The organism is Peribacillus glennii (assembly GCF_003429105.1).
GTDB lineage: Bacteria > Bacillota > Bacilli > Bacillales > DSM-1321 > Peribacillus > Peribacillus glennii.
The window spans coordinates 230,686-346,028 of sequence record NZ_QVTD01000003.1; the positions used below are offsets into that span (position 1 = coordinate 230,686).

A 115,343-nucleotide genomic window follows, 5' to 3' on the forward strand; every position below is an offset into this window, starting at 1 on the left:
TAACTGGTAAGCTTCTTCCTGCGTTGCATAGCCTCTTATTTGAATATCCTCCAGTACCTGGGTTACACTTTTTTGTTCCGAATTGGTAATATTCCCCAAAAAATTATCCTCCCATTAGGTTAATGTCTGCGATTAGCTGATTAATGTAATTTGGGATTACTTCATTATCTGAACGGTAATGTTAATATAAGCACGGCCCCATTTTCACAGCTTGCATATTATCTAAACCTTCAGTGTGAATATCTGGTTTTTATCTTTTATTTCATTTGTTGCATCTACTGGTTTTTAGATTGACCTAGATCCGTGTAAAATGTTATATCCAGCTTTGCCAGGACAAAGTGCCAACCCTTTTCCTTCGTTTCCTGTGAATATGTATCATATCACTTTACTTTTTTTAATACGTACCGATATCTTATGAATGTAGAAAGTTATAGCTGTCCCATCATTCAACATTTGAAGATTTGATTTCTTTCCAAAAAATCCTTGGTTTTTGTTCCTTGTCCCATTGTTTTCAACAAAAGTAAATCATCTATTGTATCTATATCCAAGGATAATGACGAACTATGAAAAACCCAATAGTGTAATCCTGCCTTTTTTGCCAATAGACAATGCTCTTCCCTGCTATTCAATCCGAAAGCTGTTTGAATGACTCCTGGCGGTGATAATACCAATACATTGGTTCCAGTTCCTTTTTTACATGGAATAACGGAGACAGAATGATTTTTTACCATTTTAACTAGATTGGTAATTTCATCGCAGGAAATTAAAGGTATATCCGCTGGAAATATAAAAAGGTGCTGAACATCACGAGGCAATGTTTCAACAACAAACTGTATTGCTTGGTTCATTCCCAGGGCGTCCTCTCCCTCATGAAAAATATGGACACCAAATTGTTTGGCGATAGCAATAGCCCTGGCATCGCTGGTTACGATACCTACAGCATCAATTGATGAAACTTTGGACAATGTATTAAGTACATCATAAAGCATCGAATCAGCAAGACCGATCCGTTCATATAAAGAGAGCCAGTTTTTAAGCCTCGTTTTTGCTTTGTTCATTGGTTTTTGTAAAACAATAGCCAAATTCACTGGTACCACTCCCTATATACGATTCATCTTTCAATCCCGATCCCTGGTGATGAATAACGTATCCTAAGTATAGATAGTGATACAAAAGTCTGGGGATGGTATAGGTTAAATCTCTAGAAATTGTCTTCCGTATTAATAACAGCCACGATATCTTCCTTTAGCAGTACCTACTAAACCCTTCAAGATTTTGGGCCACCGACTCCGCCTGGTAAGCCATTCTCTCTTTCACTCCTGTTAGGAAATATCTAACCCCCCCTTCGTCAACAAATTACATTTTAAAAGGGGGACTTTTCTCTGGAGGCAGTTTACGCCCCAATTACTGATTCTATAGTTTCTTTAATATTAGAACCAAAGGTAAATAGCACCGGACAATCTATTCCAGCGTCCCGGTAATCCTGAATCCGCTTGCGAACATGTTCCGGGGTGCCAGCCGCTACCAAATCGTCCACTATTTCTTCAGTTATTAGTTTTGCTCCTGCCTCCAAACCGCCTTTGTTGACTGCTTCCTGAACCTTTGCAAGGTATTGTTCACTATAACCGGTTTCCTGGACGATATTGGGGAATCTAGTCAAATACATGGCAATAAACGGACGAACACGGTCACGGGCCAGGTCTGGGTTTTGATCCACAGATGTAATAAGTGCGATGGTACGGTCAATTTCCGTAAGATTACGGCCAGTACGCTCGGCTCCATTTCTTAGCCGTTCAATTGACCTTTTAACGTAATTGCATGATACAAAGGCGTTCATCAACACGCCATCAGCTGCCTCGCCGGCATATTCCATGGCCTTTGGACCTGTGACACCAAGGTAGACTGGCATTGAAGGGCGGATAGGTTTGTACTCAAGCTTTACGCCCTGAACATTGACGAATTCTCCTTTGAAATTAACCTCTTCTCCAGCAATAAGTCCCTTGGCAACATAAAGATATTCACGAAGCCTTGTGATCGGTTTTTTAAAGGTATGTCCTTGAGGCTCCAATACTAACGGAGACCCGGGACCAACACCAAAAATTGCACGGCCGCCCGAAAGCTCATCCAAGGTAGCATATGAGGTTGCTAAAATGACAGGATTTCGGGTAAAAACGTTAACCACCCCTGTACTGATTTTTATTTTTTGGGTAGTGGCAGCGATGGCTGCGGCCGGTACAAAACTATCCCTCGCAAAGCGGGTTTCCGCTACCCAAGCTGATTCAAAGCCAAGGGATTCAGCGTATTGAGCAAGTTTAACCATCTCAGGAACTTCTGGTTCACCTAAAAATGCAAGACCCATTCGTTTCATAATCGATTCCTCCTCCAATTGGTTTGCAGGAAAGAATATGCAAGTTTCATGCCAAGTGCCCTTTCCCAGTTTCTCAAGGTTCTTGCAAGACGAAAAAAATAAAGGTTGCAATATAGCAATATAAATACAGTAAATTCTATATTTTCTAATAAAAGTTACCGTATTTATATTGATCGTAACTTTGCATTTTCGCTAAATATATTGCATTTCAGCAAACTGGATATTATATTTCTTTACTTTTCGGCTAATTGTAGAAATGTCAACTCCGAGTCTTTCGCTTACTTCCTTTAAGGTCCTTGACTGTTTCACCGCCTGCTCAAGAATATTTTTTTCAAATTGTGACATGGCCTGTTTCAAAGTTAGTCCATCTTGAACTAGTGGATGCTGGGATACGTGATTCACCATTTTACTAGGTAAATCTTTCTTAAGAATGTAGTCACCCGGAATGGTTACCACGAGACGCTCAATTGTATTCTGCAGTTCACGTACATTGCCTGGCCAGGAGTAATTTACCAAGATTTCCAAAGCCTCGTTCTCCATAGTTTTGGATTTTTTGTATTTATGAGTAAAAAGCCGAAGGTAGTGCTCAATCAGAAGGGGAATGTCTTCTTTTCTTTGTCGCAGACTCGGAATTGTGATAGGTATGACATTAAGCCGGTAATATAAATCCTCCCGGAAAGCTCCTTCGTCTACCATTTTTTCTAAATTTCGGTTCGTTGCAGCAATGAATCGTATATCAACATTGATTGGCATTGTGTTTCCCAGAGGGGTCAGTTTCTTCTCCTGCAACACCTGGAGGAGTTTAACTTGCAATTGTGACGGCATCTCCCCGATTTCATCCAAAAAAAGGGTACCTTCATTTGCACTGGCAATAATCCCTTTCTTACCTTCCCGGTTTCCCCCGGTAAAGGTGCCTTTGGCATAACCAAACAATTCAGACTCCATTAGCGTTTCAGGAATGGCTCCGCAGTTTATTTTTAGAAAAGGCTTAGTCCTACGCACGCCGAGATTGTGAATCCTGCGCGCCAGTACTTCCTTTCCGACCCCGGATTCGCCAAGAATCAGCACGGTTGAGTCTACATCTGCAATACGTCCGGCCAGTTCATTCAATTCCTCCATCTCTTTTGAATGGATGACAATATGCTCCTCCCCCGGCAGATTGACACGTCCCCATTCTGTCTGATAGTAGTGCATTAACTGTCTCATTTCCTCCAACTGCTTTGAAAGCTTATCCTCTTCAGTAACATCTTTAGATATATTAATTACCTTATTAAGCGTGCCATCTTCGTTGTAGACAGGGTATCCTGATACCACCAAACGCCTTCCAGATTTAGTCGTTTGGGCCAATGTAATTTTTCTTCCTTCCCGAATAACACTCTTGGTAGAAGAAAAGTCGACAACCCCCTGTTCTTCCAATTCATTCACTTGACGACCTAGCAGGTCTTGTGCTTTCAAGCCTAGAATCTTTTCACAGGTAGCATTTACACGCAATATCGTCCCTTTCCTATCCGTAATTGTTACCATTTCGCCAATGAGATTCATTATGATCTCAAGCTCTTGCTTTAATTCAATGGTTGCTTGGGAATGTTCTGCCAACTGATCAATAGCTTTATTTTCGTAGAGGACTATAAGACCGGCTTTTCTCTCATCAATTTGAATAGGAAGTTCAAAAAGGATTAGTGGGTTCCCGGTTTCGGTCTTAGAGTGTGAAACAGAGGCAATGTTGGTTTTAATGGCTTTAAAGATGGCTGTTGTGGAAAAAAATGAGTTAATAAATTCACCTTGCATTTGTTGTGCCGTCCGGTCCAATACTTTTCCAGTCGCCTGATTGCAGAACATGATCCTCCCTCGTTCGTCCGTCACCATTATGCCAAAGGGTAAATGATCCATGATTTTCTCTAAACTTATGAACATTGAATATACCTCCTAGGTAAAATCAGGATTCAATCTTTTCTAAATGTTTGAGGATATGTGGTTTGCAATTCAGCAAAAAAGTTTGCAAATTTTCCTGTCCCATTTACCCTTATTCTAGTTTGAATTTTTAGAATTTTCAATAGATTTATTGTAAATTTGCAAACCACTGGTTCTTTTTGCCTCTATTTTGCTTTAGTTCTTTGGTCATTTATACCCCTAAGGTTTTGGCATCCTTCTTGCATAATCTCTAAATGAAAGTAAGTATTCCTAAAGGAGGTTCTTTTATGAGCCATGAACAAGAAACCGGTATAAGTCTTAAGTCGAAAGATTTGATCCCTACAAAGACAGAACAGCGACACATTTCCAATCTTGGCTTTTTGATGCTTTGGATTGGCATTGCAGTGCAACTTGTATCCTTTATTGCCGGGGCTCAACTGTTCCCCGCTTTGTCCCCAGCCGAAATTTTGCTTACCTGCTTAATTGGGAACTTAATTGTGGCCATTCTCCTAACACTAATGGGTGATATCGGCATTCGTTATGGTATTCCTTACGCAGTGTACATCCGTGCATGCTTTGGTTATCTGGGAACGCACATCCCGGCGGTTATCCGTGCTATCCCCGCCATGTTTTGGTTTGGATTTTTAACCTGGATGGGTGCCTTTGCATTAAACACGATTATGGAAATGCTTACCGGCTACTCAAATCTCACTCTCCTTATTATCTTGTTTGGAATTGTTCAAGTTATCAATACTGCCATGGGTATGGAGGCCGTTTCCAAGTTTGAATGGCTCGCTTCGCCAACCATTCTTATCATTGGTGTCGTTCTCCTGTTCATGATTATGAACGATTACCAGCTCACATTAAGCAATATTTTCTCCATAGAAGGGGAAGGAGGCATCTCCATTGGGTTCGCTATTGCTGCACAAATGGGTGCCTACATTACGATGGCACTCAATGCAATGGATTTCACCCGATTTCTGAAAGTGAAACAAGAAGCGGTACAGGGATCATGGTGGCAAGCCAATAGAGGAAGCTTTATGGGGCATAGCATCGGCTTGATTGCATCATTGATTCTATTTACGTTTATTGGTCTTATAAGCGGCATTGCCACGGGAAATTGGAATCCCATCGAAGTCATGATACAAACTGTGGGAGAGGATAACCCGCTTCTTCTGATAGTCTGTTTAGTGTTCATCGTTCTTGCTCAATGGTCCACCAATATCAGTGCCAACTTGATCCCTACCTCGTATATCATTATCAACTTTTTTCCGCGGAAGATTAACTTGGTTACAGCGACGATAATCGCAAGCATTATTGGGCTGCTGATGCAGCCTTGGAATTTTTCTGAACATATGCCAACCATTCTAATGTTTATTACGGCTCTTTTAGCGCCCATTGTTGGAATCATGTTCTGCGATTATTATCTTCTGCGAAAGCGCCGGTTAAATGTTGATGAGCTATACAAAGCAGGCGGCCAGTATAAGTATTGGAAAAATGTAAATCCGGCTGCCCTTCTATCGTATCTCCCTGGGTTCATACTGGCACTGTTATTTCCGGATTTTGGTTTTGTTATAGCCTTTGCCGTAGCAGCTCTAGTTTATTATCCAGCCATGAAATATTGGATTGTCAAACGGTATCCGCAGCCCGAAATCACTGAGACTGTTCCAGGCGGGAACATCGAGAAAAATGTGAGGAATCAAGATATTTAGTACTTAGCAATTGTTTTTCTGCATATAGGCAAGTAAATGATCGAAGGAAACCGGCGATATTAAATGCGTCCGATTTCCTTTTATCCTGTGTTAAGATTTAATTTCATCAACCAAATAGGTCCCTTCCTTTGCTCAGATGATTGTATAAATGAGCCTTCGACTTTTTCATAACTAACACCTTTTATAAAAGCTACAGGAATCGAATCAGCTTTTGCTAACCAATTCCCCGGTTGAAACAATTTCCCCTTTATCACCAAAGAAATAGTAAAAAAGGGCAATCCACCAGCGGGTGAATCTTGCCCTAAAATTGTTTAATCAGTACTTATATTTCTTTAATTTTATATGAACAAATTGAGCCTTATCTTGAAACCCTGAACCAGATTAACAAACTATTTTATCGTTGCCTCATTATGTCCAAAGTTCTTCAGCTCTCCAATATATTCTTTTTTCTCTGGGTATTTATAGGTTTTGAGCTTGCTCGTTTTCTTTCCTAGGTCCACGATGGCTTCAGCAAATTTCACACCCGCTACAACCCCATCAATTACTGGGACTCCTAATTCTTTTTCAAGACTATCTGCAAATTCTGCCATTCCGGCACATCCCAGTAAAATAGCTTCTGCATGATCTTCCTCAACAGCTTTTTTTCCTTCCTTCCTTAACATTTCAATTCCTGCTTCAGGATCTCTCTCAAAATCAAGTACACCCATCGGCGTAGTTCGAATGTTTAGGACTCGCTTTTCCATGCCATAAGAATCAATAAGTTCTTCTAACATTGTTTTGATTCTTGGTAAAACTGTGACGATAGAAAATCTAGCGGCAAGCATTGAAGCTAAATATACAGAAGCCTCCGCAATACCCACCACAGGTTTATCTGTAACTTCCCTGGCAGCATTTAATCCTGGGTCTCCATAGCATGCGATAACAAAGGCATCAACGCCTTCATCTTCTCCCTTTTTAATCTCTTCAAGTACTCCTGGGATACTTAAATATTCATCATAATAAGATTCTATTGAAACAGGGCCCATCTTTGGGCTCACGGCAAGAATTTCCGTGTCTGGCCGTGCCGCTGACTTGGCAGCATGTTCAATGCCTTTTGTCATTGCCAATGTCGTATTAGGATTGATTACTTTAATTTTCATAAATTTATCCTCCTCGAATTTTGTTGAATTATATAAGTCTATTACTTTAGTGTTTTAAAATTTCATGCCTCCTTCTTTACTTCACGTGTTTCTATCTGAAAATATGGATCCGTAACTTCAGGTTGATCATAAATCTTACAAATCCAATATTTCATCAAGCAATAATATAAAACCGATGCTATTAACAAAGCCGTAACAAAACCATAATCAGGGAATAGAAGAACGGAAAGACCTGAAGGAATGTAAGCAATAATGGCAGCAGGATTGAAATTCTTCCAATACTTGTATTGCCCATCGACTTTATAAAGTTCCTCTACATTCAGCTTTCGTCTCCTAAGCAAGTAATAATCTGTAAACATAATGCCAACGATAGGCGCCAACGTTGCTGTTATGAGAATAAGAATTTGCGGGACGAATTCCGCATAATTCCATGGTTGGATAAGCAGTCCAATAATACCGGCAATAATTGAACCCATCGCAAAAGTGATTTTACGTGGGAATAGGTTTACTATTATATATCCCGGAGGCAATAGATTGGCACTGATATTGGTAGACCATTGGGCTAAAATGACAAAGGCTAAACAAACGACTAACAACAACGGATTATCTTTCCCCATAGTTTGGACCATGGCATCAATTGGATTCCAAGTGCCGGTTGCCACACCGCTGGTAAGCCCGATAATCGTAAATAGCAGCATAGAACCTACAAGGCCAAAGGAATGGGCCCAAAAGCTTCCTTTATTCACGTGCCACCATTTAGCATTGGTGCCAGTTCTTGTTTTTAGGAATCGGGTGAAATCCGGCGCGTTCAATGCCATAGTAATATAAGTTCCCATCATAACTACCACAGCAAATCCCATTGATAAACCGCCTTCTCCGCCATGGGAGAATATCTCACCAAAAGTTAAATCATGCTGTTTCATGATAAAGATCTGCAAAACTACACCAATAATTAAGATACTAGGAGATGCAAGCCATTCAAATTTTGTGATAGCTTCCATTCCCATCGCAGTATTAATGATTTGGACTGCTCCAAATAAAATGATCAATAAAGTAAGGTTAGAATATCCGGTTAACATTTTCATGATTGCATCCAGTGCATAAGCCCCCATCCATGTTTGGAAACCAAACCAGAACACTGCGGGAACTGCACGTACCAAAGCAGGTATATGTGCCCCTAAATAACCAAAGCAAGCCCTAATAAATACTGCATAAGGTATTCCATACCTTACACCAATATCTCCTAACAAAGTTAAAAGAACAGCGACTATGAAATTACCAATGATACAGGCTATTATGATCTGCATCGGTGAAAGTGCTGGATAAAGCTGAGCTGCCGTGATTGGGGTTACAAGCTGAACTGCTATACCAACCCAAAGAATGAAGTAGGCTACCGCCGACAAATTTCTTTCGTTGCCCGAGGTCGGCATGATATCCTTTCCAGTTAAACTAATTCCTTTTTCTGAATCTTGATTCAAATACATTACCCCCTCTTAAAACATTTTTTATTTTTGAAAGAAATTTTTTTGGAGCACATAATTATTACTAATGATTTTTGAATGGCATTAGACAATTGATAATATTTTGTTGGGGATTTAAGTCTATCAGAAATAATCTATTTTCTTAGAAGAACAAATCATGAAGCGTGTTAAACATTTATCTAAGTTTAGGTTGTTACAGATATCAGTTCATATGGACCTAAAGAATAATAAAACAAACTAAAGACAGAAAATGCACTCCTAAACTCTTCGTGTTTTCCCAAAATAGAATTTCGAAATGCGTTGCGATTAGTTTATAATATCGTACGGCAGCCATAACTGGCTGCCATACAGCTTTTTCAAATGTGCTTTAAAACTGATTCATAAAGTACCTTAGTTCCCGTGACAATATCATCGATTTCTGCCCATTCTTTGGGCTGATGGCTGATACCATCCCGGCATCGGACAAACACCATGCCAATTTCCGTGATTTCAGCTAGTAACATAGCATCATGACCGGCTCCGCTAATCATAACAGGAGCCTCTATCGCCAGTGATTTGCATGCTTCCTTGATCGTGTTTACAAGATTTCCAGAGCATTTCACCGGGGGGATATCGATACTCCTCTCAATCTCATACTCTAAACCTCTGTCTTTACATATACGAAGGATCTTTTCTTCTATTTTCTTAATAATATTATTTCGTCTTTCTAAGTCAATGTCCCTAATGTCAAGGGAAAATTCTACAAACTCAGGAATAATATTGCTTCCTCCTGGAAAGGCCGTTATTCTGCCGATTGTCCCTACAGCAGGCGCGTTTGGATCTGCTTTGCAAAGCCGTTCCACTTCTATGATTACTTCTGCAGCACCCACCAAGGGGTCTTTCCGGAGGCTCATAGGTACGGTTCCTGCATGGCCCGCTTCACCTTTGAGTTTCACTTTGAGCCAGGATGGACCTGCGATGCCGCTAACAATACCTACCGGATAATTATTTTTTTCCAAATATGGTCCCTGTTCTATATGGATCTCAAAGTAGGCTTTGATATCGCCCTTTTTTCGGATGGATTCATTCATAAGGTCTGGATTAATCCCAAAACCAAATGTTTTCAGGGCTTCGTACCTAGAGATATCGTAGTCATCAACCTTACTTAAGTCGTCATCTGATACTTTCCCTATCATTCCTCTGCTGCCAAATAATCCATCATTGAATCTTGATCCTTCCTCTTCGCAAAAAGCGACCACTTCAATGGGATGTTCATGGGTAAGATTTGATTCGTTTATGTTGTGAACAACTTCAATACCGGCCAGGACACCAATAATGCCATCGAATTTTCCGCCATTTCGGACCGAGTCTATGTGTGAACCAATCATTACCGGTGACAAGCCTGGTTTATTCCCTTCCTTGCGTCCAATTAAATTTCCAAAGTGGTCATGTATTACGGTAAGGCCCGCTTCCCTCATCCATTGTGAAACTAAAAGGGTAGCTTCTCTATCTTCCTTCGTTAATGCAAGACGCTGGACACCATTCTCTTTTGTTTTGCCTATTTCACCAAGGCTTTCTATACGGCTACTTAACCTTTGTCCATTGATTACTACAGTTTTCATGGAATCCTCCAATTTCACCTTAGCGTTTTCTAAGTTGTTGCGTCTTGTCATAATCTACTTTTCCTGAGTCTGTGATAAAGACTCCATAATCTTCTAGAGCTTTTTCCTTAGGAATGAAGCCATCAAGGTAGTCTGAAAGAACTTTGTCCGGATCCCTTTCGTAGGCATTGCCATAGCCGCCTCCACCCGGGCCGGTCAATTGGATCTTGCTTCCCGCTTTTGCAATTCTGTTTGGAAGTTTTGAAGGAAGCTTAATCGGTTCTTCCCTTTCACTTTCTTGAATGGTCAAGCTTCCAACCGAACCCGATTTCCCTCCATCAAATCCCCAAGGTGCAAATTTATGTCCATCTGCCTCAACCGAGAAGCTTCCATCAGCCAAGAAGCTGATTTCACGGACGGAACCAATCCCTCCACGCCATTTTCCAGGGGCACATTCATTATCTTTCAGTTCATAACGCTCTACCCTTAAAGGATAGTGGGATTCGATATCCTCAATCGGATTATTTCGGGTGTTTGCATACAGAGTATCCACCGCATCCATTCCATCTTTGCCGTAACGTCCCCCATAGCTTCCTTCCATAATATCCATATATACCCAGTAGTTTTCATCCTTTTCGCCACTAAAGGCAACGACCTGCAGGTTTCCGACACCGGCACTTACTTGATGTGGAACAACTTGAGCCAATGCTTTCATTAGTGTATCTGCTACAATATTCCCTGAGTTAAATCTGGCAATCGTCGGAGCCGGGAAAGTCGGGTTGCATAGCGTGCCTTTAGGAGCAATGATCTGTATTGGCCGGACCAGGCCTGAATTTTGCGGAAAACTCCCATAAATGGTAGAGTCCAGCATAATTGAGCGTAAAGTTAGATAAATCGCGATGTCGACAGTTCCCATTAACGGCATATTGACCGGTCTGTCTTTAACCTGCGGGCTTGTGCCTGTTAAGTCTACTATCATATCGCTGCCGTTAACCTTTACCGTCACCGTAATTTTTAAATCCTTTTTAGCAGGATCATCACTGTCCAGATAGCCATCTAAGTAACCTTCTGCTGAATATTCGCCATCCGGAAGCTTCTTTATTGCTTCCCTCATCATTTTCTCTGAGTAATGCATTAATTCTTCACTTGCAGCAACTACGGTGTCCAAACCAAATTTCTCGATAATTTCTATATACCGTTGGGCACCGATTTTGGCAGCTGCAATTTGTGCTTCCATATCCCCGACAACCAATTTAGGCGCACGGATGTTATCCATAAGCAAGTCCCATACATAGCGGTTTTTTACACCTTTGTCATACACCTTGATAGCCTTGAACTGAAGCCCTTCGGCATATGCATCAACCGCATCCACAATGCCGCAGCTGCCTGGTGTAGAAGAACCAATATCTAAATGGTGAGCAGTAGTTACAGAAAATCCAATTAATTCATCTTTATAAAAAACAGGGATACAAAAGCCAACGTCCGGACCGTGAGAAGCACCATGATAAGGTGAGTTATGCATGATTACATCGCCGGGATGGAAGGCGTCATTCCGTTCCTCCATAATCTGGCGGATTCCCTTGATGTATCCAGGAATTGGTCCGGATTGTAAAGGTGTACTATGAGTGGACTCACATAACTGCTGCCCTCTTATGTCTACCAGTGCGCAGCCAAAATCCTCGGATTCCCTAATAATGCTTGAGTAAGCCATCCGTGCAAGTTTATGCCCCATTTCTACTGCGACATTCTCCAATGCGCCAAGGACAACCTGAACGGTAATAGGATCTATTTTTTTCGTTTTGAGTTGTGTCATCTTTATGCACCTACCTTGATAATCATATTTCCAAATTCTTCGATATAAGCAGTACAGCCAGGAGGAATGACAGTGGTTGTGTCTTTTTGAAGCACAATACATGGACCATGGAATTCAGTGTCGCCAGGAATCTTTTCTCTTTGGTAGAATTTTGTTTCTACTTTTTCAAGATTTCCATTTATGTTGAATATAGTTTCACCTTTTTTTAAAAATGCATCTTCCAACTGGAACTCATGATTGATTGCCTGCTTCTCGATTTTAGGCATATAACCAGTACCAGTAACACGGATATTGACAATTTCAATTGGGCTTTCCAAGAAATTATGTCCATATTCACCTTTGTGGCTTTCATGGAAACTGGTAAAAGCTTCGCTGATTGTTTCTTCATTCAGGTTGCCACTAGGCAGTTCAATCCGTAATTCATATCCTTGCCCTGCATAACGTGCATCAGCGCTTCGGTGTATCTGGATTTCATTCTCCGCAACCCCATCTTCTTTCAATTGATTGACCAATTGAGATTCCAGGGTTTGGTAATCTTGATTTAACCGCTCGAAGTCCATATTGGTGCTTAACATAAATTCCGTTTTGATGACGTCGTATTTTAAGTCGGTTGTCAAAAGTCCTGTGGCTGAGTTGATGCCTGGATATAACGGAATAATGACCTCAGGGATATTCAAAATTTTCGCGACATCAACAGCGTGGAGCGGACCAGCACCGCCAAAGGCAACCAACGAGAATTCCCTCGGGTCCTCCCCTTTTTGGATCGTTCTTTCACGAATGGCATTCGCCATATTGTTATTCATGATTTGGAGGATTCCTTCAGCCGTTCTTTCCCTCGTTAATTCCAGCTGTTCAGCTAATTCGTCAATGACCTTATAAGCCGCATTTGTATAGATGCTCATTTCTCCGCCAAGGAAGTTGTGTTCATCAATTCTTCCGAGTACCACATTGGCATCACTAACTGTAGGCTTTAATCCGCCGTGTCCATAACAAGCAGGTCCCGGACGGGAACCAGCGCTTCTTGGCCCTACTTTGAACGCTCCGCCTTCATCAATGTGGGCAATGCTTCCGCCGCCGGCACCGATTGTATGGATATCAATCATAGGAACCATAACAGGATAACCGGCAATCCATGTATCGCGGGCAGATGATTCGCTATAACCGCTATCAGTGATTATGCCGATGTCAGCGCTTGTACCTCCAACGTCAAAGGTAATCAATTTCTGGCGATTCGTTAACTCCCCGGCCCAAGCACCCCCGAGTATACCTGCAGCAGGCCCTGAAAGAAGGGTATTAACGGGTTTTTCAGAAACTGTCTTAGGTGTTGCAACACCCCCATTTGATGCCATTATATGGAGTTCAGCGGAAATGCCGTTATCTTTCAAACTGTGTTCCAGGTTTTGAATATAATGTTTTACCTTGGGGCCAACAAATCCATTTATTGAGGCTGTTGTAAACCGCTCGAATTCACGGAACTGCGGAGAAACCTCCGAAGAAATAGTCACAAATGCTTCCGGGTACTCCTCCTCGATAATTTCTTTAGCTCTTTGTTCATGCGATGGGTTAATATAGGAAAATAGGAAGTTAACAATGATGGAATCAACACCTTTTTCCTTCAAGGTAGCAACAGCTCCGCGCACTTGATCTTCGTCTAATGACTTGATAATCTGGTCTTTGGCTGGACCCATACGCTCGGCAACCGCCAATCGATTACGCCGTTGGACCAATGGTCTGGCTTGCCAGGGAATATCCTGCATGATGGAATGATTTTGCGGCCTTTGGTGCCTGCCGATATGTATGATGTCCCTGTAACCTTCGGTTGTCAACATCCCGGTTTTGGCTCCGTCGTACTCAAGAATCGCGTTAGTTGCAATTGTAGTTCCGTGAAAAACATGATCAATTTCAGATTTCTCAATATTCTGCCGTTCACAGAGTTCCAGGATGCCCTGCACTACCCCGTTCGACGGATCCTCCAATGTTGTCGGAACTTTATGGATTGCTGTCATTCTCTTTTCAGTATCGTTATAAATGACATCTGTAAAAGTTCCCCCTACGTCAACTCCAAATAATTTCATATATCAGTGCCCCCTATAAAATGTTGTCATATGTTATATATGCAAGTACTGTGCCAAATTAAAAATCTTTATAAAAAGCGACAAAATTTTGTTGAAATTTGTTTCAAATTGCAATTGTGCAATTCCAAAAAACTAAATCATCAATTTATTCTGAAAATTCAATGGACAAATATACTCTTGCAATATCACACATAGAATTGCAATAGTGCAACTTTCCAACAGTGCTTCCATACATTCGAACTTTATGAGAATTTTGAATCAATACCGAATTTTTGGGCTAGTTTTTTTCTTGGTAGACGAAATTTCCAGGGCTGTCATTTTCAAATGTAACATTTATATAAAATTTCCAGGTGGATTTTCCTGGTTATCCAACCATATTTTAATAGGTTATTTATTGTTTTATATATAAGAATTCGGGAATATATAGAATGTAAGCCAATACGATGAAGGGACTGGTCAAATTGCAAGGTTTAACAGCGACTTCAAGAAATGTATTGACTCTGGATTATCCACGATTTGTGAACCTCACAAAGGGAACGCTGGTAAATAATAGGTGGACTAAGCGTTAGGGCCAAAACTAAGGCATTGCAAGTTGTGATAAATAACGTCAAGGAACTTTCAATACCAATGAGGAGGGACTGGAAAACATGAGTTTGACAGCGACTTCAAAACGTGTATTGAGCACAGGCATTCCGAAAAAGCGATTTGTTTGGATTACGAAAGGAACCCTGGATGATAACCGTTATATTTGGAGGACAGGCCGGAGTTCTGATGGTTATTCGTCGGAAATATTCTTTTAACTTAACGTGGGGAGAGGCTGACCAAAAGGTCGTGAAAACGATTTTTTCGGGTCAGCCTCTTCATTTGCGATTGAAAATTATTGGAGAGATATGTCCTGATGTTAATTATTTTTAAAAGGCTAAACTAATCATTATTTATAAACCCCTTTTATGTAAAATCGTGGCTGTTTTTCCTTCTATTGAACTGAGCAACTAAAAATATTCAACCAGTGCAAATTTACTTGTCTCTTTCCTGATACTGCTGGATTCTACAGTCCAATTTTTATTCTTTATCATAAAATCTTTCCCGTACACATCTTGTAAATGAATATTATAATTACTAGGAATCCAGACCGGGGCGCCATAGAAATCATATTTTATTAAATCAAATTCCGAAAAACTGTTTTCATAGACTTTTAAACCACCAAATTTTTTAATACATTCATCCGGGCTTAGATCATCCATTGTTTGATAATCAAAAATCTTTATTTTATTATCTACCTTGTAAGCATAGAAAAAATCTATTTGAGCTGTTTTGTATTTATAAGTCTCTTCTATAATTTCTCCTGATAACAATTTAGCTCTCTTTTTCAATTTAAAACCTTCTGATTTTAATATATTTTCCAAGCCCTTATCATAGTCATTAATGTACATCGCGATATCAATATCACAATCATGGGATATAAATCCCTTATCTCTTACAGCACCGAGTAACGTACCGAATTCTAACCAGTATCTGTAGTTATAATGATTCATAGTTTTTATTAATTTCTTAATAGCTTTCTTCCCACTTAATTTAAATGTAATGGCAAACAATATCAAATAGGGTTTCAATAAATACTTTTTAGCTAATTTGTAGATGCCAAGGTTGTAAAAAACATTTTTTAAAAAATTATCCAATTTTGTTAGCCTCACTTTTGTGATACTATAATTGAAATAACGCAGAAATATTACAATGTATTGTTTGACAATCCAGCCATAAAAATATATATAAATATCACTCTAATCATTTTCTATTTGTTTTTTTTACATTTAAAACGAATAGGTATTGCCGGAGAAACTGGCCTGCTGGAATGTTCAAATGGGAGGGGTTGGGATTGATCGACTCAATTGGAATTGTGGTGACCTGATAGGTTATTTATGCATAATTAGTTTTCCTTCCCTCATAATTTGAGTGATAATCTGCGTAAAAAAAGTATAAATCTTCCAATGATGGATAATGCTTCATATCCAGAATATACTGTAACAACTTCCCCTCCAAAACCAAGTTTATATTTTCTGATATTTTCATCCTCCGTTAACCAGCCAAAATCATATATCTTGTGTTCCCTACCCTTAAACCAGCAAATATTTTTCCAAACAAGATAACGGTTTGCCTGACTTATCAACTTCTTCATTTCAGAATTGTCCGCCATGCGATAGTGGGACGCAGTGTATAAATTCATCACGGTACTCCCATCCGTTACATAAACACGATAACAAAGTGGCTCTTTTTGTACTTCTTGTATAGTCGTAAGCACCAACGCGTTTCTATTGCTAAGTAATTTCATAGTGGACATATGATATGAATTGCATTCGTGGGTACCTTTAGTGTTCGCAAATTCGTTATAAAAGATCCTGAATTTAGCCAGGTCTCTTTCAGTGGGCCTTTCGATAACTGTATAAGTAAAATTTTTCTTTTCGGCTTGCTTTATCTGTCTTTTGGTTAAGTTGTTCATACCTTGAATAATATTTTCCTTGTCTTTAATCAAGTGGATTTGTAATGTTTCAAGCCCGTCTGTAGATTCCCTGGGAGTAACTGAATGCAAAAATCCATGAATTTGTGCTGAAGGGTCCAAGGTTACTTCCTGATCGGCAAAATAATAGGTGTTTATTTTAACATTCAATATTTTTCTGGTAAGAGTAATCAAATAGGACACCTCTGTTTTTCACTGTTTATATAAAATTTTGAAAAAGATAAACATAAAGATCACAATTGTTTTTCCCCATATGCATATGGTGCAGGGCCATAAAAATTATAAAACAAAAAAACAGTGAAAAATCCAGTAACATTTTTCATCTACCTGTTTGATTAACAATTTTTTTATAATAGGTAACCGTCTTTTGTTTCATTTGATCAAACGTAAAGTTATTTTCATAAACTTCCCTGCTTTTCTTTCCCATCTGTACCCTCATTTCAGGTTGTGTCAGCAAAAGCGAAAGTTTATCGGCCAATTCCATTTCATTATCCTTTGGTATTAGAAAACCATTCACTGAATCCTCGACTGCTTCCTTCACCCCGCCTACATCTGATGCGATTATCGGCAATCCGCACCGCATTGCTTCAAGTATGCTCAACGGCAGACCTTCCCAGTTGGAAATCAGAACAAAAACCTGCGCCTGGGCCAGTAAATCAGGAATTTCTGTCCTAGCTCCAAGAAAGCACACCCTGTCACTTAAACCGCGCTCTTCCGAATATTCCATTGCTTCTTCAAGTTGCTTTCCATCGCCTACTAAATTCAGTTTCCAGTCAATATCCTGCAGTTTAGCCAATATTTTTAACAATGCAAGTTGTGTTTTTGGAGGATCAAATCTCGCAACCATGATCAAAACTGGCGGTTCATCTTTTAGTGCAGCCATTTGAGAGGGAAGTATATCATGTACACCATTATGGATTGTTATCATCTTTCCTTTGGGAAGTACTTTATGCTTTAGGGCCAATTCTTCATCATATTTTGATACGTTTATTACCCCTTTAGAGATGATTCCAATAAGTTTTTCAAATAAGATATATAAACTCCTCTTCTTTTTTGACACTCCTTCGGTGAATGACCATCCATGTGGAGTATAGATGCAGGGAATACCAAGAGACCAACTAGCAATCCTGCCTATTATACCTGCCTTTGAAGTATGAGCTGCCACCAAATCGGGACTAATTTCCTTTAATATCCTTATTGTCTCTTTAAGTGCTTTTACGTCTTTGATTAAGTTTATTTCCCGAATAATGTTTTTATTATAAATAACAGGTATTTCTTCCACCTTTAAAAAATCGATTACACATATACTTCCTCCTGTCATCACGTAAACTTCATGACCAGATTTTTTAAGGCTAACCGCAAGATCACTAACATGGATTTGCGCTCCGCCTATGGTATCCATGCGGGTTATTAGCTGAACAATCCTCAAAATTTGCTCTCCTTCTGATGTGATTTTGTGAAATCATGCATTTTTTTCTCCTAGCGGACACCATGCAAGGGCCAAAATCACCCAGAAATGACGCCAATGCAGGGTATCGACAAAAAAACTGTTAAACACTAATCCAACAAGGGAAGCAAATATGACCAAGTAATAAACGCCATATGCATTCTGTGCTTTCCAATAACATTTATATGATTGTCTCAAGCTCAGAATCATAAGAATGACGAAGGAAATCAATCCTAAAAAGCCATTTTCCGCAAAAAGCCTCGCATAAATGCTGTGCGTTGAAATTGGAAACACATTTTCTGATTGGCCTGGTCCTATGCCGAAAGGATTTGTTAGCCCCGCTTTGAAAGCTTCCTCTTGTGCGTTAAACCGTTCATTATCATAGTCCTGAAGACTTAATCGTGTAGTCAGTAATTCTTCGACCAAGGGTGTATTTATGAAATAAACAAACGCAGGGACGCCTAAAAGAATTAAAAGCAAAATTGTCTTCAGTCTTTTTTTTACCATGTCCCTCTTCATCACCAGCATATAAATTACAAGAGAAATGGCTAGGTTGCCCCAAGCCGCACGCGAGAAACTTACAATTACTCCAGCAACCATCAGAAGGAAGCATAAAAAAAACATGCTTTTTTTAATACCGCTTTTTATCTGCAGATTCTCTACCATGCTAATTGAAAAAAGGGCAGGTATTATGAGAAAGGGACCATATACATTGGGATCTTTAAAAAATGATTTTGCCCTGTCGTTCAATAAAAAATAATCATTGTTCGGAAGGAGCTGAAAATATGCAAGTACTCCTGTTCCGGCTGCAAGGAACGCTGCAAGGAGATAGCCTTTAAATATGATTTCAAGTAAAGGAAGCTGTAGCCGATAGCCAATCCCTACTAAGGAAATCCAAGTCGCTGCCAGATAAAACGTAATACCGATAAAACGTAAAGAAATACTGATATCTGTGGCAAAAAACAACGAAAGTAAATTGCTTAACAGAAAAGATAATAGAATCAAAATAGGAAGAGTGGTTTCAGCGGGAAATAGGTGGCAGGAAATCAAACAACCGGCGGCAACAAAAAGAATCATCAATATATCATATGGTGCAGGTTCAATGATGACAAAAGAGCTGACAGCCATTGTGAAGAACAAATAAATGAGAAGCCATTTACCAGTGCTTTCGGCCATCTCTTCCCCTCCTGTTTCTCACTTTAGTTAGATTTAAATCCTATCTGAGTCTTTACAAAGCACTTCTTGATCACATACCAGGAGAATAATCCATTTACCAAGTACCCCAGGGAACTCATAAGGCTTATACAGGTCAGGGACGCCTCAGGGCTTTCAAAATAATAGGCTGACAGAAAAATAGACAGACAAATTAGTAAAAACCTTATGATTTCACTTATTACTTGATATTTTAGGGCCTCTGTCACATAAAAGTTCGCCGATAAAGGATTAACGATGATTTTCATCAAATATAAAATGGAAAGTATTTGCAGGAAATCCCCTGCCTCACTCCACTGCTGTCCAAAAACAATCTTGACTGCATATGGAGCAATGAACGCAATCATTCCAATAACGATGATCCCCATTACAAACATTTTTTTGATGGTATCCCAAAAAAATGACATGAATCTTTCTGGAGAGGCACGTGCTTGTTGGGCTGATTGGGATAAATACACCTGCTGTGCAGAAAAACCAAGCAAGCCTTCAGGAACTGTTAAAATTTTTTGGGCCAAAAAAAACCAGCCTGCCGTTTTCGGATCAAAATGAGCAGCTAGAAAAAAAGTTGGCAACTGGTTTCCCAGGCTGTTTAGCAATGCTGACCAACTAGATATTAACGGAAAAGATTTATAGCGTTTGGTAACTTTTTTTAATTCCTTCATATTTAATTGTTTTAGAGGCACCTCGTCTTTTTTCAATAATTTCAAATAGCCCAAAGTGCCAGCTATCCTCCCCATTACTTCCCCGATTAGCAACCCAATGAGGCCGAGTTGAGAGAATCCTAACATAATTTGAGCAGAAATTTGGCTTCCGTTCATGATCAGTTTCGCTTTAGAAATGGATTGATAGTCTTCTTTTCGCAAAGCCCAGGCATTAAGGATATGAAACAGTCCTATTCCCAATAAACTCAACGATAGCAGCCAAATATGTTTTCCGAGCACAGGTACATCGAAGAAAGCAGTCACTGGTAAAAAAACAACTACAATTAAAATGACAATACTCATACCAATAACAATTAGTGACGAAAGAATAAATAAATGAAAAGCATCTATATCTTTTTCAGGAAGAGGAATGGCTGAGTCATACAACAAGGATGCGATTACAGATACGCTGAATAAAATTGATAAAAATACTGAAAGGTTGCCAAATTCCTCTGGAGTATATAACCTGGTCATAAGAGGAGTTGTTACTGCGAGAATAACATTGGATAAAGCTGTTCCGGCCATTAGAACGGATAGACTTTTGATAAAATGATTGGTTGTCAGTTTCCGCTTCCAGTTTTTGAATAAAAACATGTAAAAGAATCCCCCTCAGTTTGGGTGCCAATATAAAGTCCCAGAAGGATAGGGAATTTGCATATCAACTAACAATAAGCCACCTCCCTAATAATAATAGCTAGCTGCGCCTTCTAGCCTGCTCTTATTTAGGATTGAACCTAGAAGGGGTGCTTTTACCTTTTGCAGCTGTTCTATACTCTTGACTGCTAGATCCTGCTTTGTGCTAAAGGCATCTGCGACAAAAATACAGCCGTCTACTTTCGTAGATAGAATGACTGCATCGGCCAGAATCAATGGGGGACTATCGACGATAATTACATCAAATCTCTTCTTTAAATCATCCAGCAATTTTTTTAGCATATTTGTCGAAAGCAGCTCTGATGGATTGGGAGGAATAGGACCAGCTGCTATGAATGAAAGATTTTTAATTTCTGTTTCTTGCACGATCTCTTCTATAGAGGAGTTTCCAGATATAAATGAAGTGATCCCTTTCCTATTAGAGGTATTAAAAAGCATTCTGCCGGTTGCTTTTCGTAAATCTGCATCAACATAAATCGTTTTTTTATTATCCATAGCCATTATGACCGCCAAATTTCCACTTGTAATAGATTTGCCCTCTCCCGGTACTGAACTTGTAAGCAAAATCGTTTTTACTTCCTGCTGTGTCATTATAAATTGAAGGTTAGCCCGCAATGTCCTGAATGCTTCAATAATCTGGGGCGAAAACTCTAGCTGGGGAATCATCTTTAAATAACGTTCATCTGTAAGGAATGTATGGTTCTTCGTTTTCCCTTCGATGAAAGGAGTTGTTCCCAGAGTCGGGATACCTAGTGCTTTTTCCATTTTCTGCGGAGTATCAAGAACAGTAAAATACACTTCCTTAATGATGACAATCATTGTACTTATACAAAGCCCGATTAAAAAGCTAACAGTAAAATAAATGACAGGAATTGGTTTAACTAATTTTGTATCTAATTCAACCGTGGCATCATTTAATAGGTGTACATTATCAAAATTCATAAGGGTTTGAATTTCTTTTTGAAATGTGGAGGCAAATGTATTGGCAAGTAGTGCGGCTTTTTTTGGTGACTTTTCTTCTGCAACAACGGTTAATATTTGTGTATTATTATTGGATTCAATCTTTACCTTTTTCAACAAATCTGATTTTTTATACGATTCTTTTAAAACTGCATTCACTTTATTTACAATCCGGTCGCTTTTTAAAATATATTTATACGTTTCAATTAACTGTAAATTTGACTCGATTTCTCCAGATGTTAGTACAGTACTGTCCTTGTTTTTCATTGTTTGATTGATAAGAATATCCGTTTTGGCTTGATATATAGGAGGAACTGCAAAGCTTACCATCCCTCCAGCAAGTGTGAACACCAAAACAACCAATAGTATCAGCTTCCACTTATTCATGAATATACTAAAGATGGCTTTCACTTCGAATGCTTGTTTCATCTCATCACTTCCTTAAGGAAGAATCCGTTCATGCTGGTAATAAGCACCCTTCTGATAAAAAGTGTGAACTTTTGTACACGCCAATTGACGTAATGTCCTGCACTCTTGAACATATTCAAATGATTTTACATATAGAACTAAAAATATGCTATTTGCGAACTCACCCATGTTGATGCGACGACATTCAATATTTAATAAGCCCCCTTCTTTGTAAATACTAGCCATATTGTTTTTATAATGATCTTCACATCTAATGAAAGACCCTGGTTATATATATAAAATAGCTCCAAATCAATTCTCTCAGGATATTTAATGTCACTTCTTCCACACATAGCCCAGTACCCTGTTATCCCTGGTTTTACTGAAAGCAGCTCATTGACCCTGTCGCCATATTCCGTTAATTCCAGCTCAATGACAGGCCGTGGTCCTACTAAACTCATATCCCCTTTTAATACGTTATAAAATTGAGGAATTTCATCAATGCTGGTCTTTCTCAGAAATTTGCCGATGCTGGTTACTCTGGGATCTTCTGAAGGATTTAATTTATAATCATTTTCTATATATTTAAGATAAAGTGCCTCATTCGCTTTCAAACTTTCTTCTGCGTTAACCTCCATTGTCCTAAATTTATAAATTACAAATTTTTTCCTGTCTTTTCCGATTCGTTCTTGTTTAAAAAACAAAGGACCCTTGGATTGGCCAAATGTATAAAAAAAGAATAGTAATACAATAAGAGGAATAAGTAGAATGAGGAATAGAGTAGAAGCAATTATATCGGTTATTCTTTTCGTTATATTGAAAATCTTTTGTCTTAGACTGCTAGTGGATTTTCTTACTTGTTTTCCTTTTCCATGAAAAATAGGCAGCAGATTCCCCATATTTCAGATTTTCATCTCCCTTTGTGATTTTCTGGTTGAGTAAACAAATGCTCTACCGGGAGGTATGAATAAAATTTATTAGATAGCAAATCTTTTGAATGAATAGGTAGTTGTTTTCCTCATGTTTTACGTCTTGAGCTTTTAGCTGTCCGAGATGTTTTACGTCTTAAGCTTTTAGCTGTCCGAGATGTTTGTCGGAAAACTCGGGCAAATGCTGCTTGTCAGTTCCTCCATATTAATGCTTGTCATACCATATTTATGCTGTAACATTTGATAATGCTCTAAAATATTCCTTAGAAATTTCAGGTTTATATCTACATGAGACCCAAAATCATGAGGGTGCCACCACAAATGGTAAACATGGTTGTTTTTTGCTGCAAAAGTCATGCTTTTTAAAATTCGGTTTAAACGGATCCTTTCTAAAGTTTTTAGTTTTGGCTTAAATGGCCGAAGATACCTGCTAGAACGAATATTTAGAGGAATGCTTTGTTTTTCAAAGTAGTCAATCGGATAGGTGTGGTGCCCCGAAAGGTTAATATAAGCATCAATTAGCCGAAATGCCCGTTTCCATAACGATTCATCTTTCCTGCTGCTGGGCCGGTACATCCAAGCAGTTTCGTTGCCCCGAAAAGATGTTATGCCCATTTCTTTACAAACCGCCAAATAATCAGGGTTGAATTGATTTCTTGGAAATATCAGGCTTTTAATTTTTATATCGTACATCTTCCCAGTATTAATTGCTGCTTCTAAGTCTGCTTTAAAAGAAGAAATATTTTGTCCTCTTTCTAAACAATAATAATGAGAGAAAGTGTGAGTACCTATTTCCTGATTCGGGAAAGACATGACCTTTTGAATCAATGACAGCCCAAAGTGGAAAGGGTCCTCTTCTTCGTTTAATCCGATATTTTTGATAGATAAATATGGGTTTAACGGTCTGTCAAGATACTCAGGCTTCGTAACAGGGAGATTTTTTAATAATTGTTCCCTGGATTCAAAGAATAAGAAGCCTACTGTCGCCCACGTTGCATGAATACCAAATTCTCTAAAAAGCTCCAACAATTTTGGAACTACCTGCCGTACGCCAAGCAGATTTTCTATATATTCATGAATGGTCATGATATCCCTCATGCCCCAATAAAGTTCACAATCTAGTGAGATAACCAGGCTCCCGCCTTTCCTCAAACTGAATCCCCCCTTTTCCGCTGCATCTTAAAAGATTCGGTTCCCCCTTTAATGCAAAAGTTCTCTCTTAATTCCGAATGATTTCCTGTTCTGTAGATCCATTCACGCCTTTAATTTTCGAACCGAGAAGAATGTCCTCTTCTTGATTCTTTTCTCAACAAACAGACCTTGCTTCTTACATAAATCTATACATTTGGTATTTTTTTTATTTACTGTCAAATAAATGGTCTTAAAGTCCTTTACAAGAAAACTAACATTTATTAACTGCTCCTCTGTCCATGACAGATCATAAATAAATGCTTCATATTTATTAAGTGTTTCACGGTAGCCTAAGTCACCAATTGTAATTTCTGCTGCACTTAGCCAAAAACTATGTATAATTTTGTTATCTATTACCACCACATAACATCTTTGTTTTCTAAATAGTCTATGAATTAAATCTTTTTTATTTTTTTTTTGCATAATGGCCAATTTCTCCACATCATGAACGGTTGCTTTACGCCATTTGAGATCTATATATCCTGAATCTGTTGGAAAATCGTAGCGGTAAAGAATGTATTCGTCGTTAAAAAATAAGTCACTGATTTTGGCCTGCATGGTATGAACAGCCCCCATAATAAGTCCTTTCACCTTGTTGTTTAACATGAATGCCTTTAGTTTTCCTAAAGTATTTCGTTTGAAATGGACAAGGCTCCGGTTCTTTTTCAAGAAGGCAATCAGTCTGTCTTTTGAAGTAAGGAACAGAAAGAAGATCCGTGCAGTCATGTTATTTGTGGGAAAAATCACTGTTGATACATAATCCATCCCATTGTTCCAATCCATTTTATACGGTTCATAGCCAATGCTCATATCAAAAATGGATATCTCTGACGATGCACATTCCTTTATCTTTTCTTTAAACAAAATTCTTCCAGGGCTATACATCCCAAAATCATCATCATGAGCAGGAAGATAGAAGAGGTAACGATTTCGGCATTGGAATCCGTATAATAAAGCGATCAATTGACCGTCAAGAAAGAGTGCGTCGATTTTTGTTTGAAATGTCTTTGAATCGTTTTGGGCTAATTGATTAAAGAATTCTTTCGTTTTTCCTTTCGAAAATCCGCTTGTATCATTTTTCTCTCTCCATCTTTTTGCGTGCAAGGCGAACATTTGCTCATAAAATTTACTTTGCAATGGTTGGATTGATACCGTCCCTAATTCTTTTAAACGTTTCTCTTTTCGGTCTACCCCATGCTTCTTTTGTCTAGAATGGCAATATTGTTCAATATCAATTTCGGTAATATTCACAAACGGTGCTACAACGCTTGATTGATAAAATATGTCTGTACTGGCTTCGATTGATTTAATAAAACAAGCATATGTTTCTTCACTTTGCAGCATTCCATGAAGATGGAAAATCCGGCTTTTCTTTGAATCCAATAGCTTTTGGATGACGTACTCTATCACTTGTCCCTTGTTCCATGTGCCTGATATAATGTCCATATAATTTGCTTGGCCATAACCAATAAAATGGATTCGTTCTACAAATAAGCCCTTTTTTTTCATAAAGGGGAAGTAGGCTTTCGTCTCGCCTTCTATTTTCGCTATGATTACAAATAACTCATAATCTTCTCCGAATATCTTCCACCAGGAATAAATCCAGTCGAACTCAATAAAAGGATTGTTATTTTGATTTTTTTCCAGCAAATTGTCCCAAGCCGGCCTTTCCCTTTCCAATTCCTCAATAGTCGTGATTACATCAAGCTCCATCTTCTCCTCCCTACCTCATAAAGATGCGGAATTTCATTTTCTAAAATAATCGAGTGTTTTGAGGATCCCTTTCTGTAAGCTATATGCAGGTGCCCAATTCAGCTTGTTTTTCGCTTCATGGTTCGCTAGACAGCTATGCGGTATGTCCCCTGTTTTGGCAGGCAGGTAAACTGGTTCTGTATCCTTTAAGCTAAAGTTCAATAACATCTCGAGTAATTGGTTTATCGATGTTTGTGTATTTGTACTGAGATTTAAAACAATATTATTGCCAAATGACAGCGCTTGAACACAGCCAGAGGCAATATCTTCAACATAAATGAAATCCCTCGTCTGATTTCCGTCGCCATATATTTTCGGTTGTTGGTTTTTTAGCAGCTGGTCTATAAAAATGGAGACGACCCCTGCCTCACCTTGTACATTTTGTCTTGTTCCATAAACATTGGAATATCGTAAAATGCAATAACTCAAACCAAAAAATTGCGAAAATAGTTCTATATAAGTTTCGGCGGTCAATTTAGATAAACCGTAGAAAGAAACAGGTTTTGGGTCGTGTTGTTCATCAACAGGCAAATAACCAGGTTGCCCGTATATCGCCGCGCTTGAAGCAAACACGAATTTTTTGACGCTATATTTAACGCTTAGTTGCAATAGATGGATCGTACCCAAAATATTTACTGATCCATCATATAAAGGATTCTCAACCGACTCTTGAACGGATACCTGAGCGGCCTGATGTAAGACATAGACAGGTTTTTCATTAATAAAGATGCTTTCGAGGTCGGCATCATTAATATTTATATTGTAAAAATTCGTTCCCTCCGGCAAATTATGTTTGTTGCCGCTGCTAAGATCGTCTACCACGATTACTTCATATTTTTCTTCCAGAAGTTTTTCGACAATATGAGACCCGATGAAGCCTGCTCCACCTGTCACCAGTACTTTTTCCATGATGTTTTCACCTTCACTCCAGTATCATTGTAGAATATCTGTAAAATTTGCGAAATGGCATTTTTCTCTACACCTTCCTTGCAACCTTCCCTTGGATGGATAGGGAAAAGCCAGACCTGGGTGTTAATGTCTTACTCTTCTTTTCTCTTATTGGAGAAAAAGGCAACCAAATTCCCTGGTTTCGGTAAGTCTTTAAACTTGGTTCTTTTTTCAAATTTTGAAGGCTGCCATACACTAAAATCCAAATCATTTACTAGTTTAATGGCATTTTCTTGAAGGTATCGGACATGTTTTTCAGAAAAGTGAAGATTAATATATTCATAGGCTGATTTTAATTCAAATCCCCTTCGATCTGTATTATGGGCATCAGTTGCAATAAAATGAACCAGGCTATGCTTAAAAAGCCTTCTCGAGAATTTTTGCAATTCTCTCCCGAATACACCTGTGACACTAGCGGCGGTTATTTGAGCTAAAGCTCCTTTCTGGATCAGATTATATAGCTGATTAGGGTGCTTTTGGAATTCACGGTTTCTTTCAGCGTGTGCAATTACAGGTACGTAGCCTAATAGTTGGAGTTCATAGAAGATTTCTTCCGTAAAATGTGGGATATGAGAGTAAGGCAGCTCGATCAGGATATATTTATTGGTTTGATTTAACGTTAATAGATCAGTAGGTGATTGCTTTAATCCTTTTACTATATCGCCATGCAGGTGAATTTCCATCCCCGGAAGTACCGTTAGCGGGATTTCCAGTGTTTGAAGAAGGTTATTGACTTCATTAACACGGGATAGAATTACCGTTGCCGGATTATCATATTTACCGTTCTTATGATGAGGTGTAGCTATGATATGAGTAATGCCATTTTTAACTGCCTGTCTTGCCATTCTGGCTGTTTCATCAATATTTTGTGCTCCGTCATCAAGACCAAATAAAATGTGGTTATGTATATCCACTAACAAATCAACCATCCGCCTCCTTTCACTGAAAGATGAAACCTTTGTCTTAAAATCATTTACTCACATTATTTTTCGTTAGAATTCACCTATAATCGATTTTTTGTAAATTTCCCCAACTGAAGCTGTGTCTGTATATTGTATTTGTTCACTATTTCGAATATTCTTTTAATTTTAAGGGTACAGGCTGAATGTCATGCAACTTATGATAAACTTAAGACCCATGCCAGACAATACAGCTATAAAAGGCTCTTTAATGAGAGCAAATTTTTAAAAAATGGTGCCTGATGAGAAATTGTGAAATCCTATCAATAAAGGCAATAAAAATGATTGGAAAACGTGATGGCTTCGTTAGGTTCGCTTTTCCATTCTTCTAATAGCCGCAAAGGGATTTTGTTGTTGAATTGCGGTTGCTCAATCTACTTATCTAAACTTCAACGTCCTGTTTTAATATTATGTACAGCCTTTTGATCTGTTCTCTTTTCCAAGGAAATGAACAAGAAAATAAACGAGCCGTTGTGCTAAAGTGACCCTTAAAATTAGAAACGGTCATTTCGCTAGGCAGCCTGCAGGGCATGAGCTCGGTATTGTACCGGCCTCTTGGCTTTTAATTTTGCCCTAATTCGATTCTGATTATGGTAGACTATATGTTTAGCTAGGTCTGGCTTAAAGTGTTCTACATTTTCAAATTCCTTTAAATTAAGAAGTTCAGATTTCAGGATTCCAAAGAAATTTTCCATAAGTTTATATTTTAATGAATAAATTGTAGAGCTTTTGAAAAAAGCATGTTCACCATGATATTTATATATCCTTACCTAAAATTGAACTTTGCTTCTATGCAAACCTATCTCTTTTGCGATTGTTGTAGACCCCTCATTTCCTTCCGAATATCGTTTCACAGCTTTAACTTTTTCTTCAATCGTAAATTTAGCCAAAACAAAAACACCTGCAAATTGTAGACTGTGTCTAAAATTTGAGGTGCAGTTCATGCGATCGGCTCCACCCTTATACTTTTTCTTGGACATATTGTAGCCTGTTATATTTTCAAGGATTTTTCCTTCAAGATCTAATCTATTTTTCAATCTCCTTGTTCAGCAAAAAGGAAGATGGATCAAGTTCTAAAAATTTTAATTTCTTTATCAAATCGTTTATAGAATTATCACTTACCGTACTGGGATCATCTAAGAATTTTTGCCAATCAGTTAATTTATTTATCGCATCAATGTTAAATATTCCTTGCTCATAGGCAAATTGCGCCAAATTGGCTATCTGGTCTAGCACATCGTCATTAAACGTACTTTGCTTAGTTCCATATTCCTTAATGCTGGCTAATTGATTTACTGTAGCTTCGTTGAGCGTCCCTTGCTTGGCAGCGAATTCATTTAATCTGCCAAGTTCCTTTACCGTTTCTTCATTGAATATCCCCTGCTTAGCGGTGTATTCGTCTAATCGATCGAAATTCTTTAATATATCGTCCATGAATATTCCTTGCTTGGCAGCGATTTTGTTTAAGTTGGCTAAATGTTCGGATGTATTGACATTAAAGCTTCCTTGTTGGTCAGTAAATTTGTCTATACTTGATAAATGATCTGATATTTCTCCACTGAATATTCGCTGCTCACTAGCGAAGTCATCTAATCGAGCTAACTGATCCGATGAATTTTCATTGACCGTCTCTTGTTTGGCAGCGAAATGCTCTAAACTGGATATTTTAGCTTCCATTTCGCCATTAAACATTCGTTGCTCAATTGCGAAATAATCCAATTGAGCTAACTGATTCGATGTATTTCCATTGACCGCATCTTGCTTTGCGGCAAAATGCTCTAAATTGGATATTTTAGCTTCCGTTTCTCCATTGAACATTCGTTGCTCAATTGCGAAATAATCCAATTGAGCTAACTGATTCGATGTATTTCCATTGACCGCCTCTTGCTTTGCGGCAAAATGCTCTAAATTGGATAATTGAGCTTCCGTTTCGCCATTGAACATCCGTTGCTCATTTGCGAAATAATCCAATTGAGCTAACTGATTCGATGTATTTCCATTGACCGTCTCTTGCTTTGCGGCAAAATGCTCTAAATTGGATAATTGAGCTTCCGTTTCGCCATTAAACATTCGTTGCTCACTAGCGAAATCATCTAATTCAGCTAACTGATCCGATGTATTTTTATTTATCATCCCTTGGTTCGCAGTAAATTTACCAAGCATGGCTAATTGATCGGACGTATTTTCGTTGAAACTTAGTTGCGTGGCGTTGAACTCATTCACTTGGGATAATTGACTTGAAGTTTTCTTATTGACTTTTTCCTGCTTTTCAGTGAATTCATCCAGTTTATCTAATTGATCAGTTGTATCGTCATTGAATTTACTTTGATGTTTAGCAATTTTTTGTAATTCCGTAAATTGATTCGCTATTTTGGCATTCTCCAATTCCTGTTCTGTGGTAAAATGCTTCAAAACAACTAATTGATCAAAGGTATTGGATATTTGGGATTCTTGTTTATCTGTGCTGTGTTTGAGCTTGCTTAATTGTTCAAGTGTATCTCCATTTATTTTCTGCTGATCTGCAACAAACTGTTGTAACATTCTTAACTGATCGCGACTTGAATGAATTTCTTTCCATAAATCGTAAACTGACCGACTTGTTTTTTCTATCCGATCTCTAATATCGGTAATTATTTTTCCCTGCTGTTCAATATAACGAGTTAATTTATTATCCAAGTATATCCTTTGATTGGTATTGCTTTGTTCCTTGTATGGATCCGAAGGACAGTACTTTATTGGTAAATATTTATTTAGCCATGGTGGTTTCACTGTTATAACTCCCTAATATTACACATTTGTCATAAATTATGCCTGCACTTGGTTAGGGGTGACAGCTATGGGCACTCTATTGATAAGGTGGTACGAGGCTTAATCGATAAAACCTTTCAGCCTATTTTTCAAATCTTTTTTAACCATGTTTTTCTTTAATGCTTTAAAAATACTGGGGCACTGCCACCCTCAATTCCATAGATTCCTATATTTAGCCGTGTACCTCCTTTATTTTATTTAGCATAGCAGATTTACATATAAAACCAGAGGAGGAATGGAGATGAAAAAGGCGTTCTTGGCTGCAGTGCTTGTACTAACTTTGCTGCTTCCAACAGCCGCACTTGGAGCCGGTAGATATAATGCAGCATAAATGCCTGTCAATTTAGTATTTTCTCCCGCACCAATTCTCTTTTTTATCCCTTTTGGATCTCGTCTTTAACAGTCCTCTAAGGAACATTTTAGATAGAACTCAATACATCTATCCTGTGCTAGCTTTTCTCTTATATTGTTACCATACTCAGCATATAGGAAAATAACTGTACTAAGATTTACTGCCGCAAATACACTCGATGTAACTATATACCTTTCATTGTTATTATATTATGTGAACAGGGTTAGAATTGATTAAGTAAAGAGTCCATTAAAATAAAAACAAACAGGAAAATAGATTTTTTAAACAACACCCACCGGACCTGTTTTTAAAATGGTTGGAAACTATGAGGATTTTAAGAAGATTAGATTCAAATAATTAGGGGATAGACCAACAATTACAAGACAGCAAATATACTAAAGTAGCAAATTTAGTTATTTTTTGAACTAAAGGCTGAGAAAGTCGATTTGGTTCAGAGGTCCGGAATAACCACTCATCAATTCTATGGAAGATTTTTGTTACAAAGGAGCAAGCATAATTGAGTTTGCTCCTTTCTGACTTAAACAGTAACGGTGATGTGAATTTGTTCAAGCAACAATCGCTCCGTTTTTGCAAAAGGCTAAGACACTATTTTTTCATAAAATAAAGCCCCTTTAATTTCGCGGGATTTGTATTTGATAATTATAACCTCAGCTTTCATAAAGCCTGACAAGCTGATCTGTCACTAGTTTTTAAGTTATACTGCTTACCACATCATTTGATAATCTCCACAAAATGCGCCAGAATCCTCGCTGTCAGTCCCCAGATGACCCTCTCCTCGTAAAGATAAAAATATTCATCCATTTTCCGTGTCTGCCAGTTATAGTTTTCCCCGCCAGCTACCAGGTCGAAAGGGAAATTTTCTTCTGGTTCCGCCCTGAAGTTTATGTGATACACTTTGGGCTCATTGTTCAGGAAGAAGGAAAGTGGGACTGTGAATACCTCCCCCACTTCCGCAGGGTTTGTTTTGATACTTTCAGGGCAGCGGATGAATCCTACATATGGGTAGATGATCATGCCGAAAGGTGAAATCATATAATCAACCGGATATACCTCTGAAATGTTCCCCTTATCGATACCTAACTCTTCGATTGTTTCGCGAATGGCTGCTCCTTTTTCGTTTTTGTCCTGTGGATCGATTCTGCCTCCGGGAAAACAGATCTCCCCTGGCTGTCGTCTTAACGTAAGTGAGCGCACTTCGAAGAGAATATGAATTCCATCCTCTTTCTGAATAAGCGGCAAAAGGACGGCATATTTGGAAAAGCTCTCACTCCCGAGAATGGTGGGTGTGTGTGCCTTTAATTTACTTACTACATTTTGGATTTCCATCCAGTCACCCCGCTTTTTTTTGCTGTTAAGAATCAAGTAAATTAGTCAAAGGGGCAACCCCAGGTTTCAGAGTTTGCCCCTTTATACATAGCTTTACAAGTAATAAAATAAAAAAAGTTTATCATCTTCATATCGAAGACCACAGGCTAAATGCGGACTTGTGCGGCAATATTTGTTTTATCCGGCCATTTCATAAAGCTGCAGAAGGCTTCCTTCTTCTGCAGGCTTATCTGCGCCATTGTCTTCAACTTCACAAAGGCTTGCCAACGGCCCGCTTTCAAATCTTCTATGTATATTGATTTTCAGCTGTACCGCTCTTCTTTGAACGGATTGGCTGACATGGAGTAGCCGAGCTGTTCCCAGAATCCGGCTACGTTTACGTTCATGAAACGGATTCCTGAAACCCATTTCGTGCCTTTCCATAAGTAAAAGGAAGCCGGTGGGATGAATCGGAGCGGATATCCATGCTTCTGAGATATGTCTTGCCAGTCATGGTTGGTATCCTTCCAGCGATACACAAAAAGTGCATCATTGCCCTGCAAGTCCGCCAAAGGCATATTCGCGCTATAGCCGAACCTGTCTCCGTCGTAGTACCCATAGATTTGGATATGTGACACGTCTTCATGTAAATCCACCAGTTTTACCAGTTCTCTCAAGGCGATTCCTTCGAAGGTAGTGTCGAATTTCGACCATGTCGTAACACAGTGCATATCAACCGTTGAAACGGTTTTCGGCAGGCTCATGATTTCCGCATACGTTAAGGTGACTTCTTCTTTCACCCTCCCAAACAGCCTGAAATTCCATGATTCTTCATCAAATTGATAGACGTCGCCCTGATGCAAAATCGGCCAGGTTTCCGTCTCGAATTGGCCAGGCGGCAGCACTTTTCCCATATAAGTTTTCAACCTCTTTCGTTTTCTTTACATGATAACCATTCTGGTATGTGGTTTCAAGGTGGCTGTTATGTCGTTCTCTTGCCAAATTTAGAACATTCCCTCAGCGACACGTTCTGTTTCAACAGATGCAAGGGAGAGTTCCTTTTCAATAATGTAGCTGATTGCATCGGGAAAGGGATCGGATTCTTTTTCCAGGTAACATTCTATCCGTTTCTTTAGAGCTGAGATTTCTTCTTCATTTGAAATGGCAGTTTGCAATTCCTCCAAAAAGTTGTCCGGTGACACACACATAACCAAACCTTCCTGCAATAAAAATTTCAAATTGATCTCCTCTTGTCCCGGCAGCCAGTTATGAACAAAAATAGGAAGCCGCTTGTGAAGTGCTTCACTGATTGTTACACCACCAGGCTTTGTCAGGATAGCGTCCACCTCATTGTAGATATCGTTCAATTCCCATGGATTCTCAATATAGCCTTTTGGGTGAATATGGCTAACCTCAAGGGCGTTTAACTGGTGAAACAAGTCTTTATTATTCCCGCAAAGTACCGTAAAAGCAACGGATGGAATGTCTTTCATCATTTCGATGAACTGCCCGTTATTGTATAAACCATTATTCCCGCCCGCAACCAGTACATGTTTCAGCTTATTTTTTGCTTTTTTGGCAGGATCGGTAAAAGATGATTTAATAGGGATGCCGGTCGCAAAGATGCAATCCTCTTTGATATTGTGTTCATTGATCAATGTTTTTTTTGCATCACTATGCGGGACAAGATGATATTCAATCTCTTTCTTCGCCCAAACGTCATTGATGAAAAAATCAGTGTATATATTAATAACAGGGATATTCATTAACCGTCCCTTTTGTTTTAACTTTCCGATGATGCTTGATGGAAAGGAATGGGAGCATATGATCAAGGAAGGATTGACCTTTTCAATCAGCTGCATCATTTTACTCTCGAAATAAAGGGAAAAAAGCCGGAAATCCACTTTAAACTTTCGATCATTCTCTGAATACATTATCGTGTTATACAAAGTCCGGTAAATGGAAGGGCTCGTGTTGATCCAGCTAAAATAAATGGAAGACACCATTTTTTCCAAACTGTCATTACAATAACTCAAAAAATCGACAATCTCAAGATCAGACTCCGGATATTCGGCACTGATGTATTCTTTGATTGTTTCTGCGACTTTTAGATGTCCAGTCGGAAACTGGAATAAAGGCAATACAAGAATCTTCATAAACAAGCTCCTTCAGAACTCATCTTCGTTTTTTTCTGACATACTTTATAGATACATACATGATAAAAATAAATAAGAACAGGATACCTAAATAGGGCACATACATCGGATTAATATCAAAAACATCTCCAGCATAAAACCCTGCTACTATAAAGGGGACAGCCCAGCAAATAGTGCCTAGTAACGAATATAGGAAATACCTCGGAAACCTGATATTGGCGATGCCGGCGAAATACGGGCTTATCTGCCGTAACCCGGGCATGTAAAACCCGAATACAAGGGTTTTCCGGAAGTTTTTTGTATACTGATGTTTAGCTTTTTCCCATCTATCGACCGTTATCCCAACATATTTGCCAAATCGATTTATAAATGGATACCCTACAAATCTGCCGCATACATAAGCGGTTAACATTCCGGAAAATACTCCAAGAACTGCATAGAAAACTGAATACCCGAAAGCAAGCTTGTGGTGTGCAACCAAAACGCCGATCAAAAACAAGAGGGATTCCTCAGGAGCAGGTATGCCGACCACTCCAAAAAATAAAAAAACAAATATAATGAGGTATCCATATAATTCAATGTAGTTAGATATCGCTTGTATTGTCATATAACCCTCTTTATATGGCGATTTTGATAAGCTTCATGCAAAGAAGTGAAGGTCAGTCCGCGTTGTTTGCTTTCCTTCAAATACACCTCAAGGCTCTCTAACATATATCGTGGCGCTTCTATGTCCGCTCCAAAGGTGTCTCCGCTGTCATGAAGCAGCAAGACGGATCCTGAATCATTTGTTGCACGCAACCGTTCGAGAAGGCTTCCTTTAACTTTGTGGACTTTCCAGTCACTGAAAATATCAGACCACATAATTATCTGATATTTCCTGCTCAAAAGAAGTGTAAATACATTAAAATGGCCCCAGGGCGGCCGATAAAATATAACATCTTCCTTTATACATTCGCGAATGGCTTTTTCAGTCTTTATTAATTGTTTTTTCAAAGCAAAAGGTGTTAAAAACCAGCTGGATACATGCTGATAATGATGGATGCCGATGGTATGGCCCTCTTTATGCATTCTTTCAATGATTTCCGGATGGCGTTCCACTTTATGGCCCACGACAAAAAACGTTGCTTTGACTCCGTATTTTTTCAACAAGTCCAGAAGCTGTATGGTATATATTGGATCCGGCCCGTCGTCAAATGTTAACGAAAGTGTTTTTTGTTCTAGTAATCTTTTTGTGATCCCGATGCTTTTTTTTCGGATAAGCACTGTCGGGATGATTGTATAGAAAATAAATAGAAGTATGATTAAACCTATAATGGCCACTTTGAAAATCCCTTTCATGATAAAAAGCTTAATTTATAAATATATTTAAGTCTACTATGAAGTACTGCTTCATATCAATGAAACTTCGAATCTTTTGGGGGCCACTAGTCCGCAGAAAAAATAAAGCAGCCTTACTAATTGAAGTAAAGCCACTCGCGTGAATGCTTTTCCATTAACTGTTTAAGTCGTATCTCCTTCCTTTTACAAGGTAATATACGCTCTCCGCAATGTTTGTACAATGGTCCGCCGCCCTTTCTAAGAACCGGCATACAAACGAAAGCTGCGTAACTTGCGGAAGGAGTTCGGGATTGCTTTGGTTCATTGAAAGGAAGCTTCTAATTGTTTGTCCATATAAATCATCCACTTGGTCATCCATATCAGCTACCTGCTTCGCTTTTTCAATATCATCTTCGTTAAAGGCTTCTAAAGACAATCTGAGCATCTCCATCATGATGCTGTGCATCTGCTTAATATTATCAAGCGGTTGGACATGAGGATCGGTTCCGATCCGAATGGTGGATTTCGCAATGTTTACAGCAAAATCCGCAATTCTTTCCACATCGGTTGCAATCTTGATGGCAGCGATGATTCTGCGCAGGTCAATGGCAACAGGCTGCTGTTTGGCAATCAGCCATATCGAGATATCATTGATTTCTTCTTCCAAAATGTCAGCCTTCGTGTCATCGTCCATGATTTCGAGGGCTAATTCAACATTTTGCGTTTCCAGTGCTTCCATTGCTCTTGCAAGTGCATGATTCGTAAATTCCCCTAACTCAAGCAACCGATTTTGGAGCTTATTTAAATCATCCTCAAATTTCTCTCGGATTGGCATGTTTCAAACTCCCTTCGTTAATCAGTGGAATCAGTTTAGCAAATAGACTCCAATTTTTACCCAAACCGGCCGGTGATATAATCTTCCGTCCTTTGATCATCCGGTTTTGAAAACATCTTTGTAGTTTTCGTAAATTCCACCACCTCGCCATTCAGGAAGAAAGCGGTCTTATCCGATATCCTGGCGGCCTGCTGCATGTTATGTGTGACAATGATAATGCTATAGCTTTTTTTCAATTCCTGCATCAGCTCTTCTACCTTTAATGTAGAGATGGGATCCAAAGCGGAAGTTGGTTCATCCATAAGAATGACATCCGGTTCAATCGCCAGGCACCTTGCGATACAAAGCCGCTGCTGCTGCCCGCCTGAAAGGCCGTATGCATTTTGGTTCAGCCGGTCTTTTACCTCATCCCAAATCGCCGCTCCCCTTAAGCTCTTTTCGGCTATTTCATTCAGGATTTTTTTATCCCGTATCCCGTGGATTCTTGGGCCGTACACAACGTTTTCATAAATCGATTTAGGGAACGGATTAGGCTTTTGAAACACCATCCCAACCTTTGTCCTGAGTTCCTCCACCTCGTAAGATTTGTCTAATATATTTCTCCCACGATAGGAAATTTCCCCAGCAGTCCTTACACCCGGTATTAGTTCTATCATCCTGTTCAATGTCTTGATATAAGTAGATTTTCCGCATCCTGAAGGGCCGATGATCGCTGTCACTTCATTTTCAATTATTTCAAGGTTGATATTCTTTAGGGCCTGGTTATCTCCGTACCAAAGATTAAGTTCCTTGGTTTTGTATACGATATTTTTTTCATTGCTGCCTGTCCCATTTGTTTGCCTTTCAGTTTGGGATTGGCTGGTCTCCATCGTTTTCGCCATTATATACCTCCTCTTTAAGGGAATCCATCCGCAATCAATATCTCTTTTGATATTTATTGCGGATGAATACAGCGATCGTGTTCAATAAAATCAAAAGTGAAAGCAATACTATGATACCCGCGGCTGCCAGGGCGTGAAACTCTTCCTGGGGCCGGCTGGTCCAGTTATAGATCTGCATTGGGAGAACCGTGAATATATCAAACACCGTTTTGGGCAGGAAGGCAACGAATAATGGGAGGCCGAGAACGACCAACGGTGCCGTTTCGCCGATTGCCCGTGAAAGTGCCAGAATAGCCCCCGTCAATATGCCTGGAATTGCTGCCGGCAGCACTATCCTTATAATGGTCTGCCACTTTGTTGCCCCAAGTCCGTAAGAGGCTTCCCTTAATTCTTTCGGCACTGCACGGATGGCTTCCCGGGAAGCGACGATGATGACCGGCAAAACTAGCAAGCTCATCGTCAATCCGGCAGCCAGGACGCTGGTTCCAAGGAATAGCGCACGTACGAATACCGTCAGCCCTAACAGCCCAAACACAATCGAAGGTACTCCTGCCAAATTTGAGATATTGATTTGAATAAAGGTTGTAATTACATTTTTACTAGCATATTCTTCAAGATAAATCGCAGTACCTACACCTAGAAATAATGATATGGGAGCAACCACTGCCATTAACCAAACCGATCCGATCAATGCAGTATAAACCCCTGCCTGTTCCGGCCTCCTGGAGGGCAGGCTCTGCAGAAATTGCAGATCGAGGTAGCCAAGTCCCTGTGAAAGGATCCGGTAAAGCAATATCCCTAAAACCAATAATCCAAATAAAGTGGCAAGCAGAAACAAAGAACGAAATATCATATTCCGGGCCATTCTTGGCTTCATAGTGGAAATGACTTTGCGGTCGTCTATATATTTCATCAATATTCCTCCCTATATCGGCGGGAAACAAACTGGGCGATGAAGTTCATCAAAAGCGTGAACAAAAAAAGTGTCATGCCGACTGCATAGATACTGTAATAAATCGTTGTCCCATAGCCGACATCACCCTGGCTCACCTGTACGATATAGGCCGTCATCGTCTGGATGGATCCGGTGACATTCCAATTAAGATTTGGTGAAGAACCGGCGGCCACGGCAACAATCATTGTTTCCCCAATTGCTCTGGACACTGCCAAAACAATGGAAGCAATTATTCCAGAAGCCGCCGCCGGCAAAACAACCTTCATGGCGACCTCGAACTTGGTGGATCCCAATGCCAGAGCTCCTTCACGCATTGCATTAGGCACCGAGGACATGGCATCTTCAGAAAGCGACGCAATCATCGGTGTAATCATAATGCCGATTACGATACCTGGGCTTAATGCATTGAAGATTTCCAGCCCCGGGATAAATTTTATGAGCAAAGGCGTTACAAAGGTCAAGGCAAAATATCCGTACACAATCGTAGGGATCCCGGCCAGGATTTCAAAGATCGGTTTAATGATCCTTCGTGCCCGGTCCGAAGCATACTCGCTCAAATAAATGGAGGCAGCAAGCCCGATAGGAACAGCCACTAATATCGCAATCCCCGTTACCTTGAATGTTCCGGAAACAAGGGGCAAGATCCCGTACGATGCCTGTGTCTCTGAAAAAGGGTACCATTTATCCGCTGTGAGAAATTCCTTTAAAGACACTTCATTAAAGAATAAAATGGTTTCAAAAATCAGTGTCAGGACTATACCAATCGTAGTCAGGACTGAAACCGCCGCCGTAATAAACAATAAAATAGGAACAATCCTTTCTAACGATGTCCCCTGCCTTTTACTTTGCATCTTCTCCGAAATCATTTCCTGCACACTTCTACCGGCAAGCTCTTTAGCCAAAACCTAAACCCCTTTCTTTGTGGGCCAGATCCCCCAATGGTTTACCGCGTTAACGGGATGGGGGACTGACCCCCGATGCTTTAGCGGGTTAATAGGATGGGGGACTCACCCCCGATGCTTTACCGCGTTAATGGGATGGGGGTCTGATCCCGTATTGTTTCCGAATTATTTGAGGCCTTTCAGTATATCCATGTCTTTTTTGTATTCTTTGTCCGGAAGGCGGACATATCCGACATCTTCTGAGAAGTCCCCTGCGTTCTGTAATGTGAATTGCAAGAAATCATACACCTCTTTTTTATCTTTAACCGCAGAATTGCTTGCGTATGTGTATAATGGGCGAGATAACGGAGAATACTCCCCGGATTGGATGGTATCGTGTGATGGTTCTATAGGGCCTTTCCCGCCATCTATCGGTACAACTTTGAGATCGTCTTTATTTTCCAGATAGTACGCAAAACCGAAATAGCCAATGGCATTTTTGTCCCCTCTGACACCTTGGACAAGGATATTGTCATCTTCCGAAAGAGTCGCACCTTCAACCATTGGTTTGTCTTCGAGAATTACCTCGTTGAAGTAATCAAAAGTACCGGAATCAGTTCCTGGCGAGTAGAACTTTATTTCTTCATCCGGCCAGCCTTTTCTAATATCTGACCATTTTTTAGGGCTTCCTGTTTCAAGCCACATTTTCCTTAATTCATCGACAGTCAGGTGGTCGACCCAATCATTTTCCTTATTCACCACTACCGAAAGGCCATCGAAAGCCAGCCTGAATTCCGTGTAATCAATTCCGTTTGCTTTAAGCTTTTGTTTTTCCTCATCTTTAATAGGACGGGAGGCATTTGTCAATTGGGTTTCACCTGCTGCGAATGACTCGAACCCGCCGCCTGTTCCTGAAGACCCTACTGAAACCTTGACATCAGGCTGCTCGGCTCCGTATTCCTCAACGACCGCTTCCATAATTGGGTAAACGGTGGAAGACCCGTCGACTTTAATATTGCCTGAGAGCTGTTCTCCTCCACCGCCGCCGTTTCCATTGTTGTCATTTTCTCCTGCATTATTGTCCCCGTTTCCACAAGCGGAGATTACTGACATCATCAACAAAATTAATATAAATCGCGACAATTTTTTCATGGTATATTCTCCTTATCTTATTGAAATGTTTTCAAAATCCCATTTTTATTGGACTTCTGTTAGTTTCTCAAAAAAATACAATTATTATGAAGCAAAATAAAAAATTAACAACAATTCATGTGCGAAAGCATGCATATTCTGCTTTGTATTTTGCAGAATAACGTATATTCTTGTCTTCTTGCGTGTAGGCGGGCGGGAAACGGCTATCAAAAGAAATTAGCGGGACTTTTTATTAGAAAAGAGGGTAAAGTGATGGACAAGAACAAACGATTTTCTGAAGAGGCCACCCAGGCGAACTTAGAAATAAATAGCAAGTTGGAGGACAATAAAGTAAGAGCTTCAAAAGAGGGGCTTACAGAAGCGCAGAGTGCTAATGAAAGGCTACAGGAAGCCTTCTATGGAAACGATGAGGATAAAAACGATTTTCCGCCAACATATATTTATAACAATACTCCATCCATAAAAGTTACAGAAGATGATGAATAAAAAAGTAAGCTTCCCGCCGGAAAGCTTACTTTTTTCTAAATATCAAAATTTCGTCCTTTTTGATAATAACTCTCCATAATCTCCTTAGGAACCATACTTCCTCCGGTCCCCCAGATTATATGTCGGGCATTTTTAATTGTATCCTGCAAGTTATGTTTTCGAAGATAATTTTGGCCTGCTGAATGGCCTATCAATTGGATGGGGCCATAGAAGCCTGCCAGGGCAGATGGCTCCATATGCATATTTTCACTGTCTGCAAGATCTTTCAAAAACGAAAAGAGCCGTACGTCATCAATGGTAAAACAACCGCTTAAGAGATGGCGAACCGCGTTACCGACAAAACTTGACGGCCTTCCAACCGCCAGTCCGTCCGCCTCCGTACTATTATTAAGGTCGAAGTCCTGGACGCTAACCTTATCCTGAAGGCCGGTCATCTGTCCGATCAAAAAGCAGGGAGACTGCGTTGGTTCCGCAAAAAAGCAATGAACATTTTCTCCGAATTGCATTTTCAGTCCAAAAGTGATTCCGCCCGGAGCTCCGCCCACTCCACAGGGCAGATATACAAATAATGGGTGGTCTTCATCCACAGCAATCTTCAATGCATCAAGCTGTTTTTTTAACCTTGAAGCCGCTGTTGAATAGCCTAAAAACAGGTCGCTGGATTTCTCATCATCGATAAAATGGCAGGAGGGATTGGAAAATGCTTGTCTTCGCCCCTCTTCGACTGCTTTGCTATAGTCTGAAGTATACTCTATCACCTGGACACCCTTTTTTCGGAGCAGTTCTTTTTTCCATTGTTTCGCGTCTGCTGACATATGGACCGTGACGTTAAACCCGAGCTTAGCCCCTATAATCCCTATGCTCAACCCTAAATTCCCTGTTGAACCGACTGCAATCGAATATTGGTTAAACACGTTTCGGAACGTTTCGCTGTCAAAAGAAGCGTATGTTTCTGCCTGTTCAATCAGGCCATGTCTGGCCGCAAGGTGCTCCGCCAATTTCAAAACTTCGTAAATGCCTCCTCTCGCCTTGATGGATCCGGAAATAGGCAAGTGGCTGTCACACTTTACTAGAACACTTCCGGATATGCGGATATCAAATTTCTGTTCCATTTTATGTTGCATAGCTGGTATGTGTACGAGCGGGGATTCAATGATTCCTTTATTTCCTTTTGTTTCAGGAAAAGCTTTTGAAAAATATGGAGCAAATCGGTTCAAACGCTCAGATGCAACTGTTACATCTTCTATCGTTAACGTGCTCCCGCTGGATTTTCCTCCATAATGCGGATTCCCCCAGAAAACTTCTTTCTCCAGCATGATTTCATTCAATAAGGGATGATCCTCAAGCCATTCCTCGATGCTCTTCCCCTCCAACATCCTTTTGCCCATGAGACCTTCCTTTCTATCCGCTGTTATTTTATATACATGAACCTCAGCATCACATGTGCTGCGAGACGGCTGGTCATGTCGCGGAAATCTCTCGAAGGATCGATTTCAACGATATCCAAAGCTTTAACTTTTTTGTGCTTCGCTGCCTCGGCCACACTGCCAAGAAGTTCCCTTGACGTCACACCCCCAGGTCCGATCGCAGGGCACCCCGGTGCAAACGCCTGGTCGACAACATCCATATCTACAGATAGATAAATGAAATCAACCTCTTTGGACAGCCGCTCGACTTCTTGTTTTACAAGTGGGACAATCCCCTCCTGTTCCACGTCCGCCATGTTATAAACAGTTATTCCTTTCTCTTTTGTATAGCCGTGATATTCTTGTGAATTCGAGAAATCGCGGATCCCGATTTGTACAAGATGCTCCCCATTTACAAATCTACCTTCCAGAAGGCTCCTGAAAGGCGTTCCATTTGTCCGTCCGCCATCCTTCAGGTTCCGTACATCATGATGGGCGTCCCATTGTAATACACCTATTGTGCCAAATTTTTCTTGGAAAGCCCGTATGGAAGGAAAACTTACACCATGATCGCCGCCAAGCATGATGTAGCGTTCGCATGACTTTGAATCGATTATTTCCTTTATACTCGTGTAAATGCGCGATAAGCTTTCCTCTGTATTTATTGGATGGATAGCCACATTGCCGAAATCGACGATCATCTTATCTTTAAAATCCATCTTCCATTCTCCTGAATAAGTAGTAATATTGCTTAAACAGTCTCTAATGGTATTAGGAGCTTCCCCCGCCTGTGAATGGGATATGGAGGATTTGGAAAATGGCAGGCCAATCAATCCGATTTCTCCTCGGATGCCAGTTGAATAATGTGAGATACATTCCGTTACTTTGGTTACATACCGGTCTTTAAAACCTGCTGCATTTGCGGGCAATAGATAGGAAAACTTATCCATAAGGCTGTCTCCCCCAGATCTTTCGTCCTCCAATATATACGTATTCAGCATGATTCACTCCAAAATGGTATGGGATATATCGGTAATTCGGAACATCCCACAACACGAAATCCGCCTGTTGGCCGATTTCAAGAGTACCTGCTTCCTTCCCTTTCCCGATGGCATTTGCCGCATTGATTGTAACAGCATTCCAGATTTCTTCAGCCGTCATTTTTAGCTTAAGGGCAGCAAGGGACATGATCATTTGCAAGTTCTCCGTGACACAACTTCCCGGATTAAAGTCTGTCGCAATGGCAACGGCTGCTCCCCGATCAATCAATGCCCGTGCCTTCGCATAGTGATCCTTCCCTAAATAAAAAGTCGTGCCCGGCAGCAGGACAGCAACCGTATCAGATTTGCTTAGCCTATTAATTCCTTCATCCGAAGCAGCGACTAAATGATCCGCACTGGCTGCTCCCAGGTCCACCGCCAATTCAGCCCCACCCAGCGGATCGATTTCGTCAGCATGAATCTTTAATCCAAACCCCAGCTCACTTGCCTTTTGCAAGTATCTTCGGGATTGCCCTAATGAGAAAACACCAGTTTCACAAAAAATGTCCGCAAAGCTAGCAAGCTTTTCCTGCTTGATTTCTTTTAGCAAGCCGATCATCTCATCTATAAAGTCATCCTCTTTTCCTTTGTAACATGACGGGACGGCATGGGGCCCTAAAAAAGTCGAAACAATCTCTGCTGGGTATTTTTCCTGCAAACGTCTGATGACCCTTAACTGTTTCAACTCCGTTTCCCTTTCCAACCCGTACCCGCTTTTCGCTTCTATAGTTGTTACGCCGTAGGAAATCATTCTTTCTAAATGGAAGGATGCCTTCCTAACTAACTCATCTTCAGTTGCAAGTTTCGTAGCTTCTACTGTGGAGAGAATTCCACCGCCTTTTGCAAGGATTTCCAAATAGGATAGCCCGGCCTGTTTCATAGGAAGTTCATGTTCCCGGGAACCACCAAATACGAGGTGGGTGTGCGGATCGACCAGTCCTGGCGAAACAACCTTATGTCCCCCATCCATCCTGTGTTTTGCAGACATTGTTTTACTTTCTTTATCAGTCCCATACCAGGCAATTTTTCCATCCAAAACGGCAAATGCCGCATTTTCCATAACCTGAAGCACCTTCATCTCCTGGCCTTTTAACGGTTTTGGGGAATATTTAGGCAATATCAATTGCCCGATATTATAAACAAGTAAGTCGTAAATCATTTCTTCCGCCCTTTCAGTTATAAATAGTACGGTCCAAGAATGCTTCCCTTTTAGACCTTTTTTACAGCATTGGCATGTCGATACTTAATTCCCTGGCCGCTTTGACCGCTTTTTCATATCCCGCATCGGCATGCCGGACGATACCCATACCCGGGTCTGTGTTTAATACTCTTTCCAAGCGCTCTGCTGAAAGTTCTGATCCATCGGCAACCGCCACCATGCCGGCGTGAAGAGAATATCCCATCCCGACACCGCCACCATGGTGGACAGAAATCCATGAGCCTCCCGCTGCAACATTGAGAAGTGCGTTTAATATGGCCCAATCTCCCACTGCGTCACTTCCGTCTTTCATTGCTTCCGTTTCGCGGTTTGGAGATGCGACCGAGCCACAATCCAAATGGTCACGGCCGATAACGATCGGCGCTTTCAAATCCCCTTTCCTTACCAAGTCATTGATGGCAAGGCCCATTTTTACCCTTTCACCATACCCGAGCCAGCAAATCCTCGCGGGAAGACCCTGGAACTCGACTTTTTCACCAGCCATCTCAATCCAGCGAATTAGAGGTTTATTATCTGGAAATAGTTCCTTGATCAGGGCATCGGTACGATGAATATCCTTTGGATCCCCTGACAATGCCGCCCAGCGGAATGGCCCTTTTCCCTCACAGAATAAAGGCCTAATATAGGCTGGCACGAAACCGGGAAAATTGAAGGCATCCTTTATTCCATTGTCTTTTGCGATCTGGCGGATGTTGTTCCCATAGTCAAAGGTTACCGCACCTTTACGTTGGAATTGAAGCATCGCCGCTACGTGTGCTGCCATCGATTGAGAAGCTCTTCTTATATATTCTTTCGGGTCGCTTCCGCGCAAGGCGCCAGCATCATTTAATGACAATCCTGCAGGGATATATCCGTTTAACGGATCATGGGCAGAAGTCTGGTCCGTCACAATATCTATTTTTACGTTTCTATTCAAAATTTCCCGATGTATGACAGCTGCATTTCCGACCAGCCCGACTGAAAGGGGTTCAGCATTTTCCTTTGCTTCAAGCACCAAGGACAGTGCTTCATCGATGGAATCTGTCATTTTATCGCAATAGCGGGTATCGATGCGTTTTTTAATCCGGGCAGGATCCACTTCTACCGCCAGGCAGACACCGCCGTTCATGGTCACCGCCAGAGGCTGGGCTCCTCCCATCCCGCCGAGCCCGGCGGTAAGTGTAATGGTCCCTTTCAATGAACCACCAAAGTGCTGGCGCGCCACCTCTGCAAAGGTTTCATAGGTGCCTTGTAAAATCCCTTGAGTCCCGATATAGATCCAGCTGCCGGCTGTCATTTGGCCATACATCATCAAGCCTTTTTGGTCGAGTTCATGGAAATGCTCCCAATTGGCCCATTTCGGCACCAAAACCGAGTTTGACAATAGTACTCTTGGAGCCGCTCGATGTGTTTTAAAAACGGCAACAGGCTTCCCCGATTGAATAAGCAATGTTTCATCGTTTTCCAGGCGGCGCAGCGTTTTGACGATGGCGTCAAATGATTCCCAGTTCCTTGCTGCCTTGCCAATGCCTCCATATACAACAAGATCTTCCGGTTTTTCTGCTACTTCTGGATCCAGGTTGTTACATAGCATCCTTAAGACAGCTTCCTGCTCCCAACCTTTACATTCAAGCTCCTGCCCTTTCTTTGCCCGTATGACCCGTTTCATTTTTTTCCACTCCTCTAGAAAAATGATAATAATCAAATGGTTTATTTCAATTTATCTACTTTGATTTTTTTACCGATTTAATTAAAAAGTCGGCCATTCTTTCAATGTCTTCTGAAAAAACCCGATCGGCTGTAATCTGAGGAACAGCTTTCCTTGCTTTATCATAAAAAGCCCTGGTTTGCGGCGACATTTTATCCACACCCCGGTAGCGGACCGCTTCCATGGCACAGATGCATTCAATGGCCAGCACCCTGCGTACATTTTGGATAATGGCATGTGCATGCCGAGAAGCAATTGTTCCCATGCTCACATGGTCTTCCTGATTGGCAGAGGAAGGAATGGAATCTACACTGGCTGGATGTGCAAGCGTTTTATTCTCGGAAACAAGGGATGCCGCACAATATTGCATAATCATTGCCCCTGATTGCAGGCCCGGCTGTGAGCTTAGGAAAGGCGGCAGGTCGCTTAACTGTGGATTGACTAGCCTTTCAATTCTCCGTTCAGATATGCTGGCAAACTCTGCGGCTGCTATTTTCAAAAAATCCATGGCGATGGCAATCGGCTGCCCGTGAAAATTCCCTCCGGAAACCACGGTTGCACCTCCATGGAAAATCAGCGGATTATCGGTAGCTGCATTGATTTCAATTTCCAACTTTTCTTTAACATAATCCAATGCCTGCCAGGATGCGCCATGTACCTGCGGAATGCAACGCAATGAATATGCGTCCTGGACACGCTTTTCCCCTTGCCTTGTAACGAGCTTACTGCCTGATAGAATATTTCTCACCCTATTGGCTACCTCTATTTGCTGAGGATACCCGCGGGCTTCATGTATTGCCGGATGAAACGCATCAATGATTCCTTCAAGCCCTTCCATGGTCATTGCGGCAATCCATTCGCTTTGATAAGCAAGTTCACTCGCCTCGAGCCAATTAACCGCGCCCATTGCCGTCATCGCTTGGGTTCCGTTTATTAAAGCAAGGCCTTCTTTAGCCTTCAATCCAATAGGTGTTATTCCTCGTTGTTTAAAAACATCTTTTGTATCCCATACCTTCCCTTTAAAATGCACTTTTCCTTCACCTGTGAGGACGAGTGCCAGATGGGATAATGGGGCTAAATCGCCTGAAGCCCCAAGAGATCCCTGCTGGGGAATGACCGGATGAATCCGGGAATTTAGTAACGTTACAAGCATTTCTACGATGGACGGACGGACCCCGGAAAATCCTTTTAATAAAGCGTTTAGCCTAAGCAGCAACATCACTCTGGAAACAATTACAGGAAAGGGGCCACCCACCCCGCAGGCATGCGAACGAATTAAATTGTGCTGCAATAAGTTGACATCTTCTTCATCTATGATGACATCGCTGAATTTTCCAAACCCGGTATTAATCCCGTATACCGTGTGTTTTTCCAAAACGATTTTTTCTACGGCTGCCCTGCTTTCCTCTACTTTCCTCAAGCTGTCCGCATGTAAAGAAACCTTTTCCCCTTCATAACCGATCCGTCTTATCTCCTCTAACGTCAAATTATGGCCTGATAACTGAACCATGAACTTCCCTCCTGAAATCAGTTCCGCATTAGAAAACTCTCCGGATGGCGAGCTTTTTTAAAGGCGAAGACAGAGGCGTAGTTAAGCCCACATGATGTGGGTCACTGAAGCGTTGCTACAGGAAGTAGCGCGCTTAGCCTTTGTTACGCTTTATGCAGGTAAGAAACTTTTATACTTTCTTACCTGCCAATGCAAAAAGGAGGTGACAATGGCATAGTGATACCATCATCGCCTCCTACTGACTAGTGGACTATAGGCAATGCAAGCTTATATATGGTTTATTCCCAAACCAATTGTTTCATGCTCCAATCCTTTCACAGGAGCACCAATCGTTCCGTAAAAAGCGACAGCAATCCATTCTCCTTCCTCAACATTCGTGTAAGGATAGCCGCGGACTACCGAAAATCGCAGGCCAACGGTTCTGCTCATTTCACCGATGGAAGGATGGCCCCTCGTTACACCTTCAATTGCTTCCAAAATGGCATGATACAAGGCATGTGCCTCGCGGTAAAAGCTTTCATGGATGAGCCCGTTTCTTTTTGCGGCCGTTTCCACAGCAGATATGACCTTCTGCATATTCATGGAACCGACTCTCCCCTGACAGTATTTCACATCATTTAGGGATCCGCGGAAGTATTCCAATTCTTCTTCTGTCAACGCAGACAGGAGGATCGCTATTTTCCCAATTGAAACCTTTTGGCCCATAAAACTCCTCTTTTTTCAGAATATTCACTAAATACTATTCACTGCTTTTATTTTAGTTGTACACCAATTAAAGTGTCAATGATTTTGGGAAAATTTAGTGCATTACTACAATGCCCAGGTGGCTTGCTAAAGGAATTTTTCTTTGCTTTTCGAATCAGAAAATCATTTTATAAAAATAGAATGATATAATGAGAGTGAATATGTAAGGATTTGAAAGGGCTGATAAGATGGTATTCATCTATTTTGTACTCAGCGTTATCATTATCATCGGGATCATAATTTTATTTCGAAACAGGGATGGTACTCCACGAATGGAACGTTTCAGCGAGGAATTTAACAGATTTTATGCTGATACTTTGTCGCTTTCCCAAACCGAGGTCGTAAATGCAAATCTATCACATGAATTAAATTCAGCATTACCAATCGATTATATGGAAAAAGTGAATTCCGAGTTCCGTCTTCACTTTCCGCGCTATTCACAAAAAAAGGTGAATGAGTATTGGAGGGAGCTAAAACGATTTTTCATAATGGCTGCCGTTTTTCAGAAAGTAGAAATGTTCAACAGCAAGGTGGATGTATTATGGCACATCATGTTAAAACATGAGGCTGAATATGATGAATTCTGCCAGAAGTTTATCGGGCGTAGAATTGTTCACATTCCCCATTCTCAGCCTGCTTTCAAGCCGTATGAAAGAACATTTTTTGACTTTTGCTATGTACAGTTGTTTACGGTGGATCCAACCGCAGTAAAGGTGTGGGGCAAATTTTTCAAGCATGGCAAGGGGCAGGATTTTCTTCTCGAATTTGAAAGGGAACCGATTGGAGCCTTAAAAGAAAAGTTTATGCTACTGAGTACAAGCAGCGATGCTAAGTCAACATTTGAATCGTTTACAGCGAGATTCAAAGAGGATAAATCTGGAAAAACCAACCGCTGGCATGAGGTGTATAAACAAAATAACGATGCAAGCTACGGTTATTTCGCATATGTTGGCTCAGATGACAACGACGGTTCTTTCCGTGAATTGTTTGGCCACGACAGCCCTGGCAGCAGTGGCGGACATGGCGGAGAAGGCAGCCATAGTGATTCCGGATCCAGCTGCTCTTCTTGCAGCTCTTGTTCATCATCTTGAATATTGTTATTACCAAGAAGCAGCCAAATATAAGTGGCTGCTTTTTAAGGTCGTTTGTCTCGTTTTTTCGTACCTGCTCTTCTGCAAAGGCTCATAAACCTAGAGTTTTTTATTATTACCTTATGTTTTGTTTTGAATTTTTATTGGGTTTTGGAGTTGTAAAAATATATTCTATCGAGATTATTTTTGAGATACAACTTGGAGTTAATTTCATCTTAGTCTATTTTTCATTTATATCTTAACGTACCCTCTAGGAGCAGCCTGTTTAGAATTCACTGCCCCGAATACATTACTGATGAATATTTTATGTTACATTCAGAGGATGTAAATCTTTGAAAAATATATAGCGGGCGCCGCTGCCAAGGAGGTTCCTTTAACCCCAAACAGGTCTTATTGACTTTTTCACTAGAATTAGTAAACCACCTTAATAAACAAAAAAAGATGGACTCAGCCATCTTTTTTCTAATTTAATAGATTAATTTATTTTACTTGACTTTATCAATAATGATGTATCACTTCTCCACATTGCCAATAAACATGTCATTTCTTATGAAGCTCTTGACCGATGAACAAGTAGCAAATATCACCTCAGGAAATACTGCTCTAAATTAAAATGGACCTAAACAGTAAGGGCACCCCCATCGACCACAATGGTCGTTCCCGTAATATAGGATGAATCGTCAGATGCCAGAAAAAGGACTGTTTTCGCAACTTCTTCAGGCTGTCCTACCCGCCGGAGGGCGTTGCTGGTTGAAATGATCGGCCATTTCCTTTTGTCACTTTTCCAGCCTTCGATAATGGCCGTATCAATGACTCCCGGAGCAATGGCGTTCACGCGTATGTTTTTTCCTCCATATTCCAACGCTGCATTCTTCGTTAAAATGACCACACCTCCCTTGGAAGCATTATAAGGAGAAACGAATTTCTTTCCCTTCAAGCCAAGAATGCTTGATGTGTTAATGATGGAACCTCCACCACGTGCTTCCATTTCAGGAATCGCATATTTCATGCCAAGAAAAACACCTTTCAGGTTGATATCGACAACACGGTCCCACTCGTCAATTGGCATGTCCGCAAGCTTTACTTCTGCATTGCCAACCCCAGCATTATTGAATAAAATATCAAGTCCTTTATATTCTTCGATGGTTTTGTTTATCAATTCCAGTACTTCATCCGGATTGGCCATATTTACGTTTACACTAAGGGCCTCGCCGCCCCCTTTTTTTATAAAACTCATCGTTTCATAAGCCAGCTTTTCATTCACGTCCGCAACCACTACCTTTGCACCTTCCTCCGCAAAGAGGGCAGCGGTGGCACGGCCGATTCCTCCCCCTCCACCCGTAATGATCGCTACTTTATTTTGTAATCTCATATACAGCACCTCCCTGAAAAATTTTTGATAAAGCAGTACCTCCATAAAGTTCCGCTCTATGGAATATCGAACAGGCACATATACCGACTGGTTAGTATGATGATATTATACGCAATGTATTCAGACTATTCAAATACTTTCGAACGCTCTCTTTTAAGGTAAAAATCATTCCGGTTTATTTTTCCCCGATTTAAATTCACCCGCCATGGGTTCGGAATTCAGGAATAACATGTACAAGCGGCTGTCATTACCAGGTAGCCGCTTGTTCGATTGAAGAGTTAATACTAACCACAGTTAATATCCATTTTTTTGTAAAATATGCCGGATAAATATCTTATCCTCAACAAAAAGAAGACGTTTGATAGGTGAAAAACAAACAGACAACAATTAAGGAAATGTTTGTTCATCGGCGCCTGGCAATCTCAAGGCCCTCGATCGATAACGTATAGGTTAACGCATGTTTCAACGTATTAAAGCACTTGAAACGCTGAATATCAACCTTGCTTTCCACCATCCCCATGCTTACAGCAGGTGATATTCCTACGAGGAAAGTTTCGGCGCCCAATAGATTGACAGCCTGTGTAATATTGCGCAACACAGCAGGCGTGAATTCATCAAGCTCCCTCACAGCCGTAAGGTCGAGCAGCAGGTATTTCGTTTCAAATCCAATTACTCCGGCCAGGATCTTTTCTGTCAGTTGTGAGGCGAGCGAGTCTTCAAATTTGCCGAATAGCGGGATTACGACGATATGGTCTAAAACCGGAATAACAGGAGAAGACAGTTCCCTGATTGTGTTGGTAAGTTCATGTTTTTTTTCTTCAACCATGGATTTAAGCTGCTTGATTTGTTCTTGCTCTTTGGTTCGAACCCGGCTGGAAAGATTGTCCGCAGGGCCGCTTGAAGATCGGAAGATTTCAATCACGGAATAGCCAAGGCCGGCCACGTGTCTTTCCGAAAAACGGTACCACATATCCTCATTAAATAGTACACTAAACAGTCCTGCCAAATGCGCTGCCATAAAAATGGGTCTGAGGGTATGCTCATCACTCAATGCAAAATTAATTTTCGTTTCCCTTTTATTGTCTAGCTTCAAGATGACCATTTTCTTTTCCTCTGAAAGATGTTCAAATTCAATCCTGCCCCATCCCCCATTAGCGTAGATCCGGGCAAGCGTTTTTAATATTTCTTGTACACCCTGGCCAGTATGTATTTTTTTCGCCATCATTTTTCCTGTACGGAATCCAGAAGCCTCCAAAAACGCTTCTGAATGCTCAAATCCTAAGAGTTCCTCCATTGTAGCCATGAAGCCTTCCAGGATGATCTGCAGGTTTTCTATTACTGTTGCCTCGCCATTATAAATAAGACTATCTATTTTACTGCCGAAATCATCTTCGTTTATATTTTTCTTACTGTCAGCAGACATATCCACGGCTCCTTTCTAAAACCAATATACTTGAAAATAGAAAAATCGCGAAAGCATTCTAGAAATGTATATCGAATTTTTTAACAAGCTCATCTTCCATGATCCTAAATCTATTTATCTACATCTTTCCTACGTCTTTTGCAACGATTTTAGCAATAACCATTAATAGTGGCGGCATCCCGTTCCTTTAAGACAACTACAATAGACGTCATAACCTGTTGTTTAGGTCCCTTGGTTCCCACATGGCTTCTCCATCAAAATCCATACATTCAGTTAAGTTGATAAAGGCCCTGGGATGGATCCAGTGCCTCCACCTATTTATAATTTTAGCGAATTTTCTGCACCTTTTACAAATAATTGTTTTCCTTTATATGCGATACTACTGGCAAAAAAGAGGGTACAGCCGGCGATCAGGAAGGCAATGCGTACTCCGTATAAATCGGCCAATCCCCCCATGATCAGCACTGCTATTCCATAGGTTCCCGTTCCAATGGCACCCAACGAAGTATGCACGGTTGTCAATTTTTCCTTTGGTACACTATTCTGGACCACCCTTTGCAATGGAATGTTTTTTAACTGCCCGGCAACGCCAATCAAGCCGGATAATGCTAAAGCTATATTGCGCACCCATCAAGTAAAGCTATCGCCGCAATCATCGGAAAGAAAACAAAATTGTTTGATGGATTGATGCCTTTCATCATGAAAAATCCCAGTCCAAACATAATGAACGTCTTGCCTAGTTGGCTCCAGAGCATCAGTGTTTTTAACGTAACCCTGACCAGCAGCAGCGGTGTCATCAGGCTTGAGACAAACATGGCTAAGGTGATTGTGAATGGAACAATGGAGACTGCAGCTGCAGAACCGTTCAGCTTATAAATGATGCTAATGATGCTGACAATATAAAGGACATCACCAATATTCGCTAAAGACTGGCCAATCATTAAATTTATGAGATTATTTGATTTCAAGTTTATCCCCCTTTTTAAGAAAGATATCAAATAAATGGGGATTTTAGATTGGACTGTTTATCATTGGTCTTCTCCTTAAATAGAAGCAAAGGTGGGGGATCAGGAATAGCTAATTTGCATTATGCAATACGTTCAACGCAATATGTTCATCTTCTTTTTTTACATAAATATCGTATTGGGTCATATCCTTGAAGCGGCTAGGTTCTTCCAGGTTCACAGGGCTTTTTGTTTTGTATAACACGCCGCCCTGTTTTAACTTGCCAATCACTCTAAAATAATCATCATGTCCAAACGCAGTGTAAACCAGCTTCCAATTCCTGTTAAAAACCATTTTTAAAGATAGGAAAACGATTAAAGCAAGAATGATAGCAATCGCCAATTTCAATATATCACCCCATTTTATACGGATTTGGCGTGAATCCCGTTGATAATTCTAAATATTATAACATATGCCTTATAGCCTGGTAACTGGACTGTATATTGTTTTGGGTTTTTCCTGTACGATTTTTCCTGTAATATTAAGTAATAAGATTGTAAGGAGGATAACCTACATTGTTCACGACTATACCGCCAAAAGATGGATACTTGTTATTCGAAAATGAAGATGATTATCTGATAAAAATCAAGGACTGGGGGCTTGTATCAGCTTCAGCGAAATCGCCTAAGCGGGAGTTTCTTTATAAACGGGAAAACACTACATACACCGTATCCATCAAAGGCTATGAAATAAATGGGTCCCATGAGACAGCTGTGGTCTCCTTTTCCAATGACGCCCTTCATTGTGTACATCCTGCATTCCTGAAGGAAATGCAGAGCCCATCATTCGGCAGGGAGTCGGTATTGGATATACCGTCACAGACATCTGAGGGTGAGTTGCCTGAAACTGGAGAGCGAGTTGAAGAACCAAAATCTGAAAAACCTAAGGTTCACAAGCAAACGAAGGATAAATCGCCAAAAAAAGTGCTTGATCTTCCAAGTGAAAAAGTATCATTTGAAGCCGTGTTAGAGGAATTTACAACAAAATACAACCATTTTAACGAAAGCGAGGATGAAATCCTAATTCTGGGACAGGTCAGAATCGTAACGGAAAATACGATCGAAATCGGCGAAGCGTGGTGCGGATATAGCAAAACCCTGAAGAAACTTGAACTGCAGGTTGGGGACTTGATCACCTTTGATGCAAAGATCGTCGATAAAAAGCTCAACAAAGACATTCGATACAAAATTAATAATCCTTCTAAAATCACTAAGAAATCTTGAACTTGCCTGATAGAAAAGGATGATCGATTTCTCCGATCATCCTTTTTTAGCAATACTAAAGTTTAACACATCTTCTATTATATAAAGCAGAACCAGACTAAATGTAAGGCTTTATGACCCCGCCTGTAATAGACCTAACTGCTCCTCTGTCTTCTCCTTTAAAAAAGCTCGCCAATCGGCTAGTTATTGTACTGCCAGGTCTTTTATTTTTCGTTAGGCTAGATCCTGCAAACTCAACCGATGCTTGATATTATGGTTGGCATATGGAAGCTTTGAATAATCCCCACTAGAAATTGAGAGCATAATTCCTCCCTCTTCTTCAGATATCGAGTGTGTATAGGATATGATTACAGGTGAAAAATCGTCTTTCCATCGTAAACTGTACAAGTTGCGGCTCGAATACTATTACTACCCAATTTAGTATATTGCCTTTTTCCTGCCTGCAAGAGAATTTGCACTAGCCCTTATTCAATACATCATCCCCGTCAATCCTGCGGAAGCTCGACCCATTGCTGTATGATTTCAGATTTCGTTAATACGTCCCCAATCTTCATCAAAGGTGCATCAATTTTAATTTCTTAGTTCACAATAAAGTGTCTGCTCATTATTTTCCTCCAGTTTTATACTTTTACTATAAGGGTAAAACTGATTGAATTAACATTTTACATATTTAAAGGAGCTAAACTAAAGAATTTTTATTTGTACTAATACTGATAATAATAAGTTTGGTCTTCAAAAGACATATTTCTATTATAAGCCATGATTGATAAAACAAAAAAAATATATGGGAGGAGAATTGATGTTAAAGCAAATCAGAAACAAATGGCCCATCCTCCGAATTTCCGTCATTCTTCAAATAGTATTAAATACAGCTCTTATCTTGTTGGCGATCATTCTAAGCGTATTGCTCGTAAAGGAAATCGTGTATTTGATCAGCGTTTCTGTTTTTAACCCGGGCATAGATATATACTATGAACTGCTTGAGCGTATCATGGTTTTCTTTTTGTACTTTGAGTTCATCGCCATGATTGTGAAATATTTTCAAGAGGAATATCATTTTCCTATCCGCTATTTTCTTTACATTGGAATTACGGCCATGATAAGGCTGATTATCGTTTATCATGAAAACCCTGTCCACACGCTGCTGTTCAGCCTGGCTATTCTGGTTTTGATTATCGGTTTCTATATTATGAATTCAGTAACGGGAAGAACGGGAAAATATTAGAAGATTAAAGAAAATAATTGACTTATAGCACTGCACAGCGAAAAAGCAAGGGAAGCAAAAGCCCGTGCTTTTTCAATACTGTTGATCTTTTGGGATGCCCAGGTGGCTTAGCCTTTAGTTTTCTTCTTTTCATTCTTGGAAGTCATGCCTCCCGATAGGATAAACTTCATTGCATCTTCCGGTTTTACATCGATAACCTCAAGTTCATCCTTGGGGATCAGAAATGTAAAGCCTGCTACCTGAAAGGTTTGCTGAATATAAACAGCTGCATAGTTCTTTAATGGATCGTGAAGGCTTTCCAAATCTTCTGCCGTGATAAAGCCCATGCTTTTCATATTCGTTCCGGGTATCGTAACAAGGACTACCTTTGAAAACGACTTTTTCTCGCCAAGGAACGAATTGATAGTATCCTTGCTGACAGAATAAATGGTCTTGACTATCGGAATGTTCTCAAGAAGCCTGTCTATCAGCCTGAAAATCGTTCCTGTCAGGAACTTTGTCGACAGCCATCCCAGTAAGGTGATGAGCACAATAGTCACCAGCAGCCCTATACCTGGTATATAATCGTCCTCTAAGTATGGTTTTAAGACATTTCCAAGGATTCCGTCCAGGAACATGAAGGTTTTATAAACCACATACACCACCAGAATAATCGGTACAATCGTTAAAACCCCGTTAATGAAATTTCGTACAAGGCGCTTCATTACTTTCTCCTGCTTTTTATAAATAATAGATTGCTTTTCCTATTATTCCATATTTCTTCACAACGGACAATTTCTTATTAAGATATATTCTTTTACATCATAGCTTTGGCGCATAATTCTTGTTACAGGCTTTGGCAAGTCCATTCAAATGTGTATTTAAATATTTTTCGTCAAGGCTGAGCCATTCTTCGGCCCTGATCCCTTCAACGATATATTCTGAAAAGCGCCACACCTCATCCTTTGTTTTTTGCCCATTGGTTTCGGCGACCAGTGTTAAAGCTTTTAGGATTGCGGCCATTACAGAAACATCCGCTCGTCCGTAGTGGCGGATTTGAAAGAAGCTATCGTATAGGTAATCGGAGAATGTCGGCCTTTCCAGGATGATCCTTACGTTTCCATGTTCATCGCAATAATATGGGACATCAGGTTGAACCTTTGCGATTTTCGTCAGGACTTGGCCCAATTGCTGAAGGCAGTTTATCGCAGTTTCAGGATCATTTTTTCCTGGTGCAATCGCCCGCAAAGCAATTTCCGCCAACTTTTGGATACCAAGCTTCACATCTTCCATTGATTCTTGATCTGCTGTAATAAAAATAAATTCCAGAAGGTTTGCATTCAATGGTTCTTTGCTATTCCACACGGTTAAAAGAGGAGTATCTACATCGACATAATCGCCGGGGATTTTTTCAAATTTAATGATAAGATCCTCTTCTGCAGCAACCTTTATCATTTTTTCCAGTTCAACATATTGAATGTATCCTTGCCGCTTACTCTTTAGTTCTCCTGATTTTTCATTTTCAAGCCGTAAATCCTTATATTCAGATGAAGAACAAGGGGCATGCTCAACTTCCCTATGATTCTTCTCTATCGAGGTTAGTGTCTCCTTGGTGATATTCGAAATCAAATTCCCCACCTTGATCCATTCTGTTACATGATGGATTAAAAAAACGAACATGCCGAGGCAGACAAAAGCTACCAAAATCGCAAAGGACGGAACAATGAACGCATTGCCCGGCTCAGATTCCCTAACTTGAATTAGCAAAATAAGTGCGTAAATATAACCTCCGATAAAGGTCCCAAGTCCATGCTGTATTTTTGATTCGGCATTAAAATTCTGCAAGGTTCGCGGGGAATACTGCGCCAAAAAAGTTGTTTCTACCACTAAAATCGATGAAAATATGATGGTGGTCATTGTAAGTAAGGAAGTGGAAATGGCACTCAATATCGTTTGCGCTAAATCTTTATCAGTAAATAAAACAGCAGGCAGCCATTCCGTCGCTCCGTTTTGATCTGTAACAACACGGTCGATCTGCATACTAACGATTGCCAGGAAAAAAAAACAAAGGCCATATAGCGCCGGTGTTATCCAAAAATTTGCTTTTATTTTATTCAAAGCGAATTTCAGTGACATGGCTCCATTCCCCCAAAAAATGATTTACAATACCACAAAGCGCATAAGATAAGCTTTTAACTTACCATCTTCTTTTGATTAATACCCAGTATTTCAATAATATAAATCATTTCAACTGATATTGGCGCTGCTTTTTATAATGCCCAATCAAAACATTAAAAAGTTTGAATCTAATATGGTAAAATATAAGGAATAATTTTTTATTATTAATTTGTAAGGAGGTTAAGATGGAGACAAAAACCGTAAAAAAAGAATTAATAGATATTACAAAAAAAGTCATGGAGAAAAAAGAAGAATTGGCACAGCAGCGGCAAGACGCTGTCACTGACGATCGTTCAGAGAAAACAATCAACGCTTTGACTTCCTGGAGGGAAAATCTTATTGAAATCTACGCCCAATCAATTTCAGAAGATCTGGAGATCACTTACGGGCATCTGAAAAAATGGGGGGATCACATAGTCAATTTACTGGTAAATTTACAATTGCCATTGGACGTAGCAATTGAGGAAATTCGTTTCTATCGTGATACAATTGGCCAGATCATCAAAGAAGAAGCGAACGCCTACCAATTTACGATTGATGAGTTTTATGAAGTGCTGTCCCGGTTTGATTCTGTCGTTGACCGCGCCGTCCATTGGTTAAGCCTTTCCTATTTGCGCAGCCACACGGCACAGATGCTTGCGGCAGAAGATACATTGCGGGAACTTACCATACCGGTTGTCCGTGTAACCGAACAAATAGGAGTACTTCCTATTGTAGGGGATATTGATACCAAGAGGGCCCAGCAATTAATGGATACTGCTCTGGCGCAAGGAACCCTGTTGAACCTGTCTTACTTGATTATTGATTTATCAGGCGTGCCGATTATCGATACCCTGGTGGCAGACCAGATATTCAAAGTCATTACCGCACTTAAATTGGTCGGAATTGAAACCAAGTTAACCGGGATCAGGCCTGAAATTGCACAGACTATGGTAAACCTAGGAGTAAGCTTCCAGGATGTATACACCTTTTCAAGCCTTCATCAAGCTATTGCGCATTTGAATGGTTTATAAGTGCTTTTTTACTCGGCAGCGATGTATTCTACCCCACATTTAAATAGAAGCAGAGGGGATCAAATATTTCTGTACAAACAATGTTCATCATTAAAAAACGATCCTCCATTGGATGATCGCTTTCTTTTTGCAAAATTGCAGCTCAGTTGTCTCCATATGTAACGGATTTGGTCAAAATGGTGTCCTACATTTTTTTCAATAATGAACGGTCAAGTTCTTTGATTGATTTTTTACCTGATAATGCCATCGTTAAATCCAGGTCGGCCAGTATATTCCTTAACACTTGCTGTACACCTTCTTCCCCTGCCAATGCCAGACCATAAATATACGGCCTGCCGATTAATACAGCTTTAGCGCCCAAAGATAGCGCTTTCACGATATCTGCGCCCCTGCGTATCCCGCTGTCCATCAAGACCGGAATTTCATCACCTACCGCCTCGCAAATTTCTGGCAGTGCATCCAATGCAGCTATAGCGCCGTCCACCTGCCTTCCGCCATGGTTGCTGACGATAATGCCATCAGCTCCGTGAGCCAGGGCAAGCTTTGCATCTTCCGGATGCAGTATTCCTTTTAACAAGATAGGCAGGGAGGTCTGCATCCGAATATACTCAAGGTCCTTCCAAGTGAGAGTTGGATTACCGAACACCTGAGACCATAACATGATGGCTGACTGCATATCTTCGCTTGGCGGGCATTCAAGCCGGGAGCAAAACACCGGATCCTCCAGGTAATTCCCGATCCCCTGCCCAAATAGGAAAGGCAAATATGCGTTCTCAATGTCCTTTTCCCTCCATGCCATCATCGGGGTATCAAGTGTAATGACAATCGCACCATATCCTGCCTTTTCCGCTCTTTTCACCATGCTCGACGCAATTTCGCGATCCTTGCTCCAATATAATTGAAACCATTTAATCCCTTCCCCTGCGGCTTCAGCCACCTTTTCAAGGCTATGGGTTGAAGCTGTACTGGATATAAACGGAACGCCTGTTGCGGCAGCTGCGCGTGCCGAAGCCAATTCACCGTCTGTATGGACAATTGACTGGACACCGACAGGAGCACATAGCACAGGAAAAGGAAGGGTTTTTCCATACAGCTCTACACTTAAATCCCGTTCATCTGTATCGCAAAACATCCTGGGCACGATCTTCCATTTATAAAATGCATCGCGATTGGCCCGCGCCGTTTCTTCTGCACCGGCAGATGCAGCTACGTAATGATATGGCCCTGATTCCAGCTTGTGCTTTGCTTTTTTTTCCAGATCTTCATAGGTTACCGGCACCACATTTTTTTCGATATTTTGATAGACTTTCAGTTGAACTATATTTCCATACTTCATCTTTTCTCCCCCTTTTAACTAATGATATAAAAGGATTCAGTTTCCTTTGCAATTATTCTACCATATGTATCCAATTGTCGGTTTTATTTTTAGAATATTCGATCAGTGCCTTCCCCATGTGAACATGCTGGGGGACACCCCCCCCCAACAGATTTTAACTTTTTAGAACCACATGTTTAACCTTCAAAACGCGTAATGCGAGGTAAACCGCTTTATTCAATCGCTTCTGTTTGTTCCATTCAGTGAATCGTTTTGTTGGATAGATACATGGGTTGGGCGTGTAGGGTGGTTGCGCTTACCGGGATCATCAGGCCCAGTGAGGTCTCCCCTTTGATCCAAATTTCCGTATTCCGTTTGGTTTCTATTTGGCATAGTTGTCACCTCCTCCCTTTAGGATTGATGAAATGGAAAGCCAAATAACAGGTAATTTCTACAATTGGCAGCAAAGAAGTTGGATGACCAAAAAACCTTTGTCATAATCGTCTTGGTTTCTCTGTTTAGTAGCCATAAATTAAAATTTGATCTTTGGACACCATAAGTACATGCACCTACAATCATTTCGTATTACATAAATCGTTCTTCAGAACATGAAACGTTTTGTAATTCAATTGGAGGAAAGAATGGCATGGAAAATCAAAACGATATTAACCAGCAACAGTCAAGCGAGCAGCAAAAGGAAATCTTTCAGACATATACATGGCAGTGGTTTTTTGCCAAGGAAGCGGAAGGCATTACTGCTTCTAGTGCCGGGGTTGAATATTCCCATTTTATTAAAAGGCATTTTGGGATGGATATCGATTACAGAAGGCTTATCATTGACTCAGTCAAGGAACTGGCGGGAAATGTCCGGGCTGATTTCAATGAAACTTCAACCAATGATTTAGTTAGTCGTTGCGAGGAAATTCGGAGGCGTTACTTAGACTATCTTGATACAAAAATACAGGGTGATGCGGGGATTGTAAAAACCCAAATTGACAACCTTTTGGAGCTTGAAAGATTGGCGGGAAATACGGCAAGAGAAACGATTAAGATAACATCCATCCCGCCTGTATTGGGCCTTATTGGTTTTGCTTGTTCCCTGCATTTACTGGTAATCATTGAAGTAATTCCGGGTGCTGCCGATTTTAATGATACACTGACAAGGCTCGCGAGTGAGTATGGAAATCTATTGGAAAGAGGCTCAGCGGAATTAAGCGAGCAAGCTGGGGGCGGCGAGGCGGCTAAGGACCATGAGGTCTTTAAAAATCTGGCCAATGCATGGCGGCTTCTTCCGAATAAGCATGGACTATAAATGTAAAAAGAGGCTTACCAAGCCTCTTTTTTGTTTCAACCTGATTACATATAGCTCTGGCCAAATGGGACAGCACCGAACTGCATTGGGAATTGCTGCCCCATAAGCGCCCTATAATGGTAGGCTTGTGCCTTATGCTCGTTCTCCTTTTCACCATAGCTGAAATAAGCGCGCGGATCCTGTGCACAAGCCTCTTTTACCTTTTATATTCTTCGGAACATCCTAAATGGTGTAAATATAGATGGTATAGTTCTTGGTATCCCATCGTTATCCTCCCTTTATGCATTACAATTCATAAACAGACTTTTTCTCTATAAGCGCCGTTCACAGTGTTAATGTATGAACAATGACACTAACACGTGCTTGGGAATTCCACTATCATTTAAAGGTATTTATTTTTTATGTGCAATTAAACCGGCAACGGTATGAAAACGTTAAGACTGAGTAAACTATTAATAAATCCATTCTTTACCTTTCGTTAAATAAAAATTAATAATCTGCTGCTATTCTTAAAAAGTAGTTTAAAAGAGATGGGAGATGGGCAGATTGAAAAGAAAATGGATGTCGGCGCTTGGCGTGCTTGTAATCGGAATAGGAATTGCGGCGGGGGGAGAAACCGGTATGGCAAAGGAAAAACATAAGGATATCATCAATGTTTCCCACCGGGGCGCTTCTGGCTATGCTCCGGAGCATACGATAATTTCTTATAACATGGGTGAAAAAATGCACGGTGATTACATTGAAGTCGATCTTCAGATGACAAAAGACGGCAAGCTAATCGCGATGCATGACGAGAAATTGGACCGGACGACTAATGGTACAGGCCTTGTTAAAGACTACACGCTTGAAGAAGTCAAGAAGCTTGACGCAGGCAGCTGGTTTAACGAAAAATATCCGCAATACGCAAACACTGAATACGCCGGAATCCAGGTCCCGACTCTTGAAGAGGTGTTCCAAACATTCGGGAAAAATAAAAAATATTATATCGAAACAAAATCACCTGAAGTATATCCCGGCATGGAAAAAGAACTGCTTCGCCTTGTAAACAAATACGATATTAATAAGGAAACACTGCTTGTACAGTCATTTAGTTCAGCGAGTCTCCTGAAAATGAATGAATTGGATCCTTCCATTAAATTGGTTCAATTGCTTTCTTATAGGACGAATGCGGCCATTACGGATGCAGAAATTGCAGAAATCAAAAAATATGCGATTGGCGTTGGCCCGAACTATACATACCTTAACCAGGAATATGTTCAAAAGGTTGTTGAGAGCGGACTTGAGATTCACCCTTATACGGTCAATGACAAGGAAACGATGAAGAAATTGATTGACTGGGGTGTAACCGGAATGTTCACGAATTTCCCGGACCTTCTCCACGAGGTAAAAAAAGGAAAATAATATCTGATTCGAATATCAACTGTCAAAGGATAGAGCACTCAGTTCCCGCTCTATCCTTATTTTTTGCATAAAATTACCCTAAAAATCCTCCTGATAGCGGATGTAGTTATAATGAGTAGTAGGAACTTTTTTGACTACTCTTCCATCGGTCGATTTGTATACCTCAAATTCCTGGTACTTCTCGATGATATGACCATCGATCTTTTCCGTTTCGACCAGCACTATTTCAAGCTCAGGGATGATTCCTGTTGTGTCATCATCTTCTGCTTCACTGTTCACCGGTTCTTCCATCTCACCTATCGGGATATTGGCAGGAAGTTTTTCCATCACTTCAAAATCTTTTGTTTCTATATATGAGATTATTGCTATGCCAAGTATTATTGCCATCAGCAGTTTACCTTTCTTAAGCATAGGCCGTTCTCCCTTCTGTTTAAGTGGACAAAGCTACTAAAAATTTATGGGAGTCCGGTGGAAAATATGACTTGGATGTTCTTTTGATACGTGTAATTCCTGATTGTTCATGTGATTCGTGGCGTAAATTATAACCTTGATTTAAAAAAATTTTTAGCCTATATCATAAATGCATGTTCTAGCATATAAAATTGGAAAAAGACACTTGCCCTTCAAAGCAACCGCCTCATTTGACCTATAGGAGCCATCCGTATTTATCAATCCCCTACACATGCGAAAGAAAATCCAAAAACCAATCCTGTACCCTTTAATCCCTTATATTCCGTTGTTTCAGTTCATCCAGTATAACGGGATATTCCCGGTCAAGATGGTACATCCTTAAGAAGATAAATTGAACGATTGCCAACAACATGGGAATGTAGATGTTAAGCGCCACAATCATTTGTTCTGCGGAATGGGTTTGCTCGGCAGCTCCCCCTGCGTAGCTGCCTAACGACAATAACCAGCCGATCAATGCCATTCCTAGTCCTGTACCAACTTTCATTCCAAAGCTGGCTCCGCTATTGACCAGTCCTGCTGTCCTGACACCTGATTTCAATTCTCCGTATTCAATCGTATCATTGATCATCGAGTGAATAAGACCGATTATGGGCATCGCACCCAGCCCGGCAAATGCGCTTCCTATTAGAAAAATGGCCAAGGATTCGGGGCCAAAGATTTTAATGATCTGTCCGATAATGATAAAGACGGTCCCGATGAGCGCTACATTGCGCTTTCCAATTTTTTTTACCAATGAAGCAATCAACAATAATCCGATGACCATCGGGGCCGTTAGAGCCAGACCGATGAAGGAAAAATAGTTGGTATTCCCAAATATATATGTGGCATAATACAAACCAGCCGACTGGCCCAGCGCAATGATGGCATACGAAATCACACAGCAAAGGGTGATGATTAGCCAATATTTATTGGCGAATAATGCTTTCACCCCGATTTTTATCGGAACATCCCCATCCCATCCATCTTGCTGGGCTGCTCCAACCCTCTCCCTTGTTGACCTGTATGTGATATACAACGCAATCGGCACCATCGCTCCTATCGTAATGGCGACCGGAGTCCAGCCGAATTTATTAGCTAGCGGCTGTGTCAATGTCATTACGAGAAGGCTGCCGATCATCGTGAAAAAGCCGGAATAAATATTGGCAAGCCCCCTTTCATAATTGTCCTGGGTAATCATGCCAAGCAGTGTTTTAAAAGGAATGGAAACGGCAGTGAAAATCAAATTGAAGATAATGAAAGTGACGTACACGAACGCAATTTTCCCTGCCATCCCAATATCGGGCACGAGAAATAAAGAAATGGTGGAGAACCCGATTGGTAGAGCCATCCACAAAATCCAGGGACGGGCTTTACCATACTTTGATTTTGTACGGTCAACTAAAATACCCATGCCAATATCGGCTGCCCCATCCATAACCCGCACAAGAAGCATGAGCGTCCCTACAATACCAGCTGAGATGCCGACTATGTCAGTATAGTAAAACGATAGAAACGTTCCGATTAACGACGAGGCTGTAAATATTCCCAGGCCACCGATTCCATAACCGAGCATTTCTTTGTGACCTGCACTCCGCGGACGCATTGTATGACCAGAATCCACCTTTGCCTCCAAATTACTGACCAACATTCAATTCCCCCTTTTTCAAAAAAAGAAAGCGCTTACAAATTGTTATTAATGTATATTCACTATTAATCGGGACTTTCCTCCTTTTTATAAAATATTTCAGCACACTAGATAAATTTTTTTACATAGATACCTGTAAGTTATGGCATAAGTTCAGCAATTTAACACATTCTAGTATCGGGAGGTGACAATAATGGAAAAGCAAAATAATAATCAAGCTAACAATAAAAACAATCAAGGCAATGGCGACCAGGAAACAGGTGTAATGAACACTCTCGGCCAAGCGATTAACAATATAGCTGAAAACGTAAAAGACGCGTTTACTGGCAACAATGGCGAGAATAACAAACAAAACAACAACAACAGATAAAAAGGAATGAAATGGTGTCTTAAATGTCATGATCCTTTTTCGCATATAGGAAAGATAAAACTTTCCTATATGGATACAGCAGAATACAGACCAAATGCGCCATTTTCACCGGCCTGATTTCTCCTTTACAGAGTTCAGCCAATCGGGCGGGTTTTCTTAAAAAGTTTATTTCAGTGATTTGCTATCCTTTCCATTTTCTGTTACTATGGAAGTGAATTATTTTTGTTCAGTGAAAAGGACCGTAGAAGTTTTACGTTTTCCTCTGATATCACTACGAACAGGGATAGTAATATTTTGTGTGTTAACGCACTAGGAGGCAACAACATGGAACAAGGTAAAGTAAAATGGTTTAATGCAGAAAAAGGTTTCGGATTCATCGAACGCGAAGGTGGAGAAGATGTATTCGTCCACTATTCAGCAATCCAAGGCGAAGGTTTCAAATCGCTTGATGAAGGACAAGAGGTTTCTTTTGAAGTAGAACAAGGCTCTCGAGGACCTCAAGCAGCAAACGTTCAAAAAATATAAATACTCGAAAATATACAAGCAGGCTCCTGTCTTATAGGGCCTGTTTTTTTGCGCATTAGAAACGAAAATATTCCCGGAAGGCTCGCAAACAGCCCTGTACTTTGAACACTTGCTACGTGTAAAAACCTCTCCTATTTTCCGGCGCGAAAAACTGAAATCCACTCATAACCTGATTCATCCGTCTATCCTTTATTTCTATAACTGAATATATTGCTATATAAATGTTAAGGAGGAATAAGAATGTCTGATGCAAATAGCCGCGCGCGCGCGGACGTAGATGTTGACAATAATTTCGATAATGAATTTGATACAAGAAACAGAAATGATGTGGATAGCGATAATAAAGTAAAAAATTCCGACCGTAATACTAACGTTGCTAAACTTGCCAACTCTGGCAACTCCAGAATCCAACTGGACATTGACGTAGATTCTGATTCAAGGGCACGCGTACGGTCCAGATCCACTTCAAACTCTGAATCCGAGGCAGACCAGGAACAAGATACTAACCAGGACCAGGAAACGGATCAAAACCAGGACGTCGAGGTCGATAGCTAGACAAAACGTGTCAGCCAGAGCTTTCTGGTTGGCTTTTTTTGGGTAAATTGTTAGAAAACTCTCAGAGTGCAGAATTTATAGTGAGGAACACACAGATGATGTCATGGGCCATCTCTTGCATGTATCACAGGCAGAAGACATAAGGCTGAAAAGCACATACAGTGTAATATGCCTTAAGTAGGTAGTAAAGATTATAATTAATATATGGTAACAAAGGCAGGCTGTCACAAAAGTTCAGTCTGCCTCCTTGTGGGTGGAAAAGCTGTTACCTAAAAAATATATAAATTAGATAAACATTAACAGGCTAAGGGCCATTACTGCCATTCCGCCAATCAGGCCATAGATGGATAAATGGCCCTCATCATATTTTTTAGCCGCAGGCAGCAGACCATCCAAGGAAATGAAGACCATGATGCCTGCAACAGCTGCAAAAATCAGGCCGAACATCATATCATTCAAGAAAGGCATTAAGATCAAATAAGCGGCAAATGCACCGACCGGTTCAGACAAACCTGATAAGAATGACAGCTTAAAAGCTTTTTTCTTATTGCCGGTTGCAAAGTAGACAGGCACGGCTACGGCAATGCCTTCCGGGATATTGTGTATAGCAATCGCGACAGCTATCGCTATGCCAAGAGCAGGGTCCTGCAGCGCGGAAGTGAATGTAGCAATTCCTTCAGGGAAGTTGTGGATGCCTATAGCAAGCGCCGTGAATGTCCCCATTTTTAACAACTCCTGCTCTTGTACCGGTTGGTTCATATCCTCCACACTCTTCAATTCATGCGGGTTCCCCTGCTTTGGAATAAACTTGTCAATCAAAGTGATCAACAGCATTCCCCCAAAGAAACCACCAACTGTCATCCAGTTCCCTAATGTATTTCCCATAGATGCTACAAGGGCATCCTTAGCCTTCACAAAAATTTCTATCATGGACACATAAATCATCACACCTGCTGAAAAGCCCAAGGTCAATGATAAGAATTTTTTATTTGTTGTCGACGTAAAAAAAGCAATGACACTCCCAATTCCAGTTGCAAGACCTGCCATTAATGTCAGACCAAATGCCAGCAATAAATTTTCCTCCATATTTCTCTCCTCCTCAATCTTTTTGTTGTCCAAGCAATATTCTTATTTTCCTTTTTAAAATAGTATGCAATAACACTAAAATGTTTCCCTTGAGAAACATTTTACACCGAAGTGAAAATATGGGTCAAAGCAAATGGCTTGTGATTTAAAAAAAGCAGTGGAACGTCTCCACTGCAAGCAGGCTTTTGTATGCAACCTTCAGGAATCTTTATGATTTCGAAATGAAGAACAGCAATGACAAACAATCCAAAACTAAGCAACAATGAAATGACTTCAAAAGTGCCCATCATATATACCGCCCCCCTCTTTATTAATCCTCCCCCATTTGCGGTTTGTCCTATTCGAAGGGAATCAAAACAGGCCAAAATAACCGTAAGCAATATGTAAAATGGGGCTGAATCCCCCAGAACCAGTCCTGAGAAATTACCGTTTATTTTCTGCTTATCGCTATTTTGCATTAATTAAAGGGCCCCTATGATTAACGGTCGGAATTTGTTGAGGAAGAGGTATTCTTGGCATTTGTTTCAGATTAACTAGACGAATTAATTTTTGAAATGGTTTCAGATCCTTCACCAAAAAAAACAGCACCTCTGAAGAGATGCTTTGCTTAGTCAAAAATTAGTAGCGACCAGCGCATTAATGCTTTTTTATACCCTTCTATAAGTGCGATACAGCATGATACCGGACAATGCCATGCATAAGCCGATCAGGCCGTTCATCAGATAGTTGCCAGCCGTTTTGGGAAGTTTTCCGCCCTTTTCGGTTTGCACTTTAACTGATTTCACTTTCGTTTTTTCTTTTACGACTTTTTCTACTTTCTCAGTTGCGGTTCCAAGATCCTGGCCAATCTCGCGGACAGTCTCACCGTCAACCATTTCGCCTGTGATAAGAAGGTCTGCCAATAAGTTTCCTGCTAAATCGTAAATATTGACCTTTAGTTTAGCATTGATAAGCTCTTCCATCTTTAATACATCCCACAAGGTAATTGGCGTTTCTTTTCCATCTTTCACTAGGGCAAAATCCAATTTCATGTGCAGCATTGCAAATAACTCATCATAAATTGCAATTATTTCACTAACTTGTTCAGGCGTCAATTCGTCCAGTGTCTCAAAGTCTTCAAACGCCATCATTCTTTCAGCGAGTTTTTCAAATTTTGCTGTTGCTTCGTCGGTTGATAGTTCTTCCTCTATGGCTGCAAAGTGATTAGCTAAATTCTCCAGTTCTTTTTCCGTTATATCAAACTCTTCTTGAAAAATAGTTAAGAGTTCTTCCATTGTTTCCTCATCGAATAACTCGTCGAATTCTTCTTCAGGGCTGGTGTAGAACATTAGGGAGTTAAGTAGGTCGTTAACGAAAATATAATGATCGATTTCATCATCATTTTCCAATAGCACATTTTTAGCTTGCTCCACCGTTAAGTCAATTTCAGCAAGGTAGTCTTCCAAGTTGCTGTAATCGGCTTTAATTACATCACCAAGGACAACTGATAACTCTTCAACACTCTCATAATCCTCGAGTTGCTCGTAATCGTTTGCCAACACGCTGTCTATGTCTTCCCGTGTAACCTCAAATCCTCGTATGTCGCTTATTTCTTTCAAGTATGCTTCCATATCCTCGTCAAACGTTGGATCCTGTGCGGCAAATGATGTCATGGGCAAGATTGATAGAAATAAAATGAATGCAAGCACACTACCAGTAATTTTTTTCATCCGTTTCCCTCTTTTTCCGTTTTTGTATGTTTACAGATTAATTATATTCTACCAATATAAAAAAAGGCTATAACCAAAAATAGGATATAGCGAAACCTATTATCATAAAAATCCACTTTCCATAAAAATCAATCATACATATAGCAAAGGCCGCAGGAAAACGGCCTTTGCTGAATCGGAATTTCGATAACTATTCTAAAGGGACATACCCATGTATTCGGGTAACAAAAGTCATACAAAAGATATGACACTAGTTTAGAAAGCGAAATTATACGCATAAGGAAATTTGTTTAAACTGGATTATTTAAGCTCCTGCACTACATACTGAGCACTTACCCATCCAATCGTTCCATCGGCCAGTTTAATTTTATACCAGTTTTTAGAAGCATCCCTAGTAATAGCACCATCTTTTTCCAGAACAAATTGAACATAATGATTGACATTCAATTGAGTAATCACTTCTGCTGCAGTAGTTGCTTCTTTTCTAACATTTAATTTTGGATTAATGGCAAGAGTCCTGCCAAGATTCAGGACAGACATATATTCCTTATATTTATGAAATTCTTTAACATTGGACCAGTATATTTTATCTTCTACCTTAACTTTAATCCAATAGTCATTGGTTTTTTCAAGCAAGTAGAACTCGTCGCCGCTTTCCAAGTCGAGTACAGAATCAGTAGCTCCTTTTTCACTATATAACACTAATTTTTTATTAGCCTTAGCTTGGATACCCGCCGGAAACACATCGCTTCCGACTGGAATGGCTGGCAGTTTCGGAACGATAGGATCAGCGGCTCCGGTGGAATAAGCTTTTTCATAAGGTAATATCGCCTGCATATGTCTTGCAATGCCTTTTCCCCAATTCGGATCAGTAGCATAATAAAAATTCATGCCTTCACTCTTGGAATCTATTCGTTTGTTATTCATATCCATGGTGCTGAATCCCAGGTAAGCCCCCTTGAATCTCCAATTACCAGAGGCAGGATTTAAGTAAGTAGCTTTCATTTGTTGGGCAATGTACTTGATATTGCTATCTACTGTTGAAAATCGGTACGAAGCAATATAAGGACTTGCATCAAAAGAACCAAAACCAAATAGATTATTCTTTCCTAATGCTATATGAGAAGTTCCAAATCCACTTTCATGAATGGCATGAGCCGCCAGGTAAAGGGCATTTACACCATATTCCTTGGCTGCGTCAATAAATAGTTGCCCCTTGTTTGTCAGTATACTTATTTTTCCATTTGCAACATTTTTTGTGATGTAATCATTGATTTGTTGCGCAGTAACAGGCGATTGCGTACGTAAGTCAATAAACTGATAACCATCCCTATTTTCCATTGGATCACCCGTTATTCCCAATGAAATCCCAGGTACATATCCCGTTTTGCCGTCGAAGCTAATCTTATACCACCCGTTTGAAACCTTATGTGTTGGACTGACGACGCTTAAGTCTGGCAATTCAGTGATAATTTCAGAGGCTTCATCAGCCGATTTTTTTACTGCAACAGCCGAAGTCGTAATATATGTGAGTTTACTGGCTGCAATTGGTACTTCGTTTATAGCTTTTGAAAAATCATCTATATAAATATATCCTAGAGTACCATTGTATGTGACACTATACCAATCCCCAATCCTTTTCGCTGAAGAAACGACAGTGTTCGCTGGAATTTCGGCCAGTTTCTTATGGGCATTTCCGAAAGAGGCATAAAGATCGGTAGATTTATTGGCTATATATTTTGTTTCTGCAAATGTCGTAAAAGATTCAGAGGTAACATCTTTGCTATTAACATATAAATCTTTTCCTTCATAATTCACACGGTACCACAATTCTCCCAAACTGTTTTTAGCTTGTTGAGTGGATGCGAAACCATTGCCAGCCGGTATGGCATATACTTCTTTATTTCTGGAATCCGCTGTGGCATATAGTTTGGCGGTTTGTTTGGTAAAATAATAGGTTTCATTTGTATTTGTAAATGTATAAGTGATTGGCGGAACGTACTTAGTAAAATCCCCAATATAGAAATATCCTGTCTTTCCACCGTAAGTTATCAAATACCAGTCGCCTATTCTTTTATTGGAAGAAACGGTAGCACCTTTTGGGATTTTAACTATTTTCTTATGAGCATTACCATAAAACTCAAATAAGTAAGAATCTTTTTTTGCCTGGTATGTTGTCTTTGTGAAAGATGTAAAAACATTTTTTGTTACATCACTGCCATTTACATAGACTGTTTTTCCTTTAAATGCGACACGGTACCACGCTTGCCCTTTGCTATTTACTATTTTTTGCGTAGAATAAAATCCATTATTCATTCCGACTGTATAAAGCTGTTTCTTCTTTGTATCGGGTGCAGGATAAAGATTGGTTGTCTTTTTGGTAAAGTAATAGGACTTAGCGATCGAGGTATATTCATAATATTCCTTTAAGTAAGAACCCACTACCCACCCCGTCTTTGTTACATTTTTCCCATTCGACTTATATGTATATGATACTTTATACCATGATCCATTTTTTTCTGTCGAAGTGACAACTTTGCCTTTCGGGATAGTAATTACTTTGTTATATTTCGTGCCAGCACCAGCACGTAAATTCACATTAGCAGTAGTTTGAAAAGATGTTTTACTAAATTTCACACTGGCAGCCTCAGCTATCAGTACGCCTTCATGGCCAAAAGGCACAGTAGATGCACCCGTTATAATAACTGAAGATAAGATAAATGCTCTGCCTAACTTTCTCATACTCTCACCCTTTGCCGGTTAACCGGTTTTTATATTTCGAATTAATAATGGCTGCAATCCTCAGATTTTGAAAAAAAACTATCCTAATTATTGACTTGTTTATTGCTTTGAATTGAACATAGGGACATCTACTCATTTAGTATCCTCATACTGACTCTTCTAAAATTCTCCCATCTATTAAAATTATAGTAACCTACCCATTTTTAGACATCAATAGACAAATATTACTAAAGTTGCAGGAAATTCTTCTTATCGACCTTCCTCACATTCATGTTATCGTAATTATTCCCGTCCCAAGCCAGATTTGCCAGTGCATAAGCAATCATGGAAATACGCTTATTATTATGGGTGTCATGCCTTTTACCTAATACGGGTACTTGCATATGGTTATTTTTATACATACCATAGTAGCCCGTCGTTCCCCTTTCTTATTTTGCTAATTTGAGATATTGATAATTTTTTCACTAAAATATTTAAATTAGAACTACCGTATGATCCGAAAGCAATATACGACCCGGTGTCTGCCTGTTTTATGGTTAGTGGAAGGATTAAGAGGGAATAGACACTATACATTGATAAAATAAGGAGGAGATCACATAATGATTACAAAAAACAAGATGATTGGTACATTAGCCATTGGAGCAGCTACCTACATGCTCAGGAATAAGCAATCCCGCGACAAAGTCATGACACAAATCCAATCGGTTGCAACACCCGAAAATATCGAAAAATTAAAGAACCAGCTCCCGTTCCTGAAATCCATGATGAGTGGCACCACCACTTACAGCAATACGCAGCCACTCTTAAAGATGGATACTAACAATGACACAACTTATAAAGATCAAACACTTCAAAAAAAACCATTAAATTCAGACGGACAAACATCATACAAGGAACAGTCCCTATTGGGAACAGACTTTGCACAAAAAGATGAAGACGATGCCCATTCCCTTGCTGAAGCTCCTAAACTCTTGTAAAGGGGTCAGTCCCCCGGTGCTATAAAGCAATAAAGCGGAGGGGTGATTCCCTTCTGCATATCAAAATTAAAAAACGAATCTATTATAATAGGAGGTTTTTCAATGAAGGCAGTTACGTTTCAAGGGGCAAAGGATATTCAAGTGAAACAGGTAGAGGATCCAACTCTTCAGAAGAATGATGACATTATTGTGCGGATTACTTCAACGGCTATTTGTGGGTCCGACCTTCATATTTATCAGGGAGCGCTTCCAACACACCCAGGTTATGTGATTGGTCATGAACCAATGGGAATCGTCGAGGAAGTAGGCCCGGAAGTGACAAAAGTAAAAAAAGGTGACAGGGTTGTACTGCCTTTCAATATTTCATGTGGACAATGCTACTACTGCCAACATGATATGGAAAGCCAATGCGACAATTCTAATCCCAATAAAGAAATTGCTGATACAGGCGGTTATTTTGGTTTCACCGAACGTTATGGCAATCATCCCGGGGGCCAAGCGGAATTGTTGCGTGTGCCATTTGGCAATTTCATGCCGTTTGTCATCCCGGAATCTTGCGAGCTGGAGGATGAAGCCCTGCTTTTTATGTCGGACGTCCTGCCGACTGCTTACTGGAGTGTCGAAAATTCAGGAGTGAAGCAGGGTGATACTGTAGTTGTGCTGGGCTGTGGTCCTGTTGGCTTAATGACCCAAAAATTCGCCTGGATGAAAGGGGCAAAACGTGTCATTGCTGTCGATAATCTCCCCTACCGCTTGAACCATGCAAAAAAAATGAACAATGTAGAAACCATCAATTTCGGCAAATATGATGATACTGGTTCATATATAAAGCAAATTACTGAAGGTGGAGCCGATGTAGTCATCGATTGTGTCGGAATGGACGGAAAGAAGTCTGTAATTGAAGCGGTGGAGCAAAAGCTTAAACTTCAAGGAGGAACGATAAGCGCCATCAAGATTGCCCTCAATGCGGTAAGAAAGTTCGGAACAATACAGTTAACGGGTGTTTATGGCTCCATGTATAATATGTTTCCGCTCGGCAATATCTTTGAGAGAAATGTAACGCTCAAGATGGGACAGGCACCGGTAATCCACTATATGCCGATGCTGTTTGACAAAATTACGTCCGGCGAATTTGACCCTACCGAGATTATTACACATAAACTCCCTATAGATGCAGCAAGTGATGCTTATAAAATTTTCAATGATCATGAAGATGAAGTAATTAAAGTCGTTTTAAAACCTTAACAGCAATGAAATCCCCTTTGGAATAGGTTTCCGATGGGGATTTTTCATGAAAACTCCTGTGGATTGAACTTGGCTAATCCAATTCCACTACCCTATTTTTGGAATAGGGAAAACGTTTTCCTTTAACACAAAAAGGTAATGTAATTGATAAGAGGAATTCCATGAAGGAAGGGATTTAAATGGCTAATGATGTACTATGTGAGGTTAACAACGGCAAGTAATGGGCTCGAGGCAATAAATGCGTGGCCGACTCGATATACATAGTCAGCCACAAAGGAAGATAAGCACCAACAATGGAAGAAACCGATTGTAAAATGTTTGAACCAAAAATTTAACTACAAAGGAGCAACCGCATGGTTGCTCCTCTGTATTGGACAAATATTAACAAATTGAATCTGTCGGTTTTGGGTTTTTAAGTCCGAACAGCGGACGGATGAATAATGCCAAGAATGTGCCAAGCATGGCCATGACCATCCATACCCAGCCGTGCAGGCTGAAGGAAGCAATTCCTCCAAAGTAAGCTCCTATGTTGCAGCCAAAGGCAAGGCGCGCTCCATATCCCATCAGGATTCCCCCAATGATCGAAGCTCCTGCTACACCCGGCTTGATTTTCTTAGGCTTGAATGTACCTTGGAAAGCGGCAGAAATGAAAGCACCCAACATTATGCCAAAGTTCATGACGCTTGTGGAATCGGCCAAAACCGTTTGCGTGAGGGCCATTCCGTTTGCCCCTTGAAAATAACCCCAGCTGGCAACGTCAACTCCGGCTGCTGCCAGAGCCTTTCCTCCCCATAAAGCGAATGCAGAAGTGATTCCCCATGGATTTCCCCTAATGGTAAGGGTCAAGGCATTTAAGACAGCCAGGATAATGGCAGCAGCGAACAGCGGCCATGACCCGCGGACAATCTTTTTCCATCCTGAAGTGGTCGGCAGCGGCTTCATCATCGGCGGATTTTTCTTTTTTGCAATTAGGAGGGTGACCCAATAAATGGCCGCAAACATAGCCATTTGAACCAGCCAAGCTCCAAAATAACCGAGACCGGTAGATTCAGCGAGGGAGATTGGCTGAAGCTTAGGCGTATCTTCCATCCAAAATGTGAAATGGTAGGCACCGAGAACAGAGCCTGCGATGAAGGAAATGAGCGTCAAAACCATTGAAGACGACCCTCCACCAACAGAATACAAAGTCCCGGAGGCACAGCCATTTCCAAGCTGCATCCCTATTCCGAAAATAAATGCTCCAAATAACACGCTTGCCCCTACAGGCGAAACATAGCCGACCGGCTTAACCCCGGTAAAGCTAAAACCAGTACTTAAAATAATCGCAAATAACGTAGTGGCAATCGCCAGCATCAGCATATGCGCTTGAAGCCCCTGAACATTTCCTACTGAAACGAGCCTGCGGAAGGCAGATGTAAACCCAAAGCGGGCATGCAATAAAGTTGCACCAAGGGCAAGGCCGATGATAAACAGGATACCCTGAATCCAGTTTGCCTTGGTGACAATCGCAATTAATAGAATGATTGCTGCCAGAATCCCGGTGGCAACCAATGGTTTTTGAACCGGGCTAAGCTTAGTGACAACCGTTGTGGATTTATGATTCCAGTTTGCGGGTGTATTTACAGTAGTCTGTGCCACTGAACTCTCTCCTTATCCAATAAAATTAGTCGGATTTATGATCCTTATACACCATATAACGATTCGTACGTAATGTAAAGTTCCTTGCTTAATTAATATAATTCGGAAAAAATCAACAATTCTGCATTAGATCAACCATTTTAATTTTGGAGATTTACATTCAACGGCCTCAATGCAAATTAACTTCCAACAAAAAGAAAAAGACCGCTTCACTTAAAAGCGGTCGTCTATAACCATTCTGTGTCTTCGCCTTTTACAAAGGCTCATCTTACATTTTCTCATAATATAGTTACTTTTCTGCTTGAACTTTTGAATCCAGCCATTTCACGCTCTCTTGCTTTTGTTCATTCACGTGCAGCTGAAACACATCCGGACGGGAGTAGTGACCCACGACATCAAAATCAAATTGGCTAGAAGCAATATCCCGTAAATCCAGGTCGGCGATCAGGATATCTTCTTTGCCGAACACCGGCCCTGCCATATATTCACCCAGTGGACCTACTATAGCACTGCCCCCGATACTCATCTGTTCTGGTGAAGAAGCCAATTCTGAGTAGCAGGCTAAATCTGTCGGGTACATATCCTTTGTTACGTATTGGTTAGAAGATAAAACAAAGCATCTTCCCTCCGCAGCAATATGGCGGATGGTCGACTGCCATAGTTCCCTTGCATCTGCAGTTGGTGTAATGTATATTTGCACACCTTTGGCATACATGGCGGTTCTCGCTAACGGCATGTAGTTTTCCCAACAAATTAACGCTCCAATGCGCCCATAAGGTGTATCAAACACAGGCAGTGTGCTTCCATCACCTTCCCCCCAAATCAGCCGTTCAGAAGCTGTCGGCTTTAATTTTCGATGCTTCCCTAACAGCGTGCCATCTGGCCCAAAAAATAATACACTGCAATAAAGCGTCCCTCTGCTAAACTCGTTATCTCTCTCAATAACACCAATGATCATATAGACTCCAGCTTTTCGGGCTGCCTCGCCTAACAGTGCTGTCTCTTCTCCCGGCACAGTAACAGAATTTTCCCAATAACGAAGCCAGTCCTTTCTCCCTTCCTGCGAACGGCTGCCTACGCTTGTCCCAAAGCTGAGCCCCCTTGGATATGCAGGAATAAAGGCCTCAGGAAAAACTACGATGTTTGCTCCTTTTTCCCCTGCCTGCAGAGTCAAACCTACCGCTTTTTCTGTACTGGCTTTCCGGTCCATGATCACGGAAGCTGCTTGAACCACTGCTACCCGCACTTTGGTTTCTTGGTTTGCCATATCAAATCCTCCTCTTTGCACTGATTTACATATTTCTTTTAAGAAAACAGAAACTTAAGTATATTCAAATTATATTACAAATTAAAGTTCTTAGGTTCATTCAAAAGTTTATTAAGTAAGAATTTATAAATGGAAAGGTTTATGGGTTTAATCTAGTGGGAATAGACTTGCATGATTTTAGTCGCTTAGTTTTGACTGCGGTATGCTTTTTTCACTTTTTCTTCATAATAGTGTTGACCGATGATTTTGAAAGTTAGGATGAGACCCAATGGAGACTATAAGAAAAATTTTATTCAATCTAATAAAGGTCCGGGCTAGGATTTTTTTTCCTTTTTTTCTTATATACATAATCACTGCAGCTTTTATAGCCTTTTACTTGGAGCCGACAACGTTCGGCTCTCTTCTTACCTCTTTTTACTGGGTGCTTACAACACTTGCAACGATTGGTTTTGGTGATTACGCACCTGTAACTGATGCCGGGAAAATCTTTACGATGTGCTTGTATATCACTGGCATCGGTCTAATAAGTGTTTTTATTGCAAAAATCGTGCAATTTGTTAATAATTTCGAAAAGCGCAGGGTTGGTGGAAAAATGGATTATACAGGCAAAGACCATGTCATCCTGATTGGATGGAGCAATAAATCGAAAATAGCAACCGAAGAAATTCTACAATCCGATGCAAATACGGACACTGTCATCATTAGCAACCTGGAAAAATCACCTTGGGATCATGACCGTGTTTTTTATGTGCGTGGAGATGCAACAGACCATGCAACATTGATGCGCGCAAATTTGCCAAAAGCAAAAGGCGTTATCATTTTTGCAGACCAAATCACACAAGACCACAAAGACCCTTTGTTGGTAGACGGAAAAACACTGTTGGTCGCCACGGCCATCACTTCCATTGAGGAAGAAATGAATTTATCGATCCATGTAACAGCAGAAGTCCTTGACCAGCACCATATCCGTTTATTTAAACATGTCAAAGTCGATGAATTTGTACCTACCCAGGAAATGATTTCACAGGCGGCAGTGAGTTCCCTGTTCCATCATGGCGTTACGCGAATGTATACGGAATTAATGAGCAAGCAATATGATGAAGGCATGCATGAAATACAACGGCGTCCAGAATGGAAAACGTACCGCGATGCCTTCATCGACCTTCTCGATAAAGGAGCTACGCTCGTAGCTGACCATAGCGACCTCCATATCAACAAAAAGCTGCATCATCCCATACCTGAAGATGCACAGCTGTTTGTCATTTGCGATAAAGAAACCTTAAAAAAATTGAATACAGACCATAACATAAAATAAAATCAGAAATAACGCTTATGGGTATTTATTCCCACTTTTCAGCTACATTAAGATTAACTCCAGAAGGAATTAGATGAAAAGGTCGAATCTAATGATAAAGGCTAGCATATTAATAAGTATCACCGTCAGCTTGATGCATATGCTTGTCAAAACGAAACCATTGGAGTGGATACAATGGAGCAGAAACCGGTTTATTATGATGGAAGCACAGAGCCCACCCACGTTGAAGGAAATGGAAGCGCAAACAAGTCAATTAGTATCACACCCGAAATGCGTAAGAATATTGGCAGTAACCCCTACCAAATTGACTTTTTGAAGCAGAAGTAAAACCACCCGGCCAAAAATTTAATTTTTTAGCCCCCAAATAGTAAGCTGGGGGCCATTTTTTGCACATTCTATTTCGCTTGCTTTATTCTTCCGGCACCCTGGGATGACGCATCCGGCTTTACACGCTTGGTCTTTTGCTTTCTTGAAGACAGATAGACTCCAGCGAAAATAATCAACAGACCGAGGATTACATTTGGCGTGATCGATTCACCAAGCAGAACATATCCCCATACCATAGCTGTACCCGGAATCAGATATGTCACAGAAGACGCTAACTCCGGACTGCCTTTTTTATTAATGTAGAAATAGATAAGTTGTCCAAGTCCGGAACCAAAGCAACCCAGCCCCACAATGGCAAAGATCACAAGAGGATCTATAATCTTTTCGATTTGGATTGGTTCTGTAAACAGCATCCCGGCTAAGCCGTTCACAGCACCCGTTAATAATGTAAAAGTCGTTATAACCAATACACCAGTATCAGAAAGAAAACGTTTCGTCAATTGACCTGCGAATCCGTAACAAATGGATGCCAGAAGCATGGTTCCGATTCCAATAAACTCCGTGCCAAAAAGTTCACCCACCTGGAAATCCATCAAAACCAAAATTCCAAAAAAACCGATTAGGATTCCCATCCATTGACGGGCAGTGAGCACAAATGAAAATATAATAAAGCCGATTAGGCCCGTCCAAATCGGAGTCGTTGCGTTGAGGATTGACGCTGTATTGCTGTTGATTGCCGTTTCACTTAAAGGAATAAGCGCCCAAGCCAAGCCGCAATTAAAAATCCCAACAATAATCAATGCCTTCCAAGGTAATTTCCAATTTATTTCACTTCGCTTCCACCATAATACCGGAAGCAGCACCGCAACCCCGGCTAAACAGCGGAGAAACACAATTCCCCATACTCCCGCTACCGGAAGCAGCCATTTCATGAACACAAAAGATAAACCCCATATCAGACTTAGGCCGATCAAGGCAGCATACAATCGAACCATGATTACCCTCCTTTCTACTATCTTATTATGACAAACTTCACCAAGTATTTCATATGAAATCTAGCTTTTTCATTAATAAGAAAACTAATACCAACTTTAGAAATAATACTTGCGAATTTAGTTCTCTCATCAAAAAACGGACTGAAGTATTATATATACATAATATTATTATGCAATACTTTGTCTCTACATAAAAATGCTCTTTCTTATAATTAAAGTGAAGTCCCCTTTTATTTCAATCCAAATAATTGATTTTATTATCTCGATTCAGCTAATATTAAATCAAATATTCAGAATATAAAATAAATTATTGGGGTGATTGTTTGTCAGCCAACAAATTTTCGAAAATAAAAGTTGCAGCTATCCAGCTCCAACCTGTTATTGGGGATGTAAATGCCAATCTGGCCGCATGTGAAAAATTAGCAAATGAAGCAGCTGGACGAGGTGCAAAATGGATCATCCTCCCGGAATTCTTTACGACAGGCATGGCTTTTGATGAACGGCTCATAAAAACAGCATTGCCAGAAGACGGGCCGGGATTGACTTTGTTGAAGAGTTTGTCTAAACGGCATAACGCAATTGTCGGCGGTTCGTTTCTATGCCGGGACGACGATGGACAAGTACGCAACGCTTTCTTTCTTGCTTCCCCCCAGGGGATTCTGGGCCGCCATGATAAGGATTTGCCTACAATGTGGGAAAATTGTTACTACGTGGGCGGTAAAGATGATGGCACGATCAAAGTTTCCGATATGACTGTCGGTTCTGCATTGTGCTGGGAATTCATGAGGTCGCAGACCGCGCGTAGATTCCTGGGGAAGGTAGATATGGTTGTTGGCGGCAGCTGCTGGTGGAGCGTTCCCGAATGGCTTCCCAAATCGGTGACAAGTAATTGGGAAACCGAAAACTCCCGGACAGCCCTTGAGTCCGTCAGTTCATTTGCCACTTTCGTAGGAACCCCGGTTGTCCATGCCTCCCACTGTGGAACCATCGAATGCGACATGCCTTGGATGCCATTAAAATATCGCGGCTATTACGAGGCCGGTGCGATGATAGTAGATGCAGACGGAAACGTGTTATCCATCCGAAAACGTGAGGAGGGCCCGGGAATCGTCACTGCGGAAGTGGTTCCTGGGAGGATTGGCCCTAAGAATGAGATACCCAAACAATTTTGGCTCCATAAGCGTGGGCCGCTTCCCGCATTCGCCTGGATGTACCAACGCTGGCACGGTAAGCGGTGGTATGCAAAAAACATGGCCGGAAACCAACATACTTTACCGCCGAAACAGACTATTTCAGGATGAACGGATTGAAATAAAATAGGGGATGTCCAGGTTCCGTATGGAGCCTAGATATCCCCTTTGATTTGAAAACTTTTGTGACGTTTAAGATCTATACACTTTGAGGTATTTTGTCTTGATAATTGATCGATTCATAGCATAACCCATAAGGTTCCCTTTTCTGGAACTTCCCATCACCTAAGGTCCCTATATATTTTGCGGACTTTACAATTTGTCTTCCTCTTAAAAACACATCCGATACAATGCCATCGATCTCAAAGCCTTCAAACATATCATAATCAAGACCCTGATGAGATGTTTCAACTGAAATGGTTTTTCTGCCCTTCGGATCAAATAAAACAAGATCCGCATCACTTCCGACAGCAATCGTCCCTTTCTTAGGGAATAGCCCATTTACTTTAGCGGGAGTTGTTGACAACAATTCAACCAATTTGTTTAATGATAGGCTGCCTGTTCTTACAGCGTATGTATAAAGCAAAGTAAACCTGTGCTCAATTCCGTTGCCTCCATTTGGGATTTTCGTGAAATCTCCTTTTCCAAGTTCTTTCTGGCCTTTGAAATTAAATGCGCAATGGTCGGAACCAATCGCTTGCAGTGTCCCGTCCTGTAACGCTTTCCATAAGGCCTCATGATGTTTTTGTTCCCTTAATGGAGGAGAGCAGACATATTTAGCGCCTTCAAAATCTGGTTTTTTTAATTCTTCGATCGTAAGGAATAAATAATGAGGGCAACTCTCCGCGTATATTGGCAACCCTTTTGCTTTAGCTTCCCTGATTTTTTGAGCTGGTTCTTCACCGCTAACATGGACAATAAATAATGGCGCTCCAACGATTTCGGCAATTGAGATGGCACGCGCTGTCGCTTCTGTTTCCACTTCAATCGGCCTGCTCACGGCATGATAATAAGGTTCAACCTGTCCCTTTTCCAAACATTTCTGCTGTAGAAGATCAATCACTGCCCCATTCTCGGCATGAACCATAACAAGGGCTCCTACTTTTTTTGAGGCTTCCAATGTTTGAAATAACGTTTGGTCATCTACCATTAAATCGCTTTTGTATGCCATGAACACTTTAAGGGTTGGGATGCCCTCTTCTACGATGGCAGGGATTTCTTTAATGGTTTCGCTCCGTAAATCCGTTACTCCTATATGAAACCCATAGTCAATTGCCGATTGGCCCTCTGCCCTTTTTTGCCACCTATTTATTCCTTCCATAAGGGACTCGCCTTTTGATTGAAGGGCAAAGTCTACAACTGTTGTAGTTCCACCCAGGGCTGCAGCAACACTTTCAGTTTTCCATGGAGCAGTAACTGTTCCTCCAAATGGGCTTTCAATGTGAGTATGTTCGTCTATCATACCTGGAAAAACATATTTACCTTCCGCATCTACAACCTTCATATTACTGCCGACAGGTAAATCATTACCAATCAACGATATTTGTTCATTTTCTATTAATATATCTGCCACATAAATATCTGAACTGGTAACAATCTTTCCGTTTTTAATTAATGTCTTCATTGTTAAAATCCTCCTTTGGAGTGAGCCTTTGAACTAGTCCAAATTTCGTGAATCCTCCTTTAAAAGGAGGAGTAGGAGACGCAAAACCTCCTACTCTTTTATTTTTATTTGGCTTTTGTTGAGGCAACTTCTTGCTCGCTGCCTCCAGTAACAATTTCCCAATCGCGTCCAACCGTTGTGCCAAGATATTCATCTGAAAAGTTTGATTCAACTTCCTTCTGTGGGTGTTTTTTCAAGTACCAGGACTTCATTAGTACGTAGTAACAGACAAAGCCAAGCGGAAAACCGACGAAATACATATACTCGATAAAATAAACAGCTAGGGTTCCTGAAATGGCCCAGGAAATCAAACCGGCCCAGTTAACTCCATGATCGTATTTAAATTGGCCCTCCGGTTCATATAATTCTTTGACATTCACCCGTCTTTTTCTAATGATGTAGTAATCACACATAATAATGCCTGCTACGCCTGATAGGATGGCGCCAAAATAACCGAGATAAAGAAATAGTTGATCCAAGATCGCCCATGGTTGAAACAGCGTTCCTACTACTCCGGCAAGAATAATACCACTGACATATGATAGGTTTATTCTCGAACCCGCATTTACAAATGTTAATGTAGCAGGGATAAGGTTGGCTGCTGTATTTGTAGACCACTGCGCTAAGACAACCATAACTAGCAGAACTACCATGATCCATCCTGTGGCAGTTTCCTGAATTACTTCAATGGGGTTCCATAAACCCGTTGCGAGTAAACTCACAGCGCCTATTACACCCATAAATGTCTGGACCAACGGTAATGCGGTAATATGAGGCAGATAATTGTTTTTGTTACGTTTAAACCAGTTTTTCTCATTTTTTGGCGCTTTAATATATCTTGTTATGTTAGGGATATCTATTGCGAGAGTAGCCCAAAATCCCATATTCGCTATCATGACCACAAGCCAGGTAGTTGTTTCTGCAGAACCTTGGTATGTTAATAGATCGATTCCTTTGTTTGATACCATTCCCTGCATTCTGGCATAAATCCAGATTGAAATGATAATGATCGAAGGCGCGGCTATGACAGCAAAACGGTCAATTGCCTTGATACCCATTGCAGTGTTAATGATTTGGACAATGGCAAATGCAACATACCAAAAGAACCATGAATCAAAACCTGTTAAGCGATCAAAGATAAAATTAATAGCAGTCGCTCCCAGGTAGGTTTGAATCCCGAACCATATCGAAGCTACAATACCACGGCTTACAGCAGGTATGTGGACACCCGCTATCCCAAATGGGGCCCTCAAATAAGCCGCAAACGATAAACCATGCTCAATACCGATATCGCCGCTTAAACTGCCTATAATTGCAATTATGAAATTTGCGATGAAAATAGCTGCTGCAACTTCCCAAAGAGCCATTGAATCAATACCGTTAGCACCGATTTGAAAGGTTGCGATAATTACCGCCATTCCTACCCAAATATTAAAGAACCCAAACCCGGATACAACCCTTTGACTCGACACCGATGGAAGAATATCTTTTGATATCAATGTATTTCTTTTCATAAAAACCCCCCCCTTTACTTTTTATGTTAAATAAAATGTAAAAACAGAAAGCTATTAAACAGTCAAACTACTCTACCCTCCTTTTTTAAATATATGTAAAGTCTTATAACATAATGATGCACAAACATTTCATACATTCTTAAATTTTATATTTTAATGAATATTTATCTAAATAGTCAGAGTATACGTAACTTTTTCTTACATTAAAATAATTAATATTATTCATTTCACTATCTTTACCTTCTTCCCTTTAACGTTTAGTAATGTTCTTCTCGTCTCAATGCCAAACCAAATAGGCCTCTGTTTAGGTCCCTTAAATAAGGAATCGTTCTTCTTTTGTTTACAATTTTTCCTATAATAATTTTAGAAATGATTACCTGATTTTCTTCTGTGGCCTCTACTATAACTTCTCCCTTTGGGTTTTGTGATCCGACTGTGTCCTCCAAACTCTGTTTCTCCTTAATCGATACCAGTGCGATTTACTGCAATAACAAAACATCCATTTTCCCAGGGACGGGCTCTAGTCGCAATATCCCATGCATATAATCGAGCTTTCCCGAAAGATGAAGGATAAACGATTATGTCGGCGCCTTTTAATGAAAGAGCTGTGGCTCCTTCAGGAAAACCGATTTCATAGCAAATTTGCACCCCTAAATTTCCCCACTCCAATTCGGATACAGAAAAACTATCACCTTTTGTAAATAATAAATTTTCTTCGTCCCATAAATGGGTTTTTCGATAAGTTCCCACTATTCCTTCCGAATTCGTGGCAATGCAAGTATCAAAAACTAGGCCTTTGGTTTTATCCTTCTCCAAAATACAGTCAACCAGAGTGATATTGTTTATTTTGACAATCGCACAATCCATTCGGTTGTTTCCCCTGGTATTGTTTCAGCAAGGCTTACATCTTGTTCTTCTACTCTATAACCAGTGTTGAATAATTCTGGCAAGACAATTAATTTGCTCCTTTATTTACAGCTTCTACAACTAACTTATAGGCATGGTCCAAGTTAAACGGTTTGTTGCCGCATTTACAATTCATTTGGATTGCGGCATCTGTAAGCCTTTTTGGTGTCGCCAATTTCCTTCCCACCTTCTCGTATGTTATGACTATGAATATATGCAAGTTCCATGCCTTGGAAGAAAGAGTATAGAATTCAGGAGATTCTTAATACTAATTTACTCAAAATTCCTACGTTTTATGAGTAATTAGATGCGAAAATGCATATCAGTTCTTTTTAGTCATCTTTTTTTAGGATTAAAGTGATAATTCCTTACTCCCAACGTGTGATTTAGAACTATTTTAATATTATGTTCCAATAAAAATTGCCCCTGCTCAAAAGTAAAACTTTCTTTAATTATTAGGATGTGATTTTTTTCTGCTGATCGTTGATTAGTTTACGTTTAAAGCTTTGGCATTTTTTACTGTGGATCCAAATCTCTTCCTAGCCAATTCAATCAATTGATTTTCCGTAACGTAACACACTCTTTTAGAGGCGAACCCCATTTTGCAGCATCATTTATATATTGAATCTGTCATAGCATCAGTAGGTGCTAAAAATGGGATATTGCAATTGAAAAATAACCTTGAAATGGTTAAACAAGTAACTGTTGCAGATAAAATCGCATTAACCAATACCGACATTACCCCATCCGAGCAAAAGGAGGAGCTTATTTCTCGTCTGATGGCAATTAATCCTGCCATTGAAATAATCGAGGTTGTCCATGGAAATGCTGATGCATCCCAGGATAGGAAATCCCCAAAAAGTTGTTGCTCCTTCTCTTTTCATATCAAAGGATATCGAAAGGCATAAGAAACATTATTCTTCAAACATTCAGTTCATTTCGTTTACGTTTATTAAACCTCTTGATTGGAAGGCATTTGGATTATGGTTTAGTTCCTTGCTCCATGCAGATGGGGAAAAGATCATGCGTGTTAAAGGACTATTGGATGCAGGTGAAAAAGGGCCTATTGTGTTAAATGGTGTCCAGCATATCATCCATCCTCCTGATCACTTGATCGAATGGCCGGAATCTGAAAAACAGTCCCATCTGATCTTTATTCTTAGAGATATTGTTCCAGAGTCGATTTTTCATTCACTAAAAACCTTTCAAAATTTCCTTGGCTCGGTTTTGAGTTACCGGAACTTAATACAGCCCTGTAATTCGGCGATTTCTTGAGTCGGGATTTCGACTATGAGACCGCCTTTCCTATGTCTCAGATCCATTTTTTAGTAAACCCTTTTCTGGAATCTGTACCATTAACCCGATCACATGCTAGCAAGTAAAAAGATGAAGAAAATCCCCATCCCTTTACCATACAACGTTTGCCTTACAATTTAAAAAGGCACTCCTTCACCGTGCGTACAATGAAATCAAAGTCATTATCGGTTATGCTTAACGGCGGTGCAAGGGTAAGGATATTATTATATCCCGCAACCGTGTCGCCGTTTTTTCCAATAATCAGACCTTTTTCTTTGCAGAAACCAATCACCTTGTTTACCTTTTCGATTTCCAGAGGGCTTTTTGCCTGCTTATCTTTTACTAATTCAATTCCTGCAAGGAGCCCCTTTCCGCGTATATCTCCAACATTCGGATGGTTCTTTAATTCTTGCAGCTCAAACAGTAGCCTTTCTCCCAATATTCTAGAGCGCTCGATAAGATTCTCGCTTTCGTATATTTCCAGATTTTTCAAAGCGAGTGCACAAGCAGCCGGGTTTCCCCCGAAGGTATTAACGTGTCGGAAACGGTCGTACGTATCCTCTCCTGCGTATGCTTCGTATATTTCCCTTTTTACTGCTGTAGCCGCTAACGGCAAGTACGCACTAGTAATTCCTTTTGCCATTGTAATGATATCTGGTTTTACACCATAGTTCATAAATCCGAACGGTTTTCCGGTTCTGCCGAATCCGCAGATGACTTCATCACAAATAAGCAGGGCGCCATGGCTTTCACAGATCTCCTTCACCCTGGCCATGTACCCTTCTGGTGGCATGATGATCCCGCCGCCTGTAATGATCGGTTCCATGATCACGCCTGCAATGGTATCACTGATTTCCCATGTCATCACCCTGTCAATTTCTTCAGCGGAAGCCAATGTAGATGCATCATCCGGATTCCGGTAAGTATCTGGAGGTGCTACATGCAAAAAGCCTTGCCCAAGCGGTTCATATTTGAATTTCCTTTGCGCCTGCCCAGTCGCAGCCAGTGCCCCCATAGTATTTCCATGATAAGCACGGTATCTTGAAATGAATTTATAGCGATTATGCCCACCTGTTTGCTGATGATATTGGCGGGCGATTTTAAATGCTGCTTCATTTGCTTCAGAACCGCTGTTTGAAAAGAAAATGACATATTCATCCCCGAGCCACTCATTTAATTTTTCTGCAAGTTTTATCGCCGGGACATGGCTCTGGGTCAGTGGAACATAAGCAAGTTGCTGCAGCTGCTTAAATGCCGCTTCTGCAAGCTCCTGTCTTCCATATCCAACGTTTACGCACCATAAACCGGACATGCCATCAAGATACCTATTACCGTCGTTGTCAGTAATCCAGGCGCCATCACCCTTGGTAAATACAATATTAGCCTGGCCTGGCGCTGACCCTTTCATGGAGTGCCAGAGAAACTTTTCATCCGCTGCTTGCAATGAATGTGTCTTTTCAAGGTTTTGCATGACATCAGCTCCATTTTCTCAGAATTGAAGGCATTAATACCGGGCAGTAAGCATTTTTTTGCGCGTATAAAACTCTACCCCGTCCTTGCCATTAGCGTGAAGGTCACCATAAAACGATTTTTTATAACCTGAGAATGGGAAAAAGGCCATTGGGGCAGGAACTCCCAAATTCACTCCCAGCATCCCTGCTTCGATCTCATCCCGGAACTGCCGGATTGCTTTTGCACTATCCGTATAGAGGCAGGCGCCATTCGCAAATTCCGATTCATTGGCAACTTCAATGGCCTCATCAAGGCTTTCAACTCGGACTACAGATAATACAGGCGCAAAAATCTCATCTCTCCAAATATTCATGTTTGTCTTTACGCCGTCAAAAATGCTAGGCCCTAGAAAATAGCCGTCTTCAGCAACCTGGTCATTCCGGCCATCCCTGACCAACCGGGCTCCTTGTTCTTCCCCTGATTCAATATATTTCAGCGTCCGCTCCTTATGGGATTCCCTTATAACGGGTCCAAGGAATACGCCCTGATCCAGGCCGTTGCCAATAATGATTTCGTCAGCTGCCTGTTTCAGCCTGTTTACAAGCTCATCGGCAATATTTCCTACTGCAACAACAACGGAAGTAGCCATACAGCGTTCCCCCGCAGACCCGAAAGCAGCCATCGTAATATTTCGGACGGCATTTTCCAGATCGGCATCTTGCAAAACAATCGAATGGTTCTTCGCTCCTGCCAGCGCTTGAACGCGCTTGCCATTTGCAGCAGCTGTTTTATATACATACTCGGCAACTGGCTGTGAACCGACAAAAGAGACAGCCTTAACATCCACATGTTCCAGCAATCCGTTTACTACATCATGTGCACCATGAACAACATTTAGAACCCCGTCTGGCAATCCGGCCTCTTTCATCAGCTCTGCCAAACGGTTCGCTAAAAGCGGTGTCCTTTCAGAGGGTTTCAAGACAAAAGTGTTGCCGCAAGCTATTGCTAATGGGAACATCCAGCAAGGTACCATCATCGGAAAATTAAATGGAGTAATCCCACCGATAACGCCAATGGGATAACGGTACATGCCAGATTCGATGCCTGTAGCTATATCCGGAAGCTGGTACCCCTGCATAAGTGTCGGAATTCCAGCTGCAAACTCCACACATTCGATGCCGCGCAGTACTTCTCCATGCGCTTCTTCATAGCTTTTTCCGTTCTCTCTGGTGACCAGTTTAGCCAGCTCATCCCAGTTCTCCGTCAAGAGCTGATGGTAGCGGAACAGAATGCGGGCTCTCTGGGGAACGGCTACTCGCTTCCATGACGTGAATGCTTCTTTCGAAACAGCCACTGCGTGATCCAAATCTTCACGGGTTGAAAGAGGGACTTTTGCAAGCAACTGCCCATTAGCCGGATTCAGGACATCATCATGCTTCTCGCTAGCGGACTCAACCCAAACGCCGCCTATAAAATTCCGTAAAACTTCTTCTGCCGGTTTGGTAACACCCATTTCAAAACCTCCATTAAGTTTCATAGTTATGTAACTTTATATTGTCCTCATTATAGCTGGGGGAGCCAGTCCATTCATTAGACATTTTGTATACAAATCGTTGAAATTAATTAACAGTTTGTTAGTAAATACGAGAGAGAAAACATTAGCCGAAAAGGTAAAAATGAATACTATGCCCCCAAAAAAAGCTCCATAAATGGAGCTTCAGCTAAATTTCATACCACAACAGACTATGTTTTTCCGTGCTCAATAAATAATCATGTGCCAGCAGCATGAATTCAATGGCTAAACGTCTTTCCGATTTCATAAAATCATTGCCGAGGAGCTTTTCCAGCTTTTCCAGCCGATGATACAGAGTTTGCCGTACGATAAATAACTTTTTAGAAGTTTCTTGTTTAGAGCCATTACATCTTAAATAGGTTTTTAACGTAACCATCAATTCCCCGTTAAATTGTTGGTCATATAAAATCACAGGTTCCAGGTATTCCTTCACGGTTTCCTCCAGATTGCTATGCTCTTTTATCAATGACAAAATCCGGTGCATATGCAAGTCCTGGTAAAAATAACTTTTATTTTCATCTGTTAAAGAATCCTGTAAAACAAGCGCCTCTTTTGCTGATTTATAGCTCTTATATATGTCACCTAGATTGAAAACATACTTTCCTACACCAAATGCCACACCCGACATTCTCTTCCTGCCTGTCCTCTCGGAATTATTAATTCGGTCAAATGCATCTGCCATTCTCTCTTTCCAGCTTTCCGGGGAACGTTTGTCGCCAAGAATAAAGATCAAATGATGCTGCATTTCCGTTGGGAATATCTGGAATCCCACTTGTTCAAACATGGTCCGGAACAATAATTTGAAATACGTACGGTCTACCGCGGAATTCTTCCGTGTAACAGGCGGAAGTTTACAAATACATACGGCAGCGCCATGGAGTTTCAATCGGGGATGACTGAATGAGAGTTGATTGCGGATCGCTTCATCACTATTCTCTCCGTCGAGCCAGCTCCTGATCCACGTGCTTTCTTCTGCTGTTTTTTTCTCTTCTACATATAGATCCCGCAAAAAATGCTGGGCAAGAGCCGTAGCGGTCCGATCTAAAATAATCAAGTCAAATTCATTTAATTCCCTTTGTTGTGAATAGATGACGAGCTCTGCATAAGGTTCACCAAGAATCTGGATCGATTGCTTACAAGCGCAGGGATCAGTTTGGTTTTTGGTTTGATTTACCCTTTCGACCAGTTGTTTTAATGTGTCTTCCCTTATATTTGGTATTGCTTTATACTCTTGATTATTAAATAGAATCAAAACTTGCATATCTAAGTAGTTTTGCATAAATTTCAAAATCTGGTCGTAATGGTTTACTTCAAGAAGCATCTTATTCAGTTCCTGGGAGTAGCTTTCTATTTTGGAAATAAGCAGATATTGTTTGTTTATGATGATGGAATGCAAATCGTGGGTAATTTCAACAAAGGGCACTTCCTGGCGGAATAGTATGATTGGGAAATTATGATTGTTTGCTAATTTGATCACTTCTTGCGGTATCTCTGATACATGGGCGCCTATTTCGATGCACATGCCGGAAGCATGGGTGTCAATCAATTGCTTTATAAAGGGGAGTAATAGCGTCTCATCGTCCTTCCAGCCTAATCCGGTGGTCAGGATTAGCTCATTTCCATTTAACAAGTGGGTAATTTGTGTGGATTCCACTACATGGACCCATTTTACCAGCCGTTTTTTACCCTCTTCCCCTGCCAGCATCTCGCTGGTGTTAAAATATTTTCGTCTTAAGATTTCTTCAATGGTGATAAAAGATTTCATCCATCCAACCCCTTTACCTAAGACTAACTATTCCCATTATAATGAAATAAATGGCGAAGCTCTACTGCTTTGTTAGTTTTTCTTACACCAAAAAAAGACAAGATTCTCACCTTGTCCCATTGTTACTTTGATCATCGATTCCTATTTATGAGGATAACAGAAAAGTATTTTCGTCCATCAGCCGTTTTGATATGCAGCTGCTTCATATCGCCGGCCTTTTTTGATTTAAAATCTACAAATGCTCCGCTAAGATTTTCCGTTACATGTTCGATTTGATATCCCTCTCCTATCAATAAATCGATTTGTTCCCTTTCCGCCAGGTATTCCTGATAATCCGACATAAACATCCCTCATTTATTTATATTCGCCCCCATTAAGTTTGGGGCATGTTCTAAAATCAGAAACTCTTAAGAGTCTTTATGGCAAAATTATACGGACATGCCCTCTTTTTCACCTGTTGGATGAAAACTTCCGTATTTAGCTCTTTTCAGGTATTGGCCTTTGCCGGGTGCTCCGACAAAACTCTTGTCCTTAATTACGAATTGTCCCCTTGATAAGACAGAAACAGGCTCGCCCGCCACCTTCATTCCTTCAAACGCATTATAATCAACAGCCATATGATGGGTACTAGCTGAAATCGTTCTTTCTGCTGCAGGATCAAAGATAACGATATCTGCATCAGCCCCAACCGCTATCGTACCTTTTTGCGGATAAAGCCCGAATAACTTTGCAGATCTGGTTGAAGTGATGTCTACAAATTGATTTAAGGAGATTCGCCCTTTTGTGACGCCTTCAGAGAACAAAATACTCATGCGGTCTTCGATAATGGGTCCACCATTCGGTATTTTTGTGAAATCATCCTTTCCAAGGTCCTTTTGCCCTTTAAAATCAAAAGAACACTGATCGGATCCTATTGTTTGCAGCTGGCCATTTTTCAACGCATTCCACAGGACATCCTGATGCCGCTTTTCCCTTAGCGGCGGTGACCAGACGTACTTTGCGCCTTCGAAGTTAGGCTTTTCTAGATAGGATTGATCAAGAACCAGATATTGCGGGCATGTTTCTCCCCATATATCAAAACCTTTATTTCTGGCTTCTATGATTCTCTCAACCGCGTCCTCACAGGACACATGTACGACATAAAGTTGGGAATTAGCCAGTCCAGCTAGCTGGGCAGCTCTGCCTGTTGCCTCTCCCTCAATTTCAGGTGGTCTTGTTAACGCATGATAAATTGGCTCCGTTTTTCCTTCTTCCAGAGCTTTTTTTGTTAAATAATCAATGACATCCCCATTCTCCGCATGGACCATAACCAGCGCGCCATGTTCCTTGGCTGTGACCAAAGTGCGGAAAAGGGTTTCATCATCAGCCTGGAACACATTTTTATACGCCATGAACACTTTAAAAGAGGTTATTCCTTCCTTTTCTATTACACTAGGTATTTCTTGTAAGACATTTTCGTTTATTTCAGAGATCATCAAATGAAATCCATAATCGATGACCGCTTTATCCCTTGATTTGTTGTGCCAAGTTTCAATCGCTGTTTTTAAGGGCTTGCCCTTTTCAGTTAAACAGAAATCGATCACCGTTGTTGTTCCGCCAAAAGCTGCCCCGATTGTACCGGTTTCAAAGTCGTCTTTTGTTACCGTTCCTCCAAAAGGCATTTCCAGATGTGTATGCGGATCAATCCCTCCAGGTAGAACAAAACAACCTGATGCATCAATGACTTCAGCCCCGTCAGAGGCGAGATTGCTCCCGATTGCCGTAATTTTTTCATTTTCAATCAATATATCTGCCACATAGGTATCCGAGGCAGTGACGATTGTGCCGCTTTTAATTATTTTCTTCATCATCTTCCCCCTATTTAACTGTATTCCTTTGCCTAAGCAAACCAATGGCTGATTGCCGTTCATTCCAGGTCATTGGAGGCAAATCACTTTTCAATTCAACCATATCGATGGCACCATCCACAGGACAAACGATTGAACATAGGTTGCATCCTACGCAATCATCCTCACGAACACGTAAATACGGACGTCCATTTGAGTCCTGAAGCATGTCAATGCATTGATGGGATGTATCCTCACATGCGATATGGCACTTGTTGCAGTTAATGCAAACTTCCTTATTAATTCTGGCAACAATTTTATAGTTTAAATCCAGCTCTCCCCAATCCGAATATCTTGCCACAGATTTACCTACCAAATCATTGACTGAAGCCAACCCTTTTTCATCCAAATAGTTGGACAGGCCCTCAATCATATCTTCTACGATGCGGAACCCGTGGTGCATTGCTGCAGTACAAATCTGTACCCCAGTAGCTCCCATCAGCATAAATTCAACAGCATCCTGCCAATTTGAGATTCCGCCTATTCCAGAAATCGGCACATTGATCAACGGATTTCTTGCGCACTCTGCAACCATGTTTAACGCAATCGGCTTTACCGCCGGTCCGCAATAGCCCCCGTGTGCTCCTTTGCCCCCAACGTGCGGAATTGTATTCCAGGTATTAATGTCAACACCGGCAAGACTGTTTATCGTATTGATCATGCTTACTGCATCCGCACCGCCCCTTACGGCGGATTCTGCTGTAACAGTGATATCAGTAATATTTGGTGTTAATTTCACAATTACTGGAGTTTTCGCTGCTTCCTTCGTCCAATAGGTTTGTTTTTCCACCAATTCCGGCACTTGTCCGGAAGCAGAGCCCATACCCCTCTCGGCCATCCCATGCGGACACCCAAAATTGAGCTCAAGTCCGTCAATACCGACATCCTCCACACGCTTAACGATTTCATGCCATTTTTCCTGCTTTGGCTCGACCATTAAAGAAGCGATGATTGCATGATTGGGAAATTTCTTTTTCGTTTCATAGATTTCCTTTAAATTCACTTCAAGCGGCCGATCGGTTATCAATTCAATATTATTAAAGCCGGCAACCCGTTGGCCATTAAAGCTGACTGCTGCGAAACGGGATGAAACATTCAAAATCGGGTCCCCCAATGTCTTCCAAACGGCTCCTCCCCACCCGGCTTCAAATGCCCTTTGCACTTGATAACCAGAATTCGTAGGTGGTGCAGAAGCCAGCCAAAAAGGGTTTGGGGACTTGATTCCCGCAAGATTAGTGTTCAAATCAGCCATTTTGTACCTCCTCTACCCTATTTTTTTATGCAGTAGCGATGGTCTCACTTGCCAGCTTCCTATGAATCTCAATTGCTACTTTTTTTCCTTGCTCCGCAGCTGATACGACCATTGCTTCTCCCTGGCCCTTTCCAAATACAACATCCCCGCATGCAAAGACTTTCTCATTGGAAGTTTGGAAGTATTGTCCCGCCAAAGTAACGACACCGCCATTATGCTTAAGTCCGAACTCCTCAATTAACTGTACGCGCCTCGATTGCCCAATTGCACGAATGACAACATCGACATCGATGACGAATTCTGAACCTTCCACTTTTAATGGGCGGCGTCTGCCATCTTCACCCGGTTCGCTTAAAACCATTTTTACACATTCAATTCCGGCAACGTTTCCGGTTTTATCAGCAAGGATCCTGTTAGGTGCCGTCAGCCAGTGGAACTCAACGCCATCCTGCTTGGCAAACTCATACTCAAATTCATAGGCAGTCATTTCTTCTATCGTTCTCCGGTACAGGATCTTCACATTTTCGGCACCAAGGCGGACCGAACAAGTTGCGGCATCAATCGCTGTGTTGCCTGCACCGATGACAGCTACCCTTTTACCAATAAATTCCCTGGAAATCTCCCCTTTTTTCGTCTCTTTAACAAATTCAATGGCGTCATAGACACACGGGAGATCTTCACCTTCAATCCCCACTTTAGGTACATCAGACATGCCTATTGCGAGGACAACGGCATCATAATTTTTCAACAGTTCATTCGCGGGTATATCTTTTCCAATTCTTGTATTGGTACGTATCTCGACATCCAGGCTTCTTACCTGTTCTACTTCCCAAAAAGAAATAGCCTGCGGCAGTCGAAAAGAAACAATGCCGTACGTATTCAGTCCCCCCGCTTTGTCTTCAGCTTCAAAAACGGTGACTTGGTACCCAAGCAAAGCCAATTCACGTGCAGCAGACAGCCCTGAAGGACCGCTGCCGACAACTGCGACGGATTTCCCGTTCTTTTGTCCAGCCCTAAATAGCACCTGCTCGTTTTTTATTGCCCAATCTGTTGCATACTTCTGAAGATTTCCAATCATAATTGGGGTGGTGGAATGATTTAGTACACATGCACCCTCACATAGTTCTTCCGTTGGGCACACCCTTGCACAGCTTGCACCGACAGGATTGGCTGCCATGATGGCTGTTGCGGATCCTTTTAGATTGCCTGAAGCGATTTTTTTGATGAATGTGGGGATATCAATGCCGGTAGGACATGCTTGAATGCAAGGAGCATCGTAACAGTATAAACATCGATTTGCTTCTTCTATCGCCTGGCGGTTTGTCAATCCAGGCTCAATTTCCTCAAAATTCCGTTCCAAATGCTGCAAGGAGATTCTCGCTACTTTACTCAATCATCATTCCCCTTTCATCTATTTATTTAATAGAGGTGCTGTTATGGAAGAAGAGTCGTCATCTCCTGGTACGTTTCCGGCCGTCTGTCCAGATATAATTGCCAGGCACTCATAACTTCCCATATCAACTTTTTATCCAATTCACCAACAATCACTTCTTCTTTGTCACGGCTTGCCATAGCCACAAAGTTTCCTCTCGGGGGGGATAAATAAGATTGACTGTAAAATTCTCCCATGTTCCATGGTGCTTCGAAGCCTACGCGATTTATGGCTGCTTTATAATATCCCTTGGCAACTGCATGGGCAGGCTGTTCTAATTTCCATAAATATTCCGACGTCCCCGCAACTGTTGCCGAGGGATTAAACACAATTTCCGCTCCCTTCAGACCCAGCAAACGTGCCACCTCAGGAAAATGGCGGTTATAGCATATATATACGCCTATTTTTGCAAAAGCAGTATCGAAAACTGGATAGCCCAGGTTGCCCGGTTTAAATTAGTACTTTTCCCAGAAATTGTATCCTTGGTCGCCAGCCTGGACTTGGGTAATATGATTTTTGCGGTACTTGCCTAAGTATGAACCGTCCGCATCAATGACAGCAGCGGTATTATAATATGTAGCTATTCCCTCTCGCTCATATAAAGGCAAAATGATGACGACTTGCAATTCCTTTGCTAACTCCTAAAATAGTTTTATTGTCGGTCCATTCGGCACTTCTTCCACAGCGTTGTACCATTTCGGGGTTTGTTCAGCACAAATACGGTCCATAAAATATTCCCTGCAGGCAGATTCTTCGTGCAGATTTAGCTTTTGCCTCCCAAATTAGCTTGATGTGCTTTTCGATCGCTTTCTGCTTGTGAGCCTGTACAGGCCCATCCCAATGTACGTCATTTGCTGCCTGTATCAGGCTAATCATTACTTTGTCTGGCATTTCCGACCTCCTCCTCAAGGCATGATGGGTAGTGTGTCTATAAATCTTCAAGTATTATTTACACTAACGTTGGATTAATTTTATTATTATGGGCTGTCTATTTCATTACACATTGTGTAACGAATGGAAAATATATTTTATACAAAATGTAAACTTCTTTTCCAATGAAAAAGTGGGACCCTTAATGAAATGGCCCCACTTTTCAAGATTCCTTTAACTACTTTTTTGCCTGGTAATCCTTATAGCCGTTTGATATAACAGCTCTGTACCGATTGCGATGTCCTCATTGGTGGAGTATTCAAGCGGATTATGGCTAATGCCGTCTTTACAGCGGACAAAGATCATTCCATAATCGCAATAATTGGACATCACCAACGAATCATGAAATGGACCGCTCATTAATTCAGTAGGTTTATATCCCATATTACCTGCTGCTTCACGAATTGTGTCCTTAATCCAGTTCGCGCAATACCGTGGTTCGGTATTTGTATCTTCCGAAATCGAAACCGTTAGGCCATGCTCGTCGGCTATGCGCTGAATCGAAAGGCGCAGTTCTTTTTCATACCGATCTCTTCTCGCCAATTCGATATCCCTTAAATCAACTGTAAATGTGACCTTTTCGGGAATGATGTTCCTGGAATTTGGAAACACCTGAATATTACCTACAGTGGCAACCGTGGGACTTCCAGGTTCCTGCGTAGCTATTTCATTCAGGGCAACAATCACCTTGGCCGAACCAAGCAGCGCATCCTGGCGCATCCCCATCGGCACACTGCCGGCATGTCCGGCGAAACCTGTCATTTCAACTGTCAGCCAGAGCGGTCCTGAAATTCCAGTTACAATGCCAACCGGTTCCTGCAACTTATCCAGCACCGGACCTTGCTCTATATGCAATTCCAAGAATGCCGAGACACTTCCTTTTTTGTATTCGGATTCAATGAATTTATCCGGATCACAACCAAAATCGATTAATGCCTGTCTCCTTGTGATCCCATCTTTATCCGTTCTGTCCAATTCCCCCGGATCCAGACCACCCCAAATACCTCTGACACCAAAGATCCCTTTATTGAACCGGCAGCCTTCTTCGTCACAAAAAGCCACAACCTCAACCGCCTGATCCGGGACAATCTGCCTTTCTTTCATGGTCTGCACCGCTTCTATTGCACCCAAAACGCCGATCACACCATCAAAACGCCCGCCATATGGCTGTGAATCAATATGCGAACCCATCATTAATACCGGCTTATCCGCATTCTTTCCTTCCAATCTGCCTATTAAGTTACCGAAATCGTCTATCCGGGTTTTCATTCCGGCTTCTTCCATCCATCCTTTAACCACTTCAACAGCCTGGCGATCTTCCTTTGACAAAGCTAAACGGCAAACGCCCGTGTCTCCGATCTTACCTATTTGAGAAAGCTTCTCGATGCGTTCCTGTAATCTTCCTATATTGATAGAATGGGTATCGATCATATCTTCACCGCTTTCAGAATAATGTTTCATTGTCTTTCATGAGCTGCTCTTTAATTATATCTATGACAAAAACTTTATTGGATAGACACTTTGTATAGTAGTAAACATAATCCTTTTAACAAAATGTCTTTAAAAGATATAAATTTCTGTTTGATCTGCATTCTCATCAATCCGCCATTGTCTTGAAGACTGAAAACAGACCAAGCTGTTACCGCTTGGTCTGTTTTCAGTCAGTTTTAGTATTATCTGGCGGGGGCTGGCTCTTTTTTGGCTGCAGCTTCCTTGTATAAGGTGTCGCCTTCTTTAAGTGTTTTTATTATTTTTTCTGCTGGCAAGACACGGGCAAATCCCCTTCTCATAGTACGGATTGTTGCTTCATGAGCAAGAGCATTATCCGTAGCATTGATATCTTCACCAAATAATATGTTGTAGTTTAAAAAGTAACCAGTCCGGGCTGTTGATTCACAGCAGAAATTTGTTAATGTGCCGCTTATGATAAGTGTCTTGACCCCCAAATTCCTTAAAACGTAATCCAAGTCAGTACCCGTAAAGGAGCAATAAGCATGTTTAGCTCTAATGACCCTTTCATTAGGTAATGGATAAATTCCTTTATAAATATCTGCTCCTGGTGCTCCTTCTTTAATGGCTCCATTTTTTATCGGTTCCCAAAATTCATAGAAACCGGCACTGCAATCCTCAGCTATCGTGTGTGCAGTATAAATAACAGGCACATTTAACTCCCTGCACTCTTCGATAACGCCCTTCATCCGGGGAACCATCCTGTATGCTTCGGGAACACACATCGGATTGGATGGATTCACGAAATCTTCCTGCATATCAATAACCAATAATGCGCATTCCTCTTTTTTGATTTCAAAGGACCAGTGTTTATCAGTATTGTAGTCTTTTTCAGCAAATTCTATAAATTCCTTTTCACCGGAAAATACACCTTTGGATTCCAATTGGTCCGCTGGCAGCAATTCTTCCTCTTTACGGTTATAAATCTTTAAGAATTCAGAAATCTCTTTACTAAGCATATTTTATCCTCTCCTTTACATGATTACAATGTTGTAAAAAGTAAACAAAAGACATATAAAATAGATTGCACATAGGTCCTCCTTCAAAGTAAGAAGGAGGCGCTATTTATGCATAATGTTCCTTGAAACCAACCCTGATAAATGTTTCTTAATCTGCAAACATTGTTTTATAGTATTGTTTGTCCGAAGAAAGGCCTACATGGATATGTTGCATTTCTGTAAATTCCAATAATCCATAGATTCCTGACTCTCTTCCAATACCGCTATGCTTGAATCCGCCAAACGGGGCTTTATTGCTGATTAGGGCAGAATCATTAATGAGGACCATTCCTGTTCTCATTTGTTTTGCAACTTCAACTGCACGGTCAACACTTTTACTCCAGACATTTCCTGACAAACCGTGCACATTATCATTTGCCATCGCAATAGCTTCATCGATTTCATCGTAAGGAATGACAACAATTACAGGCCCGAAAATCTCTTCTCTGGCAATTCTCATATCGTTGGTTACATTCGTGAAAATGGTTGGATTGATCCAAAAACCTTTCTGGAATTGTTCACCTTGAGGTTCGTCTCCCCCAACTGCGATAGTTGCTCCTTCTTGCAATCCAATGGCAATATAATTTTTGATTCGGTCATATTGGACTTTTGAAACAACCGGCCCTATTCCAGCATTGGGATTCACCGATGGATCTCCTACCTGGATTGCTTTTGTTCGTTCTACTAAACGGTCCACAACCTGATCGTGAATGCTGCGTGGGACAAATACCCGCGTCCCATTATGGCATGTCTGTCCATTATGCTGATATCCAGTAAACAATGCCCCATCAATAGCAATATCAAGATCAGCGTCTTTAAGGAAAATCTGGGCAGATTTCCCGCCAAGTTCCAATTTCACTCGTTTCAAATCATCTGAAGCAAGGTTCATAATCCGTTTACCTACAGCATTAGATCCTGTAAAGGAAATTTTATTCACATAAGGATGGGTAACCAAATATTCCCCTACCTCAGGACCATCTCCAGTAATAACCTGTAGTACGCCAGACGGAATGCCTGCTTTTTCAGCCAGCTTTGCAACTTCCAGTGTATGTAAAGGAGTTTCATTAGCTGCTTTAATGATAATCGTACAGCCGGCAGCCAGTGCAGGGGCTATCTTCCACATTGCAAGATATAACGGCCAGTTCCAAGGGATTATTCCAACTACTACCCCGACAGGAACTCGATTTACAAAATTAAAACTTGGTATGCCCATTACGGAATTAGGGGAAATTGCTTCATACTCATATCCGGAATTTACCAAGTTTGCGTATGTTCGATACCCGTCAATGGCATTTTTGAATTCGATTTCTGTTTTGCCAACAGTTGATCCTGTTTCAGCAATAAACAGCTTTGTTAATTCTTCATAATTTTCTTCAATCAGATTTGCAAAGCTGTTCAGTACTTTAGATCGCTCAGCAGGCGTCTTGTTTGACCAGATCCCACTTTCAAAAGCCTTTTTGGCCGCATTTACAGCTTTTTCTGCATCTTTTTGCGTTGCTAGTGCTACATACCCAACCACCGATTCGTCTGCAGGGTTTATTACTTCAATTTCGTTTCCTTCTTCCGCATCCACAAACGCTCCGTCTAAAAACAACTTATAGTGTTTCAGTTCACTTTTTGTAATAACATGACTCATTCTTTCCTACCTCCTGAATATAGTAGTATTGGTAATACTTAAATCAATTAGATCAACTATAACCAGATGTACCCTGTTATTAATCTTTCAGATTGTTCTTATAACCGGAAACCAACATCACCTCCCTAGAGAAAGACCACCGTGTTTTTTGTGTTATCTTGAAAATGCAATATTTTATTACAGCCTTATTTTTAGAATTTTTATCCACTCTCTATGGAAGTATGATCATATGTGCGGGTAGACTTATTGTGAAATAGCAAGAGGTGTATTATTTTCTCCACGATTCTCACGTAAAAATAATACTGAAACAAGGGATGACAGACATAGGATGGTTAAATATAATGCAATAGGAACCCAGGAATTATTGTATTTGCTTAACAAAAGTGTCGCTATCATTGGAGCTGTTCCTCCAAATAAAGCTGAGCCGGTTTGATATCCAAGTGTGATACCGGTATACCCAACATTGGTGCTAAACATTTCTGAGAACATGGTCCCAATAAGGCTGGCAATAGCAGACCACATAATTCCTAAACCTATAATTGAGGCGACAAAAAGCCACAAAGTAGATTTAGTCGATAGTAAATAGAAATATGGGAATGAAAAGATGGCAAGGGAGCACGCTCCCAGAAGAAAAACTCGTTTCCTGCCAAATCTGTCAGATAATATTCCCATAATAGGAATACATAGTGTCGTAACAAGTGTAGCTACTGTAATGACATTCAATGCTGTCGTTCTTGGAAAGCCAATTGTATCGGTTGCATAGGATATAAAAAAAGTGGTGAATAAATAAAATGGGCCAACCTCAACACATTTTGCACCGAGTGAAATCAAGATGGCTTTCCTATGGTATCGGAGTGTTTCAAAGAGGGGGACTTTTACAACATTGCCTTTTTCTTTTTCTTCCTTAAAAGCTGATGTTTCATCAATCCCTTTTCTTATCCAAATACCAATGATAACTAAGACTGCGCTAAATAGAAATGGAATCCTCCATCCCCATGAAAGGAATTGTTGTTCGGGCAGTAAACTTGCCAATGAAACTGCGAACGTTCCAAGTAACATTCCCAGTGGGATCCCCATTGCCGGGAAGCTGCCAAAAAATCCCCTTTTCTCTTTTGGAGCTGACTCCACTGCCAGTAAAACCGCTCCACCCCACTCTCCGCCAAGTCCAATACCTTGCACAATACGGAAGAAGACGAGAAGGATCGGTGCCCAGACTCCTATCGATTGATAAGTTGGAAGCAGCCCAATACAGACAGTCGATACACCCATTATCAATAGTGAAATAACGAGAGTATTTTTTCTTCCAAACTTGTCGCCCAAGTGGCTGAAAACAAGTCCGCCAAGAGGCCGTACAAAGAACGTGACGCCGAAAGATGCATATGAGATCAATAAACTTACGAAAGGATCATCATTAGGAAAAAATAATTTATTAAATACTAATGCCGCTACGGTACCGTAAAGAAAGAAATCGTAAAATTCTATTGCACTGCCCATCAAACTCGCAACCAATATTTTTTTCGACTTTGCATCTAATCTATCTTTTCTTTCCATTGACCAACCTCCTGTTTAATAGATTCCGAATAAATCAACAAATACCTAGGCAACTTTGTTTTAGAAACATTTTTTCAAGAAAATCTCAAAATCATTTCCTGTATAAGTTACATTAAAAACTGACCGCCATTTTATTTTTTTGATAACTTCCAAAAGGAACCCACCATGCAATCATGCTAGACTCCTTTTGGAATTGTCGTTTACCTGATCCTGCACTGTTAATACTTAGCTTTTTAAAAGTTATTGCTCAACAGGGCTTGTAATTTTCCCATATTTCCCTTCAAAAAAAGTTAAAGGTGCACCGTCACGAAGCACGAGTTCCGTTACTTCCCCGATAAAAAGTGTATGATCCCCTGCAATATGTTTACTATGTACCTTACATACGATATTTGCCAGGGCATCTTTTATTACTGGCATTCCATTTAAAGTTCCAAACTCAATGTTTCTTTGTTCCTTTATTTGCCCGGCAAAGTACATAGAGTATTCTTTTTGTTCTTCTGACAATATATTAACGGCAAATGTACCAGCTTCATTAATTTTATCTAACATTCTGGCTTTCTCGCCTATCGATATTAAAACCAACTTAGGATTTAGTGAAACGGACATAAACGCATTTGCAGTCATTCCATGTTCCTCACCATCTACAAAAGTTGAAATAACGGTTACTCCTGTAGCAAATTTTCCCATTGCATTTCTAAAAGTTTTATCATCCATAAATTAAGAACCTCCTTTAAAGTAAACCCAGGTTTGGCTTCCTGCATGTTGTACATGAACGACTTCCTTTGCTTCACCTTCTCCGTATTTGGATAAATAATGCATAGTCAATCAGGTCATGCAGCCGTTTTATTTACCGTAATAACGAACTTCAAAAATCTTGCAGCCATTTGGTGATTTCCAAGGACCGTGTTTCATACCAGGCGGACGTGTGGCAACCATTCCCGCTGTAAATTCCTCATTTAATTCCAAGTCAATAATGGACCCTTCAATAATGTACAGCTCTTCCCAGAAATCATGGATTTGCACACCGTTCGGTGACGTATCAGTGCTTGGTTCAAATTGCAGAATACGGGTTGCGACTCCGCTTTCAGGGTCTTTTGCAATTACTCTTTGAGATAATCCACTTACGTTTTCAAAATGTTCCACATCAAAGTTAGTAAAAGGTGTAAATTCAAGCTCTTGTTTAGGCATTGTTTATTCCTCCTCGGCGATTTTTAAAATATCTGTTTTATAGGAAAGCGTAATTTTTCGCTCAAGTATAGGGTCTGTTAATTCCGCCCTGAAGGCTTCCCCGAAAATAAATTCCCCATTTACAATGGGTGGAGTCCCGCAATACAGTGCTAAACCAGAGCTGCTATACCCACGCTCATCCACTATTTTTAGAAGTTCCTTTGGTGATAAAAATGATTCCAATCTTCCTTCTTGATATAACGATTCCTCTCCGTTAACTGTCACCCAACTGCGCATTTCCAATTGATCCATGTGCCCTTCAATCTCGGACAGAAGCCATAGATCCTGACTAATGGGTTTTGGGCATACTTGTTTAGATTTCTGAATGGAAACTGCCTCTAGAACTCGGTCAGTATGGTCACTCCCTAATCCGACATACCAAGTCCCATCCAAATCAAGCAATATCAGCTCTACCTCTCCACTGCTATCGTTATTTACAACCGAAATGGAAGGCTCGGAAGTCAACAACCCTGGACTAAGATCATAGAGCATCGGAATTCTGGGCGGTGCAGGTACGCCGAGTTCTTTTAATTCATCAATATGCTTCTGGGCAGCTTCCTGATCTTTTGCCGTGTACCCGGCAATAACCAGACGTTTTGGCACCCAGTTTGTTAAATTGCCATCGATTTTTATCTTCATTTATTAAAATGCTCCTTATCGATTGTAAATTTTACAACTCAAAAAGTTGGGGTAATTTTATAAAACTCGATGCTTTAATTGCGGGAACACATACCGAATGTCATCGATTTGTTCCAGATTGATTTCCGTCTTCACGATAGTTTCGAATTCTCCGGCAGAGGCAATCACCGTACCCCAGGGATCTACCACTTGGCTATGCCCTCCCATTAAAACGTTATTTGTTTTACCAGAACAATTGCTTGATATTAAAAAACATTGGTTTTCAAGTGCTCTCGCTGTATTAAACAAATTCCAATGCGCGAGCCGTTGATGAGGCCAAGCCGAAGTGACAAGGAAAATCTTTGCCCCTTGATCCACCTGTGAACGGAACAATTCAGGAAAACGTAAATCATAGCAGGTAGACAGTCCGATTTTCCCGAATTCAGTATCAAGAACTGCAGGCTTTAATCCCCTGGTGAGGATTTCGCCTTCCGCTGAACCATAGCGAAACAAGTGAATTTTACGGCTTGTTCCGACAAGCTGCCCTTCGCGATTAAAAAGAATGCTAGTGTTAAAGAACTTGTCACCTTCTTTTTCTACGAAGCTTCCAGCATGTAAGTAAGCCCCTAGTTTTTTAGCTTTTTCTGAAAAATGCTTTACAAAAGAACCATTTATTTCTTCCGCCTCTTGTGTATATTTATCGAAAGAAAAATATCCAGTTGCCCAAATCTCAGGCAGGACAATCAAATCCTGACCTTCCAGCTCATCCAATTTAGCGCTTACACGTTCGATTCGCTGTTCTTTAGTTTCTTCATCTTTGATATCCACTTGTACAGATGCTATTTTCATATTGGATTCCTCTTTTTTATTAAAGTACTTGTTCTTTGACTGTTTGTGGCATTTGATAACTTTCCATAAATTGATCTACCATTTGAATTGCTTCATCAAAACGATAATTGCGGAAAGAATAACCTTTTGTAACAAAAGGAGCCCCATTATAAAATAGTTCATATTGCTGATGGCGCCCGCCAAATTCTGAACCGATGACATCCCATGCAAGTTTAAATAGTTTTACACGTTCTTCTGCTGTAACTCCGGAAGATTTGATATAACGATTAATATCATCCCGGGTTTCTGGATTTATCATATCTTTGTAGGAAGCAGGAACTTGAAGAACTCCGCCTCCAACTAAATCCCTTACCATATGGATGACTTTAGGATAAATCGTGTCCTGCTGTCCGACTACGCCATATAAGAATCTACGATTCGGGTAAACGGTTCCATTTTCATCTGTCATATATTCATATTCTGACGCAAGCAGCATTCCTTCAATGGATGCAACAACAGCGGCTAATTCTCCCAGTTTTTCCTGGACCTGTGGAAACTTGTCTATTCCATTCATTGAAGCCACTTTTCTGGCAATACCGAGAATAAATTTCAATTTGGTTACGAAACGAATTTGTGCCTGGCTGTTTCCATAAATATGTGCGGGTGTTTCATGGAACTGTGCACGGACAAGATCAATGTTTCGATAAACAAAAACATGCTCCCATGGAATAAACACATCATCAAAAACTACCAAAGCATCACTTTCGTCAAATTTTGTAGATAAAGGATAATCATAGCTGCTTGGTTTATCGGCCGCGAAACTTGGCCTTGAGTATAACTTTAATCCAGGTGCGTTAAGAGGTACCACAAAAGAAAGTGCATGGTCTTCATCACCAGGTCTAAGAGGTGTAATACAGCTGACAAAGATGTAATCACTCACAGCCGATCCAGTCCCCAACATTTGGGATCCCCGTACAATAATGCCATTTTCCTTTTCTTCATAAACCCCTACTGCGGTATATTTATTTTCTTGTTCATGTGAGGCCTTGCTTCGATCAGTCTGAGGCGGAATGATTACATAGCTTAAATACAAATCGTTATCCCTTGCATGTTTATAGAAATTAATAACATTTTCCTTAAATCGTTCCCCACCCCGGGCGAACACTTCTGGTTTGCTCATGAAACCTGCCAGAAATCCAGCTACATGATCCGGGCTTCTGCCTACAAAACCACATGTTGCCTTTGCCCATTTTTGAATAGCTTCCCTTCGTTCCCTAAGTTCATCCAGGCTTTTGGGAATCATATAGATTTTGTTGGCGATAGTACCCTCTTCCGTTATGTAAGTCATCTTTTCTTGTTCATCACAAGAAATATCATATAAACCTGCGATTGTTTGTGAGATTCCTTTAAATGCAGGATGGGTTGTGACATCCTCTACCCGCTCTCCGCCAATATATATGTTACGGTTATCTTTTATTGCCTCCAGATATTTCGCACCTGTTCGAACCATTACAATCTTCCTTTCTATTTAAATGCATTTTATTAAAATTTAATTTTGTAAATTTAACTAAGCACATTTAATGAAGAATACAGATTGACTTTTGTTGAAACTCTCTGGGTGCAATTACATTAATATCGATTTTCTGACTAAAGCTGCTGCCAATGACGCTTTTTCTGAACCTCTCGAGGTGCAATTTTATAACTATCTTGGCAGAACTTTTTGTTAGCTCACTTCTTCATATCTGCACTTAGTAAAACGATTCGATATTTTCATAAGGTTTTACGAAGATAAATCCCCCCTCTCAGAGTCATATTGATTTTTATGAGTTTTCTACATCATTTAAAGTTTCTTTCGTATTATTTAAATGATCCAAGATATATTTTGAAGCTGACATTGAATCCTTTTCTTCTATGCCCTTAATTATTTGGCGGTGTTCCTTTAGTACATCTTTCATTCTTCCTATCCTGCGGACGGCCTTCAAGCCCATTAATTGAGTAAGGTTATGAAGATTGTTTAATACCTGCTCCATTAATGTATAGTTGGCCAATCTTGTTAACGCTAGATGAAACTCTTGATCCAGGTCGATGAATTTAATATTATCATCATTTTTCATTGCTTCTTCCTGTTGTTGAATGATTGTTTTTAGCACCGTCAGCTGCTCTTGTGAAATGTTGCTGGCTAAAAGTTTTTTTATTACTTCAACTTCTATTGAGCTTCTTAGTAAAAATATCTCATCTTGCTCTTCAGGCGTAATTTTTCTTACGGTTAATCCTTTTCTTGGTATAGAAACAAGCAGGCCCTCTTTTACTAAATCCTTTAGTGCTCCCCTTACAGGTGTTCTTGATGTGTTTAAAGTCCCAGCTAATTGCACTTCTGTAAAAATTTCATCACTGCCAATGACACCGTTTAAAATCGCTTCCCTAACCTGCCTATAAACGATATCTTGTGTAGTCAATTGTTTTATTGGCTTTAATTTGATTTCCTCCATGATAGATCGCCCTCTTCATACTTGGTTCAAAAAAATACTTAGTATTTTTCATCACTAATTTCCAATCAGTGTTTTATGTATACATTGTACATAATACAAAAAACATAAGTCAAGAACGTTTTTTAAATTTTTTGATAACTTTTTTATTCAGAGCTCTTTTTGAGATGAATAAAACGATAAAAAGCAGCCCTTCAGCTGCTTCTATCGTTCAGTTTGGAGGACCGCTCCCCTAATAACCTTTGGATTAACTTGTCGTCTTCAGTGAAAAAGTTTCTTTCATCCAAATGACGACTTCTTCTACAAGAGCGTTTAAAATTGCCTCTCCAGCCTCCGGACTGGCGCCAAAAGGATTTCCGAAGACACCGCTCGGACTGATTGCACTAACACCTTTCGCTTGCATGATCTCCATCCATCCAGGGTCTCCTGCGGTATAGCCGTTCACCATTTCAAATGGCCGTACACGTTTTTTTCCAAGCACATGCAGAATAAGACTTGTCTCTAGCGCTCCAGCGTGACTGTCTGTAGGAGCCAGGATCAATCCTGCTTCGACCCCTGCTTCAAACATGACATGCAAGAAACGATGAAAATCGTTATATGCTTCAACTTGTATATTCGGTCTATTGATATTGCAATTATCAGCATATTCGCCGATAAAGTTAAAATTCCCCCCGTGAAAACTAAGCAGGCATACCCGTGTCAATCCCATATTGGATAACGCGTTAATATATGACGCTAATTCAGACCCCAGTGTAGCGGGTTCAAGCGAGACGGTGCCCGGGAAATCCAAATGGTGTGACGATAGGCCAGCCATCAGGGTTGGCGTAACAATGATTGGCTCACTGCATCGGGCGGCAACTTCAGAGGCAAGCACCTCAACCATGATGGAATCCGTACCCAAGGGCAAATGTGGTCCGTGCTGCTCAAACGCACCTATTGGTATTAATCCTACGGCACTTTGATTCATTGCAGCTTCCTTTGCTTCTGATGATGTTAGATACTTAAGATCGATAAAACTCATGAGCGCTGTTGTTCTCCTGCAATTTCAGGCATAGTACTGCCTTCTAGAGGGAGAAATACATCTTCGTAGGTTATTTTTCCGGCTTTGCGCTTCTCTTCAGCATACTTTCCACGATTTATCAGTTTAAGAGGGGAACGTTCTATACTGATTTTCTCCCTTAGCGACTTGGTAGCGTCTACGTCTACCTCATAATCAACTGTAAGTCCTTTCATACGCTTATGGACAACCACTCCATATTCACGCTCGGCATTTTCCATGGAAACCAACTGCCTTAATACGTCCATCCGGACAGCTTCCACATCACGCTCCAATGGATCACCCCAGCCACCGCCGCCAGGAGTAGTCACACGAATGATATCCCCCGCTTTTACTGGAATACCTTCCTGGCAGAACTGTACCAGGCGCTCATTCGGAGTACCTGGATTGATCCAGGTTCCACCTGGTTTCCCTGGACCGCCGCCATTTACACCAAAGCAGTCGAATGCTGTACGGTCAACATACGTAACATAATTTCCATCAGTTAGAATGCGGATATCCTTGACATACCCCATTCCTCCGCGATACTTCCCGGCCCCTCCTGAATCCGGATTGAGTGCAACCCGTTCAATAATAACAGGGAAACGCTGTTCAATAAATTCTGTCGGAAGATTCTTGGCGTCATTTACCATATCGACGGCATCCGTCCCATCTGCATATGGCCGGGCACCTGAGCCGCCACCAAACACTTCACGGTAGAGCCAAGGCTTGCCATCGAGGTCGTATCCATAAACTCCATATACCTGTACACAGTTATTATCGGCAACCACATTTCCCCCGAATGCCTGGGCGAGTGCAGCCCCGTAAGCACCGAAACTTCTGAACCATACTTGCATACGGTTGATTACTGGCGCAGGATATTCAGACGTGAGAACAGTCCCCTTTGGCAGTTCACAACGGAATACCCGGGTAACACCCTCATTGATTACGGTTCCAGGAGCAAACTGGGCCAGAAACGAGCCCACCCATTTTGATAAAAAACGTCCATCGTTTGGAGCATTCAAAGGGCCTTCCGTTTGCGGATTAGTACCCGCCCAATCCAGGATGATTTTTTCGGGATCTTTGCGGAGCGTAACTTTCAGCTTGACCGGATCTTCCAGGTTAATTCCATCGTTATCAAGGAAATCTTCCCCGACGAATTCGCCATTAGGGAACACAGGCAAGATTACGTTCCGGACTGCCTCTTCACAGCGATCCATCAGTTTATACATAGCTGACTCGACAATGTCCGCCCCCAACCGGTCGCAGAGCTGTTTCACTTGCCGTTCAATCAATCGGCATGCACCAATAAAAGCATCCAGGTCGCCTTGCATAGTATCCGGGAAACGCGTGTTACGGAGAACGATTTTATAGATATCTTCACGTACTTTCCCTTTACTGTAGAGTTTTACCGGAGGGATTTGGATCCCCTCTTCAAAGATGCTGGTAGAAGTGGTTGGCCAGCTTCCAACGGAACGCCCACCAACATCCTCTGTATGGCCGAATATCATACTGAACGCAATCAGCCTGTCGCTGTGAAAGATGGGAACGCAGATGCAGTAATCCGGCAAGTGTGTAATCGTGCCATGGGAATCGTACGCATCATTATATAGAAACACATCACCCTCATTGATCTCTTCCAGAGGAAAATGAGCACGAACAGCATCTGCACTGGCACCCCAAGAAACAGAAGTGACATTATTACAATCGACTGTACAAATAGAGGCGCGGTAATCATGTTGCTCCCGAATGATCGTTGAGCGGCCAGCAAGCTCGACTGCTGCCTCACCTTCTTCCACTGCTGCCTCTAGGCCGCCCTCAACAACGTCAAGTGTGATGGGATCCACTTGCTCTTTGAATTTATTGATACGAGCCCATTCCTCATCGGTCCTTGGCCACTCTTGCTGCCTGAACGGCTTGTATTCGGGTGAATTATAGATGGAAGTATCAAAAATCTGAACGTTATCATTCGTCATTCTATCGCTCCTCCTTGTCGTTACGGGTAATTAGTAAATGGCCAAACTCATTCACTGCGACTTGCCAACCTGGTTCCACTACAGTAGTGGTATCATATTGCTCAATTACAGCTGGTCCGGAAAGCATCTCGGAAATGGGTTCTGTAGGCCGGTCGTATACCGGGCAATTTACATAATCACCGAGATCGTTTATATATAATGGACGTGTGAACTTGAGAAAATCGCTCCATTTACGATCCGAGTATTGCCTAGGGCGCTGCTCTGGCGGTGCAAGCTGCCCAAACCCCGTCACCCCGATGTTTACAATCTCAACCAATGATTTGTTTTCGTAGGAATATCCATACTGATCCTCATGGGCAACGTGGAATCCCTTTATAGCATCAGCAAGTGTATCAACAATTGACCCCTCCACTATGGACAGGGGTACACGAATCTCATATGCCTGGCCAACATAGCGCATATCAATAAATGCTTGCACGCGAATCCGATCGATTGTAAATCCTTGGCCTTCAAGATCCTTGGTAACCCGGTCACGTACTTCCACAAACTCTTCGTCCAACCGGCTACTGTTTAATTCATCTTCTCGTTGCACATCGGTAATGACATGATCGACTCGAACATCAGAATAAAGAAGCCCTGCTGCCGCAGTAGCCCCTGGTGATGTCGGTACCAGAATGCTCCTCATATCAAGTGCATTAGCAACAGGAGATACCAAGAGCCCCCCTGCACCGCCAAACGGGAATAATGCGTAGCTGCGGGGGTCGCGGCCCCTCCTGACAGATACTACACGAATGCCTGTTGCAATGTTTTGTGTTGCGATTTCTAAAATGCCTGCAGCTGCTTTCTCAACAGAAAGCCCTAGAGGGTCTGCTATCTTTGTTTTGATCGCTTCATAAGCCGCTTGCCTGTCCAACGGAATTTCACCGCCCAATAAATAAGGAGGGATCCGACCCAAAACCAGGTTTGCATCTGTAATTGTCGGCTCTGTACCTCCCCTTCCATAGCAAACAGGACCTGGGGTTGATCCCGCACTCTGCGGCCCTACCCTTAATGCCTTACTTCCTGCAAGCCATGCAATAGATCCACCGCCTGCTCCAACAGTTGTCATGTCGATCATAGGAGCCTTTATATCATAAATATCAATCTTTCCTTCAGTTAATAAGCGAGGGATTCCCCCTTCAATCAATGCCATGTCGGTGCTGGTTCCGCCCATATCCAGGGTTAATACATCCTCTATGCCTGCAGCATTGGAGATGGCGGCAGCCGCAATTACTCCCGCAGCAGGTCCTGATAGCGAAGCGGCGATTGGCCGTTTAATCAACTCGCTCGCTGTCGCAACCCCTCCGCTTGATTTCATCACATAAAGCGGAGCTTGTGTTCCAGCTTCTTTTGTCCTTTCTCCAAGGCGGTCAAGATATGTGGAAAGTAGCGGCATTAAGCCCGTGTTTAAACAGGTTGTCAAAGTGCGCTCATACTCGCGGTATTCCCGGATAACATCGGATGAAATCGAAACAAAACACTCGGGATATTCCTCCTGAATGATCTCCCGTGCCCTTTCTTCATGGGCTGGGTTCTGATAGGAGTGAATAAATGAAACCGCAATTGCTTTTACTCCAAGCTCACGATACTCCCGTGCGGCGATTCTAATGCCTTCTTCATCCAGCGGGCGTAGCTCTTCACCTCGGTAATTAAGTCGTCCATCCGTTTCTCTCACCAATTCCAGGGGAACGATGCGTGGAGGTTTAATCCAATAACTTATCGCCCCGAATTCTCCGGGAACATTCTGGCGTGCAACTTCCAGCATATCCCGATATCCTTTTGAAACAATGAGACCAAGGCGAGAATACTTTGCCTCCAAAACAGCGTTTGTTGCGACTGTTGTCCCATGCAGCAGCATTGAAATATCTGTAGCGGATACATCAATTTCTTCAAGAAATCCTTGGATACCATTGAGGAAAGCTTGAGAGGGATCTTCAGGTGTACTCGATGTCTTTAATACTTTTTCCTCACCTGTAATATCGTTTAAGGCTACCAAATCTGTAAATGTTCCCCCTGTATCAATGCCTATTCGCCAACTCATTCATTTCTCCCCTTTCACTAGTCTTTTAAAAGTGCAGATCTGATGAATTAATTCTATACGTGCCGGGTATTTGCCTGCCTAGCAATACTTTATCATTGTCTTTTCGATCAATCTGTTCATTAGTTACATATGGTGAAAATATTTAAAATTTTAAGAATATATTTACTTTTTACAGAAATCTATTTAAATTGTTTCTTGATGGGCAAATGTGAAACTCATAAATGCCAAAAAAGCTTGGAAAATAAATTTTCCAAGCCAAACTAGTACCATACTATTTTTTTCGTTCGAACTTCAAAACAAGTGGGTAAAATTACCCAATTCCCATATCCGCCACACGCTTAAGCGCCGAAAAGTCGTTAATGATAATGGAACCCTTGCGAAGACTTACAATCCCGGTTGAACGCCAGCCGTTAAGGACACGGGTCACCATAACCCTGGAAGTACCCATCAAGGCAGAAAGCTCCTGGTGGGTACTTACAAGAATCCGGGTACCTTCCGGCTTACGCGCGAGCATTTCTACCAGGATTCGGGCTAAACGGACCTCCGAATGATCGAAGGTTATCGTCATCATTTGATTGCTTAACATCCAAACCTTATGGGCCATTGATTGCATTAATGTAAAGACAAATTCAGGACGGACATTGTTGATCTTTTTTATGGCTTCTCTGGAAAATACGCTCACCTCTGTGTTTTCCACAGCTTCACCTGTGTACCAGTGGTTAATTTGTTGGAAGAAAGGGACATCTGAAAAAAACTGTCCAGGTTCAGCGAAGGCCAATACTTTCTCGATACCATCTGGACGAACAATGGTCGCCCGCACGTGACCTGTATGTACATAGAAAAAATGATGTGCAGGCTCGCCTTGCAGGTTTATAATTTCACCCTTTTGAAAATGCCTGGTCGTAACCAATTCACTGACATCCGTGGGAAGTTCTCCGAAACGGCGAGGATGGAATGCTTCATCTACTACAATGCGAATTTCCATTTGGCCACACCCTTCTAGCAAAAACTGACCATGGGGCTAATATCCTTATCTCTGTTTTTGTTGCAAATCCTTCTGTCTTAATCAAGCAACACACCTCATTTATACAAATTTTCAAGAAATTGTGTTTAATCAGGGTGCATAAGAATGATGATGAAGAACTTTCTTAGTAATATCGTATTTTGGAGTTTCTTTTTTCCTTCCGGCCAGAGATCAATCTGGAACATAATTCCCGAAAGAGAATATCTATTTTTCTTTGCATTGTACAAAATACCTATTAGATTAGTCAATTAATTATTCAGTATGTTAAGAATTTAGTAGGTTTTGTTTTAGATCATAATATTACAACTCTATCTTCTGCATCAATTGCTTAAGAACGAAACATTTTTAACTTTTAGGAGTGACATATTTGTCACTCCCTGCACCCATTCCCACAATGAAAAGCAGAACACCACCAACAGTCAATATTAATATAGGGATTGTCCAACTATGCGTCATATCATGGATGAAGCCAAAAAGGGCAGGTCCTGCAGCTGCCAATAAGTAGCCAACCGATTGGGCCATTCCCGATAATTCTGCAGCCTGCTGCGCGTTATGGGTTCGCAGAACAAAGAACATCGTTGCCAAACTGAAAGCGGCCCCTAAAAAAATACCGATGAAAATTACAAATAATGGTGCTAACCAAGTAATCCCGCTAAGAAGCCCGATGTAACCCAAGATTAAACAACAAACAATGAATCCGACCAGTCCCCGTTGGCCGGAACTGCGTGCAGCTAATATCGGCACAATAAATGTGGCCGGCAGGCTTACAAATTGTGTCAAGGATAATAGCCATCCAGCCGTTGAGTGGCTGATTCCCTGCGAATGAAGAATGGATGGCAGCCAGGTGACCACCGTATAAAAGACTGTCGATTGCAGGCCCATAAACAGGGCGACCTTCCAGGCAAGGGCGGAATGCCAAAGCGATGTTCCAGAACGCTTTATCGAAATACCTGGTTGATTTGACACCCTTAACTGCGGAATCCATAAAAAAATGGACATAATGGATAAGAGGATCCAGCAAACAAGTGCAGTGCGCCAGCCCAAACCTAATCCCTGAGTGATTGGGATGCTAACTCCAGAAGCTATGGCCGCCCATAAATTCATAGAAAGAGAGTATGTTCCTGTCATAAGCCCCACTTTTTCCGGGAATGCCTGTTTAACGAGACCCGGCAAAAGCACATTGCATACAGCTATCGCAATCCCGAGCAACGCCGTACCGAGAAATAATGCATAGAGATACGGAACGTAACGAAGAAAAATTCCCGCCGCAAGCAAGAACATAGCTCCAAATATCGTGTACTCCAATCCAAATCGCCTGGCAATTATGGGTGCAAGCGGTGAAATAGTAGCAAAGGCAAGTAACGGGATCGTTGTCAACATTCCTGCCAATGTATTGGACAAGCCCATGTCCTGCCGAATCGTTTCGATGATAGGCCCAACACTTGTGATGGGTGCCCTTAGGTTTGCAGCTGCAAACACGATTCCCAAAATTAGTACAATAATGCCGACACGCGAGGAAACGCGTGAATCCGGTATTTTTTCCTTCGCATTCATGATAATCCCCCATTTAAATAAACGTACCATTTCTGAGAAATGATAAAAAGTGTTATGAAAAGTATACC

The 115,343-nt window shown here is 41.0% G+C and carries 101 protein-coding genes and 4 pseudogenes (1 of these 105 running past the window's edge); 19 read left to right on the plus strand and 86 right to left on the minus strand.

The window, feature by feature from the left end; genetic code table 11:
• From cofG to D0466_RS02825, 4 genes are all read right to left on the minus strand, one after another.
• Nucleotides 1-99, minus strand: partial view of a 7,8-didemethyl-8-hydroxy-5-deazariboflavin synthase CofG gene (gene cofG / locus D0466_RS02810; RefSeq protein WP_117321045.1) — the 5' portion only. The gene continues 1,089 nt to the left of window position 1, outside the view; the window shows 99 of its 1,188 coding nt (coding positions 1-99); its start codon is at nt 97-99; its stop codon lies beyond the left edge, outside the window.
• A 347-nt stretch (nt 100-446) separates the two neighbouring features.
• Nucleotides 447-1,088 carry a 2-phospho-L-lactate guanylyltransferase gene (gene cofC, locus D0466_RS02815; RefSeq protein ID WP_117321046.1) on the minus strand — a complete coding sequence of 214 codons (642 nt, stop codon included), beginning with the start codon at nt 1,086-1,088 and terminating at the stop codon, nt 447-449.
• 305 nt (nt 1,089-1,393) lie between these two features.
• Nucleotides 1,394-2,368: an LLM class flavin-dependent oxidoreductase gene (locus tag D0466_RS02820; protein ID WP_117321047.1), complete on the minus strand. Its 975-nt coding sequence runs from the start codon at nt 2,366-2,368 to the stop codon at nt 1,394-1,396.
• Nucleotides 2,369-2,560: 192 nt separating this feature from the next.
• The gene (locus tag D0466_RS02825; RefSeq protein ID WP_117321048.1) at nt 2,561-4,282 is read right to left on the minus strand and encodes a sigma 54-interacting transcriptional regulator; all 1,722 of its coding nucleotides are present in this window, start codon (nt 4,280-4,282) and stop codon (nt 2,561-2,563) included.
• A gap of 284 nt (nt 4,283-4,566) precedes the next feature.
• Between D0466_RS02825 and D0466_RS02830 the strand changes: the two genes are divergently transcribed.
• Nucleotides 4,567-5,991: a cytosine permease gene (locus tag D0466_RS02830; protein WP_158555792.1), complete on the plus strand. Its 1,425-nt coding sequence runs from the start codon at nt 4,567-4,569 to the stop codon at nt 5,989-5,991.
• A gap of 389 nt (nt 5,992-6,380) precedes the next feature.
• On the opposite strand, the gene D0466_RS02835 is transcribed toward D0466_RS02830, so the two are convergent.
• The 5 genes from D0466_RS02835 to D0466_RS02855 all read right to left on the minus strand — a co-directional run bounded on the left by D0466_RS02835 (nt 6,381) and on the right by D0466_RS02855 (nt 14,079).
• On the minus strand, nt 6,381-7,130 hold the full coding sequence (locus tag D0466_RS02835) for an aspartate/glutamate racemase family protein (RefSeq protein ID WP_117321050.1): 750 nt from the start codon (nt 7,128-7,130) through the stop codon (nt 6,381-6,383).
• A 62-nt stretch (nt 7,131-7,192) separates the two neighbouring features.
• Entirely contained in the window at nt 7,193-8,608 is a 1,416-nt protein-coding gene (gene ncs1, locus D0466_RS02840) for an NCS1 family nucleobase:cation symporter (RefSeq protein WP_158555793.1), read from the minus strand.
• Between the two features lie 359 nt (nt 8,609-8,967).
• Entirely contained in the window at nt 8,968-10,212 is a 1,245-nt protein-coding gene (locus D0466_RS02845; protein ID WP_117322187.1) for a hydantoinase/carbamoylase family amidase, read from the minus strand.
• A 19-nt stretch (nt 10,213-10,231) separates the two neighbouring features.
• Nucleotides 10,232-12,004, minus strand: coding sequence for a hydantoinase B/oxoprolinase family protein (locus D0466_RS02850; protein WP_117321052.1), 1,773 nt, complete (start codon nt 12,002-12,004; stop codon nt 10,232-10,234).
• Between the two features lie 2 nt (nt 12,005-12,006).
• A complete protein-coding gene (locus D0466_RS02855) occupies nt 12,007-14,079 on the minus strand; it encodes a hydantoinase/oxoprolinase family protein (RefSeq protein ID WP_117321053.1) in 2,073 nt (690 codons plus the stop codon).
• Nucleotides 14,080-14,726: 647 nt separating this feature from the next.
• Between D0466_RS02855 and D0466_RS22015 the strand changes: the two genes are divergently transcribed.
• Nucleotides 14,727-14,879 carry a hypothetical protein gene (locus tag D0466_RS22015; protein WP_158555794.1) on the plus strand — a complete coding sequence of 51 codons (153 nt, stop codon included), beginning with the start codon at nt 14,727-14,729 and terminating at the stop codon, nt 14,877-14,879.
• Between the two features lie 192 nt (nt 14,880-15,071).
• Here D0466_RS22015 and D0466_RS02860 read toward each other — a convergent pair whose 3' ends face one another.
• The 24 genes and pseudogenes from D0466_RS02860 to D0466_RS02975 form a co-directional block, all read right to left on the minus strand.
• On the minus strand, nt 15,072-15,758 hold the full coding sequence (locus D0466_RS02860) for a LicD family protein (RefSeq protein WP_117321054.1): 687 nt from the start codon (nt 15,756-15,758) through the stop codon (nt 15,072-15,074).
• Between the two features lie 263 nt (nt 15,759-16,021).
• A complete protein-coding gene (locus D0466_RS02865) occupies nt 16,022-16,768 on the minus strand; it encodes a GNAT family protein (RefSeq protein ID WP_117321055.1) in 747 nt (248 codons plus the stop codon).
• A gap of 145 nt (nt 16,769-16,913) precedes the next feature.
• Nucleotides 16,914-18,023, minus strand: a complete 1,110-nt coding sequence (locus D0466_RS02870; RefSeq protein ID WP_117321056.1) for a glycosyltransferase family 4 protein — start codon at nt 18,021-18,023, stop codon at nt 16,914-16,916.
• A 33-nt stretch (nt 18,024-18,056) separates the two neighbouring features.
• On the minus strand, nt 18,057-19,217 hold the full coding sequence (locus D0466_RS02875; protein WP_117321057.1) for an O-antigen ligase family protein: 1,161 nt from the start codon (nt 19,215-19,217) through the stop codon (nt 18,057-18,059).
• Between the two features lie 23 nt (nt 19,218-19,240).
• The gene (locus D0466_RS02880) at nt 19,241-20,548 is read right to left on the minus strand and encodes a lipopolysaccharide biosynthesis protein (protein ID WP_117321058.1); all 1,308 of its coding nucleotides are present in this window, start codon (nt 20,546-20,548) and stop codon (nt 19,241-19,243) included.
• A gap of 87 nt (nt 20,549-20,635) precedes the next feature.
• Nucleotides 20,636-21,997, minus strand: coding sequence for a polysaccharide biosynthesis tyrosine autokinase (locus D0466_RS02885; RefSeq protein WP_117321059.1), 1,362 nt, complete (start codon nt 21,995-21,997; stop codon nt 20,636-20,638).
• A gap of 191 nt (nt 21,998-22,188) precedes the next feature.
• On the minus strand, nt 22,189-22,875 hold the full coding sequence (locus D0466_RS02890) for a sugar transferase (RefSeq protein WP_117321060.1): 687 nt from the start codon (nt 22,873-22,875) through the stop codon (nt 22,189-22,191).
• A gap of 174 nt (nt 22,876-23,049) precedes the next feature.
• The gene (locus D0466_RS02895) at nt 23,050-24,057 is read right to left on the minus strand and encodes a polysaccharide deacetylase family protein (RefSeq protein WP_117321061.1); all 1,008 of its coding nucleotides are present in this window, start codon (nt 24,055-24,057) and stop codon (nt 23,050-23,052) included.
• Between the two features lie 102 nt (nt 24,058-24,159).
• Nucleotides 24,160-25,809, minus strand: a complete 1,650-nt coding sequence (locus D0466_RS02900; RefSeq protein ID WP_117321062.1) for a GNAT family N-acetyltransferase — start codon at nt 25,807-25,809, stop codon at nt 24,160-24,162.
• Between the two features lie 33 nt (nt 25,810-25,842).
• Nucleotides 25,843-26,757 (minus strand): NAD-dependent epimerase/dehydratase family protein, encoded by a 915-nt coding sequence (locus D0466_RS02905; protein ID WP_117321063.1) that lies wholly within the window; start codon nt 26,755-26,757, stop codon nt 25,843-25,845.
• Between the two features lie 131 nt (nt 26,758-26,888).
• Nucleotides 26,889-27,725 carry a tyrosine-protein phosphatase gene (locus D0466_RS02910; RefSeq protein ID WP_199484492.1) on the minus strand — a complete coding sequence of 279 codons (837 nt, stop codon included), beginning with the start codon at nt 27,723-27,725 and terminating at the stop codon, nt 26,889-26,891.
• A 542-nt stretch (nt 27,726-28,267) separates the two neighbouring features.
• Nucleotides 28,268-28,453 (minus strand): annotated as a pseudogene (locus D0466_RS02915) (IS3 family transposase); the annotation flags it as partial.
• Nucleotides 28,454-28,525: 72 nt separating this feature from the next.
• A complete protein-coding gene (locus tag D0466_RS02920; protein ID WP_117321065.1) occupies nt 28,526-28,792 on the minus strand; it encodes a hypothetical protein in 267 nt (88 codons plus the stop codon).
• Entirely contained in the window at nt 28,782-30,524 is a 1,743-nt protein-coding gene (locus D0466_RS02925) for a hypothetical protein (RefSeq protein ID WP_117321066.1), read from the minus strand. The genes D0466_RS02920 and D0466_RS02925 overlap by 11 nt, the downstream gene beginning before the upstream one ends.
• A gap of 1,123 nt (nt 30,525-31,647) precedes the next feature.
• Nucleotides 31,648-32,262: an NUDIX hydrolase gene (locus D0466_RS02930; protein ID WP_117321067.1), complete on the minus strand. Its 615-nt coding sequence runs from the start codon at nt 32,260-32,262 to the stop codon at nt 31,648-31,650.
• 302 nt (nt 32,263-32,564) lie between these two features.
• A complete protein-coding gene (locus tag D0466_RS02935; RefSeq protein ID WP_117321068.1) occupies nt 32,565-33,155 on the minus strand; it encodes a molybdopterin-dependent oxidoreductase in 591 nt (196 codons plus the stop codon).
• Nucleotides 33,156-33,245: 90 nt separating this feature from the next.
• Entirely contained in the window at nt 33,246-34,397 is a 1,152-nt protein-coding gene (locus D0466_RS02940) for an MGDG synthase family glycosyltransferase (protein WP_117321069.1), read from the minus strand.
• A gap of 19 nt (nt 34,398-34,416) precedes the next feature.
• The gene (locus tag D0466_RS02945) at nt 34,417-35,004 is read right to left on the minus strand and encodes a DedA family protein (protein WP_117321070.1); all 588 of its coding nucleotides are present in this window, start codon (nt 35,002-35,004) and stop codon (nt 34,417-34,419) included.
• Nucleotides 35,001-35,735 (minus strand): polysaccharide deacetylase family protein, encoded by a 735-nt coding sequence (locus D0466_RS02950; RefSeq protein ID WP_117321071.1) that lies wholly within the window; start codon nt 35,733-35,735, stop codon nt 35,001-35,003. The genes D0466_RS02945 and D0466_RS02950 overlap by 4 nt, the downstream gene beginning before the upstream one ends.
• 154 nt (nt 35,736-35,889) lie before the next feature.
• The gene (gene phoU / locus D0466_RS02955; protein WP_117321072.1) at nt 35,890-36,549 is read right to left on the minus strand and encodes a phosphate signaling complex protein PhoU; all 660 of its coding nucleotides are present in this window, start codon (nt 36,547-36,549) and stop codon (nt 35,890-35,892) included.
• A 56-nt stretch (nt 36,550-36,605) separates the two neighbouring features.
• The gene (gene pstB, locus D0466_RS02960; RefSeq protein WP_117322188.1) at nt 36,606-37,418 is read right to left on the minus strand and encodes a phosphate ABC transporter ATP-binding protein PstB; all 813 of its coding nucleotides are present in this window, start codon (nt 37,416-37,418) and stop codon (nt 36,606-36,608) included.
• Between the two features lie 46 nt (nt 37,419-37,464).
• On the minus strand, nt 37,465-38,343 hold the full coding sequence (pstA, locus tag D0466_RS02965) for a phosphate ABC transporter permease PstA (protein ID WP_117321073.1): 879 nt from the start codon (nt 38,341-38,343) through the stop codon (nt 37,465-37,467).
• Nucleotides 38,343-39,251: a phosphate ABC transporter permease subunit PstC gene (gene pstC, locus D0466_RS02970; RefSeq protein ID WP_117322189.1), complete on the minus strand. Its 909-nt coding sequence runs from the start codon at nt 39,249-39,251 to the stop codon at nt 38,343-38,345. The genes pstA and pstC overlap by 1 nt, the downstream gene beginning before the upstream one ends.
• A gap of 201 nt (nt 39,252-39,452) precedes the next feature.
• Nucleotides 39,453-40,418: a PstS family phosphate ABC transporter substrate-binding protein gene (locus tag D0466_RS02975; RefSeq protein ID WP_117321074.1), complete on the minus strand. Its 966-nt coding sequence runs from the start codon at nt 40,416-40,418 to the stop codon at nt 39,453-39,455.
• Nucleotides 40,419-40,670: 252 nt separating this feature from the next.
• On the opposite strand from D0466_RS02975, the gene D0466_RS02980 reads away from it, so the two are divergent.
• Entirely contained in the window at nt 40,671-40,904 is a 234-nt protein-coding gene (locus tag D0466_RS02980) for a hypothetical protein (protein WP_117321075.1), read from the plus strand.
• Between the two features lie 35 nt (nt 40,905-40,939).
• Here the strand turns inward: D0466_RS02980 and D0466_RS02985 are convergent, their stop codons facing one another.
• The 6 genes from D0466_RS02985 to hutP all read right to left on the minus strand — a co-directional run bounded on the left by D0466_RS02985 (nt 40,940) and on the right by hutP (nt 48,471).
• The gene (locus D0466_RS02985; RefSeq protein WP_117321076.1) at nt 40,940-42,292 is read right to left on the minus strand and encodes a D-serine ammonia-lyase; all 1,353 of its coding nucleotides are present in this window, start codon (nt 42,290-42,292) and stop codon (nt 40,940-40,942) included.
• Nucleotides 42,293-42,315: 23 nt separating this feature from the next.
• A complete protein-coding gene (gene hutG, locus D0466_RS02990; protein ID WP_117321077.1) occupies nt 42,316-43,260 on the minus strand; it encodes a formimidoylglutamase in 945 nt (314 codons plus the stop codon).
• Nucleotides 43,253-44,509: an imidazolonepropionase gene (hutI, locus tag D0466_RS02995; RefSeq protein ID WP_117321078.1), complete on the minus strand. Its 1,257-nt coding sequence runs from the start codon at nt 44,507-44,509 to the stop codon at nt 43,253-43,255. Before hutI ends, hutG begins: the two co-directional genes overlap by 8 nt.
• Nucleotides 44,510-44,570: 61 nt before the next feature.
• Entirely contained in the window at nt 44,571-46,217 is a 1,647-nt protein-coding gene (gene hutU / locus D0466_RS03000) for a urocanate hydratase (protein ID WP_117321079.1), read from the minus strand.
• Nucleotides 46,218-46,272: 55 nt separating this feature from the next.
• Entirely contained in the window at nt 46,273-47,766 is a 1,494-nt protein-coding gene (gene hutH / locus D0466_RS03005; RefSeq protein ID WP_117321080.1) for a histidine ammonia-lyase, read from the minus strand.
• Nucleotides 47,767-48,033: 267 nt separating this feature from the next.
• Complete coding sequence (hutP, locus tag D0466_RS03010) at nt 48,034-48,471, minus strand: hut operon transcriptional regulator HutP (RefSeq protein WP_117321081.1); 438 nt, start codon at nt 48,469-48,471, stop codon at nt 48,034-48,036.
• Between the two features lie 227 nt (nt 48,472-48,698).
• Here hutP and D0466_RS03015 point away from each other — a divergent pair, with 227 nt between their 5' ends.
• On the plus strand, nt 48,699-49,601 hold the full coding sequence (locus D0466_RS03015; protein ID WP_117321082.1) for a glycine-rich domain-containing protein: 903 nt from the start codon (nt 48,699-48,701) through the stop codon (nt 49,599-49,601).
• Between the two features lie 619 nt (nt 49,602-50,220).
• Here the strand turns inward: D0466_RS03015 and D0466_RS03020 are convergent.
• The 5 genes from D0466_RS03020 to D0466_RS03035 form a co-directional block, all read right to left on the minus strand.
• The gene (locus D0466_RS03020; protein WP_117321083.1) at nt 50,221-50,973 is read right to left on the minus strand and encodes an SDR family NAD(P)-dependent oxidoreductase; all 753 of its coding nucleotides are present in this window, start codon (nt 50,971-50,973) and stop codon (nt 50,221-50,223) included.
• 403 nt (nt 50,974-51,376) lie between these two features.
• Nucleotides 51,377-52,396, minus strand: coding sequence for an STAS domain-containing protein (locus D0466_RS03025; RefSeq protein ID WP_117321084.1), 1,020 nt, complete (start codon nt 52,394-52,396; stop codon nt 51,377-51,379).
• A 318-nt stretch (nt 52,397-52,714) separates the two neighbouring features.
• Nucleotides 52,715-53,023: an MFS transporter gene (locus D0466_RS23430; protein WP_325048670.1), complete on the minus strand. Its 309-nt coding sequence runs from the start codon at nt 53,021-53,023 to the stop codon at nt 52,715-52,717.
• On the minus strand, nt 53,011-53,364 hold the full coding sequence (locus D0466_RS23435; RefSeq protein WP_325048671.1) for an MFS transporter: 354 nt from the start codon (nt 53,362-53,364) through the stop codon (nt 53,011-53,013). The genes D0466_RS23430 and D0466_RS23435 overlap by 13 nt, the downstream gene beginning before the upstream one ends.
• A 109-nt stretch (nt 53,365-53,473) precedes the next feature.
• A complete protein-coding gene (locus D0466_RS03035) occupies nt 53,474-53,749 on the minus strand; it encodes a hypothetical protein (protein ID WP_117321085.1) in 276 nt (91 codons plus the stop codon).
• Nucleotides 53,750-53,916: 167 nt separating this feature from the next.
• On the opposite strand from D0466_RS03035, the gene D0466_RS03040 reads away from it, so the two are divergent.
• A complete protein-coding gene (locus D0466_RS03040; protein WP_117321086.1) occupies nt 53,917-54,624 on the plus strand; it encodes a hypothetical protein in 708 nt (235 codons plus the stop codon).
• 799 nt (nt 54,625-55,423) lie between these two features.
• Nucleotides 55,424-55,849, plus strand: coding sequence for a phosphate-starvation-inducible protein PsiE (gene psiE / locus D0466_RS03045; RefSeq protein ID WP_117321087.1), 426 nt, complete (start codon nt 55,424-55,426; stop codon nt 55,847-55,849).
• Nucleotides 55,850-55,956: 107 nt separating this feature from the next.
• Here the strand turns inward: psiE and D0466_RS03050 are convergent, their stop codons facing one another.
• Nucleotides 55,957-56,553 (minus strand): DUF502 domain-containing protein, encoded by a 597-nt coding sequence (locus tag D0466_RS03050; protein ID WP_117321088.1) that lies wholly within the window; start codon nt 56,551-56,553, stop codon nt 55,957-55,959.
• Nucleotides 56,554-56,650: 97 nt separating this feature from the next.
• Nucleotides 56,651-57,964, minus strand: coding sequence for a DUF2254 domain-containing protein (locus D0466_RS03055; protein ID WP_117321089.1), 1,314 nt, complete (start codon nt 57,962-57,964; stop codon nt 56,651-56,653).
• A 227-nt stretch (nt 57,965-58,191) separates the two neighbouring features.
• Here D0466_RS03055 and D0466_RS03060 point away from each other — a divergent pair, with 227 nt between their 5' ends.
• Nucleotides 58,192-59,019 carry an STAS domain-containing protein gene (locus D0466_RS03060; RefSeq protein ID WP_117321090.1) on the plus strand — a complete coding sequence of 276 codons (828 nt, stop codon included), beginning with the start codon at nt 58,192-58,194 and terminating at the stop codon, nt 59,017-59,019.
• Between the two features lie 184 nt (nt 59,020-59,203).
• Here D0466_RS03060 and D0466_RS03065 read toward each other — a convergent pair whose 3' ends face one another.
• Both D0466_RS03065 and D0466_RS22020 read right to left on the minus strand, forming a co-directional pair.
• Nucleotides 59,204-60,355 carry a lactate 2-monooxygenase gene (locus D0466_RS03065; RefSeq protein WP_117321091.1) on the minus strand — a complete coding sequence of 384 codons (1,152 nt, stop codon included), beginning with the start codon at nt 60,353-60,355 and terminating at the stop codon, nt 59,204-59,206.
• A gap of 216 nt (nt 60,356-60,571) precedes the next feature.
• Complete coding sequence (locus D0466_RS22020; protein ID WP_158555795.1) at nt 60,572-60,727, minus strand: hypothetical protein; 156 nt, start codon at nt 60,725-60,727, stop codon at nt 60,572-60,574.
• 253 nt (nt 60,728-60,980) lie between these two features.
• On the opposite strand from D0466_RS22020, the gene D0466_RS03070 reads away from it, so the two are divergent.
• Nucleotides 60,981-61,646, plus strand: a complete 666-nt coding sequence (locus tag D0466_RS03070) for a hypothetical protein (protein ID WP_117321092.1) — start codon at nt 60,981-60,983, stop codon at nt 61,644-61,646.
• Nucleotides 61,647-62,183: 537 nt separating this feature from the next.
• On the plus strand, nt 62,184-63,047 hold the full coding sequence (locus D0466_RS03075; RefSeq protein WP_199484493.1) for a glycerophosphodiester phosphodiesterase: 864 nt from the start codon (nt 62,184-62,186) through the stop codon (nt 63,045-63,047).
• 78 nt (nt 63,048-63,125) lie between these two features.
• On the opposite strand, the gene D0466_RS03080 is transcribed toward D0466_RS03075, so the two are convergent.
• Both D0466_RS03080 and D0466_RS03085 read right to left on the minus strand, forming a co-directional pair.
• A complete protein-coding gene (locus tag D0466_RS03080; RefSeq protein WP_117321093.1) occupies nt 63,126-63,458 on the minus strand; it encodes a hypothetical protein in 333 nt (110 codons plus the stop codon).
• Nucleotides 63,459-63,765: 307 nt separating this feature from the next.
• A complete protein-coding gene (locus D0466_RS03085; RefSeq protein WP_233522514.1) occupies nt 63,766-65,145 on the minus strand; it encodes an MFS transporter in 1,380 nt (459 codons plus the stop codon).
• 190 nt (nt 65,146-65,335) lie between these two features.
• Here D0466_RS03085 and D0466_RS22025 point away from each other — a divergent pair, with 190 nt between their 5' ends.
• From D0466_RS22025 to D0466_RS03095, 3 genes are all read left to right on the plus strand, one after another.
• The gene (locus D0466_RS22025) at nt 65,336-65,512 is read left to right on the plus strand and encodes a hypothetical protein (RefSeq protein ID WP_158555796.1); all 177 of its coding nucleotides are present in this window, start codon (nt 65,336-65,338) and stop codon (nt 65,510-65,512) included.
• 324 nt (nt 65,513-65,836) lie between these two features.
• Nucleotides 65,837-66,037 carry a cold-shock protein gene (locus D0466_RS03090; RefSeq protein ID WP_117321094.1) on the plus strand — a complete coding sequence of 67 codons (201 nt, stop codon included), beginning with the start codon at nt 65,837-65,839 and terminating at the stop codon, nt 66,035-66,037.
• A 240-nt stretch (nt 66,038-66,277) separates the two neighbouring features.
• Nucleotides 66,278-66,592 (plus strand): hypothetical protein, encoded by a 315-nt coding sequence (locus D0466_RS03095; protein WP_117321095.1) that lies wholly within the window; start codon nt 66,278-66,280, stop codon nt 66,590-66,592.
• A 285-nt stretch (nt 66,593-66,877) separates the two neighbouring features.
• On the opposite strand, the gene zupT is transcribed toward D0466_RS03095, so the two are convergent.
• From zupT to D0466_RS22030, 5 genes are all read right to left on the minus strand, one after another.
• The gene (gene zupT, locus D0466_RS03100) at nt 66,878-67,678 is read right to left on the minus strand and encodes a zinc transporter ZupT (RefSeq protein ID WP_117321096.1); all 801 of its coding nucleotides are present in this window, start codon (nt 67,676-67,678) and stop codon (nt 66,878-66,880) included.
• A 101-nt stretch (nt 67,679-67,779) separates the two neighbouring features.
• Nucleotides 67,780-67,968, minus strand: coding sequence for a putative holin-like toxin (locus D0466_RS21860; protein WP_142919879.1), 189 nt, complete (start codon nt 67,966-67,968; stop codon nt 67,780-67,782).
• 357 nt (nt 67,969-68,325) lie between these two features.
• Nucleotides 68,326-69,387, minus strand: coding sequence for a processed acidic surface protein (locus D0466_RS03110; protein ID WP_117321098.1), 1,062 nt, complete (start codon nt 69,385-69,387; stop codon nt 68,326-68,328).
• A gap of 300 nt (nt 69,388-69,687) precedes the next feature.
• The gene (locus D0466_RS03115) at nt 69,688-72,129 is read right to left on the minus strand and encodes an SH3 domain-containing protein (RefSeq protein WP_117321099.1); all 2,442 of its coding nucleotides are present in this window, start codon (nt 72,127-72,129) and stop codon (nt 69,688-69,690) included.
• A gap of 227 nt (nt 72,130-72,356) precedes the next feature.
• Complete coding sequence (locus tag D0466_RS22030) at nt 72,357-72,512, minus strand: hypothetical protein (protein ID WP_233522515.1); 156 nt, start codon at nt 72,510-72,512, stop codon at nt 72,357-72,359.
• 216 nt (nt 72,513-72,728) lie between these two features.
• On the opposite strand from D0466_RS22030, the gene D0466_RS03120 reads away from it, so the two are divergent.
• From D0466_RS03120 to D0466_RS22750, 3 genes and pseudogenes are all read left to right on the plus strand, one after another.
• Nucleotides 72,729-73,106, plus strand: coding sequence for a hypothetical protein (locus D0466_RS03120; protein WP_117321100.1), 378 nt, complete (start codon nt 72,729-72,731; stop codon nt 73,104-73,106).
• 102 nt (nt 73,107-73,208) lie between these two features.
• Entirely contained in the window at nt 73,209-74,351 is a 1,143-nt protein-coding gene (locus tag D0466_RS03125) for a zinc-dependent alcohol dehydrogenase (RefSeq protein WP_117321101.1), read from the plus strand.
• Nucleotides 74,352-74,530: 179 nt separating this feature from the next.
• Nucleotides 74,531-74,632: pseudogene (locus D0466_RS22750) on the plus strand (DUF1540 domain-containing protein); the annotation flags it as partial.
• Nucleotides 74,633-74,732: 100 nt separating this feature from the next.
• Here the strand turns inward: D0466_RS22750 and D0466_RS03135 are convergent.
• A complete protein-coding gene (locus D0466_RS03135; protein ID WP_117321102.1) occupies nt 74,733-75,989 on the minus strand; it encodes a YeeE/YedE family protein in 1,257 nt (418 codons plus the stop codon).
• Nucleotides 75,990-76,278: 289 nt separating this feature from the next.
• A complete protein-coding gene (locus D0466_RS03140) occupies nt 76,279-77,256 on the minus strand; it encodes a carbon-nitrogen hydrolase family protein (RefSeq protein ID WP_117321103.1) in 978 nt (325 codons plus the stop codon).
• 268 nt (nt 77,257-77,524) lie between these two features.
• Between D0466_RS03140 and D0466_RS03145 the strand changes: the two genes are divergently transcribed.
• Complete coding sequence (locus D0466_RS03145) at nt 77,525-78,571, plus strand: potassium channel protein (protein WP_117321104.1); 1,047 nt, start codon at nt 77,525-77,527, stop codon at nt 78,569-78,571.
• A gap of 395 nt (nt 78,572-78,966) precedes the next feature.
• On the opposite strand, the gene D0466_RS03150 is transcribed toward D0466_RS03145, so the two are convergent.
• Entirely contained in the window at nt 78,967-79,893 is a 927-nt protein-coding gene (locus D0466_RS03150; RefSeq protein ID WP_117321105.1) for a DMT family transporter, read from the minus strand.
• 323 nt (nt 79,894-80,216) lie between these two features.
• Here D0466_RS03150 and D0466_RS03155 point away from each other — a divergent pair, with 323 nt between their 5' ends.
• Nucleotides 80,217-81,194 (plus strand): carbon-nitrogen hydrolase family protein, encoded by a 978-nt coding sequence (locus D0466_RS03155; RefSeq protein WP_199484494.1) that lies wholly within the window; start codon nt 80,217-80,219, stop codon nt 81,192-81,194.
• Nucleotides 81,195-81,282: 88 nt separating this feature from the next.
• Here the strand turns inward: D0466_RS03155 and hydA (D0466_RS03160) are convergent, their stop codons facing one another.
• The 5 genes and pseudogenes from hydA (D0466_RS03160) to D0466_RS23270 form a co-directional block, all read right to left on the minus strand.
• Nucleotides 81,283-82,707 (minus strand): dihydropyrimidinase, encoded by a 1,425-nt coding sequence (gene hydA, locus D0466_RS03160; protein ID WP_117321106.1) that lies wholly within the window; start codon nt 82,705-82,707, stop codon nt 81,283-81,285.
• Between the two features lie 104 nt (nt 82,708-82,811).
• Nucleotides 82,812-84,260 (minus strand): NCS1 family transporter, encoded by a 1,449-nt coding sequence (locus D0466_RS03165; protein WP_117321107.1) that lies wholly within the window; start codon nt 84,258-84,260, stop codon nt 82,812-82,814.
• A gap of 257 nt (nt 84,261-84,517) precedes the next feature.
• Entirely contained in the window at nt 84,518-84,706 is a 189-nt protein-coding gene (locus D0466_RS22755) for a hypothetical protein (RefSeq protein ID WP_233522516.1), read from the minus strand.
• Between the two features lie 13 nt (nt 84,707-84,719).
• Nucleotides 84,720-85,210, minus strand: a pseudogene (locus tag D0466_RS22760) (carbon-nitrogen hydrolase family protein).
• Between the two features lie 5 nt (nt 85,211-85,215).
• Nucleotides 85,216-85,341, minus strand: a complete 126-nt coding sequence (locus tag D0466_RS23270; protein ID WP_267897374.1) for a hypothetical protein — start codon at nt 85,339-85,341, stop codon at nt 85,216-85,218.
• 427 nt (nt 85,342-85,768) lie between these two features.
• Between D0466_RS23270 and D0466_RS22475 the strand changes: the two genes are divergently transcribed.
• Together D0466_RS22475 and D0466_RS03175 are read left to right on the plus strand one after the other, a co-directional pair.
• Entirely contained in the window at nt 85,769-86,074 is a 306-nt protein-coding gene (locus D0466_RS22475; RefSeq protein WP_199484529.1) for a CobW family GTP-binding protein, read from the plus strand.
• Nucleotides 85,998-86,441 (plus strand): CobW C-terminal domain-containing protein, encoded by a 444-nt coding sequence (locus D0466_RS03175; protein ID WP_233522577.1) that lies wholly within the window; start codon nt 85,998-86,000, stop codon nt 86,439-86,441. The genes D0466_RS22475 and D0466_RS03175 overlap by 77 nt, the downstream gene beginning before the upstream one ends.
• A 151-nt stretch (nt 86,442-86,592) precedes the next feature.
• Here D0466_RS03175 and D0466_RS03180 read toward each other — a convergent pair whose 3' ends face one another.
• The 23 genes and pseudogenes from D0466_RS03180 to D0466_RS03290 form a co-directional block, all read right to left on the minus strand.
• Entirely contained in the window at nt 86,593-87,933 is a 1,341-nt protein-coding gene (locus D0466_RS03180) for an aspartate aminotransferase family protein (protein ID WP_117321109.1), read from the minus strand.
• A gap of 33 nt (nt 87,934-87,966) precedes the next feature.
• The gene (locus D0466_RS03185; RefSeq protein ID WP_117321110.1) at nt 87,967-89,427 is read right to left on the minus strand and encodes a CoA-acylating methylmalonate-semialdehyde dehydrogenase; all 1,461 of its coding nucleotides are present in this window, start codon (nt 89,425-89,427) and stop codon (nt 87,967-87,969) included.
• Between the two features lie 208 nt (nt 89,428-89,635).
• On the minus strand, nt 89,636-91,252 hold the full coding sequence (locus tag D0466_RS03190; RefSeq protein ID WP_117321111.1) for a PucR family transcriptional regulator: 1,617 nt from the start codon (nt 91,250-91,252) through the stop codon (nt 89,636-89,638).
• 131 nt (nt 91,253-91,383) lie between these two features.
• Nucleotides 91,384-91,593, minus strand: a complete 210-nt coding sequence (locus D0466_RS03195) for a hypothetical protein (RefSeq protein WP_117321112.1) — start codon at nt 91,591-91,593, stop codon at nt 91,384-91,386.
• 87 nt (nt 91,594-91,680) lie between these two features.
• Nucleotides 91,681-93,099 (minus strand): dihydropyrimidinase, encoded by a 1,419-nt coding sequence (gene hydA, locus D0466_RS03200; protein ID WP_117321113.1) that lies wholly within the window; start codon nt 93,097-93,099, stop codon nt 91,681-91,683.
• A gap of 10 nt (nt 93,100-93,109) precedes the next feature.
• On the minus strand, nt 93,110-94,390 hold the full coding sequence (preA, locus tag D0466_RS03205; RefSeq protein WP_117321114.1) for an NAD-dependent dihydropyrimidine dehydrogenase subunit PreA: 1,281 nt from the start codon (nt 94,388-94,390) through the stop codon (nt 93,110-93,112).
• A 25-nt stretch (nt 94,391-94,415) separates the two neighbouring features.
• Nucleotides 94,416-95,783, minus strand: a complete 1,368-nt coding sequence (locus D0466_RS03210; protein ID WP_233522517.1) for an NAD(P)-dependent oxidoreductase — start codon at nt 95,781-95,783, stop codon at nt 94,416-94,418.
• Between the two features lie 41 nt (nt 95,784-95,824).
• Nucleotides 95,825-96,713 (minus strand): annotated as a pseudogene (locus D0466_RS03215) (nitrilase-related carbon-nitrogen hydrolase).
• A gap of 213 nt (nt 96,714-96,926) precedes the next feature.
• Complete coding sequence (locus D0466_RS03220) at nt 96,927-98,213, minus strand: M20 family metallo-hydrolase (RefSeq protein WP_233522518.1); 1,287 nt, start codon at nt 98,211-98,213, stop codon at nt 96,927-96,929.
• 212 nt (nt 98,214-98,425) lie between these two features.
• Nucleotides 98,426-99,220 carry a cysteine hydrolase family protein gene (locus D0466_RS03225; RefSeq protein ID WP_117321115.1) on the minus strand — a complete coding sequence of 265 codons (795 nt, stop codon included), beginning with the start codon at nt 99,218-99,220 and terminating at the stop codon, nt 98,426-98,428.
• 148 nt (nt 99,221-99,368) lie between these two features.
• Nucleotides 99,369-100,895 carry an aldehyde dehydrogenase family protein gene (locus tag D0466_RS03230; protein WP_117321116.1) on the minus strand — a complete coding sequence of 509 codons (1,527 nt, stop codon included), beginning with the start codon at nt 100,893-100,895 and terminating at the stop codon, nt 99,369-99,371.
• Between the two features lie 243 nt (nt 100,896-101,138).
• Nucleotides 101,139-102,446 carry an MFS transporter gene (locus D0466_RS03235; protein WP_117321117.1) on the minus strand — a complete coding sequence of 436 codons (1,308 nt, stop codon included), beginning with the start codon at nt 102,444-102,446 and terminating at the stop codon, nt 101,139-101,141.
• 240 nt (nt 102,447-102,686) lie between these two features.
• Nucleotides 102,687-103,160, minus strand: a complete 474-nt coding sequence (locus D0466_RS03240) for a flavin reductase family protein (protein WP_117321118.1) — start codon at nt 103,158-103,160, stop codon at nt 102,687-102,689.
• A gap of 129 nt (nt 103,161-103,289) precedes the next feature.
• Nucleotides 103,290-103,634 (minus strand): cupin domain-containing protein, encoded by a 345-nt coding sequence (locus tag D0466_RS03245; protein ID WP_117321119.1) that lies wholly within the window; start codon nt 103,632-103,634, stop codon nt 103,290-103,292.
• 3 nt (nt 103,635-103,637) lie between these two features.
• Entirely contained in the window at nt 103,638-104,312 is a 675-nt protein-coding gene (locus tag D0466_RS03250) for a DUF2848 family protein (protein WP_117321120.1), read from the minus strand.
• Nucleotides 104,313-104,369: 57 nt separating this feature from the next.
• On the minus strand, nt 104,370-105,140 hold the full coding sequence (locus D0466_RS03255) for a carbon-nitrogen family hydrolase (RefSeq protein ID WP_117321121.1): 771 nt from the start codon (nt 105,138-105,140) through the stop codon (nt 104,370-104,372).
• A 19-nt stretch (nt 105,141-105,159) separates the two neighbouring features.
• Nucleotides 105,160-106,629, minus strand: a complete 1,470-nt coding sequence (locus D0466_RS03260; RefSeq protein WP_117321122.1) for a 4-hydroxyphenylacetate 3-hydroxylase family protein — start codon at nt 106,627-106,629, stop codon at nt 105,160-105,162.
• Nucleotides 106,630-106,939: 310 nt separating this feature from the next.
• Nucleotides 106,940-107,608: a GntR family transcriptional regulator gene (locus D0466_RS03265; RefSeq protein ID WP_117321123.1), complete on the minus strand. Its 669-nt coding sequence runs from the start codon at nt 107,606-107,608 to the stop codon at nt 106,940-106,942.
• A gap of 244 nt (nt 107,609-107,852) precedes the next feature.
• A complete protein-coding gene (locus D0466_RS03270) occupies nt 107,853-108,626 on the minus strand; it encodes a creatininase family protein (RefSeq protein ID WP_117321124.1) in 774 nt (257 codons plus the stop codon).
• Nucleotides 108,623-110,617 (minus strand): hydantoinase B/oxoprolinase family protein, encoded by a 1,995-nt coding sequence (locus tag D0466_RS03275; RefSeq protein ID WP_117321125.1) that lies wholly within the window; start codon nt 110,615-110,617, stop codon nt 108,623-108,625. Before D0466_RS03275 ends, D0466_RS03270 begins: the two co-directional genes overlap by 4 nt.
• A 1-nt stretch (nt 110,618) precedes the next feature.
• Nucleotides 110,619-112,697 (minus strand): hydantoinase/oxoprolinase family protein, encoded by a 2,079-nt coding sequence (locus D0466_RS03280; protein ID WP_117321126.1) that lies wholly within the window; start codon nt 112,695-112,697, stop codon nt 110,619-110,621.
• Nucleotides 112,698-113,007: 310 nt separating this feature from the next.
• Nucleotides 113,008-113,682 carry a Crp/Fnr family transcriptional regulator gene (locus tag D0466_RS03285; protein WP_117321127.1) on the minus strand — a complete coding sequence of 225 codons (675 nt, stop codon included), beginning with the start codon at nt 113,680-113,682 and terminating at the stop codon, nt 113,008-113,010.
• A gap of 384 nt (nt 113,683-114,066) precedes the next feature.
• Nucleotides 114,067-115,275, minus strand: a complete 1,209-nt coding sequence (locus tag D0466_RS03290) for a CynX/NimT family MFS transporter (protein WP_117321128.1) — start codon at nt 115,273-115,275, stop codon at nt 114,067-114,069.
• Nucleotides 115,276-115,343: the final 68 nt, after the last annotated feature.

Bases quoted from the DNA above. Each gene is read 5' to 3' on its own strand.
- D0466_RS02820 (WP_117321047.1), bottom strand. From the start codon at position 2,368: ATGAAACGAATGGGTCTTGCATTTTTAGGTGAACCAGAAGTTCCTGAG.
- D0466_RS02825 (WP_117321048.1), bottom strand. From the start codon at position 4,282: ATGTTCATAAGTTTAGAGAAAATCATGGATCATTTACCCTTTGGCATA.
- D0466_RS02830 (WP_158555792.1), top strand. From the start codon at position 4,567: ATGAGCCATGAACAAGAAACCGGTATAAGTCTTAAGTCGAAAGATTTG.
- D0466_RS02835 (WP_117321050.1), bottom strand. From the start codon at position 7,130: ATGAAAATTAAAGTAATCAATCCTAATACGACATTGGCAATGACAAAA.
- D0466_RS02845 (WP_117322187.1), bottom strand. From the start codon at position 10,212: ATGAAAACTGTAGTAATCAATGGACAAAGGTTAAGTAGCCGTATAGAA.
- D0466_RS02850 (WP_117321052.1), bottom strand. From the start codon at position 12,004: ATGACACAACTCAAAACGAAAAAAATAGATCCTATTACCGTTCAGGTT.
- D0466_RS02855 (WP_117321053.1), bottom strand. From the start codon at position 14,079: ATGAAATTATTTGGAGTTGACGTAGGGGGAACTTTTACAGATGTCATT.
- D0466_RS22015 (WP_158555794.1), top strand. From the start codon at position 14,727: ATGAGTTTGACAGCGACTTCAAAACGTGTATTGAGCACAGGCATTCCG.
- D0466_RS02875 (WP_117321057.1), bottom strand. From the start codon at position 19,217: ATGGCCGAAAGCACTGGTAAATGGCTTCTCATTTATTTGTTCTTCACA.
- D0466_RS02880 (WP_117321058.1), bottom strand. From the start codon at position 20,548: ATGTTTTTATTCAAAAACTGGAAGCGGAAACTGACAACCAATCATTTT.
- D0466_RS02885 (WP_117321059.1), bottom strand. From the start codon at position 21,997: ATGAAACAAGCATTCGAAGTGAAAGCCATCTTTAGTATATTCATGAAT.
- D0466_RS02890 (WP_117321060.1), bottom strand. From the start codon at position 22,875: ATGGGGAATCTGCTGCCTATTTTTCATGGAAAAGGAAAACAAGTAAGA.
- D0466_RS02900 (WP_117321062.1), bottom strand. From the start codon at position 25,809: ATGGAGCTTGATGTAATCACGACTATTGAGGAATTGGAAAGGGAAAGG.
- D0466_RS02905 (WP_117321063.1), bottom strand. From the start codon at position 26,757: ATGGAAAAAGTACTGGTGACAGGTGGAGCAGGCTTCATCGGGTCTCAT.
- D0466_RS02910 (WP_199484492.1), bottom strand. From the start codon at position 27,725: ATGGTTGATTTGTTAGTGGATATACATAACCACATTTTATTTGGTCTT.
- D0466_RS02930 (WP_117321067.1), bottom strand. From the start codon at position 32,262: ATGGAAATCCAAAATGTAGTAAGTAAATTAAAGGCACACACACCCACC.
- D0466_RS02935 (WP_117321068.1), bottom strand. From the start codon at position 33,155: ATGGGAAAAGTGCTGCCGCCTGGCCAATTCGAGACGGAAACCTGGCCG.
- D0466_RS02940 (WP_117321069.1), bottom strand. From the start codon at position 34,397: ATGAAGATTCTTGTATTGCCTTTATTCCAGTTTCCGACTGGACATCTA.
- D0466_RS02945 (WP_117321070.1), bottom strand. From the start codon at position 35,004: ATGACAATACAAGCGATATCTAACTACATTGAATTATATGGATACCTC.
- D0466_RS02950 (WP_117321071.1), bottom strand. From the start codon at position 35,735: ATGAAAGGGATTTTCAAAGTGGCCATTATAGGTTTAATCATACTTCTA.
- phoU (WP_117321072.1), bottom strand. From the start codon at position 36,549: ATGCCAATCCGAGAGAAATTTGAGGATGATTTAAATAAGCTCCAAAAT.
- pstB (WP_117322188.1), bottom strand. From the start codon at position 37,418: ATGGAGACCAGCCAATCCCAAACTGAAAGGCAAACAAATGGGACAGGC.
- pstA (WP_117321073.1), bottom strand. From the start codon at position 38,343: ATGAAATATATAGACGACCGCAAAGTCATTTCCACTATGAAGCCAAGA.
- pstC (WP_117322189.1), bottom strand. From the start codon at position 39,251: ATGATTTCGGAGAAGATGCAAAGTAAAAGGCAGGGGACATCGTTAGAA.
- D0466_RS02975 (WP_117321074.1), bottom strand. From the start codon at position 40,418: ATGAAAAAATTGTCGCGATTTATATTAATTTTGTTGATGATGTCAGTA.
- D0466_RS02980 (WP_117321075.1), top strand. From the start codon at position 40,671: ATGGACAAGAACAAACGATTTTCTGAAGAGGCCACCCAGGCGAACTTA.
- D0466_RS02985 (WP_117321076.1), bottom strand. From the start codon at position 42,292: ATGGGCAAAAGGATGTTGGAGGGGAAGAGCATCGAGGAATGGCTTGAG.
- hutG (WP_117321077.1), bottom strand. From the start codon at position 43,260: ATGGATAAGTTTTCCTATCTATTGCCCGCAAATGCAGCAGGTTTTAAA.
- hutI (WP_117321078.1), bottom strand. From the start codon at position 44,509: ATGATTTACGACTTACTTGTTTATAATATCGGGCAATTGATATTGCCT.
- hutU (WP_117321079.1), bottom strand. From the start codon at position 46,217: ATGAAACGGGTCATACGGGCAAAGAAAGGGCAGGAGCTTGAATGTAAA.
- hutH (WP_117321080.1), bottom strand. From the start codon at position 47,766: ATGGTTCAGTTATCAGGCCATAATTTGACGTTAGAGGAGATAAGACGG.
- hutP (WP_117321081.1), bottom strand. From the start codon at position 48,471: ATGGGCCAAAAGGTTTCAATTGGGAAAATAGCGATCCTCCTGTCTGCG.
- D0466_RS03015 (WP_117321082.1), top strand. From the start codon at position 48,699: ATGGTATTCATCTATTTTGTACTCAGCGTTATCATTATCATCGGGATC.
- D0466_RS03020 (WP_117321083.1), bottom strand. From the start codon at position 50,973: ATGAGATTACAAAATAAAGTAGCGATCATTACGGGTGGAGGGGGAGGA.
- D0466_RS03025 (WP_117321084.1), bottom strand. From the start codon at position 52,396: ATGTCTGCTGACAGTAAGAAAAATATAAACGAAGATGATTTCGGCAGT.
- psiE (WP_117321087.1), top strand. From the start codon at position 55,424: ATGTTAAAGCAAATCAGAAACAAATGGCCCATCCTCCGAATTTCCGTC.
- D0466_RS03050 (WP_117321088.1), bottom strand. From the start codon at position 56,553: ATGAAGCGCCTTGTACGAAATTTCATTAACGGGGTTTTAACGATTGTA.
- D0466_RS03055 (WP_117321089.1), bottom strand. From the start codon at position 57,964: ATGTCACTGAAATTCGCTTTGAATAAAATAAAAGCAAATTTTTGGATA.
- D0466_RS03060 (WP_117321090.1), top strand. From the start codon at position 58,192: ATGGAGACAAAAACCGTAAAAAAAGAATTAATAGATATTACAAAAAAA.
- D0466_RS03065 (WP_117321091.1), bottom strand. From the start codon at position 60,355: ATGAAGTATGGAAATATAGTTCAACTGAAAGTCTATCAAAATATCGAA.
- D0466_RS22020 (WP_158555795.1), bottom strand. From the start codon at position 60,727: ATGCCAAATAGAAACCAAACGGAATACGGAAATTTGGATCAAAGGGGA.
- D0466_RS03070 (WP_117321092.1), top strand. From the start codon at position 60,981: ATGGAAAATCAAAACGATATTAACCAGCAACAGTCAAGCGAGCAGCAA.
- D0466_RS03075 (WP_199484493.1), top strand. From the start codon at position 62,184: ATGGGCAGATTGAAAAGAAAATGGATGTCGGCGCTTGGCGTGCTTGTA.
- D0466_RS03080 (WP_117321093.1), bottom strand. From the start codon at position 63,458: ATGCTTAAGAAAGGTAAACTGCTGATGGCAATAATACTTGGCATAGCA.
- D0466_RS03085 (WP_233522514.1), bottom strand. From the start codon at position 65,145: ATGTTGGTCAGTAATTTGGAGGCAAAGGTGGATTCTGGTCATACAATG.
- D0466_RS22025 (WP_158555796.1), top strand. From the start codon at position 65,336: ATGGAAAAGCAAAATAATAATCAAGCTAACAATAAAAACAATCAAGGC.
- D0466_RS03090 (WP_117321094.1), top strand. From the start codon at position 65,837: ATGGAACAAGGTAAAGTAAAATGGTTTAATGCAGAAAAAGGTTTCGGA.
- D0466_RS03095 (WP_117321095.1), top strand. From the start codon at position 66,278: ATGTCTGATGCAAATAGCCGCGCGCGCGCGGACGTAGATGTTGACAAT.
- zupT (WP_117321096.1), bottom strand. From the start codon at position 67,678: ATGGAGGAAAATTTATTGCTGGCATTTGGTCTGACATTAATGGCAGGT.
- D0466_RS21860 (WP_142919879.1), bottom strand. From the start codon at position 67,968: ATGATGGGCACTTTTGAAGTCATTTCATTGTTGCTTAGTTTTGGATTG.
- D0466_RS03110 (WP_117321098.1), bottom strand. From the start codon at position 69,387: ATGAAAAAAATTACTGGTAGTGTGCTTGCATTCATTTTATTTCTATCA.
- D0466_RS03115 (WP_117321099.1), bottom strand. From the start codon at position 72,129: ATGAGAAAGTTAGGCAGAGCATTTATCTTATCTTCAGTTATTATAACG.
- D0466_RS22030 (WP_233522515.1), bottom strand. From the start codon at position 72,512: ATGCAAGTACCCGTATTAGGTAAAAGGCATGACACCCATAATAATAAG.
- D0466_RS03120 (WP_117321100.1), top strand. From the start codon at position 72,729: ATGATTACAAAAAACAAGATGATTGGTACATTAGCCATTGGAGCAGCT.
- D0466_RS03125 (WP_117321101.1), top strand. From the start codon at position 73,209: ATGAAGGCAGTTACGTTTCAAGGGGCAAAGGATATTCAAGTGAAACAG.
- D0466_RS03140 (WP_117321103.1), bottom strand. From the start codon at position 77,256: ATGGCAAACCAAGAAACCAAAGTGCGGGTAGCAGTGGTTCAAGCAGCT.
- D0466_RS03145 (WP_117321104.1), top strand. From the start codon at position 77,525: ATGGAGACTATAAGAAAAATTTTATTCAATCTAATAAAGGTCCGGGCT.
- D0466_RS03150 (WP_117321105.1), bottom strand. From the start codon at position 79,893: ATGGTTCGATTGTATGCTGCCTTGATCGGCCTAAGTCTGATATGGGGT.
- hydA (WP_117321106.1), bottom strand. From the start codon at position 82,707: ATGAAGACATTAATTAAAAACGGAAAGATTGTTACCAGTTCAGATATT.
- D0466_RS03165 (WP_117321107.1), bottom strand. From the start codon at position 84,260: ATGAAAAGAAATACATTGATATCAAAAGATATTCTTCCATCGGTGTCG.
- D0466_RS03175 (WP_233522577.1), top strand. From the start codon at position 85,998: ATGCATCCCAGGATAGGAAATCCCCAAAAAGTTGTTGCTCCTTCTCTT.
- D0466_RS03180 (WP_117321109.1), bottom strand. From the start codon at position 87,933: ATGCAAAACCTTGAAAAGACACATTCATTGCAAGCAGCGGATGAAAAG.
- D0466_RS03185 (WP_117321110.1), bottom strand. From the start codon at position 89,427: ATGGGTGTTACCAAACCGGCAGAAGAAGTTTTACGGAATTTTATAGGC.
- D0466_RS03190 (WP_117321111.1), bottom strand. From the start codon at position 91,252: ATGAAATCTTTTATCACCATTGAAGAAATCTTAAGACGAAAATATTTT.
- D0466_RS03195 (WP_117321112.1), bottom strand. From the start codon at position 91,593: ATGTCGGATTATCAGGAATACCTGGCGGAAAGGGAACAAATCGATTTA.
- hydA (WP_117321113.1), bottom strand. From the start codon at position 93,099: ATGAAGAAAATAATTAAAAGCGGCACAATCGTCACTGCCTCGGATACC.
- preA (WP_117321114.1), bottom strand. From the start codon at position 94,390: ATGGCTGATTTGAACACTAATCTTGCGGGAATCAAGTCCCCAAACCCT.
- D0466_RS03220 (WP_233522518.1), bottom strand. From the start codon at position 98,213: ATGAAACATTATTCTGAAAGCGGTGAAGATATGATCGATACCCATTCT.
- D0466_RS03225 (WP_117321115.1), bottom strand. From the start codon at position 99,220: ATGCTTAGTAAAGAGATTTCTGAATTCTTAAAGATTTATAACCGTAAA.
- D0466_RS03230 (WP_117321116.1), bottom strand. From the start codon at position 100,895: ATGAGTCATGTTATTACAAAAAGTGAACTGAAACACTATAAGTTGTTT.
- D0466_RS03235 (WP_117321117.1), bottom strand. From the start codon at position 102,446: ATGGAAAGAAAAGATAGATTAGATGCAAAGTCGAAAAAAATATTGGTT.
- D0466_RS03240 (WP_117321118.1), bottom strand. From the start codon at position 103,160: ATGGATGATAAAACTTTTAGAAATGCAATGGGAAAATTTGCTACAGGA.
- D0466_RS03245 (WP_117321119.1), bottom strand. From the start codon at position 103,634: ATGCCTAAACAAGAGCTTGAATTTACACCTTTTACTAACTTTGATGTG.
- D0466_RS03250 (WP_117321120.1), bottom strand. From the start codon at position 104,312: ATGAAGATAAAAATCGATGGCAATTTAACAAACTGGGTGCCAAAACGT.
- D0466_RS03255 (WP_117321121.1), bottom strand. From the start codon at position 105,140: ATGAAAATAGCATCTGTACAAGTGGATATCAAAGATGAAGAAACTAAA.
- D0466_RS03260 (WP_117321122.1), bottom strand. From the start codon at position 106,629: ATGGTTCGAACAGGTGCGAAATATCTGGAGGCAATAAAAGATAACCGT.
- D0466_RS03265 (WP_117321123.1), bottom strand. From the start codon at position 107,608: ATGGAGGAAATCAAATTAAAGCCAATAAAACAATTGACTACACAAGAT.
- D0466_RS03270 (WP_117321124.1), bottom strand. From the start codon at position 108,626: ATGAGTTTTATCGATCTTAAGTATCTAACATCATCAGAAGCAAAGGAA.
- D0466_RS03275 (WP_117321125.1), bottom strand. From the start codon at position 110,617: ATGACGAATGATAACGTTCAGATTTTTGATACTTCCATCTATAATTCA.
- D0466_RS03280 (WP_117321126.1), bottom strand. From the start codon at position 112,697: ATGAGTTGGCGAATAGGCATTGATACAGGGGGAACATTTACAGATTTG.
- D0466_RS03285 (WP_117321127.1), bottom strand. From the start codon at position 113,682: ATGGAAATTCGCATTGTAGTAGATGAAGCATTCCATCCTCGCCGTTTC.
- D0466_RS03290 (WP_117321128.1), bottom strand. From the start codon at position 115,275: ATGAATGCGAAGGAAAAAATACCGGATTCACGCGTTTCCTCGCGTGTC.